Source organism: Actinomyces sp. oral taxon 849 str. F0330, from assembly GCF_000239715.1.
Classification (GTDB): Bacteria; Actinomycetota; Actinomycetes; order Actinomycetales; family Actinomycetaceae; genus Actinomyces; species Actinomyces johnsonii.
On the sequence record NZ_JH470352.1, the window covers coordinates 130,686 to 238,663 of the forward strand.

Here is a 107,978-nt window from a genome sequence, read left to right on the forward strand (position 1 = left end):
TCGGCAGCTCCGTCGAGTCGGCGGCGGGCGCCGCCATGGGGCGACGGGCCGCGTCATCAGCCGCACCATGCGTCGGGGCCATGGGAACGAAGTCGTCGGTCACCAGCAAGAGCCGAGGTCGGGAGGCCCGCGCAACGGCTCGCCCACCGAGATGTCCGGTGACGCCCCCACGAGTCCGAACCCGAGACGCCGGGCGGGGCGAGGGCGGGATGGCGATGGCGCTCATAACTACCTCCTGAACGCATGTTCGACGAACGCTTGTTCGATACACTAACGCCGGAAGGGGCGACACGTCCAGCACTTCTTCGAACGTGTGTTTGAACCATGGTCGTCTTGACGTTAGGCTTGTCGCATCCAAGACGATCACGGACCACCGACATCTATTCCGCGCCCTTGACGCCTGCGGGCCCGAGGGCCGTCCGGTAGAGAGGGCCAGAACCATGAGCACCACAGCAGACCGGGGCGCCTCACCGGCGTCGGCCCTGCGCACCGGCGCAGACGTCTCCGAAGCAGTCACCGACACGAGCGCGGTCGCAGACACCGTCGCCGAGACCATCGATGGTCTCGACAGGCGCGCCCGGGCGGTCTATGAGGCGGTCCGCGAGGCCGTCGCCGCCCACGGCTACCCGCCCTCGCTGCGGGAGATCGGCGAGCAGGTGGGTCTGACCAGTCCCTCCTCCGTCAAGCACCAGTTGGACAAGCTCGAGCGCCTGGGGCTGATACGTCGGGATCCCAAGCGCCCGCGGGCGATGGAGGTCATCGCCGCCGTCCGCGGCGCCGGCGCCCACGCAGACGCGCCCGTCGGCTCAGCCCGGACCGCCCCGCTCGAATTCCCTCGCATCCCGCGTATCCTGGGTATCCCGGGTATCCCGGGTATCGAGGATGGGGACGCGGTCGCCGTGCCGCTAGTGGGACGGATCGCCGCTGGAACCCCGATCCTGGCGGAGCAGGACGTGAGCGACGTTATGGCTCTGCCCCGCCGTCTGACCGGTGAGGGCGAGCTCTTCATGCTGGAGGTGCACGGGGACTCGATGATCGAGGCCGCCATCTGCGACGGCGACTGGGTGGTGGTTCGTTCTCAGCCCGACGCGGCTAATGGCGAGATCGTGGCGGCTATGGTCGAGGACGTCGACGGCGCCTCGGCGACGGTCAAGGTGCTCTCCCGTCGCGACGGTCACCAGTGGCTACTCCCCCGCAACTCCAGCTACGCCCCGATCGATGGCGACCACGCCACGATCATGGGCAAGGTGGTCACGGTACTGCGTTCCCTATAGCCGCTCTCAGCTGATTGAGAGGACCGCTCAAGACGAGCCGGGTTCGCAGCCCTATGACTGAAGGCCCGCCCCGGTGACCGGGGCGGGCCTTCGGCGACTCGGATCAGCGGCTCAGTAGCCCAGACCGCGAGCAACCTCGCGCAGGTGGTCGGCGGAGGCGGTCAGGCGCTCCTTCTCGTTCCCGGTCAGGGGCAGCTCGAGACGGCGCCCGGCGCCCTCGCGTCCCACGATCGTGGGGACGGCCATGCACACGTCGGAGATGCCGTGCCAGTTGTCCAGCAGCGGGGAGATGGTGAGCACCCGCTGCTCGTCGTTGAGGACGGCGCCGATGATGCGCTGGACGGCCAGGCCGACCGCGTAGTTGGTCGCGCCCTTGCCCTCGATGATGCGGTAGGCGGAGCGGACGACGTCGTGGGCGATGCGCTCGCGCTTGGCCTCGTCGAACACGCCGCCGTCGAGGGTGGTGCCCCACTGGGTGATCGGCACGCCGCCGATCTCGGTGGAGGACCACAGGGGCACCTCGGAGTCGCCGTGCTCGCCGGCGATGTAGCCGTGGATGTTCTGGACGGCTGTTCCGGTCTCCAGGGAGATGAGGTAACGCATGCGGGCCGTGTCCAGGACGGTGCCGGAGCCGAAGACCTGGTTCTCGGGCAGGCCGGTGATCTTCTTGGCGCAGTAGGTCACCACATCCACCGGGTTCGCCACGAGGACGAAGATGGCGTTGGGGGCCACCTCCACGAGCTTGGGGAGGATCTTCTCCATGATGCCGACGGTGGCGCCGGCGAGCTCGAGGCGGGACTGGCCGGGTTTCTGCTTGGCGCCTGCGGTGATGGCGATGACGTCCGCATCGCGGCAGATCTCGGGGTCGTCGGAGCCCGAGACGGAGCCGGCGGAAGTGAACTGGATTCCCTGGGCGATGTCGAGGGCCTCGGCCTCGACCTTCTCCTTGACGATGTCCTGCAGAACGACCTCGCGGGCAACGCCCTTGGTCACGCAGGCGTAGGCGAGGGTGGAGCCGACGGCCCCGGCGCCGATGACGGCGACCTTGGAGGGACGGCCGGAACGGTTGGTGGGGTAGGAGCCTTCAGCGGTAGTGGTGATGTGGTCTGACACGTTCTTCTCCTCAGTGGGATCTGCTGGGCAGGACCGCAGGAGCGCGAGCACCCGCTCGCGCCAAGCCTACGTGCAGATCCTACTGAGGGGCGCGTACCTAAGGGCCCACCCGGTGGGTTCACTCCCCTCCCGGCGCGTCGGGGCGGGCGGACAGGCGCCTCAGGGCGGCACGGACCACGTCGGGCTTCGTCGTCGGCCACAGGGCGGGCATGGAGCGGATGAGGAAGCCCGCATAGCGGGCGGTGCGCAGGCGCGAGTCCAGGACGGCGACGACGCCGCGGTCCTGGCCGCGCCGGATGAGACGGCCCGCGCCCTGCGCCAGGAGCAGGGCGGCGTGGGTGGCGGCCACGCTCATGAAGCCATTGCCTCCGGCGGCCACAACGGCATCGCTGCGGGCCTGGGCGACCGGGTCGTCGGGACGGGGGAAGGGGATGCGGTCGATGACGACGAGCCGACAAGTGCGCCCGGGCACGTCCACGCCCTGCCACAGCGAGAGGCTGCCCACCAGGCAGGCGGCCTCGTCGTCGGCGAAGGCCCGTACCAGGGTGGGCAGCTGATCCTCGCCCTGGGCATAGACGGGCAGGTCGGTGGCTCCGCGCAACACCTCAGCGGCCTCCTGGGCGGCGCGCCGGGAGGAGAACAGACCCAGCATGCCGCCGCCGGAGGCCTCGACCAGGGCGAGCATCTCGTCCAGGGCGGCCTCGGAGATGCCGGCGCCGGGGCGGGGCAGGTGGGCGGCCACGTAGAGGATTCCCTGGCGGGGGTAGTCGAAGGGGGAGCCCACGTCGACGCCCTTCCAGGGCTGCTCGGCCAGGGGCAGTCCCAGGGCCCGGGCCATGGGGTCGAAGCTGTCCCCCAGGGCGAGGGTCGCCGACGTCATGACGCTTGAGCGCCCGCCCAGCAGGTGGCCGGCCACAGAGCCTGCGACCTCGATGGGGGCCAGGAGGAGGCGCGGGGGATCGGCGCCCATGCGGGGCCGTTCGATCCAGACGACGTCGCGCCCCTGGACCACTGAGTCCGAGGTCATGCGGTCCAGGGCGTCGACCAGATCGCCGACGGAGGTGCGGGCGATCGCCAGTCCCCCGGACGCCTCGCCGGTTCGGGCACGGACCCGGTCGCGCACATCGGAGGCGACCTGGCGGGCGGCGCCGTCCAGGACGAGGAGTGCGTCGTGCAGGGCGGCCGGAAAGGGCGCCTCCAGCCGGCCGTCGGGCAGCTCGGCCAGGACGAGCTGGAGGACCTGCCCGGCGGCCTCCAAGTCGCCGACCGTGACGGAGGCGTGCTTGCGGGCGGTGGCGGCGGTGCGCGCCACGGTGGTTGCCGACAGGGCGATGGTCCCCTGGGAGCGGACACGGTCGGCCAGCTCGTGGGCCTCATCGACGACGAGGACCTGGTGGTCGGGCAGGACTCCGGGGTTGCCCGCGACGACCACGCCGAGCATGGCGTGGTTGGTGATCACGAGGTCGGCCCGGGAGGCCGCGGCGCGGGCCAGCTCTGGGAAGCACTCGGCCTTGAGGGGGCAGGCCTGCCCCAGGCACTCGGCCCGGGAGACCGAGACCTGGGCCCAGGCTCGCGGGGAGACGCCGGGGACGAGATCATCGCGGTCGCCGGTGTCGGTGTCGGCCGCCCATTCGCGCAGACGCACCACCTGCTCCCCCAGACTCGCCTCGGCTCCGTGGCCCGCAACCGGCTGGGCGACGGCGTCGCCGACGTCGAAGAGGGCAGCATCGTCATCATCCTGCGGATAGCCGCCGGCCAGACGATGGCGGCACAGGTAGTTCTGCCAGCCCTTGAGCAGGGCGACCTCGGGGCGGGTACCGGTGACCTGCTCGACGGCATCGGCAGCCAGAGGGGCGTCCTTGGTGAGGATCTGCCGTTGGAGCGCCAGGGTGGCGGTGGAGACCACGACCCGGTCGCCGGTCTCCACCGCGTGGACCATGGCGGGCACCAGGTACCCGAGAGACTTTCCCGTTCCGGTGCCGGCCTGTACCAGGAGGTGGGTGCCATCGGTCACGGACCGGGCGACCTCCCGGGTCATGGTGATCTGGCCCTGGCGGGGGCTTCCGCCCATGGCGCGCACCGCGGCGTCCAGGACGTCCAAAACCCTCCGGTCACTGGGGCTGTCGGTGTCGGGCCGGTCCGACTGGTCCGGCGAGGTTCGGGGCACGGCGGCTCTCAGCCGACTGCGGCGCCTGTGGTGACGCCCTCGATCTCGGCCGCCAGGGCGGCGCCGACGCGCGCCACGATGCGGGTCCCGGTCTCGACGTAGTCGACCGTATCGATCTCTCCCTCGGCGTGCACACGGGAGACGAGGTCGCCGCGCGAGTAGGGCACGACGACGTCGATGCCCACCTGCGGGTGGGGCAGCATCTGCTCGATGCGGGCGCGCAGCTCCTCGATCCCCTCCCCCGTGCGGGCCGAGACCGTCACCGCATCGGGCAGACCGGTGCGCAGCGCCGCCAGGGTGACGGCGTCGGCGAGGTCGGCCTTGTTGAGGACGATGAGCTCGGGCACGTCCAGGGCACCGGGGATCTCGGACAGGACGGTGCGCACGGCCGCCACCTGACTGAGGGGGTCGGGGTGGGCGGCGTCGACCACATGGAGCACGAGGTCGGCGCCGGCCACCTCCTCCAGGGTGGAGCGGAAGGCCTCGATGAGCTCGTGGGGCAGGTTGCGCACGAAGCCGACGGTGTCGGTGAGGGTGTAGGTGCGACCTTCGGAGGTCTCGGCCCGCCGCACGGTGGGGTCGAGGGTGGCGAACAGGGCGTCCTCGACCATGAGACCTGCCCCGGTGAGCCGGTTCATGAGGGAGGACTTGCCGGCGTTGGTGTAGCCGGCGATCGCCACCGACGGGATGGCGCCGCGACGGCGTGAGCCGCGCTTGGTCTCACGGGAGGGCGCCATGGCCCGGATCTCGCGGCGCAGGCGGGCCATGCGCTGACGGATGCGACGCCGGTCGAGCTCGATCTTGGTCTCGCCGGGGCCGCGCGAACCGATGCCCTGACCGGCGGCCACGCGGGCTCCGGCCTGCCGGGACATGGACTCGCCCCATCCGCGCAGGCGCGGCAGGAGGTACTCGAGCTGGGCGAGCTCGACCTGGGCCTTGCCCTCACGGGACTTGGCGTGCTGGGCGAAGATGTCCAGGATGAGGGCGGTGCGGTCGACGACCTTGACGCCGACGACGTCCTCCAGGGCGCGGCGCTGGGAGGGGGCGAGCTCGCCGTCGACGATGACCGTGTCGGCTCCGGCGGCGGCCACGACGTCGGCCAGCTCGTGAGCCTTGCCGCTGCCCAGGTAGGTGGCGGGATCGGGGTGGTCGCGCCTCTGGATGAGGGCGTCGAGGACCTCGCTGCCAGCGGTCTCGGCCAGGGCGGCCAGCTCGCGCAGAGAGGTTCCGGCATCCTGGGAGTCATGCGCCTGCGGGCCGCTGGCACCCGGTGCGCCGCCCGAGGGGGTGGGCGACCGGGGCAGCTCCAGGCCGACCAGGACCACCTTCTCCAGACGGACCTGGCGGTACTCGACCTCGCTGACGTCCTCCAGTTCGGTGGACAGCCCGGCCACGCGGCGGCGGGCGGCGCGGGCCTCGCGCTCGAGGGCCCCGTCGTCGGCTCCCTGTCCATAACCGGTCTCCCGCTCGTGCTGGGCGGCGGTGGAGGCCAGGGCGGTTCCGGTGCGGGAGAGGACCCGGGCGACGACGTCATGGACGTCGGCGTCGTCGGGGGTGGAAGAAGTGTTGGAGTGGTGCTGGGTCACAAGAAGTCCTTCGTCGTATGCCTGCGTCCCCTCGGTGGGGCGCGATGGTTCTTCCGGGAGCGGCGACTGCCGCCGGTTCAGCGCATACGAAGGATCCACATGGGGGCGATGCTACTGCCCACAGGCCTGCGAGGCCACCCGCGTGTTCAGGCGGCGCGCCGGGCCAGCAGCGGGGTGAGGAGGAGCCCTCCGGCGAGTAGGGCGAGCGTCGGCCACAGCCGGGCGGCCTCGACGCCGGATGCGGTGGGGGCGACAAAGGCCGTCACGGCCGTCCCCAGGACGGCGCCACCGGCGGCTCCGGCGATCGTCACAGCGGTGGCGGCCCGGGCATGGGTGATGCCGTCGGGCTCGGCGGGATCGGTGACGATGCGGTTCATGGTGTCCAGGTGGGTCAGGCCCATGCCGATGCTCGCTACGCCGTAGCCCACGGGCAGCCCCCACCAGCCCGGTCGGCCGAGAACCGTGGTGGTCATGAGCGCGGCGCCGAGGACGAAGAAGGCCGCGGCCAGCGCGGTGCGGCGGCGGTAGGCCTCCGGCTCTCGCGCCGGGCGGGCCCCGCAGGCGATCGCGACGACCGACCAGCCAATGCCGCCTGCGGTGAGCGCCCAGCCGGTCTGGGTCGGAGTCATGTCCAGAACGTCGTGGGCGCTGGGGGCCACCAGGTAGTCCAGGGTCAGGAAGAAGGCGCACACCCACATCAGGGTGGCGATGCCCGCGCGCCGGCCGGTCGCCAGGCGCAGGGTCCCTGCGGGCAGGACGCGCGAACAGGACCAGAGCACCAGTGCGGTCCCGCCGGCGACTCCGGGCCAGAACCAGGAGCTGGAGGCGCGCAGCGCCCCGATGATCGCCACGCCCGCGGCCATGGCCCCGGAGGGCAGCCACGGCACCGCCTCTTCGTCTTCTTCCCCCTCATCCAGGTTGAGGTCGCCGATCCGCCCGGCCATGACGGCGCGTGCCGCGATGAGCAGCGGCAGGTAGGCCACGAGGGCCCACCGCCAGCCCCAGGAGGCGCTGACGCCGGAGGCGTAGACAGGGCCGACCAGGGCCGCCACGACCCACATACCCGAGCCCGCAGCCAGGCACAACCGCCTCCAGGCGTCGGGCAGGCCTGCGACCATGACCCCCATGGTCACTGTTGCCAGCGCTCCGGCGGCCAGGCCCCGCAGGATCTCCCCGAGGACGTAGACCTCGATGGTCGGGGCGAGGGCTCCGACGACGGCGCCGACCACCAGCAGGACGGTCAGTGCGGTCATGAGGCGGGCCGGCCGCCAGCGGGTGAGCATGGCCCCGCCCAGGGGCATCGTCAGGAAGGCGGGGACCTGGGCGGCGGCCGTCACCAGTCCGTAGGCGTTGCGGGCGCCCATCTCGGTGGCCAGCAGCGGCAGGACCGTCTGGTTGAGGTAGACCTGCATGCCCGCCAGCAGTTCGACGATGAGCACCGCCAGCGCCAGATGCCCCGCCCGTGAGCCGAGGAGCGCTCCGAGCGACGGGCTGATCGAGGACTCGGGAGGGGCGCTCATGCCCGTCAGCGTACGCGGGTAGCCTGGTGGGCGTGAGCGAGCACTACTTCACCGCATCCCCCGCCGTCGAGGCCGAGGAGCGCACCCATCGCTTCGCGATCCGCGGCGTCGAGCACACGGTAGTCACGGCCTCGGGCGTCTTCAGCGCCGACCGCCTCGACAAGGGCACCCAGGTCCTCCTCGACCGCGTACCCGATCCTCCGCAGACCGGTACCCTCCTCGACCTGGGCTGCGGCTGGGGCCCGATCGCGCTGGCCCTGGCCGACGCCGCCCCTGGGGCCACGGTCCTGGCGACCGACGTCAATGAACGCTCACTGACCCTGACCGCCCGCAACGCCGAGGCCGCAGGCCTGGGCAATGTGCGCACCCGCCCGGCCGAGGAGCTGCTGGCCGAGCTGCGTCAGACCTCGACTCCGGTGGACCTCATCTGGTCCAACCCGCCGGTGCGCATCGGCAAGGGGGCTTTGCACGACCTCCTGCTGGCATGGTTGCCGCTGCTGTCCGACGACGGTGAGGCCTGGCTGGTGGTGCTCAAGAACCTGGGAGCCGACTCACTGGCGACGTGGCTGACCGACCAGGGCTGGGACGTGAGTCGACAGGCATCGTCGAAGGGCTTCCGCGTGCTGCGGGTGCGTCGCCGGCAGGACGGGTCCACAGATGGCTGAACGATCCGCTCGCGACCTGGGCGGCTATCGGCGTCGTCGGGCGGCCAAGCGCAGGTCGTAGGCGGCGACCGCGGCGGCCACGGCGATGGCGGCCACAACGGCCAGCAGTCCCGCCTGGGCGGCTGCGTCCCACCCCGAGGTGTGCGAAACGCGGAAGGTCAGGCCCGTGATGGCGGCGATGCCGATGGAGGTGCCGATGCGCTCACCGGTCTGGAGGATGCCGCCGGCGGCGCCTGCGTACTCCAGGGGGACATCGGCCAGCGAGAGGGTCTGGTTAGGGGAGACTACGAGCCCCTGGCCCACCCCGAGCACGAGGAGCGTGAGGGTGAGCCACCAGGGGCTCCAGCCCGCGCTCGCGCGCATATGGATGACGCCGATGCTCGCCAGCAGACCGGCCATCCCCAGAGCCATGCCGCCGAGCACCATGGCGCGGCCGACCCTGATGACGCGGCGGCCGGCGACGGCGGCCGCGACCGATCCCGCTAGGGCGGCGGGGACCCCGATGATTCCGCTGGCCAGGGCGGTGGAGCCCAGGCCGGCCTGGACGTACTGGGCCACAATGATCCACACGGAGGTGTAGCCCAGGAAGTACACGGCGATGGCCAGGCTCCCGAATGCGAAGGACGGGATGGCCAGAAGATCGAGGTCCACCATGGGGGCGCCGCCCCGGGCACGGTAGTGCTTCTCCCAGACCACCCAGGTGCCGATGACGCCGATGCCCGCCGCCTCCAGGCACCAGACCCAGGCGCCGGCCGAGGCCTCCATGAAGGGGATCATGATCAGGAGCGTGCCCGCGGCGAGCAGGCCCATGCCGACGGGGTCGAGGTCGACCTTGCTCCGGCGGGACGCCCCGTTCTTCGCGTCGTGGTCGGCACGGCGCGTATGGTCCCGTGGGCTCTGGCGGAGCCAGGCGGATGCGGGCAGGTAACGGCGCGCCGCCCAGACGCCGAGCAGGCTGAAGGGGACGTTGATGAGGAAGGAGGCGCGCCAGCCCCAGTCGCCGCCGAGCCAGCCGATGAGCCCGCCGCTGAGCACCGGCCCCACCGCCACCGAGACCCCGATGACGGCGCCGAAGGCTCCGAAGGCACGGCCTCTGGCCTCACCGGTGTAGTACTGCTGGATCATGCCGGCCACCTGCGGGTTGAGCAGTCCGGAGCCGATTCCCATGACCGCTCGAGCCAGGTTGAGGGTGACGACGTCGGGGGCGAGCCCCGAGGCCAGCGACCCGGCCCCGAACAGGATCATGCCGATGACGAAGATCCGGCCTCTGCCCATGACGTCGCCGGCGCGGCCAGCGGGGACGAGGACGACTCCGAAGACGAGGGCGTAGCCGGAGACGACGAGTTGGAGCCCGGCGGTGCCTGCATTCAGGTCCTGGGAGACTGCCGGGAGGATGACGTTGACCGAGGAGACGGCCAGCAGCGTGACGAAGGCGGGGATGAGCAGTGTCGGCAGGAGCCGCCGGTGGTCGGACTCAGTCGCAGCGGGGTCCGGGGGTTGTGAGCTGGGCACCCCAAGAGGCTACCGCGTACTCGATCGTTCAGAGCCGCTCAGGCCGCCCAGGGCTCCTCAGAGCTGTGAGGCCGCCGCGTGCTCGACGTCGTGCTGGACCTGGCTGGGCGGTTCCCCAGGCACAGGCGTGGACCACGCACCTGAGCGCACGTCGAGGACGATCCCAATGCCCAGGGCGATGAATGCCGGCAGAATCCAGCCGGTGGAGTCGCTCCACAGGCCGGTGCGCGCGAGCAGCCTGCTGGGGCCGTCCCAGCCGGCGGCGGTGATCGCGGAGACCGAGCCGAAGATCCCGGCTGTGATGACGCACCACCGGTAGGCGGCCCTGAGCCGTCCCGGGGCCAGGGCGTCCACCAGCGTCACCGCGACCAGGGCGATGGCGAAGGGGTAGAGGAGGTTCAGCAGTGGCCCCGCGATCTTGAGGATGGCGCTCAGTCCCAGGTTGGCCAGGGTGAAGGAGACGATGGCGCAGGCTGCGAGCTGCCGGTTGAAGGAGACCGCGGGCCAGGCCGTGTAGGCGTAGCCGGCCCAGGAGGCCAGCAGACCCACCGCGGTGGTCAGGCAGGCCAGAATGACGATGGCGGCGAAGATGACGACGCCGGAGGTCCCCAGGGTGGAGGAGGCGGCGTTGCGCAGCAGTTCGGTTCCGTCCTTGGTGTCGGGGGTGATCTCACCGCGGGTGCGGGTGCCCAGCACGGCCAGACCGACGTAGACCAGGCCCAGCAGCGCCGCGGCGATGCCTCCGGACAGGATGGTGCCGCGTACCAGTCTCTTGGGGGAGGTCAGCCCTCGTTCGCGCAGGGAGGTGATGACCACGATGCCGAAGACGCTGGCCGCCAGGACGTCCATGGTGAGGTAGCCCTGGGTCAGCCCGGTGGTCAGGGGGGCGCCCGCATAGGGCTCGATGGCCTCGCGCTCCACCCCGGGGGCCATCAGCACGGTGACCCCGCACAGCAGGGCCAGCAGGGCCAGCAGGGCGGGTGTCAGCCAACGGCCGACGCGGTCCGCCAGGCGGCTAGGGCTGCGGGCGATGCCGAAGGCGATGGCCATGAACACCGTCACGTGCACCAGCAACGCCGGGCGGGAGTCGGGCAGGCCCCACAGCTCGAGAACGGGACGGGTCGCCAACTCGTAGGCGACCGTGGTGACGCGGGCGATGGCGTAGAGCGGGCCGATGGCGAGATAGACGGCCAGCGGCATGACCAGGCCGAATCGGGGCCCCACCCTGCGGGCCAGGCCGAGGATGCCCTCACCGGAGGTGGAAACGGCTACCACGGTGATGAGGGGCATGAGCACCCCCGTGGCGATGAAGCCCGTCATCACCGGGATGAAGGATCCTCCCGAGGCGGCTCCCAGCAGGGGCGGGAAGATGAGGTTGCCGGCCCCGAAGAACAGGGCGAAGAGCATCAGGCCGGTCGGCACAATGGTGCCGATGGCGGTGCGGCTGGATGGCTGGGTCATGGTGCTGGTTGGTTTCTCTTCTCGGATGCGGCGTCAGTGCGACGTCCGGGAACTGTTCGGGCGGCGGGGCGTCAGGCTGTCAGGCGATGGCGACCCGTCCGGTGATGGTGGCCGGCCCGGTCAGCAGCGCGGTGCTGTCCTCTGCCAGGGGGTCGTCGCCCACGTGCACCCCGATTTCTCCGCCGGGCACGAGGAGCCGGTAGTCCTCGGGGGCGCCCGGGCCGGTCCAGGTGTGTAGGGCGACCGCGACGGCGCAGCAGCCGGTTGCGCAGGAGAGCGTCTCCCCCACCCCGCGCTCCAGGACGCGCATGCGGGCGATGCCGATCGGTGCGCCGGTAGCGGGGTCGGCCTCCTCCCCGAGTGGTACGACCAGCTCGAGGTTGGTGCCGGACTCGGGAGAAGGGTCGTAGACGACTGGGGCGGCGGAGTCGGTCAGCCCTGCGAAGGCGGCCGCCTCGAGTTCACTCTCCTCCCCCAGCGCGACGACGGTGTGGGAGTTGGGCATTTCAATACTCAAGGCGGCGCGCTCGCCCTTCAGGCCGGGGACGACGACGGTGGTGTCCCAACCATCATCCTGCGCCTGACGGGGGCGCGGGAGGCGGGCCGGTCCCATGTCCACGGTCCACAGGTCTCCCAGGCGGGTGACGGTGTGCGCCCCGCCGCGCGTGCCGATGGTGACGGACTCGCCATCGGCGATGGGATGCAGCCCCTCACTGTCCAGGACGAGGGCGAACAAGCGGATGGCGTTGCCGCACATCTCGGCCACGGAGCCGTCGGCGTTGTAGTAGTCCATGAACCACTCGGCCTCGGGCACAGCCGCGGCGAAGGCGCCTGCGCCGGGCAAGGCGGTGGTCCGTACGACGCGCACGAATCCGTCGGCGCCGATGCCGCCGTGGCGGTCGCAGACCGCTGCGATGTCGGCGCCGCTGACGGCGACCTCACAGCCGGGGTCGACCAGCATGAGGAAGTCGTTGAGGGTCGCGTGGCCCTTGACGAGCTCACGACCACGAAGACCTGTCGAGTGCGGCATGGTTCCTAGCCTAGGCGACGCCGTGAGATGCGAGAACGTGCTCCCATGCCTGCCTGGTCACCCGGGAGCGCTCGGCGTCGGTGCAGCGCCCGTCCTCGGCGAGATCGACGTCGATCCAGCGCACTCGCGGATCACGGCGGAACCACTTGATCTGGCGGGAGGCGAGCTGGCGGGTGGCCAGGGCGGTGGCGGCGATGGCCTCGGGCACGCTCATGGTCCCGTCGATGACCGCGAGCGCCTGGGCGTAGCCGATGGCGCGCGGCGCGGTCTCACCCCGCCTGAGCCCCTGGTCGATGAGGGTCTCCACCTCCTCCACCAGGCCGCGTTCGAACATGGCCCGGGCGCGGGCGTTGATGCGCGCGTCCAGGAGACGGCGCTCGCAGCGCAGGGCGATGTGGACGGTGGGGGCTACGTCCTCGTAGCGGGGCAGCGAGGCGGAGAAGGGGCGCCCGGTGATCTCGATGACTTCCAGGGCCCGCACGATCCGGCGGGTGTTGGAGGCCTCGATGCGTTCGGCGGCCACCGGGTCGAGGCCGGCGAGCTCAGCGTAGAGGGCGGGGGCGCCCTCCTGCTCGGCGCGTTCGCTCAGGCGGGTGCGCACGGCGGGGTCCGTGCCGGGGAAGTCGAGGCCGTCGGTGAGGGCGCGCACGTACAGGCCTGAGCCGCCGACGATGATCGGCAGGCCGCCCCGCGACTCGACGGTGTTGATATCGCTGCGGGCGCTGCGCTGGAACGCGGCTACGCTGGCCCGCTCCGTGACGGCGAGAACGTCGATCTGGTGGTGGGGGACGCGGTCCCGCTCGGCCGGGGAGGGCTTGGCGGTGCCGATGTCCATGCCCCGGTAGAGCAGGGAGGCGTCGGCGTTGATGATCTCGGCCCGGCGGGTCGGATCATCGGCCCGGGCCCGGTCGGCGAGGTCGAGGGCGAGGTCGGATTTGCCGGTGGCAGTGGGCCCTACCACGGCGACTCGCGGGAGCCGGGAGTTGTTCGAGTCCGTTGGGCCCACGGTGCTCAGATCTCCGGCAGGAGGGGGCCCACCAGGCTGAGCGCCTGGGTGCAGGCCGACAGCGCCGTGTCCAGGTGGAGGCGCAGCTGGGCGTCGGTGACCCCGGCGGACAGGTCGGTGAGGTAGGTGGCCCGCACCAGCGGCCCGATGGGGGTGTCGACGACGCCGACGGTGGGGAAGAACTTGTCCCGGTTCCAGTCGTTGACGCTGGCGGCGATCTCGTCGCGCTGGGAGGCAGGGGCGGCCTCCTCCCAGTCCCCGGAGACTAGGAGCCAGCCGTCGTGGCCCTCGGGGATCTCGATGACGAAGGGGAAGGAGTCCCAGGTGCCCAGGAGGCAGGGGTGCTCGCGGTCATCGGCCAGCTGCACGTTGTACTCCATGGGGCCGGTGAGCATGGACTCGATCCTCGCCAGGGTCAGCGCCTCGGTCGCCTCCTTGGTCCTGCCTGTGTCCATCGGGGAGAAGGAGCCCGAGCCGACCGATGCGGAGTCCCGCAGGCGGCCGATGCCGTCCGGCTGCCCTGATGGGTGCTCGTCCGGCGCATCGGCCGGCCCCGTCGAGGCCGACGACGCAGCGGCCGGGGGCCCGGAGGCACCCGTCTCTCGTGGCGCCGTGTCAGGGGCGGCGCCTCCTGCGCCGTCGAAGGCGACCGGCGGCTCGTACCGACCGTCCTGCCGGCTCCCCGGTTGGTCTGTCTGCCGGTTGCTTCGCTGGTCCAGCGCGCGCACGTCCCACTCCTTGCCCAGGAGCCGTGCGATGAAGTCGGTGAGGCGTTGCAGTCGTGGCATCAGGGCTCCAGGCTTCCGCGCAGCTCGTCTGGGAACTGCTCCTCGGCCTCGTGCATGAGCGCGACGATGAGCCGGCAGCCGCCGAAGACGAAGTCTTCGAGCTGTCGGTCCGTCATCCCGGCCTCCAGGGGGTAGGTGTACTCGCCGTGGAGGCGCACCACGCCGCCGTCGGCGACGGTGAGGTAGGCCTTGGGCCCGATGCGACTGGTGTTCCAGTCCTCGACCAGGGCGCGCAACTGGGTCAGGTGCTCGGTGTCGGCGATGCGGTGCCAGATCCCGCGCATCTGGACCGCCCGGGTGTCCTGGAAGATGGCGTGGACAGTGACGTATCGCCACGGGATGCCGATGTCGCCCTCGTCGTCGATGAAGTAGCGCAGGCCCAGGCGCTTGACGCACTCGTGGATACGGTCGACGTCCACGGGCCTGGGGACCGTGGCGGCGGCAGCAGAGCTGGCGTCGGAGCTGGGCATGCTTCCCAGCCTAGCGGGGCGGGCGGTCCACTCCCCACCGCATGCCGGTCCGCTCCACCGTCAGCGCAATAAGGACCGGTTGGATATGCTCCCGGCGCCCCTTTGGCTGCGCTCAGGACGTCGACTGCGCCGCCGATGCCCGGGACTGCGCGGCGATGGCGTCGACGGCGTCGTTGAAGGCGTTGGAGGTCTTGGAGGCTCCGGCCAGGGCCTGGACATGGGCGTCCTCGATGCTGTGGCCGACGACGGCCGCGTCGATGGAGCCGACGAAGTTCTGGATGTGCTCCTTGGAGGTTCCGGTCGAGGCGTGACCGGAAACCTTCACGTCCGTAATCACCCCGCCGGACAGGGTGAGACTGACGTCGAGGGAATCGTCTTCGATCAGGTCGTCGACCGGACCGTAGGCCTCGGAGGCGGAGAAGGTGCCGTCGGCGTAGGGACCGGCCGTCGGCGAGGCGATGGGGGCGGACGCGGAGGCCGGGCTGGTGGGCTTTCCGGCGGGACCGGCGGTCTGCGCGCGCCCAGCGTAGTCCCCCTGGGAGGGTGTCACCTCCCCTCCCCCGCAGCCGGTCAACGGACCCGCTGAGGCTAGAAGCACTCCGGCAACGGCCAGTGCCCGGGAGCCGGCTAGGCCGCCGCCGTCCGGATTCCTGGGTTGACTCCGCCGGCGGGCCGGCGAGGTCTGCTCTGGGTCGCGCGGACAGTTTGGGATCTCGGGGCTCACCGCTGCTCCTTCGGCTCAGGCTCGCCGAGGGGATCGGCCTCGTCCGCGCTCTTGATCTCGGCCCCGGTCGTGCCACCACCGTCAGCGCCCGGCGGCTTGTCGTCGAAGTCGAGCATGGTGCTGGTACGTCGTCCCTCGTCGCCTTCGGAGAGCTTCTCCCCGACGAGGCGGCCGTGGTTGAGCAGGATCTGGCGCTGTCCGCAGGAGGCGACGTGGGAGTCGTGGGTGACGACGATGAGTGTCGTCCCCTGCTCGTGCAGGCGGGAGAAGATGTCCAGGACCAGCTGCTCGTTGGTCTCGTCCAGGTTCCCGGTGGGCTCGTCCGCCAGGACGATCTCGGGGTGGTTGATGAGTGCGCGGGCGATGCATACGCGCTGCTGCTCGCCCCCGGAGAGCTGAGAGGGCAGGTGGTCGGCGCGGTCGGCCAGCCCCACGTTCTCCAGTGCCTCGAGCGCTTCCTTCTCATCGGTCATCGAGTGGTAGTACTGGGCCACCATGACGTTCTCCACCGCGGTGAGGTGGCCGATGAGGTGGAACTGCTGGAAGACCAGGCCGATGACGTTCTTGCGGATGTCGGTGAGCTGGGCGGCGTTGAGGCTGCCCAGCTCCCGGCCGTCGAGCCTGACCGAGCCCTTCGTCGGGGTGTCCATGCAGCCGACGATGTTCATGAGCGTGGTCTTGCCCGAGCCCGAGGAACCGACCACGGAGAGCCACTGGCCGCGCGGCACCTCCAGGCTGAGGTCGTCCAGGGCGTGCAGGTCGCCGTAGATCTTGGACACGTGTGACAGCTCGAGCAGCATGTCATTCCTCCCTGAGGACGAGTGCGGGATCGATGCGCGAGGCCCGGCGCACCGGGGAGTAGGAGGCGGTGACGGCCACGGCCGAGGTCAGCACCACCGAGACGATCGCGAGCGGCCAGTTGAACACCAGGGTCGTTTCGAACACGCTGCGGCACACGGCGACGGCCAGACCGTACCCGACGGCGGTGCCTAGGATGCCGCCAATGGCTCCCAGGACGGCGACCTCGGAGTAGAACTCGGTGGCGATGGAGCGTCCCGAGGCCCCCAGGGCCTTGCGCAGGCCGATCTCGTTGCGCCTCTCGGAGACGATGACGGTCATGGTGGTGGACACCCCAACCAGTGTCAGTCCCAGAACCACAGCGGAGACCACCCAGAACAGGGTGTTGAGCATCGTAATGATCCGGGTGTCGCCGGAGGTGATCTTGGATACCGGCTGGGCCTGGAGCCGGCCGCCGCCGGCGGACTCCACGGCGGCGACGACGTCGTCCATGGTCGTCGACGAGGTGTCGACGGACATCTCGACGACGTCGTATCCCGCCGACGATGTTCCGGTGAGCCGGTCGACGTCGGCGGAGGTTGCGTAGACGATGTCGTCCTCCTGGCCACCGGTGTCAACGATTCCGGCGACTTGCCACTGCGCGGTGCCCTGGGCGCTTTCGGTGACGGCGGGTTCACCGGCCGCGCCACCGTCCGAGGAACCGCTGTGGCCACCGTGGCCGTCATGTCCGGAATGGCCGTCATGTCCGGAATGGCCGTCATGTCCGGAATGGCCGTCATGTCCGGAATGGCCGCCGTGACCGGAATGGCCGGTGCTCCCGGAGGCGGCATCGGTAGCGGCGCCGGGAGCAGAGCTCTGGTGGGAATTGTCCAGGGAGAGGTTGTCACTGGAGAGGTACTCGGCCGTGACGGTCGAGCCCACCTTGAGGGAGGCTGCCTCGGCAACGTCCTTGCCCACGAGGACCTGGCCGCCAGAGGGCCATGAGCCCTCCAGGGACCAGTGCCCGTTGAGGCGCCGCACGTCGTCGACGTCGATACCCGCCAGCAAGTAGGGGGAGCGGTTGATGCGGACCGTCTCGTAGCGGTAGTCGGCCTGCCTGATGCGGTCTGTCTCGGTGCCGGTGGTCGATGCTGCGGCCCGAACGGCGGCCCGGGCCGACTGCTCGGTGATGCGGGGAGTGGTCGCCTCGGCGGAGACGGGTACGACAATGAGATTCGCCCCGAACTGGCGCATCTGGGCGGTCATCTGGGCCGGTACTGCTAGGCAGACCGCGGCCAGGCAGAACAGCGTCGCGGCTCCCACGGCGGAGGAAAGCAGGGCAGCCAGGGCACGGCTACGGCGTCGGAGCGTGGCGCCGACCAGCATCGTGAAGAACATGCGGCGGTTCGACATGGGGCGGCCACCGCGGCGCGAGGGTTTTCCGGGCACCTGCGTCACCTCCTGTGCAGGGCAATGGCAGGCTGGATCCGCAGGATCGAGCGCATGGACGAAGCGGTGGCGGCCAGCAGGACCACGGTTACCAGGACCGCAACCAGCACGTAGACCATGGGGCGCATGGTGATGCCCGAGTGGAAGACGACTCGGCCAATGAGCTGGGCCAGCCCGGAACCCACCGCGGCCCCGATCGTCAGCCCGATCGCCCCGATGACTGCGCTCTCAGCCAGGATGAGCCGGTTGATGGAGGCTGACGAGGCCCCCACCGCCTTGAGCAGAGCGAACTCCCCGGTGCGCTCCACCAAGGAGGCGGTGGTCAGGGAGGCGACGGCCAACGCTGCGGCAACCAAGCTCAGAGCGGTCATGAGGATCATGAGCACCTGCGTCTTGGATAGCACGTTGCCCTCCACCGCGGCGACCTGACGGACGGGTTTGGCAACGGCGCCGGTGACGACCTCCTCGATCTGGTAGGAGATGGACGAGGCGTAGGCCGTGCAGTACCAGGTCTCCCATTCCGCGGTGGACAGGGCGGCCGGGTTGGCGGCGGCCTTGCGGGACAAGTCGTTCTCGGGGGTGGTCAAGGCCTTGACCTCGATCTCATCGACCTGGCCGTCGTGCCCAGTGACCTTCTGAATGCCGGCCAGAGGGGCGTAGAACGTCTGGTCGTCCTTGTCCCCAGCGGTGTAGATCCCGGTGACGGTGAGGCTCTCTTCGCCCTGGGGCCCGGTGACCGTGATGGTATCCCCTTGGGAGACGCCTATGCGCTGCGCGAGCTTGGTGCCGACGACGGCCTGGGAGGCGTCGTCGGCGGGCCAGGTGCCATCCATCTTCCACCACGAGCGCATGGTGGACACTCCCAGGGTGGTGGACTCCCCAGTGGAGAGCTTGACGTCCTTGTTGAACCAGGCTCCCGCAGCCAGGACCTCGGTCCCCTCGGAGTTCTCCTTGCCGACCCCAGAGCCCGTGACCTTGACGGAGCCCGACAGCCTGGGTGTGAGGTCCACGATGTTGTAGGCCCAGAAGATCGTCTTGATATTGGTGACCTCTTTCTCATCCAGGAAGGAGGCCGCCTCCTTGTCCTTGTTCGTCTCGTAGCGGTTGTCGACTACCGCACCCGCGCGGGGCTGGACCACGATGTTGGAGCCGTAGTTGGTCAGCTCGGCGTTGAGCTTGTCGCCCACGTCGAGGACGACGCCGAGCATGGCCACCGAGATAGACGCGCACAGGGCCACGGTCAGGGCGATCAGCGAGCGACGGCGCAGCTGGCGGACGAAGGAACGGCGAAGCAACCGGATGAAGAACATCTCAGGACTCCTTTCCCAGCGCGAGACGGACGGGTCGCGGGCTGAGGGGGCTCATCGTTTGAACACCTTCGCGGAGTCCTCCAACACAGCGGTGGCGATGGTTAGGTCCCCACCATCGACCTCGAAGTCCACCGGAATGGGGTTGCATCCTCCCTTGAATCCGATGGTGGCGGGGTTGATGGCGACGTCGCAGCGTTTGCAGATGACCTTGCCGTCCTTCTCGAAGTAGCCCGAAGGCCCGCAGTTCTCACAGGCGTCTAGCCCGACCCCGTAGGCCCCTCCGTTCTTAAGAATCGCGATGAAGCGGACCTCGATGCCTCCAGAAGCGGCGTAGGCGTAGCGGTGGAGGTGCCCGTCGGCCAAGCCGGACAGTGAGACGCGGGCGAGCCCGGCGGCCTGGTCGAGGTTGTAGGGCTCGGGATCGGAAAGCTGAGGAACCTCATTGACCTTAGCCAAGGCAACGGTGCGGGTCAGGACCAGAGCACCGAAGCCAAGCGCGGAGGCCAATACCCATCGACGGCTGCGGCGGCGCTCGGCCCGACGCGAGCGCCGTACGGCCGGGTTGGGCTGCTCCGGCAGACGCCGCAAACTGGTAACGAATAGGCCTGTCAGGGGAATGAGGAAAACCGCGGCGGCCAGGAACAGGATCATGGTCTGCATGTTGTTGCTCGCCCAGACAACGAGCCGAAACGCCTCCAGGGACAGCGTGATGCGGTGCGCGGCGTGCAGCAGGCGCATGAGAGTCAGGGCGTCGGCTCCGGTCATGATGACGGTGAAGCCGAGCACGGCCAGGTTCGTGATGCGCCGCGGAAGTCCTTTACAGGCACGCACATAGATGAAGGCCAGTACCGCCACAGCGCACCATCCTCCCAGGAAGCCGAGCACGCGCAGGAGCATCTCAGAGGAGAAGGTGGCCTCCCCGGGGGCGATGAAGGCCGACAGTTGCAGAATGACGTCCGGGGTCGCTCGGAAGAAAGCCAGAGCCAGAACCAGGCATGCCACGGCGTTGGCGGCCGGCGAGAATCGCCCCGTATAACCCCAGGCGGGTCTGGCGACCAGCATGATCAGCACCGCGATCAGCAGGACGTCGGTGATCACCAGGGCGCTCGCCGCGGGCAGATTGACGGCGGTGCGAGACGCGAGAATGGCGGTGGCCCGAAGCGCGGCGAAGATACCCGCACCGGCCAGTCCAACGACGGTTGCGGCGAATCTGGCGCGGCTGGCCCTGGGCCACCCGTTGACGATATCAGGGGCCAGGCTCACTGCCAGCGCGGCCAGGAGCAGGAAAGGCATAGCCATGCCACCGACGACGGATACAAACCGTTCCAACATGCCTGTGAGCACCTTCTTCCTTGAGTTGGCTCAGAGGCCGACGACGGCCGGCCGCCTCGCGCCCGCCGGAGCGGTCGGGATTCACTTCCTCACCCGATCCTCCAGACGAGCACCGAGGAACACAGCCGGTCACGTCATCGGCCCCGCGTGTTCTTAGCCGTCACCACTCGTGCGGAGTGTATTGCCAGTCCCAGCTGAGCTCGATGGGGGTTGTCCAGAAGCGCCCTTCGACGCCGGTCTCCTTATCGACGTGGAGCATCCAACCGTTCTCGGCAGGGCTGTGGATCTTCAGCGTGAGCTGATAGGTGCCAGCGTCCGGCAGGGCGATATTGGCGCCGTAGTGGGGGCCGTCGGAGGCGTTCATCTGCATAAAGGTCCCACTGGTGGCTTCCTGCCCGGTGTCCTTGTTGGTGATGGAGTAGTCAATGGTCAGTCCCGGGACGAAATCGCCCTTGCCGTAGCCCAGGGTGTTGCCCTCCAGCCCGGTGACGTCGGCCTCCAGGTGGAAGGAAGCGTCAGCGGCCTTGAGCCCCATCCCCTGGGGCTCCATGTCGATAGGCTGGAAGTAGACGACGGAGACGTTGATCTGCTTCTCGGCCTCCTTGTCGCTACCGACAGGATATTCCTCGAAGCCCTTGCCCTTGGCGTCGTCGGCGGCCGAGGCGGAGCTGGAGGCGTTGGATTTGTCACCGGAGGAGCAGGCGGTCAGCCCCAGGGTTCCCGCTAGGACGATTGCTCCGATGGCGCTGACGATCTTGAGTGTACGCATGGGATTCCTTTGCTGTGTTGCGGCTGCTTGGCAGCGATGTGGTTGGGTGATGTGCGGTGGTGAGCCGTGACGCCGGCCCGGGTTGTTAGCACGGGCGTCGCAGCAGCCGCGGATCAGTGGGTCTGGGTGCGGGATTCGACTGCTAGCCGGAGGGGTCGTATCAGTGGGCACTGGAAACGTCGGCAACCTCCTCGGCCTGCTCGGCCTCCTCTGCTTCCTTGGCCGCATCCCTCGAGGAACGGCCGGCCTCACCGGACCGCCGAGTCGACAGACCGCGCTCGTCATTCGCCCGATGCGTGCGCTCGGCCTGACGCCTCTTGATGGTGGAGACGATTCCGAGAACGACGACAACGATGGCGATCAGGGCCTGGAACACGAGAGTCTCGTGGTAGGGGTAGATGCCCAGGAAGTCGTAGGTGGGCCAACCCGTCACGTAGGTGCCTGAGACGATGTCACCCTCGATGAGGGCATGGAGGCCACCGCCGGCGAAGATGACCACCAGGATGGCCATGAGCGCGCTGGTGATCGCGAAGAAGGGGCGCAGCGGGATCTTGACGCTGGTGTAGCGGATGACCAGGAAAACGGCCACGAGGACAACCATCCCGGCGGCGAATCCCTGCCAAATGGAAGCTCCGCCGGAGCGATCCATGGTGAGCAGGGCCTGGTAGAACATGACCGTCTCGGCGCCTTCCCGGAAGACCGCCAGGAAAGACAGGGAGGCCAGTGCCCATACGCCCCCGGTGGACACGGAGGCCTCCGTCTTGTTCTTGATGTAGGCGTTCCAGGAGCTGACCGAGGATTTCGAGAGCATCCAGTTGGAGGTGAACAGGAGCATGACCATGGCCATGAGCGCCACGACGCCCTCGAGGATCTCCTGGTGGGAGGAGGCAGAGTTGTAGAGCACGGCGAACAGGACCGCAACGATTCCGGAGGCGACCAGGCCCAGAATCAGACCCAGGTAGACCAGCCGGACCCGGTCCTTGAGCCCCGCCTTGATGAGGTAGGCGATGACGGCGGCGACCACGAGGATCGCCTCGAGCCCCTCACGAAGCAGGATGAGGAAGGCCTGTCCGAAGGAGCCGGTGAAGAAGGCCCGTACGGGGTTCACCTTGCCTCCGCTCGCATCGAGCGTGCCAGCGTCCTGAGTGATCATGTCCTTGAGACGCTCGGACTGAGCCGTCGCATTCGAGTCCCCCGCGATCATGGCCTTGCGAACTACCTTGAACTGGTTCTCGACCTCGGAGACGCGGTCTCCGGAGATGACGGCCATGACGGTCTTCTCAAAACCGAGCTTCTCGTAGTAGCCGTAGTAGGCCTTGTTTACCAGTTCCGCCCCGCCCTGTCCGTCGCCGGACCGCGTCTTCTCGACCGCCTGGTCGATGAGGCCGCTCATCTCGGAGGCGACCTGCGCCCAGCTGCGCTCCCCACGCCCCTCGTTGACGTTGGTCTTCTTGGCGTCGAGTTGGGCACGTTCGGTGGCTGTGGTCGCCGCTTGCTGAGCGGCGTAGTCGCGGGGGCCAGCAAGATCGGCCATGCCGTCAAGCTGCGTGGCATCGGCGGCGATGTCAGCCGACAGCGCCGCGGCCTGGCTGGATAGGGCCTCTCCATTGCCCGCGGAGTACGCCGACTGCCTCAGGGTGTCGAACGTGGTCTTGTGGTCTGCGGCTCTCTGGACACCGATACGGTCGGTGGTGACGCGCGAGAGGTTGGAGGCCACGTAGGCCGTGTTGTAGGCCCGTTGTATACCTGCTGCGGCACCGGAGGTGTTTCCGTTGTTGTACTGGGCGACGGCTGCCTGAAGCTCGGTGTCGACAGTGGTCGCAGCAGCAGTCCACGTGTCGTAGTCGGTAGCGGACTCGGCGGCATCGGCCCGCAGCGCTGGGCAGGACAGGAGGGGGGTGATGAACAGGGCCATGGCCATCAGCGCGAATGCGGCACAGGCAGCGAACGAGCCGTCACGCCGGTGCGGGAGCGCTGCCTGTGAATGGCGCATATGAGTTGTCCTTTGCACAGCTGGGAACTGTCGGTCGAGCCTTCTTGCGAATCTGCCGATGACATTCATGAATATCGACATCTTCACACTGAAGCTTAGGCTTCCCTAACCTTCATCGTCAAAGGTCAGACGGCATTCATGACAAAACGTCAGTTCGTTTCCTGGGAAGACGCCGATATCCTCGCGTACATCGCCACGGGAACACGCAGTATGTTCACGTCGAGGTCGACCCTCTCGATCTGCGGAAAGGAGAGCAGCAGGCGATGACCTCATCTCACTGGATGGCCCCTTCCGCGCTGGCCTCACTCGATGGCGGGTCTTTTTCTTTTCCTGCAACAGGCACCATCTGGACGGTTCGCACCCCGTCCCGGCTCCCACCGAGGACGGGAGCAGCTGTCGTCGAGTATGCGGAGGCCTTCGAAGCCGTATGGTCCAGGTTCCGTCCGTCGTCCCTGGTGCGTCGTATCGCAGACGGTGCACTGGGCGAGGGTCCGATCACGGTGGAGCTGCCCGCAGGCTCGTCCATCATGCTCGACCTCTACGACCGGCTGCACGCCGCGTCGCACGGACGCATCGATCCTCTGTGCGGGGCCGACCTGGTGGAGCTGGGGTACGACCCTCAACTGAGCTTCACGGTCAGGAGCGGTGCGGCAGAGCGCATCGGTGCGTTCCACGGCCGGGGCACGTGGACGGACGTCGTGAGGCACGACGGCGACCGGCTCACCATGTCGCATCCGGCACTGTTGGATGTGGGCGCCGTCGGCAAGGGATTCCTGGCCGATGACATGGGCGAGATCCTCCTGGCCCACGGCATCGAGGAATTCGTCATCGATGGCTCGGGCGACCTGCTCATCCACAGTCGGAAGCCGGTTCGCGTGGGACTGGAGCAGCCGGGCAGGGAGGGCATCGTCGTCGGGACCGTGGAGGTAACCTGCGGCGCCGTATGCGGATCGAGCCCGCACCGACGCTCCTGGGGCACGGGTCTGCACCATATTCTCGATGCGCTCACCGGGCTACCCGCCAAGAACATAACGGCCACCTGGGTGGTGGCCGAGTCCTGCGCAGCCGCCGACGGCTTGGCCACCGCCCTGTTCTGCGCGGATCCGGAGCAGTTGGCTCAAGCTTTCCGCTTCGAGTGCGTCATCCTCTCCAGCCATGGGCGGGCCTCGGTATCTCGGGGATTCTGCGACCTGCCCGGCCAGATCTTCACGGCATGAGCGGACGGCCCCAGGGACCTCAGGTCTGACGGTGGTGCCGCCAGACGTCACCACCGTCAGACCTGAGAGACAGGTTCTTAAAGCCGCTCACCAACTTTCTGAGAGAACTCCACGAGTCGGTTGGAGAAGCCCCACTCGTTGTCATACCAGCCGAAGACCTTGACCTGGCCGCCACTCACCTCGGTCAGGGGTGCGTCGAAGATCGAGGAGTGCGGGTTTCCGACAATGTCATGGGAGACGATCGGGGCCTGGGAGTACTGCAGGTATCCGGCAAGTGGTCCATGATTGGCAGCCTCGCGGAAGGCTGCGTTGACTTCCTCGACCGTTGCCGGGCGGGAGGTGACCACGGTGAGGTCGGTGATCGAGCCGACCGGAACCGGCACTCGCAGGGCCGCACCGGTCAGGCGCCCGTCGAGCTCGGGGATGACCAGACCGATAGCCTTGGCGGCGCCAGAGGAGGTCGGGATGATGGAGGCGGCGGCCGCACGCGCCCGACGCAGGTCCTTGTGGGGCGCATCGTGGAGCCGTTGGTCACCGGTGTAGGCGTGGACCGTCGTCATGAGCCCGCTCTCGATCCCGAAGGTGTCGTTGAGCACCTTGGCCAGCGGTGCCAGGGAGTTGGTGGTGCACGACCCGTTGGAGAACACGTCGGCGGCTGAGACGTCCAACCGGTCGTCATTCACGCCCAGAACGAAGGTGGGGACATCGCCCTTCGCGGGAGCGGAGACGATAACCTTCTTGGCGCCGCCCTTGAGGTGCTCGGCGGCCTTGTTCCGATCGACGAAGAACCCGGTCGACTCGATGACGACGTCGGCCCCGACCTCGCCCCAGGGGATCTTGGCCGGAGCCGGTTCGGAGAAGACCTTGATTGTCCGCCCGGCGACCTCGAGGTCCTTGCCGTCGGCGGTAACGCCGTCGAGATGTCCTGCCACTGAGTCCCACTCCAAGAGCGTGGCCAGCGTGCCCGCGTCGGTCAGGTCGTTGACGGCGACGACCTCGACGTCCGCCCCGCTGGCCAGCGCGGCACGCAGGTACGTGCGTCCGATACGCCCGAAGCCGTTGATACCGATACGAATAGTCATGATCCTTCTCCTTCGGTGAATGGTGGCATCAGAGGACACCGACGCCGACTTGTCAGGATCAGGAGGAGGCGGGCCCGTTGCCACCGGGAGCCGCGCCAGCGGCCCCGGCCGCTACACGGAGCAGCTCGAGGGCGCCTTGACAGGCCGCGTCATACGGGGCTCTGTCCTGCTCGGCCATGGCCAGGACGTAACCGCCTTGGACAACGGCGACCATCGTGCGAGCCAGATGGTCCGGCTCAAGGTCTGCCGGTAGGCGCCCCTGCGACCTGGCCGCGCCAATGACGACAACCAGCATCTCGCGAAGCCGAGCGAAGGCCTCGGCGACCGGCTCACGGAGACCGTCGTCGGCCACCACCGCCTTGTCCTGGGCCATCCGACCGACTCGACAGCCTTTGAGCGGATCACGCGGAAGGGTGAGGTAGGCATTGAGGATCTCGAGCGGATCCTCAAGATCCTTGAGCACGGCCTTCCAGGAATCCAGCTGGACCTGGCAGTTGTGATTCAGGGCCGCCAGCCCGAGATCCCGCTTGGTGGGGAAATAGTGATACATGCTCCCCTGACCGACGCCGGAGAGCTCGCGAACCGCTCGCGGGCTCGTGGCGCTGTAGCCACGCTCCCACATCAGCTCAGCCATCGCCTCAACCAGCTTCTCTCTCGAGTCCACGCCAGAACTGTACATACCTCACCATGACGTATCCCCGGGAGGCACGGCGGCCACCCGATTCCACTCCCTCCTGAACCTGATGCCACAACTGTACATACCTCTAGGTACAGAACACAAGGGCACTCCTTCCCCGAAGGTCGCCTCACGTGGGATTCAGTCAGACCGGCGCGCCCACGCGCAAGGTTGGCAGCCCCAGGCTCACCGGGGCGGTGTCGGGCTCGGGTGCGGCGCAGGCCTCGACCCGACGGCGCTCCCAGGCGTCTCCGGCGCGGGTGCGCCGCACCTGGAACAAGGCGGGTCCGTCGTCGAGCCAGAGGCGGTCACCGGGCTTGAGCGCCTCATTGGCGGCCGCGGCTACCGGGTCCAGCTTTCGCCCGCAGCGGGCGGAGTCGGCGATGAGGTTGTGGGGTGCGCCGTGGGTGACGCGTACGCTCACCATGTCGCCGGGGCGAGGCGCTCCGGCGGTGTAGTCGTCCTCGGCCAGTCCCTCGGGCAGGGCCACATGGACCAGCCGGTTGTCGGCGGCGCGCCCGGAGATGCGGGCGGTGGCCGAGTCGCGGCGCCCCTCGCCCTCGGCGACGAGCACCTCGACGACTCGCCCCTCCTGGTGCTCATTCTCCTCTCGGGCGATGCGGCGTACCAGTGCGTCGAGCCGCCGGTAGCGGTCTTTGACGACCTCGAGCGGAACCTGGTCGTCGCGGTCGGCGGCGGGGGTGCCGGGGCGCGGGGAGTATTCGAAGGTGTAGGCCGAGGCGAAGCGGGCCCGCTCGACGACGTCGAGCGTGGCCTGGAAATCCTCCTCGGTTTCGCCGGGGAAGCCGACGATGATGTCGGTGGTGATGGCGGCCTCGGGCATGACGTCGCGGACCTTGTCCAGGATGCCCAGGAAGCGCTTGGTGCGGTAGGAGCGACGCATGGCGCGTAGCACCCGGTCGGATCCCGATTGCAGGGGCATGTGGAGGCTGGGCATGACGGCCTCGGTGGCCGCCATGGCCTCGATGACGTCGTCAGTGAAGGCGGCGGGGTGGGGGCTGGTGAAGCGCACGCGCTCGATGCCCTCGACCGAGCCGGCCGCTCGCAGCAGTTTGGCGAAGGCGCCGCGATCGCCGAAGCCCACGCCGTAGGAGTTGACGTTCTGCCCCAGAAGGGTCACCTCGATGGCGCCCTGGGCGGCGACGGCCTCGACCTCCGCCAGGACCTCGCCGGGGCGGCGGTCGCGCTGCTTGCCGCGCAGGGAGGGCACGATGCAGAAGGTGCAGGTGTTGTTGCAGCCCACCGCGATGGAGACCCAGGCGGCGTAAGCCGACTCCCGGCGCGTGGGCAGGGTGGAGGGGAAGACCTTGAGGGATTCCTCGAGCTCGACGGCGGCCGCCGAGTTGTGACGGGCCCTCTCGAGCAGGGCGGGCAGGACGTCGAGGTTGTGGGTGCCGAAGACGACGTCGACCCAGGGGGCACGCTCCACGATCCCCTCCCCCATCTGCTGGGCCAGGCAACCGGCCACGGCGATCTGCATGCCGGGGCGCTCGCGCTTGACCGCGGCGAGCTGGCCCAGGTTGCCGAAGAGCCGGGTGGCGGCGTTCTCGCGCACGGAGCAGGTGTTGATGATGACGACGTCGGCGCCGCCGTCACCGGCATCGGTGGCGCGGGCGGCGGCTTCGGGCACGTCCTCAACGCGCAGGTAGCCGGCCCCCTCCAGCAGTCCCGCCATGTGCTCGGAGTCGTGGACGTTCATCTGGCAGCCGAGGGTGCGCACGTGGTAGGTACGCGGCAGGGCGCCGCGGGCGTCGAGAGCGGGGGCGGTGGTGGCGAGCGTGGTCATCGCCGAGCAGTGTAGGGCGCGGCAGGGCCCCACCCCAGTCCTGACGGACCGTCGTGACCAGACGCACGCCTGACGGGGCTCGCAGCGGAGAGGCATACGGAGAGGACCCGCCTCAGGGCTTCTTGCGCGAGGCGATTCTGGCGTCGTTGCGGGAGGCCTGGGCGAAGGCGGCGCCCGGAGCCGCCACCGAGCCGAAGGAGGCCAGGTCGCGGCGGAAGATGACGGCGGCTGTTGTGGGTCACGGGGATCGCCTACCGGTCGCCCGCCACCACCGTCCACTGCTCCAGCGCCAGGGCCGCGGCGCCGCGCGCCCACTCGTCGAACTCGAAGGGGCGCAGCAGGACCGGCACCGGGGCGGCCGCCCAGTGCCGCAGGGCGTCCACCTCCTTCTCGAAGGTCTCGCGGTAGGCCTCCACCACGGCGATCCCCTCGCCGGAGACGACGACGAGCTCGGGATCGACGTAGGCGATGAGAGTCCCCACGACCCTCCCGGCCGCCAGCGCAGCACGGCGCAGGACGCCGTCGACGCCCGCCTGTCGACGAAGCTCCGGATCCAGAAGCCGCTCGAGGTCCAGCCCCTTCTCCTCACACCCCAGGTGCTCGGCGGCCGCCCGCACGATCCCGGCGGTCGAAGCCAGGGCGCGGGCGCACCCGGGGTGCCCGATCTCGCAGCTCGGTCCGGACGGATCCACCGGAAGGTGCCCGACGCTGCCGGCCGCCCCCCTTGCCCCAGAGATGGCCTGGCCGCCCATCACGATGCCGCACCCGATCCCGGCGCCGAGGGTGACCAGGGCGAAGGGATCCTTGCCGCGCCCCGCCCCGAACCAGGCCTCGGCGTAGGCGAAGGCGCGCACGTCGTTGGCCACAGCGCAGGGCAACCCGGTGGCCTCGGCGACCCTGGCGGCCAGGGGGACATCGCGCCAGCCCAGGAAGCTGGCCACGACCACGGTCCGCCTCCCGACGACGGCCGCCCCCAGGGAAATCCCGATCGCGTCCGGCCGGCGACCGCTGCGCTCGGCCAGGCCGGCCACGACGGAGGCGATCAGGGCGGTCACGGAGTCGGGGTCGGTCTCGGTCAACGGCAGGGATTCCCCGACCAGGACCTCGCCCAGTGGATCGGTCAGGACGGCGTAGAGGCGGTCGGCGGTGAGCTTGACGCCCGCGACGGTGGCGGAGCCCGCAACGACGGCCAGGAGGCGGGTGGGCCGCCCCGGCCCACTGGCCTCCACCGGGGGCCGCTCCTCGATGAGGCCGGCCTCGATGAGCGGACGCACCGTGCGCGTCGTCGTGGCCGGAGACAGTCCCAAGCGCCCGCCGAGCTCGCCGCGGCTCATGGGACCCACTGAGATCAGGGAGAGCAGTGTCTGAGCGCCGAGGCTGCGTCCTCCACCGTCCATGTCCTGTTCCCGCTCCCGCCGTCGCCGACTGCTAGATGGACCATTGGGCCCATGACCTGGGACGACGCCCACCGCCGCCCGATTCGTACCGACACTGTAGGTCAAATCCCTTGCGGAAACTGGCGCCATCAATTATTTTCATCTTACAAGGAATCATTCCTGGTTCCCGCCCCCTCCCCCGGAAGGACGATGATGACCCTCCATCTGCGCCGCGCCGACACCTCCGTGGTCCTCGACCTGCCCGACGACCGTTTCCCGGTGGTGCGCCACTGGGGCCCCGACCTCGGCGACGTCAGCGGCGAGGACCTGGCCGACGCGACCCCCGCCCAGGCCACCTCCCTGGGCACCAACACCGCCTGGATCACCAATGACCTGCCGATCCTGCCCCTGGCCCACCTGGGTTGGAGCGCGCGTCCCGCCGTGGCGCTCTCGCGCACCGACGGCACGGCCTTCTCCCCCCACCCCACCGCCTTCAGCCACGAGGAGAGTTCCGAGGACACCCCCGCCGGCACCGCCCACGTAGTCCGCTCCGCCGGTACCGACCCGGTCCATCGGCTCAGCCTGGGAACGGAGCTGCGTCTGGAGCCCTGTGGCCTGGTACGCCTGCGCGCCTGGGTCCGCGACGACCGCCCCGAGTCCGATGGCGAGCGGGGAGCCGACCTCGTTGTCGGCGAGCTCACCCCGGTGCTACCGCTGCCCGACAGCGCCGACGAGCTGCTCGACACCACCGGGCACCACGTCCAGGAGCGCAGGCTCGTGCGCACCCCCTTCACCCCGGGCACCCGCCTGCGCGAGTCCTGGGAGGGGCGCCCCGGGCACGACGCCGTCACTTGGCTGGCCGCCGGCCCCACCGGCTTCGGATGGCGCAGTGGGCGCGTCCACGGCGTTCACGTGGCCTGGTCCGGCAACGTCCGTCACCTGGCGATGAACCCGGCCTCGGGGCGCAAGCTCCTGGGAGCCGGAGAGCTGCTCCTGCCGGGCGAGGTCTCTCTGGCCCCCGGTCAGACCTACACCTCTCCGTGGACGGTCTTCTCCTGGGGCGAGGGCTTGGACACCCTGGCCCACCGCAGCCACGCCTGGCTGCGCTCGCGCCCCGCCCACCCCAGCCGCCCCCGCCCGGTGTTGCTCAACACCTGGGAGGCCGTCTACTTCGACCACGACCTGGACAAGCTCAAGGCCCTGGCCGACGCCGCGGCCCAGGTTGGTATCGAGCGCTACGTCCTGGACGACGGCTGGTTCGGCTCCCGCCGCGACGACACCTCGGGACTGGGCGACTGGCAGGTCTCCCCCGAGGCCTGGCCGGACGGTCTGGAGCCGCTCGTGGAGCACGTCCACTCCCTGGGAATGGAGTTCGGTCTGTGGTTCGAGCCGGAGATGATCAACGTCGACTCCGAGCTGGCCCGCGCCCACCCGGAGTGGATCCTCTCCGACGGCGCAGGCGGAGCGCCCGAGCACCGCCATCAGCGGGTCCTGGACCTGACTGCCCCAGGCGCCTGGGACTACCTGTTCGACGCCATTTCCGCCCTCGTGGAGCGCCTGGACATCGCCTACCTCAAGTGGGACCACAACTCCCCCCTGCTGGCCGCGGGTCATGAGGTCGCCGACCCCACCGCGGGACGTCAGGGGGCAGCCGCCGTCCACGACCAGACCCTGGCCGTCTACCGGCTCCTGGACGCGCTCCACGAGCGCTTCCCTTCCCTGGAGATCGAGTCCTGCGCCGGCGGCGGCGGCCGCATCGACCTGGGGATCATGGAGCGCGCCCAGCGGGTGTGGGCATCGGACTGCATCGACGCCCACGACCGCCAGAACATCCAGCGCGGCACCACGCTGCTGCTTCCCCCGGAGCTGGTGGGCACCCACGTCGGCTCCGGGCGGGCCCACACCACCCTGCGCGACCTCGACCTCGACTTCCGGGCCGGGACCGCCCTATGGGGCCACATGGGCGTGGAGTGGGATCTCACCGAGGCCGATGAGCCAACCCGCGAGCGCTTGGCCTCCATCATCGCGCTGCACAAGGATCTGCGCGGCCTGCTGCACTCGGGCGTGACGGTTCACGCCGACCTGCCCGATGACGACATGCTGCGCATCGAGGGCGTCGTCGCCCCTGACAGCTCCGACGCCCTGTTCGAGATCGCCTCGCTGGGTCAGCTCCTGGTCTGGCCCACGGCGCCGCGACCGTTGCCCGGATTGGACCCCTCGCGCCGCTACCACGTGCGCCTGGCGGCGCCGACCTACACCGAGCTGAGCCTCGCGGCGGGCTGGATGGCCGAGGGCGTCACCCTGCCCGGTTCCTACCTGACCACCACGGGCCTGGCACTTCCGGTGCTGCACCCCGACCACCTCGTCCTGCTGCGCGTGAGCACCGTCAACTGACGGCTCGGTGATCCTCTGAGTCGCTGATCCGTTCACCCTTCTTCCACCCGTTCCTACCCCGCCCATCCGCCTTCGACCCGTTTCCCACATCACCGTCGATTTGGAGACCCGATGTCAACTTCGACCCTGCTCGCGCGACAATCGCGTCGGCAGCGCAAGCCACGCTCCGACCTCAAGCTCGGCCTCGCCTTCATCCTCCCGGCGACGATCGGCCTCGTCGCCTTCTACATCTGGCCCCTCATCCGGGGCATCTGGCTGTCCTTCACCGAGTACAACCTCCTCACCCCCGAGGAGTTCACGGGCCTGGACAACTACAAGCGCATGGTCCAGGACGACACCTTCTGGAACGCCGTCGTCGTCACCGTGGAGTACGTGATCATCAACATCGGTCTGCAGACGATCCTGGCGCTCCTCATCGCCGTCCTCATGCAACGCCTGACCCAGTCCACCTTCGTACGATCCATCGTGCTGACGCCCTACCTGGTCTCCAACGTGGTCGCCGCCATGCTGTGGCTGTGGATCCTGGACAACACGCTGGGCATCACCAACCAGCTCCTGGAGCCCCTGACGGGCTCCGCCGTGGACTTCTTCTCCTCGTCGATGGCCATCCCCACCATCGCCATCATCAACGTGTGGCGGCACGTGGGCTACACGGCCCTGCTCATCTTCGCGGGCCTGCAGTCGATCCCGAACACGGTCTACGAGGCGGGCAAGATGGACGGCGCCAGCGAGTGGCGGATGTTCTGGCGGATCACGGTCCCCCTGCTGCGCCCGATCCTGGCGCTTGTGCTCATCATGACGATGATCGGCTCCTTCCAGGTCTTCGACACCGTCTCGGTGGCCACCCAGGGCGGCCCCGTCAACGCCACCCGCGTGCTGCAGTACTACATCTACGACATGGCCTTCGGGCGCTTCCAGTTCGGATACGCCTCTGCCATGGCGGTGGGGCTGCTGCTCGTCCTGGCGGCGATCACGATCCTGCAGTACCGCATGACCCGTGCGGGCGAGACGGACCTGGACTGAAGGAGGACCACCCATGACAACAACAACCGCATCCGTGTCCTCCGCAAAGTCCCCCAAGGCAGCCGCTGCGGCATCTTCCGAGGCCCCCGGCCGCCGGTTCACCGTTGGCAAGGCCCTGGCCTGGGCGGCGATGATCCTCATCATGCTGTTCACGCTCCTGCCCTTCTACTGGGTGCTGCGTACGGCGCTGTCCTCCAACGCGGGCATCACGGCCCACCCCACCAGCCTGCTGCCGGTGGACATCAACCTGCGCGGCTTCGCCCGCGTCTTCGGCATGCAGTCCACCGAGGAGGCGCTGGCCGACGGCGGCAGCGGCGCAGCCATCAACTTCTGGCTCTACCTGCGCAACTCGGTCATCATCTCCACGCTGGTCACCGTTGGACAGGTCTTCTTCTCGGCGATGGCCGCCTACTCCTTCTCCCGCCTGCGTTGGAAGGGACGCGACACGGTCTTCGCCGTGTTCCTGGGCGCCCTCATGGTCCCCTCGATCTTCACGCTCCTGCCCAACTTCGTGCTGGTCAAGCAACTCCACCTCATCGACACCTTCCTGGGGGTGGCGCTGCCGACCATGTTCATGACGCCCTTCGCGGTGTTCTTCCTCAAACAGTTCTTCATGAATATCCCGCGTGAGCTGGAGGAGGCCGCCCTGCTCGACGGCGCCTCGAAGGTGCGGGTGTTCTTCACCCTCATCCTGCCCATGGCCAAGGCCCCGATCTCAACGCTGGCGATCCTGACCTACATCACGGCTTGGAATGACTACTTCTGGCCCCTGCTGGTGTCCTACACGGACTCCTCGCGGGTACTCACGGTGGCCCTGGCGGTCTTCCGCTCCCAGGCGCCTCAAACCGGCCCCGACTGGGCCGGGCTCATGGCCGCCACCCTGGTGGCCGCACTCCCGATGCTCCTGCTGTTCATGGCCTTCGCCCGGCGCATCGTCAACTCCATCGGCTTTACCGGAATCAAGTGAGGCACCAGATGACGACTCAACCGATCAGCCCTGTTCACTTGTCGCTGTCGCGCCGCGGCCTCCTGTGCGGTCTCGTCTCCGGGGCGGCCGCCCTGACCCTGGCGGCCTGCTCCTCGGGCTCCAGGAAGTCGGGATCCGGCGCCGTGGAGTACTGGATGTGGGACGCCAGCCAGCTGCCCGCCTATGAAGCCTGCGCCAAGGCCTTCGAGACCAAGACCGGTATCAAGGTCAATATCACCCAGATCGCCTGGGGCGACTACTGGACCAAGCTGACGGCCGGTTTCATCGCCGGGACCGGGCCGGATGCCTTCACCGACCACATCTCCAAGTTCGCCCAGTTCGTGGATCTAGAAGTCCTGGTCCCGCTGGAGAAGCAGACCGCCTGGGCGGGCGTCGACGAGTCGGCCTTCCAGGAGGGGCTCATCGACCTGTGGAAGGGGGAGGACGGCCACCAGTACGGCTGCCCCAAGGACTGGGACACCGTGGCGGTCTTCTACAACCGGGACATGCTCACCCAGGCGGGCCTGACCGAGGCCGATCTGGCCGAGTGGTCCTGGAACCCCACCGACGGCGGAACCTTTGAGAAGATCCTCGCCCGCCTCACCGTGGACAAGAACGGCGTGCGCGGTGACGAGCCCGGCTTCGACAAGAACCGGGTGGCCGTCTACGGCCTGGGTATCCAGGACGGCGGCTCGGGGGACGGCCAGACCCAGTGGAGCCCCTTCACCGGCTCGGCCGGCGACTGGTTCTACACGAACAAGGAGACGTGGGGGAATCACTACCGCTACGACGAGAAGGTCTTCCAGGACGCCATGGACTGGTATTTCGGCCTGGTGGACAAGGGCTACATGCCTCCTCGTGGAGCCTTCTCCTCCACAACCGGCACCGACGTCCAGCTCGGCAGCGGCAAGATCGCCATGTGCCTCAATGGCTCGTGGATGTTCAGCACCTACGCCAAGCTTGACGTCAAGGTCGGGATCGCGGCCAATCCGGTGGGCCCCAACGGCAAGTCCGTCTCCCTGTACAACGGGCTGAGCGACTCAATCTCCAAGCAGTCGGCCAATATCGACAACGCCTCCAAGTGGGTGGCCTTTCTGGGAACCGCCGAGGCTCAGGACATCGTGGCCTCCTACGGGATCGTCTTCCCAGCCATCTCCTCCTCCACCGAGAGGGCCGTGCAAGTCTTCGAGCAGATGGGGCTTCCCACCAAGCCCTTCACCCAGCACCTGGAGGACAGGTCCACGTTCTTCTTCCCGCTGACCTACTTCGGCGCGGACGTGACGGCCATCATGAAGCCGGCGACGGACGACCTGTGGGCGAACCGGGTACCCGCCTCAACACTGACGAAGTACAACGAGCAGGTCAATCTCCTGTTCGAGACCTCCAAGCACGAGAAGGACTGACAGCGGGGGTGCTCTCAGCTCCCGTGGGCCGGTGGCCGGCATGTTCCGGTCATCGGCCCATCCGCACCCCGGCGAGCCCGTTGACCTGATCAATCATCGCGCCGATTCGACCTGGTGCCAGAACGGCTCAAGCACTTGCGCCAGCGGCTCCGCCTCCTGCATCGGCAGAGAGTGGGTGGCATCCTTCCAGGTCTGCACCCGCGCGCCCGGCAGCAGCTCCTCAGCTCGCTCGGCGGCATCCCTCCCTCCCGCCAAGGACTCCTTCCCGGCGATCGCGACGTAGACGGGCATAGTCAAGGATTCGGCCTCCTCCTTCGTCAGCGGTGAGGGGGTGGGCAGATTCGCGTCGAAGTGCTCCGACCCGGCCTTGATCATGAGGGCCATGGGATCCGATCCGACGGAGTCCTCGCCGCCGATCCGCCCCAGCGCCTTGTTCCGCAGGCTCTCGGGAAGTCCCGGTAAGGCGGCAATCGTGACCCAGCCGAGCTTCGCCACAGGCGGATAGGCGAAGGTGAAGACCGGTTCCAGCAGAGTCAGGGACCTGACCCGCTGGGGATGGAGCCGTGCATAGGCCGTGGCGGTCGCGCCGCTGAAGGAGTGCCCGACGAGGTGGACTCCCCGGGGCGCGACGGCAGTGACCACCTGATCGATCCAGGCGGCCTGATCCCCCATCGAGGTCAGCGGAGCGGACTGGACGGACAGTCCCGCATCTCCGAGCGCATCGAAGGCGATCACCTGCCGCGAGTGAATCAGGGCGGAGACGTTCGCGGACCACATGGGCACTCCCGATGAGCGTCCGGGCAGCAGGACAATCGGGTAGGAGTCGCGATCGGCTGCTGCGTTGCCGGCATCCCAGATGTAGACCCGCACGGTTCCAAAGTCGGTGGGAATGTCCTGCACCGAACTGGGCGCAGGCATGGACCCCATGGCCCGCTGGTAGTAGCCGATGTACTCCTCGCGTCCTTCAACCGTCCTGAAGTGCCCGACGTCAGCGGGCCCCATCACGGTTCTACCGATACTCACCACACCGACCAGCGCGAGCCCGACGACAAGCAGCCTCGCCACACGCCGGGCTGCAGACCTGCGGGAACACGGAGGACGGCTCCGCCGGAGGGAACGCAGGCGCCGGACTCGGGAGACTACTTTTCGCAATACGTTCATATTGTAAGGGTAATACGGTATGCGTGTACCGTAAAGAGATGCCCAAGATCGTCGACCACGAGCAGCGCCGAACCGAGATCATCTACGCCCTGTGGCAGGTCATCTACGAGCAGGGCATCCATGCGGCCTCCTACCAGGCGGTGGCGCGGGCCGCTGGAATCTCTGTCGGAAGGATCCAGCACTACTTCGCCTCCAAGCAGGACCTGGTGCGCGCCGGCTGCCAGACCATCGTGGACACCGCGGAGTCCGTCCACTTCGAGCGCACCGAGGCACTGGATCCGCTCGACGCCCTGACTGAGCTGCTCATTCAGCCACTCCCCCGCACCGAGGCACTTCGGCTGGGCATCTCGGTCTGGTACGCATACTTGGCCCGGGCCACTGCGGATCCGCAGATCAGGGAGATCCTCACCAAAACATCCCGCGGAACACTGGATTACGCGGCCCATCTGCTCGAACAGGCCGGGGCGCCGGCGCAGGAGGCGGGGCGTCTGATCGCCCTGAGCAATGGCCTGGCCCAGGCCGCCATGGTGGGAGCGGTGACTGTGGACGAGGCCGTGCGTGTTCTGCACCAGGAGGTCGACTCACTCAAGTCCCTCTCGACGAGACGATAACGACCACCCACCACCTGTGGCCGCAGCACTCAGCGCAGCCCCTCGATCTCCCCTGTGGCGACATCGACGTCGATGCGCTCGGCCGCGGGACGGCTCGGCAGGCCCGGCATGGTCGACAGGCTGCCGCAGATCGCGCAGACGTACCCCGCCCCGGCGGCCAGGCGCACCTCACGCACCGGCAGACGCCACCCGGTGGGGACGCCCTTGAGGCCGGGCTCGGCGGACAGGGACAGCGGGGTCTTGGCGACGATGACTGGCAGGTCTCCGAAGCCATCGCGCTCATAGCCATCCAATAGCCTGCTCGCGGCAGGGGTGTAGTCCACACCGTCGGCTCCGTAAAGGGCAGCCACTTTGGCGATCTTGGTGCGCAGGTCGTCCTCCGGCCCGTAGACGGGCCGAATGGAGACGGCATCGCCAACCTCCTGGCAGGCCTCGACGACGGCACTCGCCAGGTCGAGGCAGCCCTCACCTCCTCGAGTCACGGGGTGGCAGACGGTCACCCGGGCTCCGGCGTCGCGAGCGATGCGCGTCACCTCTTCGATCTCGCTGTCATGGTCGGTGGGGAAGACATTGATGGCCACGACCGGAGTGATGCCGAAGCCCCGCACGATCTGAAGGTGCTTGAGCAGGTTGGCTGCGCCGGCGCGTACGTCCTCGACCTTCTCCTGGAGCATGCCCTCGGGAAGACTCTTACCGTTGATGAGGTGGTAGCGGCCGGAGTGGGCTTTGAGTGCCCTGACGGTCACCACGACAACAGCTACACGCGGGTGCATGCCGGAGACGGCGCATTTGAGGTCCACGAAGCGCTCCAGGCCCATGTCCGCCCCGAAGCCGGCCTCAGTGAGGACGTACCCGCCGCTTCTCGTGCCCGCCATGGCGACACGGTCTGCGATGACCGAGGAGCAGCCGGTGGCGATGTTGCCGAAGGGGCCAGTGTGGACCAGGACGGGCGTGCCCTCGCCGGTACGCAAGAGGTTGGGTTCAAGCGCGTCGCGCAGGACGGCGCACATGGCCCCTGCGGCCCCCAGGTCCTCGGCGCTGATCCACTCTCCGCTGCGGTTTCGGCCGATGACGATGCTCCCCAAGCGCTTGCGCAGATCGGCCAAGTCCGTGGCCAGCGACATGATGACCATGAGCTCGCTGGCCGGGGTGATGTCGAAGGAGGCCTGCCGGGTGACGCCGTCGATCTTGGAGCCCAGGCCGGTGACAATATGGCGCAGGGCCCGATCATTGACGTCCAGAACCCGGGGCCAGGTGATGGTGCGCTCGTCGATGTCGAGCTCATTGCCGTGGTACAGGTGGTTGTCGATCATCGCCGACAGGAGGTTGTGGGCGGCGGTGATGGCGTGGAAGTCGCCGGTCAGGTGCAGGTTCATCCGCTCGGCCGGCAGGATGCGGGCACCCCCGGAGCCGCCGGCTCCGCCCTTGATGCCGAAGGTGGGCCCCATGGCCGACTGGCGCAGAGTGAGGACTGTCTGCTCGCCCAGACGAGTCAGCCCCTGGGCCAGTCCGATGGCCGTGGTGGTTTTGCCCTCCCCGAAAGGCGTCGGTGTGATCGCAGTGACGACGATGTAGCGGGCTTTGCCGGGACCATCCTGTGCGTCAGCCCCCTCACCACAAGGAATCAGGGCGCGCAGATCGATCTTGGCCACGTCGCGACCATAGGGAACAACGTGCTCGGCCGCGATTCCCGCCGAGGCCGCCAACGCATCAAGGTCGACCTGGCTCTGGGGGCCGTCAGTGGCCGCAATCGCCTGAGTCATGAGGCAAGCCTAGTGGGCCGGCGAGAAAGCCTCAGGACCTTGAGGTCCTGGCAACAGGACCGCTTCTCAGTCCGACTCCTCGGCGAAGGCTGCCTCAAGGGCACGCACAGTGGCTTCCCGGCTGTAGCCTTTGCGGCCCAGCAGGGCCGCGGTACGACGTCGGCGCACCTCCCAGGGCAGGTGACGCGTGGCGGACAGCTTCTTGCGGGCCAGTGCCAGGGCTGCAGAGTCCTCATCGTCGGAGTCGATCTGGCCCAGGGCCGTGGCGACGTCCTGTTCCCCCAGGCCCTTGCGCCGCAGCTCCTCGGCGATGGCGCGTCTGGCCGCACCCTTCTCCGCGAAACGGGTGCGCGTCAGGCGCGCCGCATAGGCGGCATCGTCGATCACGCCGGCCGCCTCCAGGCGATCGAGGACCTCGACGGCGATGCGAGGATCCACCTCCTTGCGCTCAAGCAGATCCGCCAGGGCCGCACGCGGGACCTCGCTGCGGTCGAGGCGACGCAGGACGATGTCCCGGGCCGCCTCGACCGCCTGCGCGTGGGCATCTGGAGTGAGCCAGGCCATCAGAACCCGCCGGCGTCCTCACCGAAGATGGTGTCCGGCTCCTCCACCGCGGCATCCTTGGCGGCTTTAGCAGCCTTGGAGGCCTTGGAGACTTTGTCGGAGCCTGTGGTCCTCTTCCCGCGGCCGCGGGCGCTCTTGACCGCGCTCGTGGCCGCGGCGTCATTGCTGTCCACCGGGATGGCGGCCGCGGCCACGGCAGCCTCTGCGGCGGCGATTTCCTCGGCCTCTCGGGCCTTGCGGCCGGGCTCGCCAATGCCCAGAGCGGCGAGGATCTTCTCCTCGATCTCAGCGGCCAGCTGCGGATTGTCCTTGAGGAAGTTGCGCGCGTTCTCCTTGCCCTGACCGAGCTGATCCTCTCCATAGGTGAACCAGGCACCGGACTTGCGCACCACGCCGTTGTCCACGCCCAGGTCCAGCAGACTGCCCTCCCTGGAGATGCCCTGGCCGTAGAGGATGTCGAACTCGGCCTGCTTGAAGGGAGGCGCCATCTTATTCTTGACGACCTTGACCCGGGTGCGGTTGCCCACGGGCTGGTCGCCATCCTTGAGCCCGCCGATGCGGCGCACGTCCAGGCGCACCGAGGCGTAGAACTTCAGAGCCTTACCGCCCGTGGTGGTCTCCGGGTTGCCGAAGAACACGCCGATCTTCTCGCGCAGCTGGTTGATGAAGATGGCCGTGGTACCGGTGGAGGACAGCGCCCCGGTGATCTTGCGCAGCGCCTGACTCATGAGCCGTGCCTGGAGGCCGACGTGGGAGTCCCCCATCTCTCCCTCGATCTCCGCCTTGGGGACCAGAGCGGCCACGGAGTCGATGACGATGATGTCCAGACCGCCCGAGCGCACGAGCATGTCGGTGATCTCCAGGGCCTGCTCACCGGTATCCGGCTGAGAGACCAGGAGGTTGTCGATGTCGACGCCTAGGGCCTTGGCGTAGACCGGATCGAGAGCGTGCTCGGCATCGATGAAGGCGGCGTTGCCCCCGGCCCGCTGCGCGCTGGCTACGGCGTGCAGGGCGACGGTCGTCTTTCCGGAGGACTCCGGTCCGTAGACTTCGATGATGCGGCCTCGCGGAAGCCCTCCGACCCCCAGGGCGACGTCAAGGGCGACCGACCCTGTGGGGATGACGGAGATCGGCGGACGGGTGTCGTCCCCCAGGCGCATGACGGAGCCCTTACCGAAGTTCTTGTCGATCTGGGCGAGAGCAGTGGCCAGGGCCTTGGAGCGGTCCTGGGTCTGGCTGGCAGCAGGCATTGTTCTACCTCGGTTCTCGGGGCGGCTCGCAGCCGCCGTGGGCATGGCTGGTCAACTTCGGCGAGGTCCCCTCTCCGGGGCTCACCAACGACGGTATGCCTGACCACTGACATCTATCTCCGCCCCTCACCTGTCCTGTGGACTCAAGGCGCGTCGCCGTCGTTCGTGGAGAACAGTACCCGAACACCTGTTCGATAGCGACACCATCGTCGCGCGTGTCGACCGACTCGCCCTCCACCCCTTGAACCCACCCCAACTGAACCCGTCTCAGCGTCGAGGGTCGGAACGGAAGATCCACCGCTCGGCATCAGAGCGCTCCGTCTCGTCGCACAGAACAGCCCAGACTCGTTCCGGCGCCACGCCGTCGTCGAGCGCCTGCACGCAGGTGACGCCCAGCGCGGGCAGGACCAGATCCTGGGCCAGCGACCGGCCATAGGCCGAGCCGAAGACCTCCTCGACGGCGCTCCAGAACTCCGAGTGCTTCACAGTTCCCCCGTCCTCGACAAACACCCCGGCGGCGAGCCCACTCGTCGTGGTCCCGCCGCCGGGAGCGGTCAACTCATCGGTTGCAGTCACGAGCGCCGCATGGGCGCCGCGGTAGGGGCGTCAGCGGACGATCACCGCAGGGCGATCCCCTGCTGACGCACAAGCTCATCAGGAACTGTGTCCGGAATCATGACGCCCTCGGTTAGGGCGATGCGGTCGGAGACCTCGCGCAGCACCATGGACAGGGGGGCGTCGAGGGCCTGGCAGATAGAGGCCAGCAGCTCGGAGGAGGCTTCCTTCTGACCTCGCTCGACCTCAGAGAGGTATCCCAAGGAGACGCGGGCCTGCGAAGAGACTTCGCGCAGCGTGCGACCCTGGTGCTGTCGGACGCCGCGCAGAACCTCTCCGATCTCGCGGCGCAGGACGACATTCTCATGCTTCGGAGTGTCCACGGACACACCGTACCCTGCCCCGGGTCCCTGGCGCATCGGCATCCGGTTGTTGATCGGGCGAGTGGTGCGGGGGTGAGTCGTGTTGTTCATCATCTAGCACAACCATTCACATCGTGGATTCATTCCCGTCACGCGGGACCAGTTCTTCCGGCTCCGGTGGCGTTGCGCCCAACTCTACCGGCATTCCTGAGAGAAACCTGAAATCCGTCTTAGTCTGCGGTCTGCAAGTATTGAGGAGCGACCAGATTCACGTCGTCGGCCTCCTTGCTCAGAAGCCCCACCGCCAGCTCGATCACATTCAGCACGGTTCCGCACCGGATCTGCGAGCGGTCACCGCTCAGACGCAGCTCGCGGTGAACCTCGCCCCAGGGGGCGACGACGGCGATGTGGACCGTTCCCGCCGGATGACCATCGGCCGGCCCCGGTCCCGCCACGCCCGTGGTCGCCAGCCCTAGATCGGCACCGAGGAGGCGACGCACACCCCGCGCCATTTGAAGGGCAACGTCACGATCCACCGGTCCAGTCCGCTCCAGGTGAGCGGCATCCACACCGAGCACCTGCGCCTTAATACGAGTGGCGTAGGCGACCACCGCCCCGAGGAGCACGCGCGACGCACCGGGAACCCCGACCAGGGTGGAGGAGACCTGCCCGCCCGTCAGCGACTCGGCGATCGCCAAGGTCACTGCGTGACCCTCAGCGACTCGCAGGAGATCGGACGCCGAGCGCTCGCAGTGATCCTCGCCGAACCTTTGATCTCCGACCGGTCCCGTCGCCGCAGGGCGCTCACCGGCCTGCATGCCCGCCCCGTTGACTCAGCTGCACGGCTTGGCGCACATAGTCCAGGCCGGTCACCACAGTGACAATGAGGGCGGCAGCCACGACGACGTAAGCCGCCCTGAGCATGAAATCGGCCGCGCCCGCGGATAGGAAGAGGGCGGACCATGGTGTGAGCAGCCCCACCAGCCCCACCATCTGGAGAGTCGTTTTGATCTTGCCGCCCCGCGACGCGGCCATAACGGCACGGCGCAGCATGAAGAAGCGCATGACCGTGATGCCGAGCTCGCGCACGACGATGAGGATCGTGACCCACCACCACAGCCTGCCATTGATGCTCAGCAGCGCGAAGGCTGACAAGGTCAGCGCCTTGTCCGCAATCGGGTCCGCGATCTTGCCGAAGGAGGTCACCAGCCCCCAAGAGCGGGCCAACTGACCATCGAGACGGTCGGTGAAGGCGGCCACGACGAAGACCACGACGGCCGCAAGTCCTGCCCGATCCCCCGGCAACAGCGAGAGCCAGATGAAGACGGGGACGAGCAGCAGTCGCAACACCGTCAAGGCGTTGGCGATGTTGAGCAGCGGCGCCTGCTCTGGCTGTGCGGCGTCCGGGGCGGTCGAGGCGTTCATCGGGACCAGCCTAGTAGTGCACGCCCTCACACCGCCGGAGAAACCTCGAAGCATGTGCACGGAACGTCATAGGCGCCTAACCGCCCCCGGCCACCACATCCTTCCGCGCGCAACACGCTATCGGGGATCTATCCCCATCGGGAGTTTTCCTTGGAATCTCAGCCTTTCTACCCGACTCCTGCCGAAAGGACGCGAGGTGCGCACAATCCCTTAAGGTTCGGTTCCTACGTTCCTATACATGTTTTCCTACATTCTTTCACCGCTTCATCTGTTTGATACCGACAATGACGCCGCTGGGCGCCCAGACGGGCAGCCGGACGATCGGCGGGGCACGAGCACCATGAGCGTTCCCCACCGGTCGCGGGGGCCGGGGAAGCTCATGACCACCGCTCTCGCCGCGGTCATCGCAGTCGCCGGTTGCGGCACGGGCACCGGCCACTCACAGGCGAGTGGGACCGGCCCCACCGGGACGGGCAGCACCCACGAGCAGCAGGGACGGGACGCGACCGCCCCCGGCGCATCGGCCTCCGCCGGAGCCGACGGCTCTCAAGACGTGCGCTTCACCGTGGGTTACGCCGGGGACGTCCTCATGCACATGCCGGTTCTGAGTTCCACTCCAGGGGCTTCTGGGGACATCACCGACAACGTCGCCGCCGAGACGCCTTGGGTCGAGGGCCTGGATCTGGCCCTGTGCGGGATGGAGGTTCCCGTCGCACCAGACGGGGTCTACTCGGGCTTCCCTACCTTCGGCACCTCCTCCGAGGTCGTCGGAGCCTTGGCGAGATCCGGGTGGGACGGCTGCGCGACCGCATCCAATCACTCCGCGGACCGGGGGGAGGCGGGAGTCGTCGCCACCTTAGACGCCCTGGATGCTCATGGGTTGGGGCACGCGGGCACCTACCGGAGCAGGGAGGACGCCTCCGCACCCTTCGCGCTCTATGAGCTCAAGCGCCAAGGGCGCACAGTGACCGTGGCCCAGATCTCCACGACCATGGGGCTCAACGGCCTCGATGATCCCACCGGATACTCGGTGTCGCTCAACGACATTGGCGCCATCACGAAGGCAGCAAAGTCGGCCCGCGCGGCGGGCGCCGACCTTGTCGTTGTCCATTCCCAGCTCGGCCAGGAGTACGAGACCACCCCCGATGAAGAGCAGGTCTCCTACGCTCAGGCTCTCGCCAACAGTGGGCAGGTCGACATCTTCTTCGGCGCCCACCCCCATGTGCCCCAGCCCGCAGAGAAGCTCTCCGGGGGTGTCAAGGGCAAGGGGATGTGGGCGTCGTACTCCGCCGGCAACTACATCTCCAGCCAGAACGAGTCGTACTGCGGTCCGTTGTCCGACGTCGGTCAGCTGGTCTGGGCCGACGTCACCTCCCACGCCGACGGCTCAGTGAGTGTGGAGTCGCTGAACTGGCACCCGTTCACGGTGGATCAGGCGGGTGGCTACAAGGTCAGGGATCTGGCGGCACTGCACAACGGAGAGCGCCCCGCAGACCTGACTCTGAGCGAGCAGGAGATCGACAGGCGCTGGAGCATGCTCACCTCAGACGTCAAGGATGCCTCGACGATGGCCACGAAGCCTCCGGCACCCACCGGTCCGACTCCAACGATCCTGAGTCGCGAGGAGGTCATCAAACGAGCGGGGGCGCATCCGGCCCCCTCGGACGGGCCATCGGCCCCGTCTTCCGCCGGCTCCACGCCCCGATCGAACCGGGAACCGAATCGGACGTCGCCCACCTCGTCGGATGGGGCATCGTCGAAGTCGCTGAATCCCACACCGTCGGCCGCGGAAACGGCACAGCCGAAAGCGGAATCAGACGAGCCCGAGGGGACGATGGAGGATGGAGAAGGCTGACAAGGGCTGAAGACATGTAAAGACGCACGTCACCACGATGAGCCGCGACCGGTGAGCGACCAGGCGTCCTGGGAGTTCTCCTCGGCTGAGGAGTCCTCCCAGGGCTCCGATTCCGGCAGGTTCGGGTCGGCCTCCAGCGGATCCGTGCGATAGCGGTTCGACGGAAGAGCCGCCGTGCGGGACTCACCCGTGGCGGGGGCCGGCGAGTCCCCCGTGATGGGCTCGTCCTGGGATCCTTCAGGGCCGGCGGGAGCCTCAGCGCCTCCGGGAGCGCCGCCCTCCCCCTTGATCCAGGCCAGGGTCTCCTCGAGTTGTTCGGGCTGGACGAGGACGTCACGGGCCTTGGACCCCTCTGAGGGGCCGACAACCTCTCGGGACTCGAGCAGGTCCATGAGGCGCCCGGCCTTGGCGAAGCCGACGCGCAGCTTGCGCTGGAGCATGGAGGTCGAGCCGAACTGACTGGAGATGATGAGCTCGGCGGCCTGCAGGAGCAGATCCATGTCGTCGCCGATCTCCTCATCGATCTGCTTCTTGACCTCCGGGACGACGACATCCTCGCGGTACTCGGGGGTCAGTTGGGCCTTGACGTGCTCGACGACGGAGCGGATCTCGGACTCGGTGACCCAGGAGCCCTGGATGCGCACCGGAGTGGAGGCCCCGGGGCCGAGGTAGAGGGCATCACCCTGGCCAGTGAGAGTCTCGGCCCCGTTCTGATCGAGGATGACGCGGGAGTCGAGCTGCGAGGCGGTGGCGAAGGCCAGACGAGAGGGGACGTTGGACTTGATGAGGCCGGTGACCACCTGGGCGACGGGCCTCTGGGTGGCCAGGACCAGGTGGATCCCGGCGGCACGGGCCAGCTGGGTGATGCGCTGAATGGAGGCCTCGACGTCCTTGGGCGCCGTCATCATGAGATCGGCGAGCTCATCGACGACGACCAGGAGGTAGGGGTAGGGACTCAGCTCGCGCTGAGAGCCGGGAAGGGGCTGGACCTCTCCGGCGCGCACCGCCTTGTTGAAGTCGTCGATGTGCTTGAAGCCGAAGGAGGCCAGGTCGTCATAGCGGGTGTCCATCTCTCGGACCACCCACTCCAGGGCCTCGGCCGCCTTCTTCGGTGAGGTGATGATCGGGGTGATGAGGTGGGGGATGCCCTCGTAGATGGTCAGCTCGACCCGCTTGGGGTCGACCAGCACCATGCGCACCTCCTCGGGCGTGGCGCGCATCATGATCGAGGTGATCATGGAGTTGACGAAGGAGGACTTGCCCGAACCGGTCTGACCGGCCACCAGCAGGTGCGGGGTCTTGGCGAGGTTGGTGACGACGTAGTCGCCCTCGACGTTCTTGCCCAGTCCCACGACCAGCGGGTGCGGCTGCTTGCGGGCGGCCTGGGAGCGCAGGACGTCGCCGAGTTTGACCATCTCGCGGTCGGTGTTGGGGATCTCGATGCCGATGGCGCTCTTGCCTGGGATCGGTGTGAGCAGACGGATCTCGTCTGAGGCCACCGCGTAGGCGATGTTCTTCTCCAGTCCGGTGATGCGCGAGACGTTGACTCCTCGGCCGCGGTGTACCTCGTAGCGGGTGACCTGGGGGCCGCGCGTGTAGCCGGTGACGGTGGCGTCCACGTTGAACTCTGCGAAGACGTTCTGTAGCGCCTCAACGATGGCGTCATTGGCGGGGGTGCGGGTGGCGTGTCCCGGCCCGGGGCCGAGCAGTGCGTCCTCGGGAAGCGAGTAGGTGGAGCCGTCGGGCAGTGCCATGATGCTCATGTCGCTCATGGCGAGTTGATCGGCAAGATCGGGCTCCTCGAGGAGCACCTCTGGGGTCTCCTCGGTGACAGCGTCGAAGTTGGATGCGGCCGGCGCAGCGGAACGCTTCGCCGCAGAGGGCCTGCGCTGCGCTCCAGCCGGCGATCCGGCCGTCCCGGGGCCGGCGGCGGAACCGGGCGCCCTACCCTTGGACGGGGAGGCGACCGAAGGGGCCGACGCCGCGACGGCGTCATTCTCGCCGCCCGTCTCCGGGACGACGAAGGTGCCGTCGTCGCTGTCTCCGCCCGGTTCGATGAGCTCAGTGATCGAGGTCTGTCGGGCCTCCCGCTCGGCGGAGCGCTTGCGCCGACCGCTGCCGCGCTTGCGCGGAGTCGACTCCTCCACCTCGAGCGCAGAGCGGAAGGGCTCGTCACCGTCGTAGGAGTCCAGGAGCGCGGTCTGCTCCGAGTCATCGCCGGCAGCTCCCGATCCCCCGAGACCTCCACGAACCCGTCCCAGCAGACGCCGGGCTAGGGAGTCTCCGGAGCCTGCCGTATCGGACGGGGCGCCGGTTCCATCGGCGCCCAAGGACCGACGCTGCGCCAGTAGGTCCCGGATCTCGGCGATGGTCTTTCCGGACAGGACCAGAGCGGAGAAGGCGGCCAGGAAAATGAACAGGATGAAGGCCCCCACTGAGGAGAACAGCGCCGCCAGAGGGTAACCCACCAGCCATCCCAGCAGTCCGCCAGCACTCTCCAAACCGCCGATGTTGTCCCTGAGCACCGGGTTGCCACTGCCCACCTGGATCATTCCCGTCAGGGCAGTCAGCAGACCGAGGCAACCCACCGAGACCCGGGCGTGAACCGCGCCCAGACTGTGGACCCGGAGCATGGCGACCCCCAGCGCCGCCAGGAGCAGGGGCACCAACAGGCCGAGAACGCCGACGGGACCGGCAGCGATATGGTGCAGGAAGCTCCCCGCGGCCCCGGAGATGCCGAACCACTCGCGCAGCGCCAAGACCGCCGCAAGAGCCAGGATGAGGAATGCCCACCCGGTGCGGCGGTAACGTCCGCCGGAGGGCTGAGCAGGAGCGTTGACAGGGGCGGTCCCTCGAGGGGGTGCCCCCCGATTACGCCCTCTGCCGGTTCCGGACGGAGACGTAGCGGTTCTCGTGGTGCGACGATTGGCCATGATGTCTTAGAAACTATCGGATTCTCAGCTTCGGCGGCCCTGCCACGCCGCCTGGGACGGCCGGAGACACATCACCTTCTCACCGCGAACCCCATCCGGGCCGGCCGCTGCTGCGCTGAGAGTCGTCGTCGGAGGGCCACGATCCCTCAGGGGCGTCCCGGAGGAACCCGTCGATCTCCTCGCGGCGCGGGGCCCGTGCCGGCCCTATGCAGGCCACGGCGTGGGCGGCGGCCGCGTTGGCCCGTCTGGCGGCCTCGACGACATCGAGTCCGTCGAGGAGGCCGGCGACCAGGACACCGGTGTGGGTGTCTCCCGCCCCCGTCGTGTCCACGACGTCGCGCACGAAACCGGGGACCTCGATCGGCTCGGAGCCGACCGGATGAAGAACGCACCCGTCAACACCGGTACGTCGGACGATCAGCGCGCGCGGGCAGGCCCGGCGGATGGCACTCGAGCCCCCCAGCCGTTCTTCGAGCTTGCTCATCTCTAGGTCGTTTCCGGTCAGCATCGTCGCCCGGGACAGCAGCGGCAAGAGCACCTGATCGGGGATGTCGGGCTGGACCGGGCCCAGGTCGATGACCAGTCCGACGCCGTCAGGGACCGACAGGAGCCAGTCGGCCAGAATGCCCCTGCTTGTATAGTGGGCCAGATCGTAACCGGTGGCATAGACCCAGTCGCCCTCCCTCAGATCGAGGCTTTCGAGATCCTCGCGTTGGGGCTCGCCTTCGACGCCCGCGGTGGTGATGAAGGTTCGCCTGCCCGAGGGCTCGATGAGCGTGGTGCAGGTGCCGATGTCGCCGACGAGCTCCTCGACGAGGAGCTCGACCTGGTCCAGGCGCATCGACTCGCGCACCCGGGCCGAATTGGGGCCCGTCCCCAAAGTGGCCGCTAAAGCAGCGGGAACCCCCTGCCGGGCAGCGGCTGAGACCACCGTGTACCCGCCACCCACAACCGGGCCCGACGACGCCCCGGTGATCGCCCCTCCCGGAGTCGGCACCCGGCTGACGTGAAGGGGGATGTCAATAAGGATGGATCCGGTGGATATGAAGCACGCAGGCCGGAACAGAGTCATGCAGTGAGCATCCCCCTAAGCCTCGATGACGACCGGGACGATCATGGGCCGGCGCTTGAGGCGGCGCCCGATCCACCGCCCCAGGGTGCGGCGCATGACCTGCTGGAGGGAGTAGGCGTCCGCCTTCCCCGTCTCCAGCGCGGCGGACAGCGCCTCGGTGACATCGGGGAGAATCTCTTCGAAGACTGAGTCGTCCTCAGCCACGCCCCGGGCCTGGATGTGCGGGCCAGCCAGGATGGTGCCGGTCATGGTCTCCACCACGGCGTAGACCGATACGAAGCCCTCCTCCGCCAAGATGCGCCGGTCCTTGAGCTCGGCCTCGTCGATCTCCCCCACTGAGGAGCCGTCGACGTAGATATAGCCGCAAGGGACTTGGCCGGAGATGCGGGCGACTCCCCCGTCCAAGTCGACGGCAACCCCGTCCTCGCACAGCATGACCCGCTCGGGAGCGACCCCCGTCTTGACGGCAAGCCCACCGTTGGCCACCAGGTGGCGGATCTCGCCGTGGATGGGCATGACATTGCGGGGCTGGACGATGTTGTAGACGTGGAGCAGCTCCTCGGAGGACGCGTGCCCGGAGACGTGGACCTTGGCATTGCCCTGATGGACCACGCGCGCCCCCAGCCGCATAAGCTGGTTGATGACCCGGAAAACGGAGTTCTCATTGCCCGGAATGAGCGAGGAGGCGAAGATGACGGTGTCTCCGGGCTCGATGGTGACACTGCGGTGCTCGGAGTGCGCCATCCGGGACAGGGCCGCCATCGGCTCGCCCTGCGAACCGGTCACCATGAGGACCCTCTCATGCGGGGGCAGCGAGATGACATCGCGAGCATCGATGAGAACACCGCCGGGGACCTTGAGGTAGCCGCGCTCAGCGGCGATTCCCATGTTGCGCACCATGGAGCGCCCCACGAGGGCCACCCGTCTGCCGTGGAGGGCGGCGGCGTCGAGAACCTGCTGGACCCGGTGGACGTGACTGGCGAAGGAGGCCACGACAATCTGGCCGTCGGAGTCTGCGAAGACATTGTCCAGCACCTGGCCGATCTCGCCCTCGTGGCCGACCATACCGGGGACCTCGGCGTTGGTGGAGTCCACGCAGAACAGGTCCACGCCCTCCTCGCCGAAGCGCGCGAAGGAGCGCAGGTCCGTGATGCGCCCGTCGATGGGCAGGGAGTCCATCTTGAAGTCGCCGGTGACGAGAACGTTGCCGGCATCGGTGCGGATCATGACGGCCATGGCGTCGGGGATGGAGTGGTTGACGGCCACGAACTCCAGGTCGAAGGGGCCGTAGGAGACCTCCTCGTGCTCGACGACCTGACGCAGGGCCGGGTGAATGCGGTGCTCCTTGAGCTTGGCCTCCACGAAGGCCAGGGTGAGCTCGCTACCCACCAGAGGGATGTCCTCGCGCAGGCGCAGCAGGTAGGGCACGCCTCCGATGTGGTCCTCGTGCCCGTGAGTCAATACGAGGGCGACGACGTCGTCGATGCGGTCCTCGATCGAGGAGAAGTCGGGGAGGATGAGATCGACACCGGGCTGGTCCTCCTCCGGGAAGAGCACGCCGCAGTCGACGATGAGCAGCTTGCCGTCGAGCTCGAAGACAGTCATGTTCCGGCCGACCTCGCCCAGACCTCCCAGGGGAATGATGCGCATGGCACCGTCGGCGAGGGGACCGGGAGTCGTCAGCGCAGGAAAGTTCGTCACGCGGGCATCCTACCGAGGATGCCCCGATTATCGATTGATGCGGCCCGATCCTTTCCGGATCCGTCTCTGTCCGGCATCACTCCGCCATAACGTCTAGGACCTTTTCGGAGTCGTTCTACGATGTACCGGTGACGATCGAGAGCCGGCGAGATACGGGACATGCGGCTGAGGACATCGAGCATCCCCCGTCAGACGAGCCCCGGACCTCATCCAGTACCGCGGGAGGCCGAAGGCGCCTCCTCGGGATGACGGCCCTGGTGACGACCGCAGGTCTTCTCGGTGCAGGTGCTGGAGCAGGAGCCACTCGATGGCGCGATACCCATCTGTCCCCCACCTCACGGACCGCCCCTCGCCCCTCGGGCCCCGGCAGAGCGCTCGACGCACGGGTGGTTTTCCAGACCGGAGGGGAGACGGGCAAGCTGGCCCTGACCTTCGACGATGGCCCCGATCCGCGCTGGACTCCGCTCGTGCTCGATATGCTGGCGAGACTACAGGTGCGAGCCACCTTCTTCGTTCTCGGTTCCGCGGCACAGGCCCACCCCGAGCTGATCGCGCGGGAGATCGACGAGGGGCATGAGGTAGCCGTGCACAACTGGGTGCACACCGATGTCTATGGCGCGGATTTCCCGGAGCTGACCAGCTCGGTGCGCAGGACGAGCGAGGCGATCATGGCGGCGGGAGCTCCGCCTCCGCGCCTGTGGCGGCCCCCCTATGGCCGGGTGGACGCACCGGCTCTGATGGTCGCCGCCCAGCAGGAACTGGACGTGCTGCTGTGGAGCGTTCACTCCCCTTCCACCTCCGCGGCCGCCGCCGTCAAGGATGTGGCCGGCGCCGGATCCGTGGTGCTGTGCCACGATGGCCGCGCGCAGCCTTCGCAGGCTCTGTTCTCCGCACTGGAGGGCGCCGTACACTCCCTGCAGGAGCAAGGACTCACCGTCACCACGGGCAGCGACTTGCTCGCTTCCGCCTCAAAACAACCGGCATGATCTTCTTTCGCAAGAAGAGCCAAGAAGGTCCGCATCACCCGGTGGCGATGCGGACCTCATGCCTGGTACCCCCAGCCGGATTCGAACCGGCGCCGCCGCCGTGAGAGGGCGGTGTCCTAGGCCACTAAACGATGGGGGCCATGTATGTAGTTGTGAACCGCTTGGACCGGTGGGCCCCGCCGATTCGTACCCCCAGCCGGATTCGAACCGGCGCCGCCGCCGTGAGAGGGCGGTGTCCTAGGCCACTAAACGATGGGGGCAGTAGATCAGCATGTGACATGAAGATCCGCTGGGGTACCAGGACTCGAACCTAGAATAACTGAACCAGAATCAGTCGTGTTGCCAATTACACCATACCCCAATTGGGCTCCACCTCGAACGTCCCACGGCCGAGGCAGCGGGCAGTAATCTACACGCCCGCTCCAGCCCCACCAAATCATTGTGGCGTGACTACAGACACATGCCGGTTCGCATGGTATCGCCCTACTCCGTCATGCCCCGAAAACAGGCCGTCGATCAGCCTTGAACGATCTATGGAGCACGAACCGCTACCTCCTCCTGTCGCCCCGCAACCGAGCGCGTCAACGAAGACATCCCTTAGACTCTCGTGAGTTCCTGTTCGCCCCATTACCCTCCGGGAGGCCGTATGCGCACCCATCCACCGCGTCGCAACCATGTCGGTCGCAGCACTCGCAGGACCCGTTGTCTTGCTCTAGGGCTGTGCCTGACCGCCGGTCTGGCGCTGAGCGCCTGCGGCCCGGCCCACAGCGGCAAGCTCACCGTCGAGCCCGCCAGTCCCTCCACGGACAACTCGGAGAGCCCCTCCGCCAAGCCGTCGCCCTCCAAGTCCTCCAAGTCCTCCAAGCCGACACCATCGGCGTCGGCCACCCCGTCCGCAACGGCATGGACGATGCCCAGCGTCACGATCAGCAACGAGAGGACCGATATCTGGCAGCAGGACGACAGTCTCCTCTCCGTACCAATGGAGACCTCGTTCCTCATCAACCGGGCATACCTCTTCAATGACAAGACCTGCCAGGGGGTCCTCCGCTACAAGTCCTCCCGCGACATACACGAAAACGGAAAAAACACGAGCGACAGTAGCGCTTCATCTTCCCTGGTGCAGGAACAGCCCTCGAATTACCCCGCCTACACAATCACATCAGGGCCGACCGTGGTGGACACCATTCCCGATGACAGCGGCACTTTCGCGGGTTACGAGGTCTCATACACCGGCACAGTCACCTTCACCAACTCGGGCGACAGCGAAATCACCGGATACCGATTCTCCAGACAGCTCGGGGAGCAGGGGGCCACTCTCGATATCTTGCTGATGTGCACTCCGGGCAATCTCCCCGACCTTCAGACATGGCACAACCTGCTGAGCGGCACGCGAGTCGCTGGTTTCGACGCAGGCGCCATGTGAACGTGCAGGGCATTCGGGGATGTCCTCGGGCGACTCGCGGGAATCTCCACATGGCAATCAGGGCAACAATCAGTGGGGCCGGGAACACGATGTTCCCGGCCCCACCAGTGAGCTCAATCGGCAAGTAGTCACCCGAGCTGGCCCCTCAGGGCCCGCAACCTGGCGAGGGTCGAGTCGGCTCCCAGGATCTCCATGGACTCGAACAGAGGTGGGGAGACCTGCCGACCGGTGACCGCAACGCGCAAAGGGCCATAGGCGAGACGCGGTTTGATCCCCTCGCCGTCGGGCATACCCCGGCCCTCGACGATGGCGTCCTTCAGGGCCTCCTCCAGATGATCCCTGCTCCATTGCTCAGCGGCGATCCCCTCCAGGGCGTGAACGCCTGCGTCCAGGACGTCGCCCGCAGAGGCTTTGAGCTTGGTCCTGGCCCTGTCATCGATAACGAGATCGCCGTCGGATACGAAGAGGAAACCGAGCATGTCGCGGCACTCCCGCAGCAGCTGAATCCGGGTCTGGATGAGGGGCGCCGCTGCAGTCAGGATCTCCTGCTCGCGCGCTGAGAGCTCATCGAAGGAGGCCGCCGAGACCAACGGTGCCTGCACGGCATCGCCGGTCGGGTCGGGGTAGATGTCGGCGAGGTAGGGCACCAGACGGTCGCGGAAGTCCTCCTCCCCCAGCGCTCGCACCTGCTCAGCGTTGATGGCCTCGCACTTCTTGGGATCGAAGCGGGCCGGGTTGGGGTTGACGTCATGGACGTCGAAGGCCTCGATCATCTCTGCGGCGGAGAAGACGTCACGGTCGGCGCTCAGCGACCAGCCCAGCAGGGCCAGGTAGTTGAGCAGTCCCTCGGGGATCATGCCGCGGTAACGGTGGATGAGAAGGTTCGACTGAGGATCGCGCTTGGACAACTTCCGGTTGCCCTCCCCCATGACGTAGGGCAGGTGACCGAACTCGGGCATGACCTGGGCCCGGCCGATCTCCATGAGTGCCCGGTAGAGCGCCACCTGCCGTGGGGTGGAGGACAGCAGGTCCTCACCGCGCAGGACGTGAGTGATGCCCATGGCGGCGTCATCAACGGGGTTGACCAGGGTGTAAAGAGGATCCCCGCCCGCGCGCATGACGACGTAGTCCGGAACGCTGCCGGCCTTGAAGGTGATGGGACCGCGGACCATGTCGGTGAAGGTGATGTCCTCGTCCGGCATCCGCATCCGCAGGACGGGCAGGCGCCCCTCGGCCCGGAAGGCGTCCTTCTGGGCCTGGGTCAGGTTGCGGTCGAATCCGTCGTAGCCGAGCTTGGGGTCCTCGCCGCGCGCACGGTGACGGGCCTCGATCTCCTCGGGGGTGGAGTAGGACTCGTACAGGTAGCCGGCCTCCAGCAGCTCGGCCGCCACCTGCTTGTACAGGTCCATGCGCTGGGACTGGCGGTAGGGCTCGTGGGGGCCGCCCCTGCCCACGCCCTCGTCCCAGTCCAGGCCCAGCCACGTCAGGGAGTCGATGATGGCCTCGAAGGACTCCTCGGAGTCGCGGGCGGCGTCGGTGTCCTCGATGCGGAAGACGAAGGTGCCACCGGTGTGACGGGCGTAGGCCCAGTTGAACAGGCAGGTGCGCACCATACCTACGTGAGGAGTTCCCGTGGGCGAGGGGCAGAAGCGCACTCGCACGGACGACGAGCCCGGCGCCGGCACGGCGGTCTCGAGGCGGGGGGACGATGAGTGATCACTGAGTTCAGCCATGATGGAGGACAGCGTATCGCGACGGATCATTCTTCCCATGGCTGCACAGCGTGGTGGCGGTTACCGCGTGTTCCGCAAGACCGTTATCTCATCGTCATGGAGGCCTTCCCTGGATACGACGGGCGGTTCCCCACTCGACCGGATCGTCTGACTCCCCACTCGTTTTGGAGGCTCATCCATCTCCCAAGCCCGACGTTCCGCGTCACGGTCCATTTCTCGCCGCCACTGGGCGCTCGGGCTCCCCTCATGATGGGGCTCAGCGTTGCCCTGTCCGTCCCGGCGCTACCGCGCATCAGGAGGACGCGCGCATCACCCACGTCCCGGTCCAGTGCCTCCGGCGACCAAGGGGAAACCGACCTGCAAGCACACAACGAGCTGCAGAAGTTCTCTCAAAGCGCCACCAGTGTGAACTTCAAACCCGCGCAGGTTGACTCGGTCTCCGTCAAGGACTTCCCCGACAATCCCATTGGGACCAAGAGACCGGAATGGACCTGTACCGGTAAGGACGGCGAGGACTATCGGGCCACGGAGCACCTGAGGGCGTTCACAACCATCAAGAAGCTGACCTTACTCATTGCCGCACTCATCTGTCCCAGCGATAAGTACTCCACCGTAGTTCTCGACGATCTCCTGAAGGACACGACTGTCACCGTCCCAGGACCCGCGGACATGGATGAGGCCGGTTCTTCGGGCGACTCGAAGAGCGACCGCGGCACCGGCCCTCAGCTGTACGCCGGGGCTGCCACCCACAGCGGACCGTGCCGAGCGGCTCCCGTAGAATCCCGCCCATGGTTATCTCCTCGGCCGACGGTCCCGACTCTCTGACCCGGGTCTTCGACTCCCTGACTCCGCAGCAGATGCGCGAGCGGGGATCGCTTAAATGGTCCCAGTATCCCGGCGATGTCATCGGGGCGTGGGTCGCTGAGATGGACCTAGGGACAGCTCCCGCGGTCGAGAGGGCCATTTTCGGGGCGGTGCGCGACGGCCTGCTGGGTTACATGCCTCCCTCGGTCTCCCAGGCGGTCCGCGAGGAAACGGCCCGCTACCAGCATGAGACCTTCGGCTGGCAGGTGGAGGCCGAGCAGGTGAGTCTGCTGCCCGATGTGCTCTCGTCACTGAGCGCGGTCATCGCCTCTCACACTCGTGAGGACTCGCCTGTCATCGTCCCCACCCCGGCCTACATGCCCTTCCTCGAGATTCCCAGCCACAACGGCCGCACCTGCATCGAGGTTCCCTCTCCGAGGCGGCAGTCCCAGAACGGTTCTCCTCACTGGGAACTGGACCTTGACGGCATCGAGTCCGCCATGGCCGCGGGGGCCGGGCTGCTCGTCCTGTGCAACCCGTGGAACCCGGTGGGGCAGGTGCTCAGCGCCACCCAGCTCGACGCCGTCGCAGCATTGTCATCGTCCTACGGGGTTGCGGTCTTCGCCGACGAGATCCACGCTCCCCTGGTGCTCGACGACGGACTGGTTCATGTTCCCTACGCCTCCCGTCCGGGCGCAGACCCGGATCTGACGTTCACGGCGACGGCCGCGTCCAAGGGGTGGAACATCCCGGGCCTGAAGTGCGCGCAGCTCATCGCCTCCGGCCGGGCCCGCATGCAATGGCAGACCGATGCGCGCACTGCCCATCTCGAGGCCAAGGCCTCCGTTGTCGGCGCTCTGGCCACCGTTGCGGCGCTGCGCGACGGGCGGGACTGGTTGGGCGAGGTATGCGACTACATCCGCGCCAACCGCGACATGGCGGGCGAGGCCCTGGCCGGCATCGAGGGGATGGAGCTGACCCTCCCACAGGCGACCTATTTGTCCTGGCTGGACTGCCGGGGCTTGGGCCTGGAGCAGCCAGCGCGCTTCTTCCGCAAGGAGGCCGGAGTCGCGATGAGCGAGGGCGCGACCTTCGGGAAGGCGTGGTCGGGGTTCTGCCGACTCAACCTGGCCACCGGCCGGCACATCGCGCAAGAGGCGATGCACCGCATCAGCGACGCGGTCCGCCGCCTGCCGCGTACCGTCCCCTCCTGATCCCGAGGATTCCCCTTCGCAGCCGACGCTGTCGGCTCAGCGGCGCACTACCGGGTTGGAGAACGAGCCGATTCCCTCGACCTCGACCTCGACGCGCTGACCGGCCCGGATCTCGCCGACCCCCGCCGGCGTGCCGGTGAGGATGACGTCACCGGGCAGGAGGGTGAAGATCGTCGAGATGTAGGAGACCAGCTCGGGGACCGCGCGGATCATGTCCGCCGTGCGCCCCTCCTGGACGAGACGACCGTCGACCCGAGCACGTACTACGGCATCGTCGGGAGAGAAGACGGGTGCGCGGCCGGGCTCGGGAACCTCGATCCAGGGCCCCAGGGGGCAGGAGGTGTCGAAGGCCTTGGCCCGCACCCACTGCGGCTCGGCGCGCTGGCGGTCGCGGGCCGAGACATCGTTGGCGACCGTGTAACCCAGGATGACGTCGTCGACGTGGTCGGCGGGGACGTCCTTGGCGAGGGTCTTGATGACAACGGCCAGTTCGGCCTCGTAGTGGACCTCGTCGCTCCAGGCAGGAAGGACGATCGGGGCGTCCGGACCGATGACGGAGGTGTTGGGTTTGAGGAAGACGACCGGGGCCCGAGGCGGCTCGACCTCCCCCATCTCGGCGATGTGGTCCGCGTAGTTCTTCCCGATGCCCACGACCTTGGAGCGGGGGATGACCGGAGACAGGAGGCGGGCGTCGCGCAGCTCGACGACCTCTCCGGTGGCCTCGGGCAGGGAATAGAGGGGGTCGCCCCTGAGGACCAGAAGGTGCCCCTCGGACTCGCCCGAGGCGACCTCGTCGTCAGGCAGGCCCTGGACGATTCCGTAGCGGGGCTCGTCGCCGGTGGAGAATCGTGCGATCTTCATGGGGGCCAGCCTAGCCCGTCGAGATCAGTCGCCCGATGCCTCCTCCAGCGCGGCGCGACGCTCCAGGATGGCGGCGTGGGCGGGACCGTCGACGGCCCAGATCTCCCCAGGGAGATCGCCGGGCAGGTAGGGGTTGTCAGTGGCGATGAAGCGGATCTCCTCCTTCTGCCCGGCCTGGACGGCTCGGCGCTGCGCCTCCCAGTCGCGCAGGGCTCCGAAGGCCCAGCCTCCCAGCGCGAGGATGGAGACCATGTTGATGACGGTCATCGCGCCCATGACCAGATCGGAGAGGTTCCACACGAAGGTGAGGGTGGACAGGGAGCCGACGGCGGTGGCCACGATGATCATGGCCCGCAGGGCGTAGTGCTTGTGCTGCCTGCCCTGGAGGAAGTCCATGTTGACCTGGGCGTAGGTGTAGTTGCCCAGGAGCGAGGAGTAGGCGAAGACGAAGATGATGATGGCCATGAGGTACTGCGCCCAGCCGCCGAGCACGTGGGTGACGGAGGCGGAGGTCAGGGTGTTGGCGGCAGCGTTCGCGGTGCCCGGATCGGCTTTGGCGGCCATCGGATCGTAGACCCCGGAGAGCAGGACGATGAGGGCGGTGACGGTGCACACCACGATCGTGTCGACGAAGACGCCCAGGGACTGCACGAATCCCTGCTGCACGGGGTGGGGGACGGTCGCCGTGGCGGCGATGTTGGGGACCGATCCCTCACCGGCCTCGTTGGAGAACAGGCCTCGCTTGACCCCGTTGAGCGCGGCGGCGAAGAGTCCGCCGGCGGTTCCGGCGAAGGCCTGATTGAGTCCGAAGGCCCCCTCGAAGATGGAGACGATGGCTCTCGGGATCGCGCCGACATGCAGCACCAGGATGGTCAGGGCGATGAGGGCGTAGACCACTGTCATGATCGGTACGAGCCACTCGGAGACGGCGGCCACCGACTTGATGCCCTTGAAGATGATCGGCGTGGTGATGACGACCAGGCCGACGGCGGTCATCCACGGCTCGATATGGAAGGTGTTCTTCATGGTGGCCGCGATGGTGTTGGCCTGAGTCGCCTCGTAGGCGAAGCCGAAGACGAAGGTGATGACCACGGCGAAGACCCGAGCGGCCGTCTTGGATCCCAGGCCGCGCTGGATGTAGTAGGCGGGGCCTCCGCGGAAGGAGCCGTCGGGATGGGTGACCTTGTACATCTGGGCCAAAGTGGCCTCGATGAATCCGGTCGCCATGCCCACCAGGGCCACGATCCACATCCAGAAGATCGCGCCGGGGCCGCCCATGGTGATGGCGATGGCCACGCCCACGATGTTGCCGGTACCGACCCGGGAGGCCAGGCCGACGGCGAAGGCCTGGAAGGAGGAGATGCCTCCCTCGTTGCCGCCCCGGGAGGAGGTGATGGCCCGCACCATGTGGGGGAAAAGACGGAACTGCACCGCACCAGTTCGTACCGTGAAGTAGAGGCCTCCCAGAACAAGGAGCCAGGCGAGCAGGTAGAGGAACAAGTAGCCGGAGGCCTTGTCCAGAATGTCCGCACCAGCGGTGAAGAAGGACTCCAGAGAGTCGATCCAGCCGTTGCCTCCGCTGGATGCGGCACTGTTCAGGGGAGCCAGAACCGGTTGCACGTGAGAACCTCCATGGAGTGGGATGACGATGCAGGTAAGGCGGGCGATAGGCGCAGTCAGTGCGGCGACGCGCTTCATTGCCCGATCAGCCCCTCTTGTGAGGGGACGGATGGTGCACCGTAGTCCCGAAGGCTACGGACACAGTGTTTCGATTCGGTGACGCCTTTGGTCTACCGACTGACCGGACTCTCCCATGCTCCTGCCGGCAAGGCGGCCGGCAGGTGCTCGGAGTCTCCCCGGAAGACGGCCCGTTCCTCATTCGGCGTCGAGGAGCCTCGCAGCGCCTCCCAATCTCTCAGAGCGCCAGCGACCCATCGACTCAACGCCACGAGTGCGATGAGGTTGATAATGGCGCCGGCGCCCAAGAGCACATCCGCCAAGGTCCACACGGTGGTCAGCTGTTGCACGCTTCCCACCCCGGCGCAGACGACGGCGCCGATCTGGAGGGCTCGGGATACCCAGGGGCGGTCGGTGAGGTAATCCAGGCAGACCTGGGCGTAAGAAAAGGCCCCGATGATGGTGGTGTAGGCCAGCACCACGACGAGCAGGGCCATGGGCCAACGGCTCCACTCCCCCACGAGGTGAGCGATGGCGTCCTGGGTGAGGGTGCCCGCGGTCTCCTTGGCCGTCGTCCCGGGCCGGAAGACGCCGGCTCCGGCGACCAGGATCGCCAGCGCCGTCGCCGTGCACACGAACAGAGTGTCCACCACGACCCCGAAGGCCTGGATGAATCCCTGCTGGACCGGGTGCCTCACGGTGGCCGAGCCCGCGGCGCAGGCGGCGCCTCCCAACCCCGCCTCATTGGAGAACAGGCCGCGGCGCACGCCGTTGAGCAGCGCCGCCGTCACTCCCCCGGCCAAGCCGCCCAATCCCTGGCGCATGCCGAAGGCGCCCTCGATGATGGAGCGCAGCGCCTCCCAGGCTTGAACCGGGTGGGTGACAAGGATGGCCAGGACCAGCACCAGGTAGGCCAGCGCCATGAGCGGGGCCAGGTACTCGGCCACCCGGGCCATGGCGCGCAGGCCTCCGAGGAGAACCGGAGCGGTGAGGGCCACGACGAGGACGGCCCCCAGACTCGGCGACAGGCCGCCGGCGCCCTGCAGAGAGGCGGTGATGGCGTTGGCCTGCACCATGGGCATGACCAGGCCGTTGGCGATGAGGAAGAGGACGGCAAACACCGCGCCCAGAATCGGCAGCCGCAGTCCGCGGGAGATGTAGTAGGCGGGACCGCCGCGGAAGGTGTCGTCCGAACGGCGCACCTTGAACAGCTGGGCGAGCGTCGCCTCGCTGAAGGCGGTAGCGGTCCCCAGGATCGCCACGAGCCACATCCACAGCACGGCACCGGGCCCGCCCATGATGAGCGCCAGGGCGACTCCGACGATATTGCCGGTTCCCACCCGGCAGGCAAGTCCGACGGCGAAGGCCTGGAAGGAGGTGATCCCACCGTGGCGCCCGTCGCGGGAGCCCGCCACCGAGGCCGCAATGGCTCCGGTGTGCCGCAGCTGGACGCCCCGGGTTCTGATGGTGAAGAAGATGCCGGCTCCCACCAGCAGCCACATGAGAACCCAGGAGTAGAGCAGGTCGGAGACGGTGGCCAGAGCGGAGTCGAGCTGGTCCAGCCACGAGGCGTGCGCCAATGCAGTCATCGTGATCAACCCCGCTTCGCCACGTCGTCGGGCTCCCAGACCCCGGGAACCACGTCTCCGGGCAGGAGGGAGTTGCCGTGACCGACGAAGGTCGGCTCGGTAAGGCCCTGGGCGCGCTGGTTCTCGAAGTCCCGCAGCGCCCCGTTGACCCAGGGTGCCAGACGGATGATGACGACGAGGTTGAGCACGCCCAGGAGCCCCAGGGCGATGTCGGACAGGGCCCACACGACGGGCAGGGTCAGGACGGTGCCACCGAAGGCCGCAGCGGTCAGGAGGATCCCGAAGACCTGCTCGGCCCGGCGCTCTCCGCCCAGGAAGTTGACGTTGACCTGCGCGTAGGAGTAGCAGCCTAGAACCGTGGAGAAGACCAGGACGAAGATGAGCACCACCATGGGCCAGGTGGTCCAGGACCCCAGATGCTCGACGACGGCCTGCTGGGTGAGGATCGCTCCCTCCAAGGAATCGTCCCCGGGACGGTAGGTGTCGGTGGTCAACAGGATGAGCAGGCCGGTGGCTGTGCACACGAGGATCGTGTCGACGAACACGCCGAAGGACTGGATGAGTCCCTGGCGCACAGGATGGGCGACGGTGGCGGTACCGGCGGCGTTGGGGACGGTTCCAAGACCGGCCTCGTTGGAGAACAGGCCGCGGCGCACGCCGTTGAGCAGCGCCGCGAGGACTCCTCCGGCGGTGCCGAAGAAGGCCTGATCGAGACCGAAGGCCCCAATGAGGATGCTGCAGAAGACATCGTAGAGCCGGCTCACGTTGAGGAGGATGACCACCACCGCCATGAGCACGTAGGCCAGTGCCATGATTGGGGCCAACCACTCCGCGACACGGGCCACGAGGCGCACTCCGCCCAGGACCACGGGGGCGGTCAGCAGGACGAGGAAGACTCCGACCATCCAGCCCGAGAGGCTGGGGACGGTGGCCGTCATGACTTGGGCCAGTGAGTTCGTCTGCACCATGACCACGGTGACACCCACCGAGACAATGCACAGGGCGGCGAAGACCTTGCCCCACAGGGCCGATCCCAGACCGTTCTTGATGTAGTAGGCGGGGCCTCCGCGGAAGGTGAAGTCTCGTCCTCGCTCTTTGAAGATCTGTGCGAGCGTGGACTCCACGAAGCTGGTGGCCATGCCGATGAGGGCGACGACCCACATCCAGAACAGGGCGCCGGGGCCACCGGCCACGACGGCCAGGGCGACTCCGGCGATGTTACCGATGCCGACTCGGGCGGCCAGCCCCACGGCGAAGGCCTGGAAGGAGGAGATGCCTCCGTGCGCACCCGAGCGCGACCCGGATAGTGAGTTGACCATGGTGCCGAAGTGGCGCAGCTGCACCCCGAAGGTGCGCATTGTCAGGTAGATGCCGGCCAGGATGAGAAGAGCGGCGAGGAGGTAGGTGTAGAAGAAGTCGTCAACGGAGTTGAGCAGGTTCTCGATGTTGGTGAGGTTCATGCGTCGGCTCCTGTCGAGGCGGCCGGCTGACTGCTGGCCGGGGTGGCTGCGGGAACGTCGGCGGCGGTTCCGTCCGCCTCAGCCAGGCTGGCTCTCTCACCGGTCCAGACGTCGCCGGGCAGGTCCCCGGGAAGGTGCGGGTTGCCGATGCCGTTGAACAGGGGGGCGGTTCGTCCCGCCGCGCGCTGGGCGTCCCAGTCCCTGAGGGCTCCCACGCCCCAGCGGGCGAGCCAGATGAGGGCCACCAGGTTGGTCAGTGTCATGACGGCCATGGTGATGTCGACGGTGTTCCACACGACGGTCAGGGTGGCCAGCGCGCCCAGGCCGGTGGAGGCCACCGAGACCAGTCGGGGCAGCCATCGCCATGCGGGCCGCTCGGAGATGAAGGTCATGGAGACCTCGGAATAGGTGGCCGCTGCGATGATGGAGGAGAAGGCCAGGACGAAGATGACGATGGTCATGGGCACGGCGGTCCAGCCGCCGAGGGTGGCGGCGACGGCGTCGGAGGTCAAGGTTCCCGCGGCGTCGGGTGTCAGAGTGCCGGCCTCGACGAGGGCGGGGCTGTAGACGCCGGAGACCAGGATGATGAAGGCGGTTGCGGTGCACACGATGATGGTGTCGACGAACACGCCGAGGGACTGAATGAGCCCCTGCTGGACCGGGTGAGCGACGGTCGCGGTGGCGGCCGCGAAGGGCGCGGTGCCCTGTCCGGCCTCATTGGAGAACAGGCCACGGCGGGTTCCGTTGGTCAGGGCGGCGATAATGCCTCCGGTCACCCCTCCGGCGAAGGGGTAGGGGCCGAAGGCCGAGCCCACAATGGTGGCCAGGATGCCCGGGAGCCGGCTGATGTGGAGGCCGACGATGATGATGGCCATGACCACGTAGACCAGGGCCATGATCGGCGCCATCCACTCGGTGACGCGGGCGACCCGGCGCACCCCTCCGAGGATGACGAGGGCGGCCAGCCCCACCAGGACCGCGGCGGCGACGCTCGGGGGCAGGTTGAGCGGAGAACCCGGGCCGATGACACCGGCGACAGCGTTGGACTGGACCATGATGATGGAGAAGCCGCAGGTGAAGATCGTCAGCCCCGCGAAGACGACGCCCAGGGCCCGGCTGCGCATCCCCCTGGCCATGTAGTAGGCGGGGCCGCCGCGGAAGGAGCCGTCGGTGTGGCGGACCTTGAACATCTGGGCCAGGGTCGCCTCGAAGAAGGCGGTGGCCATGCCAACCAGGGCCACGATCCACATCCAGAAGATCGCACCAGGGCCGCCCAAGATGAGGGCCGCAGCCACGCCGAAGACGTTGCCGATACCCACGCGAGCGGCCAAGGAGATCGTGAAGGCCTGGAAGGAGGAGATGCCTCCCTGTGCACCGGAACGCGATCCGGCCACCTGGTGGAGCATGTCCGGCAGACGGCGCAGCTGGACGGCGCCGGTACGGATGGTCAGCAGGATCCCGGTACCGACAAGCACCCACATGGTGATGTGGAGCGTGATCCAGTCCGAGACCGCCTCAAGCTGAGCGGCGAGGGCTTCCATGGGAGATTCGGCCTTTCACGGTGTCGCAGCAGGAGGGGACGGCCCGCATGCTCTCACGAATCATCCCCTTCGTCATAGCGAATCCCTCGACCGTCGTCTTGCCGAGCCGCCCTCTGCCCGGCCCGGTCAGGGAAGGATATCCTCGTAGTACGTGCCTCGCAGGAAGCGGTTCAGAACCTTCTCGCCGGGGAGCTTGCCATCGTTCATCGTTTTCGCAGCCGCCAGCAGTGCACGGACGTCGTACTGGGCAGGCCAGATCGGGGGAACGTCTCGGTCGAGGTCGAGCAGCCCGTAGACGGCCATCATCGCCGTGCGCGCCGATCCCTCGGTTGTGAAGACGCAGTCATCGGGCGTCTCAACAAACTGCCCGAGAAGGCCGAGATTGACGCAGCCATCCGGAATCACCTCAGGCCTGTCCCCGGCGCGTCGAGGCATGAAGAAGGAGGTGATGTAGGGCATCGTCGCCAGGCGAACCTTGGTGCGCTTTTTGATCTCCTCGAACTGACCGATAAGGCCGAAGTGGTAGCAGTATTCCTTCAGGACCTCCTCACCAGTGCACTCGATCATCGGCTTGCGCACACAGTTCCCCAGGGCGTGTGGATAGAGACCATAGGCCCAGGCCACACCCCAGTCCTTCGGCTGAGCCCGGAACTGGGGCTGACGATTCATGGTCAGTGACAGGCACCAGCCTGAGTCCTCCGCGGTGATGATACCGCCGGTAACCGTGCGGCCCGACAGAGGGTCATTGCCGGTGAGCTCATAGATCTTCTTCAAGAAGGGATGGTCGGCCCCGATGAAGCTGAAGGAGGCGGATTCCCATACGGTCTTGTGGGGATCGGAGCAGAACACGTCAGGGCGGCCGAAGACCGCTGACTTCTTCGCAAGGTTGCGCCACAGTGTCCAGGCGCCTCCGGGCTGGTCAGTGAGGAAGGGAGGGACGGTGTCCATGTCGCCGTAGCCGGTGGACTCGGTACACGAACCGATGGTGGCCAGGACAAGGTCCTTTTCGGCGACGTCGATAGTTCCCTCCTGTCCATCAGCACGATGGAAACGAATATCGGTTACCACCTTGCGCCCGGAGGTGATGATCATCTTCAGGTCGTCGACACAGGTGTCGTACTGAAAGACCACGCCCTTGTCCTTCAGCCAACGGGTCAACGGCAAGATGAAGGACTCGAACTGGTTGTAGCGGGAGAAGCGCAAACAGGACAGATCGGAGAACCCGGGGAAGTACTGAAGGAAGCGGTGCATGTACCGCTTCATCTCGGTGAGGGACTCATACTGCTGGAAGGCGAACATCGTCTTGAACAGCGTGTAGAAGTTCGAGGCGAGGAAATCGGCGTCGAACCAGTCCTCGATGGTTTTGCCGTAGGTCACTTCCTCCTTGGCCATCAGAAGCTTGATGACTGCGTGCTTCCCTTTCTTGTTCAGCCCCATCTTGTAGGTGTCCCGACAATGCCCACGGTGGTGGATCACCCGGCAGGGATCGATGTTGGGATCGTTCTCGTTAACAGTGCGGAACTCGTCAAGGACGGTGTAGGGCTCGGGCATCTCCAGCGCCGGGATCTCACGCATGATGTCCCAGAAGCACTCGAAGTGCTGGCCCATCTCCCTGCCCCCACGAGCAATGAAGCCCTTGTCGGTGTCCCCGGCGCCGTCAAATGAGCCGCCGGGGACGGCGAGCTGTTCCAGGACGGTGATGTTGCACCCCGGCATACGCCCATCGCGGATGAGGAAGGCCGCGGCCAGCAGGGCGCCGATGCCCGAACCCACGAGGTAGGCCCTGCGTTCGGCGATATCGGCCGGCGGCACGGGGTGGTTCTGGGTGTAGAGGCCGAGATTGTTGTGGACGAACGGGTTCCCGTCCGGTGAGACGGGGTAGGTCCGCTGGTAGGTGCGCTCGGTTCTTGTCATGGTCTCCTCCTGGGAGCAGCCGGATGTCATTTGTCGACGTGTCCGTGAACGCCAGCGCGGCGACGGTCGGCAGGTACGGGCACTCACACTGTAGGCCTGCCTCCTGGTTCTCGACCCGCCGCCGCAGCGCCTCCGTGAGACCATGTCGCCATGACGGCCCCCGCACTGAACGCGATGCTCGACGCCCTCATCCCGGCTGACGATCCCGAGCGCGTCCCCGAGCCCGAGGAGGTCTACCTGGCCTTCTCCCAGTGGGCGGAGACGACCGGCCGTCCCCTCTACCCGCACCAGGATGAGGCGCTGTCAGAGATCCTTCAGGACCGCCACGTCATTGCCGCCACCCCGACCGGTTCGGGCAAGTCGATGATCGCGCTGGCCGCCCATACCGCATCTCTGGCCCGCGGGGGCCGCTCCTACTACACGGCCCCTCTCAAGGCCCTGGTCAGTGAGAAGTTCTTCGAGCTGGTGCGCCTGTTCGGGGCGGATAACGTCGGTATGGTCACCGGGGACACCTCCATCAACGCCGCCGCCCCGATCATCTGCTGCACCGCGGAGATCCTGGCCAACCAGTCCCTGCGCGAGGGCGAGGACATGGATGTGGACTGCGTCGTCATGGACGAGTTCCACTACTACGCCGACCCTCAGCGCGGCTGGGCCTGGCAGGTGCCCCTCCTGGAGCTGCCCCAGGCGCAGATGGTGCTGCTGTCGGCCACGCTGGGCGACGTCTCCTTCTTCGTGCGGGACCTGCGCGAGCGCACGGGTCGCGAGGTGGCCGTCGTCGACGACGCCGTGAGGCCGGTTCCCCTGGAGATGGAGTACGTCGTCGAGCCGATCGGCGAGCTCCTTCAGCGCCTGGTGGGTCAGGACAAGGCTCCGGTCTACGTCGTCCACTTCTCCCAGAAGGAGGCGATCGAGCGCGCCACCTCCCTGCTGAGCGTGGACCTGGTGCCTAAGTCCCGCAAGGCGGATGTGGCTCGGGCTCTGGGTGACTTCCGCTTCGGCGGCGGTTTCGGAGCCACGCTCTCTCGGCTGCTGCGCGCCGGTATCGGCGTGCACCACGCGGGCATGCTGCCGCGCTACCGGCGGCTGGTGGAGCGCCTGGCCCACGAGGGCCTGCTGTCCGTCATCTGCGGCACGGACACGCTCGGGGTGGGGATCAATGTGCCGATCCGCTCGGTGGTCATGACCTCGTTGGTGAAGTTCGACGGTTCCAAGGAGCGTCACCTCACCGCTCGTGAGTTCCACCAGATCGCAGGGCGGGCGGGGCGTGCCGGTTTCGACACCCGCGGCTACGTCATCGTCCAGGCCCCCGAGCACGTCATCGAGAACGCCAAGGCACTGGCCAAGGCCGGCGACGACGAGCGCAAGCGCCGCAAGATCGTGCGTAAGAAGGCCCCCGAGGGGCGCGTCAACTGGACGGACAAGACCTTCGAGCGGCTGCGCGACGCGGCCCCGGAGACACTGACCAGCCAGTTCCAGGTCACCACCACGATGGTGCTGAACCTCATGGAGCGCGTCGGCGACCCGGTGGCGGCGATGGCGGGCCTCCTGGAGCGCGCGCACGAGCCCGAGGGCCAGCGGCGCCGGCACGTGCGCCGCGCTCTGGAGATCTACCTGTCCCTGCGCACGGCGGGCGTTGTCACGCACGTCTCCAGCGCCCAGGCCGCCGCCGACGGGCGTCCCCGGCTTCGTCTGGCCGTGGATCTGCCGGCTGACTTCGCCCTCAACCAGCCTCTGGCGCCCTTCGCGCTGGCAGCCATGGATCTGCTGAACGTGGATGCCCCGGAGCACACGGTCGATGTCGTCAGCATCGTCGAGGCGACCCTGGACGACCCGCGCCCGCTGCTCTACGCCCAGCAGCGCGCCGCCCGCGGGGAGGCGATCGCCGCGATGAAGGCCGAGGGGATGGACTACGAGGAGCGCATGGCCGCTCTGGAGGAAGTGACTTGGCCCCAGCCCCTGGCCGAGCTGCTCACTCCCGCCCTGGAGATGTATAAGCAGGCCAACCCATGGATCGCCGAGCACGAGCTGGCGCCGAAGTCGGTGGTGCGCGAGATGGTGGAGAACGCGATGACCTTCTCCGACCTCATCTCCCGCTACGATCTGGGGCGCAGCGAGGGCGTGGTGCTGCGCTACCTCACCGACGCCTACCGCGCGCTGCGCCAGGTCGTGCCCGAGGAGCACCGCACGCCCGAGGTCACTGAGCTCATCGATTGGCTGGGTGCCCTCGTGCGCGCCGTCGACTCCTCCCTGCTCGATGAGTGGGAGGCGCTCGGCCAGGTCCAGGCGGGCAAGGCGGGCGAAGTCGCCGGCCTGCTCGATGGCGACCGTCCCGGCGCGGACGACTCATCCGGGGTGGAGCGGGCCTTCGGCGCAGGCGAGGACGGGACGGTGGCCTTCACCCGCAACCGTCACGCCTTCCGGGTCGCGGTGCGCCGGGAGATGTTCCGGCGCGTCGAGCTCATGGCGCGTGACGACGTCGAGGCCCTGGGGCGCCTGGACGCCTCCTCCGGCTGGGGCGAGGACCGCTGGGACGAGGTACTAGGCCGCTACTGGGACGAATACGACTGGATCGGCACGGACACCTCGGCCCGGGCGATCTCGCTGGCGCCGCTCGATGAGGCCCCCGATGAGACGGCACTGGCCGCTGCCGGGGTCAGTGAGCGCCTGCGCGACGCCCTGGAGGCCTCCGGGCGGCAGGTGTGGCTGGCCACGCAGGTTTTGGAGGATCCCGATGGCGACCACGACTGGCGCCTGACGGCCCTGGTGGACCTGGCCGAGTGCGACCGGGACGAGCGCGCGGTCGTCCACCTGCTGTCCGTGGGGCCGCAGCAGGGCTAGCCCGTCTCCTCGGCGGCGGTTTCGGACCTGACCGGCTGACGCAGGACGGTCTTCATCTTCTCCGGCGCCACGCGCCTGGGGTCGCTGAGGTAGATCTCGTGGTGCGGGCCGTTCCAGGTGAGCCCGAGTCTCGGCATGACCTCGTCGTGCAGACGCGCCAGAGTGGGGGCCTCATCGTCGTAGGTGCCCACGTGGAGGATCTGCAGCGACCTGCCCTCGGCAAACCGGAGTTCTCGGAGCTCACCGATCGGCAATTCGGGCTTCTTACGCAAGGCCTGATAAAGGCCCTCGTCGACGTCCTGCGACGAGACCGCGTCAGGCAGCGGGATCATCATGGTCCAGTCCCATTCTCCCTTGTCGCGGGCGATGAAAGCGGAGTTGTCGGCGCTCGTCCACAACCCCTCGAGGGGCCCGACGACGAAGTCGTCACCAGTGCGCTTTTTCAGGGCGGAGCGGATCGCGTAGGCGCCCGCGTACAGTGCCTGGATCGCGGCGGCGTAGGCGGGCGAGGTGTTGGGGTCGCCGTGGCCGTCGATGGCCAGGTAGGTCATGGCCGGTACGTCCACCTCCGTGAAGTCGGCCGCTGCCGGCTGATACAGGTCCTTGCGGTCTTTCTTGATGTCAGTCCTCATCACTGTCTGCTTTCTTTAGAAGGGTGCGGGTCCAGGTGAGATCCGCTTCCTGGCGCAGGATCTCGTAGTCGAAGATGGCCAGGGCGTGCTCCTGATCAACTTGCGCGCGCAGCCCGCGCAGCTGGTCGAGCCTCTCCTGGAGCGCCTCGGCGCGTTGTGACAGCGAGGCCATGAGCTCGGGGGCGCTGAGCCGGGGATAGGCGCAGATCGCCGGGAGCACGCCCGCGGTGGGCGGGGCCGGAGTGAGGACTCGTTCACTGGAGGCCTCGCTCAGCTCACGCCAGCCGGCGTCGGTGATGCGAAAGACGGTGCGGCGTCCTGTGGAACCGTCGTCGGGTTCGACGAGCCCTCGTTCTGCCAGTCGTTTCAGAACGTAGTAGACGGAGGAGAAGGCCAGGGAGGTCCACTGGCGGTAGCCGCGCTGCTCGATGGTCCGATCGAGGTCGTAGCCGTGGCGCGGCTGCTCGGCAAGAAGCGAGAGAACAACGATGTCGGCGTCGGAGGTCATACTCTTACTCTAGCACTAGAGTAACGGTGGGCAAACCGATCCTCCCGCATCTCAGGGGGTCGCTCGAGCCTAAGGCGGCTGCCCTACGCGCTTAAGGCGTGGGCCAGCTCGCGGATCTGTGCCGGGCGGGTACGGCAGCAGCCGCCGATGAGTCGAACCCCGGAGGCGCCCCAGGAGGGCGCCAGGGCCGCGAGCCCGTCCCCTTCTTCCCCGGCCTTCCACGTCTTGGTCGCCGGGTCGTAGAGATCGCCTGAGTTCGGATAGGCCACCAGCGGTTTGGTAGTGGCCTCGCGCAGAACCGGCAGCGCCCGGGCAACGACGTCGGGGGCCACGCAGTTGACGCCGACAGCGACGACCGTCTCCTGATCGGCGGCCCAGGCCGCCGCCTCTGCGAGCGGGGTGCCGTCGGCCAGGTGGGCGCCATCGGGCCGAACCTGGAAGGAAACCCAGCATTCGGATTCGGCAGCGAGATCCTCGACCGCGCCGACCAGCGCCTGCGCCTCGTCCAGGCGCGGCAGGGTCTCCAAGGCGAACAGGTCGATCCCCTCCCCCGCCAGCATCTCGATACGGGGCAGGTGCACGTCCCGGAATACCGGGGCGTCAAGGGCTCCGACATCGTAGACGCCGGTGTACTCGCTGCCGTCGGCCAGGTAGGCGCCGTAGGGCCCGAGTCCCCCGGCGATGAGCAACTGCGCCTCGGGGTGCTCCGCCTCGAAGCGACGAGCGGCTTCCCCGGCGAGACGGGCCCCGGCCGCGATGACCTCCCGGGCGCGGTGAGCGTCATGCCCCGCCCGCAGCAGGGCCGGAAGCGTTGCCTGGTAGGTGTTGGTGGTGATGACGCGGGCACCGGCCTTCAGGTAATCGGTATGAACCTGGCGCACGGCCTCGGGGGCAGTGGTGAGGGCGAGGGCCGACCACAGTGGGTCATGGGTGTCGACGCCGCGGGAGTCCAGCTCTGTGCCCATCGCCCCATCCAGGACGACTGGGCCGCGAGACAGAAGATCGGACAGCCGGACCGGATTGCGCTCCAAGGACGTGGTGGATGCCGAGGACGTTCGCATTGCGACACGGTATCGGATGGTTCCCGGAGGTACCGGTAGCGTCCCGATCATGGCTCCCGTAGAAGAATCTCGTGAGGCGGCCAGCACGTCGGCCGCCTCGCCAGCCGGCGCCCCCGACAGACAAGGCCATATCACGGCGTTGGAGCGCCGCATGAATCGGCGTCATCTCATGATGATCAGTTTTGGTGGAGTCATCGGTACGGGGCTGTTCCTGTCCACCGGTTACACGATCAATCAGGCCGGTCCGCTGGGAACTGTGCTGGCCTACTCCATCGGCGCCGTCATCGTTTACCTGGTCATGATGTGCCTGGGGGAATTGAGCGTGGCGATGCCCTTCACCGGAGCCTTTCACGTCTATGCCCGTCAGTATCTGGGGCCCGCCACCGGGTTCGTGACCGCCGTGCTGTACTGGCTCACGTGGACGGTGGCCTTGGGAAGCGAGTTCACCGGCGCCGCCATGATCATGTACGGCTGGTTCCCGGGCGTTCCCGTGTGGGTGTGGGCTGCCGCCTTCATCACCCTGGTCCTGGTGCTCAACATGGTCTCTGTCAAGGTCTTCGCCGAGGCGGAGACCCTGCTGTCGGGGATTAAGGTGGTTGCGATCATCCTGTTCATCGTTCTGGGCACGGCCGCGATCATCGGCCTGCTGCCCTACGAGGGCCATCGCGCGGCGCTGGGACTGACGAATCTGTACAGGGACGGGCTCTTCCCCAACAGCTTCGGCGCCGTTTTCACCACGATCCTGGCGGTCAACTTCGCCTTCTCCGGGACCGAGCTTATCGGCATCACGGCGGGAGAGGTGGAGGACCCGGGAACCACCATCCCCCGGGCGATCCGTGCGACGCTCGCCCGCCTGGTCATCTTCTTCATCGGCTCGATCGTCATCATCGCGGCGTTGATCCCCTGGAAGGAGGCCGGAGTCGAGGAGAGTCCCTTCGTGACGGTCCTGTCCAGGATCGGCGTGCCCTACGCCGGGGACCTCATGAACGTCGTCATCCTGGCCGCCATCCTGTCCGCGGCGAACTCGGGCCTCTACGCCTCGACCCGCATGCTGTGGTCGCTGGCCAACGAGGGCACTCTGCCCAAGGTCCTGGCCCGTACCAACCGCTTCGGGGTGCCGGCACTGGCGATGGGCCTGTCCATGGTCGGCGGGCTCGCAGCCCTGCTGACCTCGACTTACGCGGCATCCACGGTCTACCTGGTCCTGGTGTCCGTCTCGGGGCTCGCCGTCGTCCTGGTGTGGGTGGTCATCGCCGCCTGCCACCTGTCCTTCCGACGGCGCTGGGTCGCCGGGGGCCGCAGCCTTGACGACCTGGCCTACCGGGCTCCCGGGTACCCCTGGGTGTCGATCGCGGCGCTCACGCTGTCGGCGGCATCCTGCCTTCTCATCGTCTTCGACTCCGAACAGCGGCCGGCCCTGGGAATCACCGCCGCATTCCTGGTGGTCTGCTACGTCGGTTACTGGGGGGCCAACCGTCGGATCGGCCTTTGAAAGCGGGCTGCCGGATGCGCCGCCGTTCTGGAAGGCCTTAGCTGGACTCGACGATCTGCTTGCCGAAGGGGAAACAAGTGACCGGGATGAGCTTGATGTTGGCCACGGCTAGCGGTATCCCGACGATAGTGATGGCCTGTGCGGCTGCGGTGGTGACGTGGCCGATGGCCAGCCAGAGCCCGGCGACAAGGAACCAGATGACGTTGCTGATCCCGCTCATAGCACCTGCCCCGGGCGCGGGCACCACCTCGCGCCCGAAGGGCCACAGCACGTAGGAGGCGATGCGGAAGGAGGCGACGCCCGCGGGGATCGTGACGATGAGCAGGCAGGCGATCAGGCCGAAGAGGAGGTAGCTGAGGAAGAGCCAGAACCCGCCGAAGACGACCCAGATGATGTTGAGCAGTGTGCGCATGAACCGGCTCCCTTCACCGTTCCCGGTCGCCGGGGCGGCGACCCGCCAGAAGGATACCCGGACCTGGCGAGCATGGCGCCGGGCGGCTCACCACAGGACGCGCTGGGCGATGGCATCGGCGAAGTTGTCCAGCGCCTCCGGGGCAGCCCCCAAATAGAGGCCCGCGTCGATCAGTGAGACCTCCATGAGGTAGAAGCCGCCCCGACCGTCTCCGACGACGTCGACGCGGTTGAACAGCAACTGTATGTCGCGCCCGGAGACCTCCTTGATAAGCGCATGGATGGCCTTGCGCACCCGCTCGCCCCAGAGCCACTCCTGCTCGCTGGGCTCCCGCGCGGTGACGATCTCCTCATGGATCTCATCAGTCGATTTAAAGGACGGGTGGAGCATCGGAGCCTTCTCCACCGCATGGGAGAGCACCCCGTTGAAGTAGACCAGGGAGACCTCGCCCTTGCGGTCCACCTCCTCCAGGTACCGCTGGACCATAACGGTCCGTCCGCGGCGCAGGTGGTGCATGGCATCGTTGATCGCGGCGGACCGGGAGGAGGCGTCGGTGGCGGTGTAGCGTCCCGTTCCGCGCCCGCCCGAGGAGATGGCCGGCTTGACGACGAAGTCGCCGTGAGCGGGGAAGCGCGTGTGGACCTGGTGCTTGGAGTAGCCCGCCTCCGGCTCCAGCCAGGCCGTCGGAATCATGGGCACCTCCCACTCGCCCAGGCGAGTGAGGTAGTGCTTGTCCGAGTTCCAGGCGACGACGTCGGGATGGTTGGTCAGCCTGGGCACCGAGCGAGCCCACTGGAGGAAGTTGGAGTAGTTGCCCTTGGCGGCGTAGTCGCGGACGCTGCGCAGCACGACCGTGCCGGACTGGCCCCAGTCGACGTCGGGATCGTTCCATACGGCGATCCTCGGCTCGATGCCGCGCGCACGCAGAGCATCGGGCAGGCCGCGGTCGTCGTCGTCAAGCTCTGGGAAGTCGGCGCAAGTCGCCAGCGTCACGATCGGGTCGCTCATGTGGCCCACGCTACCGCGCAAGGCGGCTCGGCGAGAGCCGCCGGCATGTGACGCCCAACCGCACCCGTGCCCACACGAAGCAGAGCCCCTGATCGGGCCGATCGGGGGAACGCACACGAGCGGGTGCCACAATGTTGGGATGACCGCCGCCCCCCGCAAACCACTCAGAACTGCCAATCAGCGCTACTGGGCGTCGATGGCCTCCATCGTCGTCGTGACCATCATCGTCGCGGGCCTGCTCGCGGGGACGGTCTCCCTGCTCACCGGCGCTCGTGCGGGTCGCAGCAGCGTTTGGGGCGGGATAGTGGTCGCCCTGGTGATGCTGGCGGGCTGGACCCTCGGCACTCGCGTGCGCGATCGCAAGAAACTCGATCTGCCCCTGTGGCGCCGCCTCGATGAGGAACAGACGGTCACCTTGAACCAGTACCGACAGTGGTCGCGTACCGGCCGTATCGAGGATACGACGGCGAACGGGAGCTCTATGAGCGGCAAGGACGGGCGAGCCAGGAAAGCAGGCCGAAGCCGGTCGGCCAAGGCGCCGCCGAAGACGCGCCCGCAATCCACGGCGTCGAAACGGGACCGCATCCGCGCCGCCGATGTCCGCCGTCGCCGGCAGGATCGAGAGAACCGCCCGCCGAGCTGAACGAGGCAGCCCCCCGGAAGACTCGAAGCTAACTGCACCCGCCCGAGAGCCCCTGAGACTTGCCACACAATAGGCTGGTTTCGTGGATTCCGGCTGGACGAGTCCCTCCTCCATCCGTAAAGTATTCCTCCGTCGCCCGGCGAATGCACGTCAAATGACATCGTTGTGGTGAAGCACCGCTAGCTCAATTGGCAGAGCAGCTGACTCTTAATCAGCGGGTTCAGGGTTCAAGTCCCTGGCGGTGTACGGCTCTTCCGCCTCATCAGGACGGGAAGCATCGGCCGTCACAGGCCGAGCACCGCTAGCTCAATTGGCAGAGCAGCTGACTCTTAATCAGCGGGTTCAGGGTTCAAGTCCCTGGCGGTGTACCACGAGGGGCGACTGCGTACTCGGGATGGTTCCGAGGCGCTACAGCACAAGCACGCAGGCGATCAGTCCGCGCCCGCCTGCGGCATGGGTCTGAGATACGCTCGAAATCCGCTGTCTCGTCGACTCCCGCTCCCCTCGCGAACACAGTGCGGCCGTCCGAATCGGCCGCGCCGCCAGAAGTCTTTGCCCGCAGAACATCGGTGTACAGGTATGCCTGATCGCACCGCCCGCTGCGGCCAGGCCCTCATGGGCCGACGACGTCGAAGGAAGTCGAGGGAATACGTATGACACACAGCATTCACACCACTACCGCACTGACCGCCGAGCCAGCGGCCGGTGCCCCCGAGGCCCATGATGGTGCCGACCGCGAGCTCTTCGCCGCGCGCGTCGAGCTCGCCTCGCTGGGAGCAACCGCCTCACCGTCCCGGCTTGAGCGTGCGCTGGAACGTCTGGACGCAGCTCAGAGGGCATCCCAGCAGTCGCTCTCCCGGGCCGCCTGATCGGGGCGCGGCGCACAAGATAGTTGATTCGATGAGGTCGGGGCTCGCTGCGGCGCGCCCCGACCTCATCATTCGGTTCGCCGCCACCGTCCTCGCGATGATGCCGAACCGGGCTGCCAAAGGTTCCGGACAATGCGATGGAACTGAGAACAACGTTCGCCAGATCACGAAACTAACTCACCGAATCCACTGCCGAAGGCACCGGGAACGATGCGAGGATGAGAGCATCCGCCCAGGCTCCCAAGGAGGACCTATGACCCAGCTCGCCGTCGGTGACCACGCCCCGGAATTCTCCCTGCTCGACCAGGACGGCCGCTCCGTGGCCCTCAACGACCTTCTCGCCGGCACGGACAAGGGCGTCATCGTCTATTTCTACCCCAAGGCCAGTACTCCGGGCTGCACCAAGGAGGCCTGCGACTTCAGGGACTCCATGGAGGGGCTCAAGGCGGCCGGCTACGCCGTCGTCGGCATCTCCCCTGACCCGGTGAGCGCTCAGGCCAAGTTCGCCAGCCGCCACGACCTGCCCTTCCCCCTGCTGTCGGACGCCGACCACGTCGTGATGGAAGCCTGGGGCGTATGGGGCGAGAAGAAGAACTACGGCAAGGTCTACACGGGCGTCATCCGTTCGACCGTGGTGGTGGCGCCCGACGGAACCGTGACGCTGGCCCAGTACAACGTCCGGGCGACAGGGCATGTCAAGCGTCTACGGGCTGCGCTCGGCGTTGATTGAAGAGCCGGTCACCCGGCAGGCCCCGTGGCCCCGGAGACGCTGAACTCGGCTCCCTTCAGTACGGGCGCGGCGGCCGCCGTATTCGGAAGTTCGCGCTGGAGTCGGTAGAGTGGATGCGTTGCAGCGCGAGTGGCGGAATTGGTAGACGCCCCAGGTTTAGGTCCTGGTGCCTTCGGGCGTGAGGGTTCGAATCCCTTCTCGCGCACAAATATATGGACCCGACGTCGTTATGCCGTCGTCGCGGCACACAAGGCCCTGATGGTTGCGGGACTATCGCCCCGGTCCGTTCCAGCCGTCGCTTGCCCGACTACCGCCGTAGTACCGGTACGCCTGTTGGAGCACTACGCCCTGGGGCCGCCTCCGGAACTGATCTGCTCCCCGAAGAACTCGGCGATGTCCGTCCAACGCGCGGACTCGTTGACAACATAGGACTGGCCGGAGCGCCGTTCCAGACGCAGCCCTCCGGGAGTGACGACCAGCCGGCTGCGACGGAGGATCTTCCTCACCACGACGGGGATTCCGACGACACCGAAGAAGACGACACCCGCAATCCCGCCCACCATGAATTGAAGCGAGGAGTCCGACTGGTTGGCGAGTGTGAGCAAACCGACGCTCAGCACGGTGAAGACGACACATCCCAGGAGCATTCCCCACTGACGGGAGGGAGACTCTGGAACTACCAGCACGTCGGTACTACGCAGCTGCTCGGTCTGTCGACTTACTCGATCAGCATCGATACCCATGACTCGTCCACACCTCCTGTGACGCGAGATCATCTACATTCAACTCACCCTACGATGAGCACGCGTCCGGGCACAAGGAAACAACTCTCCAGCCCTATCGACACCGCGATGCCGCTAGAAGCAAAAGGCCACATCGAACAAGGAGGCTTAAATCCTTCTACACCCATTCCGGACCTGACAGACTCTACAGAATCTACAAAGAGGTTGAATAGGTTACTCAGCCAGGAACTCCGCTTCGATCGATGCACTCATGCGAACATCCTCCGGCGTGAACTGGTAGGCGTCAGAAGAGGCCTTCCCGTATCCCGCCCCTCCGCCGCCCCGACTGGCCACAACACTTGACATTCCACCAGCAGTATTTTTCTCCAGAAAACCCTCATCCGCAACAGTCTTGACGGAACTGACGTGCAGGCCGAGAGCAGAAGCATACTGTTCCGCCTTGTCTTTTGCTGAGCGCACCGCCTTTTGACGCAACCAGGTCTCGAGTTCCTTCTTGCGACGCTCAGTCACCGACCACTCTATCGTCCAAACACGCACCCCTTTAAACGCCAGCACGGAATTCATCCACGCCCCCATGCGGGAGAAATCGCAGAACTTCACCTTCACACCGACCTCTTCGGAGAATTTGACGCCGTCATCATCCTTCCATGACCACGTGCGGGCTTTCGATACGGCGAACCATGTGACAGGGCCTTCTTGCTTATCATGCAATGACTCTATCTGCGCCCGCACCTGGTGCAGCACGTCAGACACTTGAGCGCGCACATGTTCGCGGTTCAGCCCTGTGCCCCTCACATCCAAGTGGACTGTGGCCCGCTGGGGCGGTTCGTAGTGATCGACACTTTCCCTGACGAAGATGTTTGTCACCATGCTCAGCTTCTTCCGATCAAGAACGATGATTTCAAGAGGCGTCGGTCTGTCGAAAGATCTACTGCTCGTGCTGGACGACCTCGAAGCCGAGGACCTCCACGCTCATGCCCCGGCGCTTGTCGTCCTCGTGCCCACCGGTAGGCCGCGCCGCCTGCCAGCACTCGTAGTCCTCTCGCGTCCGCCACCTGGTCACCACGAAGTAGCGGCCCTCGCCAACGACTGGGCGCAGCAGCTCGAAGCTCTGGAAGCCCTGCGAGGCATCAACACCGCGCTTGCGCGCGGCGAAACGCCTCTCGATCTCCTCCTGGGCGCCCTCGGGGAAGGTCAGCGCAGTGATGTTGACATAGGTCATGGTGTTCTCCTCGTTCTTCAACTCGGCTCCGTGCTGGAACAGATGGTGCAACGAACGCTACCGGCCAACCGCCGCCTCGCACCATGGCCGCCGGTACCCCAAGACGCAGAGGCCGCTCCGGAACCGAGACACGGCCGGGTAGCCTGGCCCCATGACAACCGCCCCGTTGACCCGCAAGGACGGCCGCGCCGTCGACGAGCTTCGCCCCGTGACCATGACCCGCCACTGGCTGGACCACGCTGAGGGATCGGTTCTGGTGACATTCGGACGCACCCGCGTCCTGTGCGCCGCATCCTTCACCGAGGGCGTTCCGCGCTGGCGCAAAGGCAGTGGTGAGGGTTGGGTGACCGCCGAGTACGCGATGCTGCCCCGGGCCGGATCTGAGCGCTCGGGCCGTGAGTCCGTGCGCGGCAAGGTCGGCGGCCGCACCCATGAGATCTCCCGTCTCATCGGCCGCAGCCTGCGCGGCATCATCGACGTGTCCGCACTGGGCGAGAACACGATCGCGTTGGACTGCGATGTCCTGCAGGCCGACGGCGGCACCCGCACCGCAGCCATCACCGGCGCCTATGTGGCCCTGGCCGACGCCGTCGCCTGGGGCACCGAGCGGGGGCTCATCAAGACCCGCTCCGGTAGACCGGTGCTGTCCGACTCCCTGTCCGCCATCTCGGTGGGGATCGTTGACGGCGTGCCCTGCCTCGACCTGCCCTATGAGGAGGACGTCCGCGCCGAGACCGACATGAACGTCGTCCAGACCGGGGACGGCCGGTTCATCGAGGTCCAGGGCACCGCCGAGCACGCCCCCTTCGACCGCTCCGAACTGGGAGCACTGCTCGACCTGGCCGCCTCCGGCAACGCCCAGCTCTCCGTGCTCCAGCGTCGAGCTCTGGCCGGCCCCAGTGGGGAGCCCTTCACCGTGTCCTCCTCGGAGTTCTCCACGGACCCGAACGCCCCCGAACCTCACTGATCACGGGGGCATGCTCCATGAACGCATTTTCTTCCGCCGATGCCCTCCCGGTTATGGACGAAGGCGGGGTACCCATCGGGGCCCGGCTCGTCCTGGCAACCCATAACGCCGGAAAACTGGCCGAGCTGAGGCAGATCCTTGAACCGCTCGTACCGGGCCTGGATCCCGGCGCCGTCATCTCGGCAGCCTCGCTCAAGGTTCCAGAACCAGTGGAGGACGGGCTGTCCTTCACCGACAATGCTCTTGTCAAGGCCCGGGCACTTGCCCTGGCCACCGGACTGCCGGCGGTCGCCGATGACTCGGGGCTGTGTGTGGATGTGCTGGGTGGAGCGCCGGGGATCTTCTCGGCCCGCTGGAGCGGGCGGCACGGTGACGATGCGGCCAACCTCCGCCTGCTTCTGGATCAGCTCGCCGATGTTGTCGATCCGCATCGGACGGCGCGGTTCACGTGCGCCGCGGTCCTGGTCCAGCCCGGCTCCGACGGGCTATCGGAGCAGGTCACCGCGATCGAGGGTTCCATGGAGGGACGGCTCGCGCGTTCCCCCCGGGGCGATGGGGGCTTCGGATACGACCCGATCTTCGTGCCCGTCCAGGAGGACGGGCCGGCGGGTCGGGGCCGCACCACCGCCCAAATGGCGCCTGAGGAGAAGCACGCCATCTCCCACCGGGGCCAGGCATTCCGCGACCTTGCCCCGATCCTGGCGGAGATCCTGAGCCGGTGAGTTCGGACGTCCTGTCAGTAGTGCGTCACCACAGTGGTGCCGATCTCGGACCACTGCCAGATCGCCTGAGCGTCCGCCACCGGGATGTTGATGCATCCGTGTGAGGACTCGTCCGTGCCGATGCCGAACTCCTTGACCCAGGGAGCACCGTGGAGGGCGTAGCTCTTGTGCCAGTAGCTCACCCAGGGAACGCCTCGTTCGCAGTAGGGCCATTCGGGAGTGCATCCCATGTCCTGCGCCCGGTGGCGCAGGTAGATCTTGTAGGTGCCGGTCACGGTCTCGTGCCCAACGCCACCGTGGTTGATGAGGATCGGCCCGTAGACGACCTTCTGCCCCTCGTAGGCGGTCAGCGTTGAGTCGGTCAGGTTGACGTCGATCCACTTCTCCCCCTCCTTGGCCTGGTAGGCGAAGCGCTCCGGCCCGCTGGGCACCACCCGGTTCTCGGTGGAGTGGGGAACCTCGTTCCAACTGATCTCCTGGCCAAGGCTCCTGCCCTGACCGAGCCCCTGGGCGAGCGCCGCCGTCACCTCCTCGATATTGCCCGCCCGTCTTCCGGCCTTGCCAGGGCGGGCGAGCTGGAGCACTGTCCCGGATGAGTCGACGTCGTTGATGGCGTTGACCGGACTGCGCTCCGCCTCCGCGGTCAGTGAGGAAACCCAGGCCTTGACTCTGTCCTGCGAGACCATGGGCACAATGCGATCCTCCTTGATGGGGAAATCGATCCAAGAGGCCTTCTGAGCCCTGGTAGCCGTGTGCGCGGCGGCGTCGACCGTTACCGAGAGCTCGGCGTCCAGCAGTGCGGTTGCCGATCGTGCCACCTCGCTCGCCTCCTCGGCGCTCACCGTGGGCTCGGTCCGGCGGATCGACAGCGGCGCCGTGTGATCGGAGAGCTTGCGCACGGCGGCATCGAGGGCCGAGTCCAGGTCATCGGGGTCGATGCCGTCACCTGATCTTCCGGGTGAGGCGGTGAAACCACCGCCGTCTTCATCCCAAGCCACTGTCGGCTCAACCGCGTGATCGTGCAGCGTGCTGCTCAGCTGGGATACCAGCGCGGCACGGGCTTCCTCGTCGATCGTGTACCGCACCGTCACCTCCCGCTTCCTGACGATGCCGCGTAGGTGGGCCATCGGCGATCCGGCTCCGGACACGGCGGCCTCCGCGGTCGCCTGGGCGTCGACCCGGGCGATCTGGGAGATCGGAACGGTGGTGGAGGTTCCTTTGACGTTCAGCGTCAGTGAGGCTGATGCGGCCCTCTGGGAGACGAGCGCGATCAGGGTCTGCCGGTCCATTCCGGACACGTCCTGTCCCATGAGCATGGTGCCTCGTGGAGCCCGCCCCTCGTGCCGGTGCGCATAAGTGAGGAATCCGCCCACTCCTCCCATGATGAGGGCGACGGCAACCAGAGCGCCGATCCACCGATGTGATCGACGCTGCTTGGAGGAGTGGTGCATGGCGTCAAGGTATGAACGGCCGGGTTGCCACCCCGTAAAGAGAGCGCCCCGGAGTCGGAAGGAGTCGAGGGGCTACCCTTGGCAGAGACTAACGCCCGTCCTGCTCCTGCTCGGCGAGGCGCCGTTCCAGCGATTTGGGGATCAGGGAATCGTGGGCGCGCACGTAGCCGTAGAGCCATCGCCATCCTCCCAGGAACACCAGGAGGAAAGTCCCTGTCATCACCGCCCAGGAAACCACGGCCGCGCCGTCGTCGAACGCTGCTGTCAGGTAGCGCAGCGCGGTCCAGGTCACCCAGACGAGTCCCACGACGATGAGCCCCTCGGGTAGCGCCATCTCCAGATGATCGGGGTGACGACGTCGGAGGAACCAGGTAGCGCCCCAGGCGATGACCACCGCCACAGCCACCTGCCACAGCGCGGTGACGACCTGCCCCATCGTGTGCGTCGAGGCGGCGCTGAACAGGGCCACGAGCGCCACGGCCACAAAATCCGCAGGAATCACCAGCCACCAGCGAGTCCGCCGGTCCCGGATCCAAGGACAGTCCGTCCCGTCGGGCAGAGCCGGGGTGAAGGAGATCGTCCGCTGCTTTGGGGGGCGGTCCTGCCCGCCGGAGCTCACAGCTCCCAGACGGCGTCCGCCGTCGCCGCCTCCAACGGGCCCGAGTAGACGGATGCGGCTTCCTTGAGGGGCACGGCTGGATCGGTCCAAGGCTGGATGTGGGTGAGGACCAGGTGGCCCGCACCGGCCTGGGCGGCCAGTTCCCCGGCGCGACGACCGGTCATGTGCATTCCGCCCACCGTGTCACGGCCCTCGACGAAGGCCGCCTCAGCCAGGAGGAGGTCCACACCCCGGGCCATGTCGCTCATGCTCTGGCACGAGTCGGTGTCGCCGGTGAAGGCCAGGTCGACCCGCCGTGAGGGATCCTCCTCACTCGGCCCCTCGACCCGGTAACCGTAGGCCTCCACCGGATGGAGCGCCTCGAAGGGCGAGATCACCATGGGCCCCACGCTGTAGGACCTGCCGGGCACGGCGGTGACGAAACCGAACTCGGTGGCGTAGCGCTCGGTCGGCGGCACGCCGTCAACACCCTGAAGACGCTCCAGCAGCTCTGAGGGCCCCAGGCAGGCAACCGGCCCCAGCGCCCCGGTCGGCAACCAGCGCCGGTAGACGTGCATTCCCACCAGGTCCACCATGTGATCGGCGTGGCAGTGGGAGATCGCGATGGCGTCGAGCTCGGCGGGATCGAGGTGCCGCAGCAGCTGCCCCATCGATCCCGGCCCGAGGTCCAGCACGATCGAGTAGGTGCGCAGCGCGCCGTCGGCATCGACCCCGTCGGCCTGTACCAGGTAGCAGGACGCCGGGGACTGAGGACCCGACATGGAGCCGGAGCATCCGATAATCGTGAGTCTCATGCAGATCCTTGGAGGGTGGCGGGAAGGGGGGAAACGTCGGACGGCACGACGCGGACGCCCGATTCGGAAGAGGCGAAGGCGATGCGCTCGACGGCGGCGACCTCGGGCCCGAGGAAGCGCCGGGCCAGCACCGAGAAGGCCTCCGGGTCACCGGTGGAGCGGAAGTCATGACGCGGTTCGGGAGCGTCTGATCCGCGAAGGAGGTTCTTGCGGGCCAGTGCCCGGTAGACATCCTTGGCGGTCTCATCGGAGGAGGTCACCAAGGGCACGTCCTCCCCCATCACGTAGGAGATCGGCCCCACCAGCAGAGGGTAGTGGGTGCATCCCAGGATGAGCGTGTCGACACCGGCCGCCTTGATGGGGGCGAGGTACTCCTCGGCGACGTCGAGAACCTCGGCGCCGGTGGTCACGCCCCGCTCGGCGAGCTCGACGAAACGCGGGCAGGCCTGGGAGAAGAGCTCGACGCCGGGGACGGCTTGAAGCGCATCGTCATAGGCGCGCGAGTCGACCGTCCCCCGGGTGGCGATCAAACCAACCCTGCCGTTGCGGGTCACCCGGGCAGCCGTGCGCGCGGCAGGGTGGATCACCTCGATGACCGGGACGCCCCGACCCAGGGTGTAGCGCTCGCGAGCATCGTGCAGGACGGCTGCGGAAGCGGTGTTGCAGGCGATGACGAGCAGCTTGACCCCGCGGTCCACGAGCTCGTCCATGATGCTCAGGGCCAGGGAGCGGACCTCGGCGATGTCTCGGGGGCCGTAGGGGCCGTTGGCGGTGTCCCCGATGTAGAGCACCTGCTCGTGGGGCAGCTGGTCGAGGACGGAACGGGCGACGGTGAGGCCACCGACCCCAGAGTCGAACATCCCGATCGGAGCATCATTCACACAGCGAGACTATGCGGGCCCTGTGCCCCCGAACAGCGCGGATACCAGTGATTCCTGCCACCAGGTGACCATGTCGTAGACGAGTGCCGTACCGCGGTACCACTGCTCGTGAGAAGTCTCGCTCTCAGGGGCCTCCTGGAAGGCGATGTCGTGGACGTGCCCGGCGTCCCGCGCCGACTCGATTCCCAGACGCTGAGCCAGCACAAGGCGGATGTCGTTGATCGCACCGAGCCAGTCCGCCTCCTGTCCCAGTGGCACCAGCACCGTCGCCTCGGGGCCCGATGGCACCCGCAGCTCGGCAACCAGCCGCACCAGGCGGGCGACCTTGTCGCCCCGCAGCCGTGCGCGGGTCAGACTGCTCACCTCCATCGCGGTGATGGGATCCTCGGATGCCTCCGGCAGCAGGACGCCGACGACGGGATCTGTAGTCGGCCGGCCGGCGTGAACGTGATTGGCGGGCGGATCAACGTCGAAGTCGAGAGCCGCCAGGACCTCGCGATCCCGCTCGCTCTCCCCCGGGCGCCCCGGATCGGCATGGGACGACGGCGAAGCGGCGACCGAGTCGTCCGCGTTCTCGTGAGCGGAGTCATCCGCTTGGAGGAGGGCCCTGACCTCAAGAGCTAACCGGGCCAGGATCTCTCGTTCCCAGTCATCGAGGCCGCAGGCCAGTCCCTGGGAGACCCGACGGAAGGCTCGCATCACTGTCCTCCTGCAGCATCGCTCGCGGAGCCCTCGCCGTCGTCGCCTAAAGGCTCGATCGTGGCGCGCAGACCATAGCCGTGCATCGCGGTCACGTCGATCTCCATGCGCTCGCGGGCGCCCCGGGAGACGACGGCGCGGCCGGTGGTGTGCACCTGCATCATGCGAGCCTCAGCCACGGGCAGGGAGAAGCCGAAGTAGGAGTGGAAGACCCAAGTCACATAACTCATCGTGTTGACCGGATCGTCATGAACCACGGTGCACCACAGGCGCTGAGCGCGGGCACGGGACTCCTCCAGGATCTCCGGTTCGGCGACGGGCAGCGAGGCGCTCATGCCACCAGGGTAACGGCGTCCCGGCAGTATGAGGTCGGTGATCCGCCAGTCACCTTCCCAAAAACCACCGATGATTGACCAACGGGGGACCGACGACAGGTGGCCTCCGCTCCGTGCCGCGATAGGTTGTTCCCGTGAACGACTACGCGCCCGCTGCCGAATCCACTGTTGCTTCTACAGCCCCTGTCGACGTGTCCGCGGCTTCCGCAGCCTCGACATCGTTGCTGACCGATATGTATGAGCTCACCATGCTTCAGGGAGCACTGGAGTCCGGCACTGCCCTGAGACGCAGCGTCTTCGAGCTCTTCGGCCGCAGGCTTCCCGCATCACGACGTTTCGGAGTCGTTGCCGGCACCGGTCGGTTGCTGGACGCCATCGAGGCCTTCACCTTCACTCCCGACCAGATCGATTTCCTGCACCGCACTGGGGTCGTCAATGACGAGACTCTGGACTTCCTGCGCAACTACCGCTTCACCGGTACAATCCGAGGCTACGCCGAGGGCGAGTGCTACTTCGCCGGTTCCCCGCTGCTGACCGTCGAGGGTACCTTCGCCGAGGCATGCATCCTGGAGACCCTGGCCCTGTCGATCTACAACTACGACTGCGCCGTCGCCGCAGCCGCATCCCGTATGACGATCGCCGCCCACGGGCGCCCTTGCGTGGATTTCGGCGCCCGCCGCGCCCACGAACTGGCGGCCGTCGCCGCGGCCCGGGCCTCGGTGGTCGGCGGCTTCGTGGGAACGAGCAACCTGGAGGCGGGGCTGCTCTACGGAATCCCCACGGTAGGAACCTCGGCGCACTCTTTCACCCTTCTGCACGATACAGAGGAGGAGGCCTTCGCCGCGCAGGTGGCCAGTCTCGGCCCGGGCACCACGATCCTGGTGGACACCTACGACATCGCCACCGGCGTGGAGCGGGCCGTCAAGGCGGCCAGGGCGGCAGGCGGAGAGCTCGGGGCGGTGCGGTTGGACTCCGGAGACCTGGTGGCCGAGGCCTTCAAGGTGCGCGCTCAGCTCGATTCCCTGGGCGCGACGAGGACGAAGATCACCGTGACCAATGACTTGGACGAGCACGCCATCGCCGCGCTGGGAGCGGCCCCCGTGGACTCCTACGGCGTGGGCACCAAACTCGTCACCGGATCGGGGCGTCCGACTGCCGCGCTCGTCTACAAGTTGGTGGAGCGCGAGGGTGCCGACGGCACCATGGAGGAGGTCGCCAAGTTCTCCTCGGGCGGCAAGTCCACTGTAGGAGGCCGTAAGTGGGCCGGTCGCGTCCTCGCCGCTGGGGGCACAGCGGCCGAGGAGCTGGTGGTCTCCAGCAGCTCGCGCGAGCAGGGACTGGCGGCGCTGGATGAGGCCGGAGCCAGGCCGCTCCAGGTGCTCCTGGTTGATGAGGGCAGGATCATTGAAGAGCATCGCGGCAAGGAGGCTCTGAACGCGGCGGCGGAGCGGCACAGAGCGTCCCGTGCTGAACTGCCCTATGACGCCTGGCGACTGAGCGACGGCGAGTCGGCGCTGTCGACCCGCCACGTCGACCTCAACGGGCGAGGCGCTACCCGGCGCTGAGCCGTCCGAGAGGACACCAGGGCGGATCCACATCCGCACCTGGCCACCTCAGGTGGGTCAGCGCTTGCCGACGAACCAGCGCCGCAGAGTCTGGATGCGCTTCTCGATCTCCTCGGTGGAGGCGGCCGCCACTTCGGGTCCCCCGCACACGCGCCGAAGCTCGTTGTGGACGACGCCGTGCGGCTGGCTCGAGCGGCGGGCCCAGGCGGCCACCAGCTGGGAGAGCTCCTTACGGGCCGCCGCCCGGCGCCTGGCGTCGTCGACACCCGAGTTCTTCCGTCTCTGAGCCGCAGCGGCATCCTGCTTCTTCTGGGAAGCGATCTGCTTGTCCTGGCGCTGGCGCAGCAGAGCGGTCACCTGCTCGGGCTCCAGCAGCCCCGGCAGCCCCAGGTACTCCTGCTCCTCGATGCTGCCGACCATGGCGCCGGTCCCGAACTCGCCGCCGTCGAAGAGGACACGGTCGAACTCGGCCTGACTGTCCATGGCCTCGAAGCCGGGCAGCAGCTCGGCCGAGGCGCTCTCAGTCTTGTTGGCCTCGGCGAGCAGCTTGTCCTCGGGGCTGAACAGGGCATCGTCCTGCGCCGCCGAGTCGGGACGGCGCAGGATGTGGTCGCGGGCCACCTCCATCTCACCGGCCAGAGCCAGCAGGGGCGTGACCGAGGGGAGGAAGACCGAGGCGGTCTCGCCGCGGGCCCGCGAGCGCACGAAGCGCCCGACAGCCTGGGCGAAGAACAGCGGGGTGGAGGTTGAGGTGGCGTAGACGCCCACGGCGAGCCGGGGGACGTCCACTCCTTCGGAGACCATGCGCACGGCCACCAGCCAGCGGTCGGTGGAGGCGGAGAAGGCCTCGATACGGCTGGAGGCGCCGTTGTCGTCGGAGAGGACCACGGTGGGGGCCTGGCCGGTGATGGCGCGCAGTTGCTTGGCATAGGCCCGGGCTTTGGCCTGGTCGGAGGCGATGACGAGGGCTCCGGCATCGGGTACCTGGCGACGCATCTCGGTCAGGCGCTGGTCGGCGGCGGCCAGGACCGCGGGGATCCACTCCCCCGCCGGGTCGAGCGCGGTGCGCCAGGCCTGAGCCTCCATGTCCTTGGTGAGGGGCTCGCCCAGACGGGCCGCGACCTCATCGCCCGCCTTGGTGCGCCACCGCATCTGGCCCGAGTAGGACATGAACATCACCGGGCGCACGACGCCGTCTCGCAGCGCGTCGGAGTAGCCGTAGGAGTAGTCGGCCTGGGAGCGCTTCGAACCGGAGGCGTCCTCCTGGTAGCGCACGAATGGAATCGGGGAGGTATCGGAGCGGAAGGGCGTCCCAGTCAGGGCGAGCCGCCGACGCGCCGGGGTGAAGGCCTCGCGGATCGCGTCCCCCCAGCTCAGGGCGTCCCCGCCGTGGTGGATCTCGTCGAGCACGACGAGGGTACGGGCCTGGTCGGTGCGGGCGCGGTGCAGGTTGGCGTTGGCGGCCACCTGCGCGTAGGTCAGGGCGACGCCGTCGAAGCGCGATCCGAGCGCCCCCTGGGAGTTGGAGTAGGAGGGGTCGATGTGGATACCGACACGGGCGGCCGCCTCGGCCCACTGGTACTTGAGGTGCTCGGTGGGGCAGACGATCGTCACCTTGTGAACGTCACCGGAGCTGAGCAGCTCGGTGGCCACCCGCAGCGCGAAGGTCGTCTTTCCCGCTCCGGGCGTGGCCACGGCCAGGAAGTCCTGGGGCATCGCCTCCAGGTACTGTCCCAGGGCCGCGGCCTGCCAAGCGCGCAGCGACCCGGCCGTTCCCCAGGCGGCGCGACGCGGGTAGGCCGGAGGGAGGTTCTGGGCCGCCGACGTCGAGACTCGCGTCGGGGCGGGGTGGGTCGCCTGGCCGCCGCGGGCGGCGTTCACCGACCGCCTCGCCCGAACGGGAAGCGGGGAAACGGGGGCCCTTGCCACCGTCGGAGTCGCCCCCACTGCGCATCTCCTCGTAGATGGACTTGCAGGTGGGACACACCGGGTACTTCGACGGGTCGCGCCCGGGCGTCCACACCTTGCCGCACAGGGCGACGACGGGACGCCCGGTGACGGCGGCCGCAGCGATCTTGTCCTTGCGGACGTAGTGGGCGAAGCGGTCCGCATCGCCGTCGTCGGTCGACTGGAGCTCCTCGCGCTCCAGGACGGCCGTACCGACGCCCTGCGTGGGCTCGGAGGCCGGGTCGGTCGGAGCTCCGGGCGATCCTGGATCAGCACTGGCGAGGACGTCTGTCATGCCGCCCAGTGTAGGTCGGACGGGGTACAACGGCAGTCGCCCACCCCATTCTGAGTCTGTGGGGAGGCTCTCCCTGAGATGCTCGACGACTCTGTCAGTGCTTGGACGTGAGCCTGCTGGCGGCCGCGGGGTCGACCAGCACCAGGGCGTCGTCGTGGCGCTGCATGACGGTGGCCGGCCACTCGGGGCTCACCTCGCCCTCCACGAGCTGGGCAATGGCCTCGGCCTTGCCCTCTCCGGTGGCGATGAGGACGAGCTTGCGGGCCTCCATGATGGTGGCCAGCCCCTGGGTGATGCAGTGGGTGGGGACCGCGTCGACGTCGCCGTCGAAGAAGCGGGCGTTGTCTCGGCGGGTCTGCTCGTGGAGCTCACCGACGTGCGTGCGCGAGTCGAGGGCGCCACCGGGCTCGTTGAATCCGATGTGCCCGTCGGAGCCGATGCCGAGGATCTGCAAGTCGCAGTAGCCGGCGGCCGCCATCTGCGCCTCGTAGTCCCGGCAGGCCGCCTCAAGATCCTCACTCAGCGCGTCCGGTCCGTGCAGGGCACCGGGACGCATGTCGACGCGGGAGCGCAGGTTGGTCTCCATGAAGGTGGCGTAGCGCTCCGGGTGCCCGGCGGGCAGGCCGACGTACTCGTCGAGCATGAAGCCTGTGACCTCGGCGAAGCTGATGCGTCCGGCGGCGCAGCGAGCGGCGAGCTCATCGTACAGGGGCAGGGGTGAGGACCCGGTGGCGGTCCCCAGTACGGCTGCCGGTTTGTCCGTCAGCAGCGCCTCGATCTCGTCGGCCGCCCGCAGTGCGAGCGCCTGAGCGGAGTCCAGAATGACAAGCTGCACGGTGATGTCCTCTCTGACATAACGACTGGATGTTCTGAGTCTACTGACCTCTGTGAGCCGCTGCATTCTTGAGCGACTTTACAGCAATCCTATCCCGATTTGTCAGAATCGATCAGCCTATGACGGTGTGACCGCCATGATCACACCGGCTGAGCGTGCCCCGACCACGTGTGGATCACTGCAAGAACCTGGGGACCGCGCCGGTCCAGCAGCCGCCCCCCGAAGACAATGCCTCCCCAGAGCGTCAGAGCGCACCAGACGATCCCCAGGCCGAACGCGCCCCACCCCCACCACTGCGAGTCCCAGACGACGCCGTAAATCGCCGCCCCCAGGACGGGTGAGCAGACGGCCAGGAGAACCAGGATCGCCACCATCTGGATGATCGCAGCGAGAAAAGCCGTTCCCGAAGTCCGCGAGCGCATGGGGCTGTCTCCGGGAGCCACCGTCTCGTAGGGCACGAGGACGCTGGTGAGGCAGGACCACGCCAGCGCACAACCGTAGAGGGCCAGACAGGCGCCGGTGACGGCCGGAAGCGTCTCCCAGCGGCCGGTCCACAGACTCATGAGCACCTCGACGGCGAGCAGCATGGGGACCTGCCACAGAGCCGCTCCGACAACCCGTCCCAGGCGGTCGTGCGCTCCACTGATCCCGGCGCTGATATGACTCCACAGCGCGGTGGAGTCCATACCCAGGTCGTCATGGATCGCCCAGCCCACGAACACGGCCAGAGACGGCGCCATGAACAGCAGCATGGCCGGGGCGTGGCCGATGGCGAAGCCGGTCTCCATCCGATGCCCGTCGATGGTGAAGACGAGCCGACTGGAGTTGAGAGCGGGAACCAGGACGAGGACCACCGGCATGAGTAGGACGGCCAGGAACTGGACCAGATACCTGGGATCGGTGCGCCAGTAGCGCAGACTACGGGCCGCCACGGCGGCTGCGGGCCGCGGTATCAGGGAGCCGAGTCTACGGGCCCAGGGGAGGACGTCGATCTGGTCTTCGGCCTGCGGATCACAGTGCCCGTCTGCGCTGTGCGAGGAGTAGGCGCGCGTGCGAGTCTGCGATGTCCCCGGAGAGGTCATCACCCTGCCCACCACGCGTTGCCACAGGGGAAGCAGGGCCGCGGGAATGATCCAGGACCCGACCGTCAGAGCCAGAGCAGGCAGCACCGAACCGCTGGCCATGAGCCCGGGAGCGGTGAAGGCCCAGCCGAAGGGGGTCAGTCCCAGTGCTCGGGCAACGGCTTGGAGCCGCTCGAGGGAGCCGGCGATGTCGTCCCCGATGAGCCTGGGAATGAGGTTGGGAAGCTGCGTGGCCGCCAGGAAGGTCAGGAAGGCGATGATCGCCGTCGTCTCTCGTCCGCGACGGGAGGAGGAGATACCCGCGGCCGTCACTACGATGCGGGAGACGATGACGCAGGTGGCCAGAGCAGCCGGAGCGCACAGCAGCGCCAGAAGCGCCGCTAAGAACCGGCCCGCCACCAGCCAGGTGAGAACCGGGACGAGACAGACGACTGCCGTCAGGCAGCCGGGGATGCCGAGGATTCCTGCGGCCAGCAGCCCGGCGGCCAGCCCTCGGGACGGAGCGGTCCAGGCGGCCATGGCTCGGGGATCCAGGGTTGAGTCGACCCCGGTGACGAGCAGCGGCACCAGCGCCCAGCCGACCACCAGCAGCGCCCCGAGGGAGCCGAGCACCAGCGCAGCCACACGGGGATCGGCGCTCAGCCCCAGCCCGACGGCGCCGGCCAGCACCATGGCGAGGGCTCCCAGCCCGTACAGGACTCCCAACACGGTTCCGACGATGGCCCAGACGTTCTTGGTCAAGGCGTTGAGGGTCAGACGCCATTTCAGCTTGATGAGGGTCGCAACCATGACAGCCCCTCCGTTCGCACCTGGGCCCCCACCAGTTCGGTGAAGCGCTGCTCGAGGTCGGCCCCGGCGGCGACCTGCTCCGTCGTCCCCGCAACGACGACTCGGCCGGCGTTGATAATGGCCACGTGGTCGCACAGGCGCTGCACAGTGGCCATGACGTGGCTGGAGATGACCACGGTTCCTCCGGCAGCGGCGTAGTCCCGCAGAATCGCCTGAATCGTCTGCGCCGAAATCGGGTCAACAGCCTCGAAGGGCTCATCCAGGACCAGGATGGAGGGCGAGTGCACCATGGCGCAGGCCAGGTGAACCTTCTTTCGCATACCCGCCGAGTAATCGGCCACCAGTGTGGTGCCGGCCTCCCACAGCCCCAGAACCTTGACCAGCTCGGTTGCCCGGGGCACGACGACGTCGCGCTCGAGCCCGCGCAGGAGGCCGGAGTAGGTGACGAGCTCAAGACCGTTGAGACGGTCGAAGGTTCGCAGGCCGTCGGGCAGAACTCCCAGAAGAGCCTTGGCCCGTAGCGGTTCGGCCCATACGTCGACGCCGTGGACCAGTGCCCGACCGGCATCGGGACGCAGCAGGCCGGTGGCCATCGACAGGCTGGTTGTCTTCCCGGCCCCATTGGGGCCGACGATGCCGTAAAAGCTGGAGACGGGGATATCGAGGCTCAGCCGATCCACCGCGACTTTGCGATCGAAGGTCTTGACCAGTTCCACCAGCTGGAGCGCCGGTACGGAGGCAGGACTGGGCGGGGCCCCGGCCAGCGCGCCGACTGTGGGAGAGCCGTCGGGCTGATTCTCTGCGGACGTGAAAGCAGACATGTTTCCACTGTAAGAACGTCCGCTTGTTCAGGCCTCCATCGACAGGAGGAGATCGGAGATTCCCGCCTCCTCCCGCGGCACCGTCCCCTGAGCATCATCAGTGACATACCGGCCATGGCATCCTGCGCGAGGATCGAGCACCAGGGCATCATCAGAAGCACTTAGAACGATTCCGGTCCGCCACTGCGCGTCTGGGCAGCGACGGACCGGAATCAGGACATCAGGGGCACGGCCCCACGTATCACTCGGCGACAGCCTTCTTCAGCGAGGAGCCGACGGTGACCTTGACACCGTAGCCGGCGGGGATCTGGATCTCCTCACCGGTGCGGGGGTTACGGCCGGTGCGTGCGGCACGCTCGACGCGCTCGATACCCATGAGGCCGGTGATCTTCACGGCCTCACCCTTGGCGACGTTCTCAACGAGGACATCCTGGAAGGCTCCCAGGAAGGCGTCGGCGTCGGTCTTGGTCAGGCCGGCCTTCTCGGCGATGGCGGCGATGAGCTCGGTGCGGTTGACGGACATGTCTTCCCTCTCGATCGTGGACGGACACCCTTGTGTGGTGCCACTTCTGGCAACGCTACGCATAAAACCTTGGGTTTGTCAGGTCAGACCGGAGTGTCGCGCTGGATAGCGAGTAACAATTCGCACATTCGCACCCCATCAGTCACATCCGTCACATACGGAGCAAGCCGCGGAACGACGCCGTTCTGCGGGCCCTTCCGGTCACCCCTTCCTCAGAGCGCCGGGCAGGGCACCTGCGAACCACGACGTGATAGTGGTCGGGTGAGTGATCGCGGTACCGACGACGACGGCGAAGGCACCATGCTCCATGGCGGCCGCCGCCTGCGCGGGGGTGTGGACCCGCCCTTCGACGACGAGCGGAATCTCCGCAATACCGGCGACCTGGTCGACGAGCTCGAGGTCGGGGCCCTCGGTCTTGGGTCGCTCCCCGGTGTAGCCCGCCAGGGTGGTCCCCAGGACGTCGACCCCTGCGTCCTGTGCGGCCTTGGCATCGTCCAGGGACCCGCAGTCGGCCATGATGAGGACCTCGGGGCGGGCCTGTCGGAGGCCCTCGACGGTCTGGGCGAGGCTCAGTCCGTCGGGACGGGGTCGCCGAGTGCCGTCCAGCGCCACGATCTGGCTCCCAGTGGCGGCCACGGCGACGGCGTGGGTGAGGGTGGGGGTGATGAAGACTCCTTCGTGCCCCTCCTTCCACAAGCCGATAACGGGCACGTCGACGTGCTGGCAGATGAGGGCCAGATCCGCCAGTCCCTGTGCGCGGATGCCGACGGCGCCGCCTGCCACGCAGGCCTGGGCCACTTCGTCCATGGTGCGGGGGTCGCGCATCGGCTCCCCCGGATAGGCCTGGGCGGAGGCGATAAGTCCTCCCCGCAGGCGCTCCAGAACGGGATGGAGGCCCGCGGAAGCGGCCTGCTCGTCGGTGAACGAGTGCGATGGTGACTGATCGGTCATTGGTCTGTCCTGTCTGATGTCGCCTTAGGGCGATGGTTGTCGTTAGTTCTCGGCCAGGGCGAGGGCCCCGCGGGCCGCGCCGACGATCGGCGCGGTGGTCCCCAGGGTGGCGGGAATGATCTTGATGGACGCCAGGGGGTCGATGATCTCTGCGGCGAAAGTCCGTCTCAGGGGCCCCCACCACAGGTCGCCAGCTCGGGCCAGACCGCCGGAGACGACCACGACGTCGGGGTCGATGACGGTGACCAGGCCCGCCAGAGCCCTGCCCAGGCAGGCCGCCGAGTCGCGGTAGACCCCCTGGGCGATGCGGTCTCCCGCGGCTGCGCGCCTCTCCACCTCGCGGGCGTCGGGGACATCCGGGTCTCCCCCCTTGGCCAGATATCGGCGGTGGATCTGCGGGCCGGCGGCGACGCCCTCGAGATGTCCCGGCCTGCCGCAGGTGCAGGGCTCGCCCTGCGCACCAGGAACGGGCACGTGACCGATCTCGCCGGCGACGTGGTGGGCGCCTCTGCGGGTTCGCCCCTCGATGACGAGGGCCCCGCCGACGCCGGTGCCCACCGCAACCATGAGGACGACCTCGGCCCCGGCGCCGGCGCCGAGCCACGCCTCTCCGGCGGCGTAGGCATCGACGTCGTTCTCGACGTGGACCGGCAGCTCTCCCAGACCCGCGGCGGCAAGCCTTTCCCGCACACCTGCGGCGACGCTCGTTCCGGCCCAACCGGTGATGGCGTCGGTGGCGGACAGGATCGTTCCGCGCTCGACGTCGACGACGCCGGCGGTGCCGATGCCGACCGCCGTGATCGGCACGGCTCTGGCTGGAGCCCGGCGGGCACCCGCCGCGACGACCTCCTGCACGAGGACGCTGATGGAGTCGAGCATGGCGGCCGGGCCGTCGTGGGCCGGGGTCGGGCAGGAAGCCACCTGCCCTTGCAGAGCCCCATCGGCGCCCACCAGGGCCGCGGCCATCTTGGTGCCGCCGAGATCGAGCCCGACCACGAGCGGAACCGCATCGGGGGGCGCGGGGTTCAAGGGGGGTGAACGAGAGGACATCCTGGCTCATGGGGCTCTCCAAAATGGTGTGCGGCACGGGTGCACTGATTCTTAAGGAAGGGGACCGATGGTCCGCGGGGCGAATGCTGCTCGAGGCCGCCGGAGCGCGCCCGGCCGCATGCCGGCCGTGGCAACCGGCGGCTGTGCGCCGCCCCTCGTCGTGGCGAGGGGCGGCGGGCACGTATCCGCCGGGGCTCCAGGGCCGGGATTTCAGATCAGACCCTGTGCCCTGACGATCTCAAGGACCGCGTCCTTGGTCCCGCCCTCGAGCGCCTTGACCGGGAACGCCATCTCGTTGGTGGCGATGATTCCGATCGCCTCCATCGCGGTCTTGAAGGCGCCAATGCCGGTGGCGTCGGCGGAGCGTCCCTGGGGCACGAAGACGATCTCGAAGCCCGCGCAGATCTCGTCCTGGATACGACGCACCTTCTCCCACGCGCCTTCGCGAGAGGCCCTCCACATCTCGGCGTAGCGGACCGGGTCCACATTGCCGTAGCCGGGGACGAGTCCGTCAGCACCCAGGAGGAGCATGCCGTCGACGACGCACTCGTGGCCGGTCAGGAGCGCCAGCGGGTGCCCTGCCGCCTCGTTGGCTGCGACGAGCCTGCGGAAGGCGACGTCGTTGCCGGAGGAGTCCTTGACACCGGCGATGACGCCCTCCTTGCCCAGTTCGACAAGCAGGTCCCGGCCGAGCTTGGCGCCGCCCAGACGCACGGGCACGTCGTATGCGAAGACGGGGACGTCGATGGCCGCGGCGATGGCGCGGAAGTGGGCCTTGATCTCTTCGGCGTCGTTGAGCGCGTAGAAGGGGCAGGTGGCCACGATGGCTTGGGCCCCGAGCGCAACGGCGCGCCGTGCCTGGTCGATGACGCGGTGGGCGGTGGTGTCAATGGCCCCTGCGAGCACCGGCACCCGGCCCGCGGCCTTCTTGACGACGCGCTCGATGACGGCGTCACGCTGGGAATCGGTGAGGTAGGCGACCTCTCCTGAGGACCCCAGGGCGAACAGGCCATCGACACCCCCGACGATGAGGTGCTCAACGACCTTGTCCAGGCTGTCGAGATCGACCTCGCCCTCGGCGGTGAAAGGGGTGACAACCGGCGGGATGACGCCGGTGAAACGGTTGTCCATGTGGTGTCTCTCTTCATTGAAAGGTTATCGGACGTCTGACATCTGACGTCGATGGATATTGTTGCAGATGTCCCCGCTCCGCGCCACCCCGGTGCGTACGACGCACGATCACCTGCGTCGTAGGCATCGGGGCGGCAAGAGGCGGGACTGGGGGGCGGGCCGCAGGAGGGGCTACTTGACAGAGCCTTCCGAGAGTCCGCCCGAGATGCGCCTCTGAATGATCATGAAGAAAACGACCGAGGGGACGATCACGATCACGGAAGCAGCCATCATGGCTCCCCAGTCGAGAACCTCCGACCCCTGGAGAGAGTAGAGGCCGACTGCGACGGGCATCCTGTCCGACTCGGTGATGAACAGGAGCGCATAGAGGAACTCGTTGAAGGTATTGATGAAGGTGTACACAGCAGTTGCCACGATCCCTGGGAGGATGATGGGCACCGAGATCTGCCAGAACACCCTGAAGCGGCTTGCCCCATCAACGGCGGCCGCCTCCTCCACCCCGATGGGAACCGTCTGGAAGAACCCGATGAGCATCCAGATCGCATAGGGGATCGAGAACGAGAGATAGGCGATGATCAGACCGATATAACTGTTCATGAGCCCGAGCTTGACCATGGTGATGGTGTATGGGATGGCGAGCAGGATCGGCGGGAACATATAGGTTCCAATGAGGATCTTGGTCAGCTGCCTGCCGACGCGCGGGAAGAATCTCACGATCCCGTAAGCGCCAAGCATGGAGACCACGACAGCGATGACTGTCGAGCAGCCCGCGATCAACAGCGAGTTCTTCAGATTCGTCAGGAACCCGATCTCCTGAATCACCTTGCGGTAGTGCTCGAGCGTCGGCGAGCTCGAGAACAGCTGCAGCGGGTTCTGCGCGAGCTCATGAGAGGTCTTGAAAGATGAGGAGATGACCCACACGAGTGGGAACACCGCAATAAAGGCAGCGACGATGAGGAGGAGGTACACGCATACCGTACCCCACGGACTACGACCAGCGCGTCGCATGATTCAGCCCCTTTCCTTTTCCCAGCGGTTGAGCATCCTGAAGGCGGCGAAGGCCAGAACCAGCAGGAAGATGAGCAGCAGGATCGTCACCGTGGAGGCGACACCGAGCTGGCGCAGGTTCCAGCCCTCCTGGTAGGCGAAGATCGGCAGTGTCGTGGTCCTTTCCCCCGGGCCTCCTCCCGTCAAGAGGAAGAGCATGTCGAAGTTGTTGAAGATCCAGATGGTGCGCAGGATGACCAGCAGCCCGATGACCTCGCGAATATGTGTCAGCGTGATGAATCTGAATCTCTGCCATCCGGAGGCGCCGTCCACCATCGCGGCCTCATACTGCTCCTGGGGAATGGTCTTGAGCGCGGAGAGAATATTCACCATGAACATCGGCGCGCCGAACCAGATGTTGATGAACAGTGCGATCCAGAAGGTCGTCGTGGGGTTGCCCAGCAATGCCGTGTTCTTATCGGTCAGACCGAGAGACGTCAGGAGATTGGGAAGGAATCCATAGACGTCATTGAGGATCCACTTCCAGGCGAATGCAGTGATAATGGCCGGAAACGCCCAGGGGACAATGAGGAGCGTTCGGAACAGCCCTGATCCACGTGGGACCCGGTCCAGCGCTAGAGCCAGTACCATGCCCACTGCGAGCTGACCGACGATCGAGGCGGCGGTCCATTTAATCGACACTCCGAATGCGTTCCAGAAGCTGGAGGATCCGAGCAGGTCGGTGTAGTTGGAGAGTCCCACCACATGGTAGCTGGTGCGTAAGAGGTTCTTGTCCGTGAAGGAATACCAGATGCTTGAGAGGACCGGGTATATCAGCAGGGCAAGAACGACGATCATCGACGGTGCTACGAAGCAGACGCCCGTCCAATTCATTCGTTTGATGCGTGTCATGAGTTCACCTTTCGGACTGGGTGGCGGGGACGAGATCCCGGCCCCGCCACTGCACCGACTCACTTGATGCTGGCTCCTGCGGCCTTGAACGCCTCATTGAGCTTCTTCTCGCAGTCCTTGGCGGCGGTCTCGACGTCGCTCCCGTCGATGATGATCGAGTGGTACATCTTCTCGATGAGGCCCTGGCCGGTGAGTACACCGGCCTGGACGAGCGGCCCCTTCTCCATCCCGATCGCGCTGCCGACGTCGACCTGATCCTGGATCACTTTGATCGAGTCCGAGTACTTCTGGATAGTCTCATTACCCAGGTAAGTGGAGTCCTGCGAGATATCGCTGAGAACGGGCAGCATCCCGCCGGGAACCGAGTGGAGGAACTCGATGTACTTGTCCTTGGTGAATAGGAACTCCAGGAAGGCCTTGGCCTCCCGCTTGACCTTGGATGCCTCCCACACCACCAGGGGCACGTTCGACACCTCGGCCGGGTAGTTGACCGGGTCGGTGGCCTTCATCCTGGGAAGCGGCGCCGCGGCGATGGAGTCGACCAGATCGGGGCGGTTGGTGGCCACTCCGGAGATGTGGAATCCGGAGTTGAAGTCGAAGGCGGTCTTGCCCTGGTAGAAGAGCGTCGCCTGATCGAGGACCGCGTAGTCGAGCGACCCCTCCGGGGATACCGACTTGTACAGGTCCGTCCAGTACTTGATGCCGTTCAAAGCCGGCTCGGAGGTCAGGTTCGCCGTACCGTCGTCCTTGAGCAGTCTCTGGCCCGCGGAACGGACGTAGAAGTTGAGGTAGCGGGCCCCCAGCATGTCTCCCGTTCCCAGGGGCACGGAGAGCCCGTAGAGGTCATCAGATTTTCCGATCGCCTTGGCCGCAGTGGCCAGCTCATCCCAGGTCGTCGGAACCGACAGCCCCTTGGACTGCAGGACATCCGTGCGGTACCACATGACCTGAGCGTGGGAGTAGATGGGTACCGAGTAGGACTTTCCGTCCGACTGCCCCTCGGCGAGCGCCGGCTTGGGGAAGCGGTCGCGGCCGATGGAGTCGATGACCTTGTCGAGCGGAACCAGGGCCTCGGAGTTGATCATCTCCACGACGTTGTTGGGCAGCGCGGTGGAGATGTCCGGCACCTGTCCGGCGGTCAGTCCGGTGGTCCACTTGGTGTTGAACTCGGACCAGGAGAACTGCTCGATCTTGACGGTGACGTCCGGGTTCTTGGTGTGGAACTCCTCGGCCATCTTCTTCATCCAGTCGGCACGCGGTCCCTGGGTGAAGGACGACCACATGGTGACCGTTCCGCGCAGCGGTCCGGTCTCCTCATCCTCCGAGGAGCTCTGGCCACCGCATGCGGCGAGCGCCCCGCAGATTCCGACGCCTCCAAGGATCATGAAGCTGCGACGGTTGAAGGCTGGCGATGGGTGGGACGGGACGGGGGTGGACGGGGTCATGACGGTTCTCCTTTGAACGGGCGATGGAATGGGGATGGTTGAGCGGTGTGAGACGGATCGAGGCGTTGGCTTCATAAGCGCCCGTCCTGATCCGCGGTGGTGTGCGGCTCGATGGATTCGACATCGGCGTCGAACCAGCTCAGGGGAATGCGCGAGAAGTAGAGGCCCTGGCACTCGTTCTCCCAGAGGATCCCGATTCTTCCGTCGGGCAGCGCGCACATGCACTGGTAGACGTAGTGACCGGGGTTGAAGGTCCGTGAGCGCCTCCAGGTACGTCCTCCGTCAAGGCTGAGTCGAATGACACCGCATCCTCGAAACGGGAGCATGAGCGAGGCGTTGGCGAAGACGATGCGGTCCTCCCCCTCGGCCGAGGGCAGGCAGATGGCGTTGGGTTGGCACCAGATCTCGGGAAGATCCTCATCGAAGTCGATCGGCCCCCAGGTCTGCCCCGCGTCATGGGACTCGGAGACGGCGACACGGCCGCACGGATGCTGGTTGCGCATGTACAGCACGAGCGTTCCGTCCCGACGCTCCACGACTGCGGCCTCGTGCAGGGACCAGGTCTCATCAACGAAGGTCCGCGGGTCGAGCGCTCCATCGGGAGTCCGCCTGCCGTCGTTGGGGCCGTGTCCCAGGTTCCAGGTCTCGCCGTGGTCGTCGGAGTAGGCCACGGTGGCGCACATCGCCAACCAGTTGCCGTCATTGTTGAAGTAGAGGGGTATTACGAGGCGTCCGGGACGGGGACCGTGGCGTAGGGCGATGCCGTTACCCGGGCAGGTGCCCAGGAATCTCATCCACGGCTGCTTCAGCTGGGGGTTGAGATCCCGCGGTTTGCTCCATGTGGCACCGTCATCGTCGGAATGGGCGATCTGCAGGTAGCTGGTGGGGATGGCCAGGAGGCTCTCGGCCGGGTCCGCACCGGGGGCCAGCTCGAAGTTCCCGGCCGGGTGGCCGTCACGGAGCACGGTTCCGTCATCCTCGATCCGGAACTCGGTGGCCTGCCCGTCGATCGTCGTCACCTTCCCGTCCGCCTCAACGACGTAGCGTCCGTCGTCAAGGTCCCGCAGGAGCCTTCGCCCCTGCTCATCGAATCCGGTCGATGCCCAGCAGTTGGGCTGCCCTATCCCGCCGGGGAAGTGATCGATGAGAACGTGGATCCTCCCCGTGTGCGGATCCTGAACCATGCAGGAGTCGATCACCGACGAGGCGTCCTCTCCGCTTCCCGGGCAGTCGATCACGGTGCGCGCCGGTTCCCAGCTCCGCCCTCCGTCGAGGGATCGGCGCACGACGAAGTTGATGTCGTTGGGAGAGTCGTTGGCGCTGGAGACGCGCTGGTCCGCCCCGGCCAGGATGGTGCCTGAGGTCAGAGTCAGGAGGGACGGGATCCGGTAGGACGCAGAGCCGCGGTAGCCCCGGTCGAAGAGCGCATCGGTCTCGATCGGCTCGATCTCGCACAGACGCTTGATCTGGGCGTCGCTGAGGGCGTAGTCGTAGAGACCCGCACGCTGCACCTCTCCGGACAGGCGCACGCCATCGCAGTCCTGGCCGACGAGGATCTCGTCGAGCCCTTCGACCTCGCCGAGGAAGAACTCGCCGGGAGCGTGCTTCTCGCGGAATCCATCGACGTAGAGGTCGACGGCACCGTGCCCCACGGTGACCACGACCTCGTGCCAGTCGCCATCACTCCACGCGCCGTTGGCTTGGACCTCCCTGCGTTCACCCGTCGCGCTCACGCAGGTGTAAGTGATCCCCTCCGGCCCCACCGTCACGGAGAGCTGCTCTCGCCCGAGCCCACTGGCCGCGAGTAGGGCTCCTTGCTGCATGCGACCACGCACCCGGAAGCGCAACCAGACCGAGCCGTGCCGGGCGTGGCAGAAGCGGGTGACGTCGTAGGGGCTCAGACGGTTGGCGGCGAACTCGACCAGTGGCTGCACGCGCCGTGACAGGGCCAGGACCTCCCGCGAGGTCAGCACCTCTGGGCGCACCCTGAACGCGGTGATCTCTGGACTGTCGCCCTGGCCCAGTATCGCCTGCGTCAATCCGGGGAGGTCCTTGAGGAAGGCCGTGGTGGTACCGCAGAAGGCCTGGTAGCCATCGACGTAGAGCCGAGTCCCGGCGGAGTCGACGGTCACGACGGCACTGTGCCAGCGTCCGTCGTCGAGTGAGCGTATATCCTCGGCCTCCAGCTTATTCCACTTGCCCGGAACCGCCGCCTCGTACACGAGCGACGACCCGACGATGCGCATTTCGAGAGAGTGCGCATCGGCCCCGCGCAGTAAGAACAGGTTCCCGTCGGACCTCGACCTGAACTCAAAGGAAATGCTCCCCCTCTCAGCCTCGAGAATTTCTTCATCAAGCCGCATCTCGGCACACACCGATCCCATGACACTTCACCTTTTACTCTAAATAAGACACAGAGGTCCCCATCACTCATCGATCTGCTCGAAAGATCCGCCGGCCAACACCGTAATGAGCCGGATGGATACATCGAGAATGCACCCGACAAAACATATCGATCTTTCATGATCGAGCACATATCGGGGCGCACATCACCTCATGGACAACAATGAGGCGGGCCGCAGGCAGCGGTTCCTTCCATCTTTCAGGCGGGCACCGGCTTCAACCGGCCATCAAGAGCGAATTAAAGAGGGCCCCCGCCCCTCGCGCACGACGGACTGACGACGTGCAGACGTGGTCACACGCCATGGCGCTGCGACATACATAGGACCCTCCTTCACATGCAACATCTTTGTTGACGGCCGTACCGGCACGACCGGCTCCTCACTGAACCGATATAAGTAATCTACTCGACATGTGACCTGGAAGTCAATCCCCGAGGGTGCCGAATTCACACCATCATGACGATCTGTTTTTCTCATAGTCACCAATTCCCATATTCCCTGTCCACCATATGAGTGCCTATCGCACACGTGAGGGGCGGACCCAATCGGGTCCGCCCCTCACGAAGAGGCCAATGCATCAAGAGGCACTCGAGCGATGGCTACTCACACGTCGAGCAGCGAGGGCACCGCCGCCAGGAGGGTGCGTGTGTACTCCTCCTGGGGGTTGTTGAAGATCTCCTCGGTGGTGTTGAGCTCGAGGATCTTGCCGAAGTACATAACGGCGATCCGGTCGGAGACGTAGCGCACCGTATTGATGTCGTGGCTGATGAACACCAGTCCCAGTCCCAGGGATGCTTTGAGGTCCTGGAGGAGGTTGAGCACCTGGGCTCGCACGGAGACGTCCAGAGCGGAGGTCGGCTCATCGGCCACGATGATGTCCGGGTCCAGCGCCAGCGCTCGGGCGATGGCGACGCGCTGGCGTTGACCGCCGGAGATCTGCCGGGGCAGCACATTGAGGGCGCTGGGAGGCAGCCCCACCAGGTGGAGCAGGTCGCGCACGCGCGCCTCGCGTTCCTTGGGCGTTCCGATTCCGTGAACGTTGAGCGGGTCGATGAGCGTATCGTGCACGATCATGCGCGGGTTGAGAGCGGTCGCCGGGTCCTGGAAGACCACCGAGATACTGCGGCCCAGCTCGCGACGGTCCGAAGCGGAGTGCCCCAGCGGGCGTCCCTTGAAGACGACTTCGCCGGAGGTGACCGGCTGCAGCCCCACCATGACCCTGGCGGTGGTGGACTTGCCACAACCGGACTCTCCTACCAGCCCCAGCGTCTCCCCGCGCTTGACCGACAACGAGACGTTGTTGACCGCGTGGACCGTATCCGGGTTGAACAGGCCGCCGGTGCGGGACTTGTGGATGACATTGACGTCCTTGAGCTCAACGACCGGCTGGTCCTGGCTCCAAGAGGTCGATGCAGAGGTGTTGGACGGCATCAGTGCTTCTCCTTCGCGAGCAGAGCCTCGAGCTCAGGGGTGATGGCGTAGCTGTGCTCGGTCGTGCCAGGTACGGGCTTGAGCACGGGACGGGTGTCCAGGCCGACCGTCGGGTGAGCCGATCGAGGCGCGAAGCGGTCGCCCTTGACGAACTCGCTGGGCGAGGGGACCACGCCGCGTACCTGGTGGAGCCGCTTGGAACCGGCTTCGATAGAGAGCACGGCTCCCAGAAGTCCTCGGGTGTACTCGTGGATGGGGTTGGACAGCAGCTCACTGGTGGGGGCCTGCTCGACCACCTGACCCGCATACATGACGGTGATGCGGTGAGCCAGCTTGGCCACCAGTGCCAGGTCGTGTGAGACGAAGACCATCGCGAAGCCCAGTTTCTCGCGCAACTCGTTGAGCAGGTCGATGACCTGCTTCTGAACGGTCACATCCAGCGCCGTCGTCGGCTCGTCAGCAAGGACCAGTGAGGGGTCGCGCGTCAGGGCCATGGCGATGAGGACACGCTGGCGCTGACCGCCGGAGAGCTCGTGCGGGTAGCTGCGCAGCGTGCGCTTGGGGTCGAGCCCCACCAGCTCGAGGAGCTCCTCCGCGCTGCGGGTACCCCCGCGAGAGGTCAGCTGAGCCATCTGGGTGCGGATGAGCATGGAGGGGTTCAGCGAGGACAGGGCGTCCTGGTAGACCATACTCATCTCGTGGCCGCGCAGGGCGTTGTGCTCGGTCGGCGTCATCTCGAGGATGTTGCGTCCCTTGAACAGAATCTCGCCGGAGAGTCGTGCCGATGGGGGCAGCAGCCCCATGACAGCCATCGAGCTGATGGACTTGCCGCATCCGGACTCCCCGACCAGACCCATGGTCTCGCCGGGACGCACGGAGAAGGACACGCCGTCGACGATGTTGACATCGCCGTGCTGTTCGGGGAAGGCGATCGAGAGGTTCTTGACCTCCAGGACAGGGTCCTCACCAGTGTCCTCGTAGACCAGGCGGTCGCGACGGGCCAGCTCGGCCGTCCGCAGGGAGCTGAGCCGGTCGGCCAGAGGAACGTCCTCGGCGGCCGGAGCAACAACACCGGTCAGGGAGCTCACGTTCGTGGTGTCGCCCTCCTTGGCGACGGTGGCGTTGGCGGTCACCGCCTCGGCGGCGTCGTCCCAGGCGTCCAGGGTGTCCTGGGCCTCCATGGCCTCTTCGTCGGCCTGGACATCGGGTTTGGCCTTGATGCGGGGAGAGGCCATCGCATCGGTCAGTCCCTCGGACAGCACGTTGAGGCACAGGGTGGTGATAAGGATGAGCAGGCCGGGGAAGAAGGTCGGCCACCAGTGACCCGACAGGAGCAGCTCCTTGCCCTCGGAGAGCATGTTGCCCCAGGTCGGCGTGTTAACGGACTTGATGCCCGCACCGATGAAGGACAGCGAGGCCTCGAAGACGATCGCGTCGGCCACCAGGACAGTCGCGAACACCATGATCGGGGCGATGCAGTTGCGGGCCACGTGCTTGAGGAGGATCCACGGCACCGGAGCCCCCATCACCTTGGAGGCGGCCACGTAGTCCTCTCCAAACTGGGAGAGGATATTGGCGCGCACCACGCGGGTGAGTTGGGGAATATAGAGGATGGCGATCGAGATGATGATGACCGGCAGCATCGGCAGACGGGTCGACATCGCCGAAACGAGTACGGCGGCCAAAGCGATCCCGGGAAAGGACATGACGACGTCGAGCACACGCATGAGGGTCTCCGCCACCCACTTGCGGGAAGTGGCCGCCACGGCTCCGAGGACGGAGGCCACCAGGAGCGCCAGTCCGGTAGCGGTCAGCCCCACGACCAGGGAGACCCTGGCGCCGTACACGGCGCGGGAGAAAATGTCGCGTCCGGTACCGTCGGTACCGAACAGGTGCGACATCGAGGGAGCCACCACGGGGTCGCTGGCGGTGACCTCGCCGACGCCCTCGATGTAGGAGGTCGTCTTGGTCTCCGCAAGGCCAGTGGCGCCGGGCGAGTACGGGGCGACGACGGGGGCCAGGATGGCGATCAGGGCAATGAGGCCGAGCACGACGATGGCGATCTTGGATCCGAGGGGCAGAGCCTTCCAGCCCTGGAAGCGCAGCCCGGGCCGCGAGGCCTTATCCAGTGTGGAACGGTGCAGCATCAGATGCTCCTGATTCGTGGGTTGACGAGGACGTAGAGCAGGTCGACAACGATGTTGATGAGGATGAAGGCCAGTGCAACCGTGATGGACACTCCCTGGACGATGTTGACGTCGTTACGGGTGATGCCTTGGAAGATGAGCTGTCCCATCCCCTTGATGTTGAAGATCATCTCGATGACGACGGCGCCCCCCATGGCGTAGCCGATGCGCAGTCCCAGCACGGTCAGCGGAGTGATGAGCGCGTTGCGCAGCACGTTGCGGGCCACCACGATGTTCTTGGGGATACCACCACCGATGGCGGTACGAACGTAGTCGCGATCGAGCTCCTCGACCATGGCGGTACGCACCACGCGGGTCAGCGATCCGGCATTGGGAACCGCGATGGCCAGCGCCGGCAGGAAGATCTGATTGAGGTAGGTTGCGGGGTCCTCGCTGAAAGGCACCCACTCGGACACCAGAGCCGGGAAGGCCCCCGTTCCGCCTGGAATATCGGAGAACCACTGGATGAGCAGCAGGGCGAGCCAGAAGGAAGGCGTGGCCAGGCAGGCGATGGAGACGACGCGGATGACCTGGTCCTGCCACTTGTCTCGGTATAGGGCGGCCACGATGCCCAGGATCGTGGCGAAGATGACGGCCACGAAGATTCCGATGAAGGTCAGCTGGAGCGTGATCGGGAAGGCCGCGGCCACCATGTCGGAGATCTTGACTCCGGTGAAGGAGGTGCCGAGGTCGCCGTGGGCCAGGCCCAGGAGGTAGTCCCAGAACCGCTTGAGGAGGGGATCGTTGAGGTGATGGGCGACTCGGTACTGCTCGAGGGCGTCTGCCGTTGCCGACTCGCCCAGCGCCAGACGCGCCGGGTCTGCCGAGGAGAACGACATGACGATGAAGACGAGCAGCGTCACGCCCAGCACCATGACCGGTAGCGCGACCAGGCGCCGTCCGATCAGGCGGATGAGGTTGGACACTGAAATGCTCCTTTGCGTTAGCGTCCTGCCGCCGAGGCGGGCGGCTGGGTGGCTCGGCAGCTGCGATGCCAGCTGCCACTCCAATTGTCTGATGTCTGACGTCAGATGGCAAGTCCGCGACGTCTGCTCCGCAGAAGCTCCGGCGGCTAGGAAGACTTGGAAATGGCGCGGGCGGAACGGCCAACCGTCATCGGCTTGCCGCACCGCCCGCGCACAGATCTCAGGACTTGGATGATCCCGTCCCCACGAAGGACAGACCAGTCAGGGAGATCGGCTTGAAGTTCTCCAGCGTCGCGGAGTCGTAGGCCGTCGGGGTCTTGCGGTGGAAGATCGGGTACAGCGGGACTTCCTCGGAGATCTTGTCGAAGGTCTCCTGCCACTTGGCAACCTGCTTGTCACCCTCCAGCTTGACCGCCTCATCGAGCAGGGCCTGGATCGCGACATGGCTCTCCGAGCCCTTCCAGTGCATGCGGGTCTCGGTCCACACGTCACCGCCGTACCACCAGCGCATGAGCAGGTCCGCATCGTTGCCGAAGACCGAGGGGTCGCCGGGCGCAATGAGGACGTCCCACGCACCCTGAGCGGAGTCGATGAAGGAGTAGGCGTCGGCGGACTTCTTCTCGTCGTAGTTGACCGTCACCCCCAGGGCCTCGAGGTTCTCACGGATAACGGGCCGCACTGCCGAGAACCAGCCATGGTCCGTACACAGAACGTTGATGGCCGTGATGCCGGCCTCCGCCAAGAGCGACTTCGCCTTGGCCGCGTCCATGGAGTAGACCGTCTTGGCCTTCTTGTAGGCGGGGTGGTTCTCCTGGACGAAGCAGGTCGCCGGCGTTGCCAGCCCGGCCATGCTGGTGTCGCAGATCTTGGCGTAGTCCAGCGCGTAGAGCACGGCCTGGCGCGCCTTGACGTTGGAGAAGGTCGTGTTGTTGAACATGGCGAAGAGCAGGCCGAAGCCCTGCTGAGCCGCCACCTTGACCGGATCCTTGAGCGTCGTAAGGTTCGCGGCTGGAACGGCGTCGATGGCCTGCACGGAGCTGGAGCTCATCGCGTTGGTACGGGTGGTGTCGTCGGGCAGAACCTGCCAGGTCATGGACTTGGCCAGCGCCGGGCGGGGACCGTTGTAGTTGTCATTGCGCTCGAAGACGACCTTCTGGCTGGCTGCGCCATTGTCGGTCATCTTGAAGGGGCCGGACCCGGTGGGGTTCATGTCGAAGGCCTTGGCATCGGCCTCGACGATCGCCTTGGGAACGATCTTAACGACGCTCAGGCGCTCGGCCACGAGCGAGAAGGCGTACTTGAGCTTGATCGTCACCGTGCTCGCATCCTTGGCCTCGACTTTGTCGACGAAGGGCAGGAACTGGGAGTACAGCGACTTGTTAGCCGGATCGAGCACGCGCGTGAAGGAGAAGACGACGTCGTCCGCAGTCACGGCCGAGCCATCGGAGAACTTCGCATCCTTGCGCAGCATGACCTCATAGGTGGTGTCGTCTACCTTCTTGGGCATCTCTGCGGCCAGTGCCGCATAAACCTCTCGGGTTGCCGGGTGAAGCTCGGTGAGTCCCTCCAGAGTGTGCCAGTTGGCGGCGACCGTAAGAGCCGACGACGTCGTCATCGGGTCGTAGCCATTGGTGCCCAGCTCATAGGAAATGCCCGCGGTGATGACACCGTCCTTGTGGGTGACCTCCTGATCGGTGGCCATGGCACTGCCCTTCGCACCACCCGCAGTCTTGGCCTTACCACCGCAGGCCGCCAGGCTGACAGCCAGACCGGCAGCCATTCCGAGGGTACCGGTCAGCCTGATGAAATCCCGGCGGCTAGAGCCGGCCGGAGTTGTGATCGCCATTGATTCTCTCCTGAAGTCTGACGTCTTATGTCTGACGTTGGTAGGATGACTGTAGCAGAGGTCGGGACGTCCAGACCACTCACAACCTCGCAGGTCAGGACGCTCGACTATCGAAGTTCAACCAGAGGGCGATGGCGTCCAACGAGCAGATTCACACCGCAGTGATCACAATGATTGACAGGGCAAGAACCGTGGCCGACACCGAGAAGAGCAGCACCGTGAGCAGATCACCCGCATCGAGGGCAGCAGGGACTCCACCCAGAAACGAGACGAGCATCACAACAAGCGTGAATGAGGTCGTGATTCCGCACGGCACCTACTCGACACTGACGGCTTCCCCGGTCACCCAGGCGGAGGCCACGATTACCGCGATCAAGGACTTCATCCTGGGAACCGGCCTTCAGGTGGGGGATGCTTTGCCGACCGAGTCGCAGCTGTGCACCGATCTGGGCGTGTCCCGCTCCTCCGTGCGCGAGGCCGTACGCACCCTGGTCGCCCTCGACATCGTCGAAGTCCGCCACGGACACGGCATGTTCGTCGGCAGGGTCTCCATGCGCCCCATGGTCGAGTCCCTCGTCTTCAGAGGCCTGCTCAACCCCGGAGACGACCACCGCGGACTGCGCGACATCGTCGAAGTCCGCATCACCCTCGACAACGCACTAGCCGAACCCGTCACCCAAGCCTGGAAGAACCGCCAAGACACCGAACTCGACCAAATCGTGGCGCAGATGGATACCCACGCCCAAAAGGGCGAACTCTTCACCGAACAGGACCGCCGCTTTCACATGCGGATGCTCGAACCCCTGGACAACCACCTCTTCCTGCACCTGACCGAAGCGTTCTGGGCAGTCCACACCCTGACCGTCCCCCTCCTAGG

At 67.2% G+C, this 107,978-nt stretch carries 91 protein-coding genes, 6 tRNA genes and 1 pseudogene; 24 read left to right on the forward strand and 74 right to left on the reverse strand.

The genetic code is table 11. From position 1 onward, the window contains the following. Nucleotides 1–440 precede the first annotated feature (440 nt). Nucleotides 441–1,274 (forward strand): transcriptional repressor LexA, encoded by an 834-nt coding sequence (gene lexA, locus HMPREF0975_RS07975; protein ID WP_009233639.1) that lies wholly within the window; start codon nt 441–443, stop codon nt 1,272–1,274. 111 nt (nt 1,275–1,385) lie between these two features. Here lexA and HMPREF0975_RS07980 read toward each other — a convergent pair whose 3' ends face one another. The 4 genes from HMPREF0975_RS07980 to HMPREF0975_RS07995 form a co-directional block, all read right to left on the reverse strand. Beyond that, the gene (locus tag HMPREF0975_RS07980) at nt 1,386–2,387 is read right to left on the reverse strand and encodes an L-lactate dehydrogenase (protein ID WP_009233640.1); all 1,002 of its coding nucleotides are present in this window, start codon (nt 2,385–2,387) and stop codon (nt 1,386–1,388) included. 118 nt (nt 2,388–2,505) lie between these two features. Next, on the reverse strand, nt 2,506–4,458 hold the full coding sequence (locus HMPREF0975_RS07985) for an ATP-dependent DNA helicase (RefSeq protein WP_156808226.1): 1,953 nt from the start codon (nt 4,456–4,458) through the stop codon (nt 2,506–2,508). A gap of 104 nt (nt 4,459–4,562) precedes the next feature. Beyond that, a complete protein-coding gene (gene hflX, locus HMPREF0975_RS07990; RefSeq protein ID WP_009233642.1) occupies nt 4,563–6,140 on the reverse strand; it encodes a GTPase HflX in 1,578 nt (525 codons plus the stop codon). Nucleotides 6,141–6,286: 146 nt separating this feature from the next. Continuing rightward, on the reverse strand, nt 6,287–7,660 hold the full coding sequence (locus HMPREF0975_RS07995) for an MFS transporter (protein WP_009233643.1): 1,374 nt from the start codon (nt 7,658–7,660) through the stop codon (nt 6,287–6,289). Between the two features lie 32 nt (nt 7,661–7,692). Between HMPREF0975_RS07995 and HMPREF0975_RS08000 the strand changes: the two genes are divergently transcribed. Continuing rightward, complete coding sequence (locus tag HMPREF0975_RS08000) at nt 7,693–8,325, forward strand: class I SAM-dependent methyltransferase (RefSeq protein WP_049939656.1); 633 nt, start codon at nt 7,693–7,695, stop codon at nt 8,323–8,325. 24 nt (nt 8,326–8,349) lie between these two features. On the opposite strand, the gene HMPREF0975_RS08005 is transcribed toward HMPREF0975_RS08000, so the two are convergent. From HMPREF0975_RS08005 to HMPREF0975_RS08065, 13 genes are all read right to left on the reverse strand, one after another. After that, nucleotides 8,350–9,837, reverse strand: a complete 1,488-nt coding sequence (locus HMPREF0975_RS08005) for an MFS transporter (RefSeq protein WP_009233645.1) — start codon at nt 9,835–9,837, stop codon at nt 8,350–8,352. A 57-nt stretch (nt 9,838–9,894) separates the two neighbouring features. Then, the gene (gene brnQ, locus HMPREF0975_RS08010) at nt 9,895–11,298 is read right to left on the reverse strand and encodes a branched-chain amino acid transport system II carrier protein (RefSeq protein ID WP_009233646.1); all 1,404 of its coding nucleotides are present in this window, start codon (nt 11,296–11,298) and stop codon (nt 9,895–9,897) included. A 79-nt stretch (nt 11,299–11,377) separates the two neighbouring features. Next, nucleotides 11,378–12,328 (reverse strand): diaminopimelate epimerase, encoded by a 951-nt coding sequence (locus tag HMPREF0975_RS08015; protein ID WP_009233647.1) that lies wholly within the window; start codon nt 12,326–12,328, stop codon nt 11,378–11,380. Nucleotides 12,329–12,338: 10 nt separating this feature from the next. Further along, the gene (miaA, locus tag HMPREF0975_RS08020; RefSeq protein WP_009233648.1) at nt 12,339–13,334 is read right to left on the reverse strand and encodes a tRNA (adenosine(37)-N6)-dimethylallyltransferase MiaA; all 996 of its coding nucleotides are present in this window, start codon (nt 13,332–13,334) and stop codon (nt 12,339–12,341) included. A 5-nt stretch (nt 13,335–13,339) separates the two neighbouring features. Continuing rightward, entirely contained in the window at nt 13,340–14,122 is a 783-nt protein-coding gene (locus HMPREF0975_RS08025) for a YbjN domain-containing protein (protein WP_009233649.1), read from the reverse strand. Continuing rightward, on the reverse strand, nt 14,122–14,592 hold the full coding sequence (locus tag HMPREF0975_RS08030; protein ID WP_009233650.1) for a YbjN domain-containing protein: 471 nt from the start codon (nt 14,590–14,592) through the stop codon (nt 14,122–14,124). Before HMPREF0975_RS08030 ends, HMPREF0975_RS08025 begins: the two co-directional genes overlap by 1 nt. A 112-nt stretch (nt 14,593–14,704) precedes the next feature. Continuing rightward, the gene (locus HMPREF0975_RS08035; protein ID WP_231381915.1) at nt 14,705–15,142 is read right to left on the reverse strand and encodes an FMN-binding protein; all 438 of its coding nucleotides are present in this window, start codon (nt 15,140–15,142) and stop codon (nt 14,705–14,707) included. 170 nt (nt 15,143–15,312) lie between these two features. After that, nucleotides 15,313–16,116 carry an ABC transporter ATP-binding protein gene (locus HMPREF0975_RS08040; RefSeq protein WP_009233652.1) on the reverse strand — a complete coding sequence of 268 codons (804 nt, stop codon included), beginning with the start codon at nt 16,114–16,116 and terminating at the stop codon, nt 15,313–15,315. Between the two features lies 1 nt (nt 16,117). Next, entirely contained in the window at nt 16,118–17,542 is a 1,425-nt protein-coding gene (locus HMPREF0975_RS08045; RefSeq protein ID WP_009233653.1) for an ABC transporter permease, read from the reverse strand. 5 nt (nt 17,543–17,547) lie between these two features. Then, nucleotides 17,548–18,852, reverse strand: a complete 1,305-nt coding sequence (locus HMPREF0975_RS08050) for an ABC transporter permease (protein ID WP_009233654.1) — start codon at nt 18,850–18,852, stop codon at nt 17,548–17,550. A 51-nt stretch (nt 18,853–18,903) separates the two neighbouring features. Next, complete coding sequence (locus HMPREF0975_RS08055) at nt 18,904–20,184, reverse strand: DUF2318 domain-containing protein (RefSeq protein WP_049939657.1); 1,281 nt, start codon at nt 20,182–20,184, stop codon at nt 18,904–18,906. A gap of 160 nt (nt 20,185–20,344) precedes the next feature. Next, a complete protein-coding gene (locus HMPREF0975_RS08060) occupies nt 20,345–20,953 on the reverse strand; it encodes an iron transporter (protein ID WP_009233656.1) in 609 nt (202 codons plus the stop codon). Between the two features lie 160 nt (nt 20,954–21,113). Beyond that, entirely contained in the window at nt 21,114–22,946 is a 1,833-nt protein-coding gene (locus HMPREF0975_RS08065; RefSeq protein ID WP_009233657.1) for an FTR1 family iron permease, read from the reverse strand. A 263-nt stretch (nt 22,947–23,209) separates the two neighbouring features. On the opposite strand from HMPREF0975_RS08065, the gene HMPREF0975_RS08070 reads away from it, so the two are divergent. Then, entirely contained in the window at nt 23,210–24,163 is a 954-nt protein-coding gene (locus HMPREF0975_RS08070) for an FAD:protein FMN transferase (protein ID WP_009233658.1), read from the forward strand. A gap of 77 nt (nt 24,164–24,240) precedes the next feature. On the opposite strand, the gene gap is transcribed toward HMPREF0975_RS08070, so the two are convergent. The 4 genes from gap to HMPREF0975_RS08090 all read right to left on the reverse strand — a co-directional run bounded on the left by gap (nt 24,241) and on the right by HMPREF0975_RS08090 (nt 29,125). Next, a complete protein-coding gene (gene gap / locus HMPREF0975_RS08075) occupies nt 24,241–25,245 on the reverse strand; it encodes a type I glyceraldehyde-3-phosphate dehydrogenase (RefSeq protein WP_009233659.1) in 1,005 nt (334 codons plus the stop codon). A 58-nt stretch (nt 25,246–25,303) separates the two neighbouring features. Further along, entirely contained in the window at nt 25,304–25,924 is a 621-nt protein-coding gene (locus tag HMPREF0975_RS08080; protein WP_009233660.1) for a TetR/AcrR family transcriptional regulator, read from the reverse strand. Between the two features lie 142 nt (nt 25,925–26,066). Then, nucleotides 26,067–27,728 (reverse strand): tRNA (N6-isopentenyl adenosine(37)-C2)-methylthiotransferase MiaB, encoded by a 1,662-nt coding sequence (miaB, locus tag HMPREF0975_RS08085; RefSeq protein ID WP_049939631.1) that lies wholly within the window; start codon nt 27,726–27,728, stop codon nt 26,067–26,069. A gap of 251 nt (nt 27,729–27,979) precedes the next feature. Further along, complete coding sequence (locus HMPREF0975_RS08090; RefSeq protein ID WP_009233662.1) at nt 27,980–29,125, reverse strand: ROK family transcriptional regulator; 1,146 nt, start codon at nt 29,123–29,125, stop codon at nt 27,980–27,982. Between the two features lie 192 nt (nt 29,126–29,317). Between HMPREF0975_RS08090 and HMPREF0975_RS08095 the strand changes: the two genes are divergently transcribed. The 4 genes from HMPREF0975_RS08095 to HMPREF0975_RS08110 all read left to right on the forward strand — a co-directional run bounded on the left by HMPREF0975_RS08095 (nt 29,318) and on the right by HMPREF0975_RS08110 (nt 34,891). Then, nucleotides 29,318–31,498: an alpha-galactosidase gene (locus HMPREF0975_RS08095; RefSeq protein ID WP_009233663.1), complete on the forward strand. Its 2,181-nt coding sequence runs from the start codon at nt 29,318–29,320 to the stop codon at nt 31,496–31,498. A gap of 111 nt (nt 31,499–31,609) precedes the next feature. Further along, nucleotides 31,610–32,521, forward strand: a complete 912-nt coding sequence (locus HMPREF0975_RS08100) for a carbohydrate ABC transporter permease (protein WP_009233664.1) — start codon at nt 31,610–31,612, stop codon at nt 32,519–32,521. 13 nt (nt 32,522–32,534) lie between these two features. After that, nucleotides 32,535–33,488: a carbohydrate ABC transporter permease gene (locus HMPREF0975_RS08105; protein WP_009233665.1), complete on the forward strand. Its 954-nt coding sequence runs from the start codon at nt 32,535–32,537 to the stop codon at nt 33,486–33,488. Nucleotides 33,489–33,496: 8 nt separating this feature from the next. Next, entirely contained in the window at nt 33,497–34,891 is a 1,395-nt protein-coding gene (locus HMPREF0975_RS08110) for an ABC transporter substrate-binding protein (RefSeq protein WP_009233666.1), read from the forward strand. Between the two features lie 93 nt (nt 34,892–34,984). Here HMPREF0975_RS08110 and HMPREF0975_RS08115 read toward each other — a convergent pair whose 3' ends face one another. Next, nucleotides 34,985–35,893, reverse strand: a complete 909-nt coding sequence (locus HMPREF0975_RS08115; RefSeq protein ID WP_156808229.1) for an alpha/beta fold hydrolase — start codon at nt 35,891–35,893, stop codon at nt 34,985–34,987. A 197-nt stretch (nt 35,894–36,090) separates the two neighbouring features. On the opposite strand from HMPREF0975_RS08115, the gene HMPREF0975_RS08120 reads away from it, so the two are divergent. After that, nucleotides 36,091–36,663, forward strand: a complete 573-nt coding sequence (locus HMPREF0975_RS08120; protein ID WP_009233668.1) for a TetR/AcrR family transcriptional regulator — start codon at nt 36,091–36,093, stop codon at nt 36,661–36,663. 29 nt (nt 36,664–36,692) lie between these two features. On the opposite strand, the gene HMPREF0975_RS08125 is transcribed toward HMPREF0975_RS08120, so the two are convergent. The 7 genes from HMPREF0975_RS08125 to pgsA form a co-directional block, all read right to left on the reverse strand. Further along, nucleotides 36,693–38,426: a formate--tetrahydrofolate ligase gene (locus HMPREF0975_RS08125; RefSeq protein WP_009233669.1), complete on the reverse strand. Its 1,734-nt coding sequence runs from the start codon at nt 38,424–38,426 to the stop codon at nt 36,693–36,695. Between the two features lie 66 nt (nt 38,427–38,492). Further along, complete coding sequence (locus HMPREF0975_RS08130; protein ID WP_009233670.1) at nt 38,493–38,990, reverse strand: regulatory protein RecX; 498 nt, start codon at nt 38,988–38,990, stop codon at nt 38,493–38,495. After that, nucleotides 38,990–40,240: a recombinase RecA gene (recA, locus tag HMPREF0975_RS08135; protein ID WP_009233671.1), complete on the reverse strand. Its 1,251-nt coding sequence runs from the start codon at nt 40,238–40,240 to the stop codon at nt 38,990–38,992. Before recA ends, HMPREF0975_RS08130 begins: the two co-directional genes overlap by 1 nt. A gap of 267 nt (nt 40,241–40,507) precedes the next feature. After that, complete coding sequence (locus HMPREF0975_RS08140) at nt 40,508–40,726, reverse strand: DUF3046 domain-containing protein (RefSeq protein WP_034471523.1); 219 nt, start codon at nt 40,724–40,726, stop codon at nt 40,508–40,510. Between the two features lie 131 nt (nt 40,727–40,857). After that, nucleotides 40,858–41,268 carry a helix-turn-helix domain-containing protein gene (locus HMPREF0975_RS08145; RefSeq protein ID WP_009233673.1) on the reverse strand — a complete coding sequence of 137 codons (411 nt, stop codon included), beginning with the start codon at nt 41,266–41,268 and terminating at the stop codon, nt 40,858–40,860. Between the two features lie 119 nt (nt 41,269–41,387). Continuing rightward, the gene (locus tag HMPREF0975_RS08150) at nt 41,388–41,975 is read right to left on the reverse strand and encodes a CinA family protein (RefSeq protein WP_009233674.1); all 588 of its coding nucleotides are present in this window, start codon (nt 41,973–41,975) and stop codon (nt 41,388–41,390) included. Beyond that, the gene (pgsA, locus tag HMPREF0975_RS08155; RefSeq protein WP_009233675.1) at nt 41,962–42,582 is read right to left on the reverse strand and encodes a CDP-diacylglycerol--glycerol-3-phosphate 3-phosphatidyltransferase; all 621 of its coding nucleotides are present in this window, start codon (nt 42,580–42,582) and stop codon (nt 41,962–41,964) included. Before pgsA ends, HMPREF0975_RS08150 begins: the two co-directional genes overlap by 14 nt. Before the next feature lie 379 nt (nt 42,583–42,961). Here pgsA and HMPREF0975_RS08160 point away from each other — a divergent pair, with 379 nt between their 5' ends. After that, complete coding sequence (locus tag HMPREF0975_RS08160; protein ID WP_009233676.1) at nt 42,962–44,437, forward strand: CapA family protein; 1,476 nt, start codon at nt 42,962–42,964, stop codon at nt 44,435–44,437. 29 nt (nt 44,438–44,466) lie between these two features. Here HMPREF0975_RS08160 and HMPREF0975_RS08165 read toward each other — a convergent pair whose 3' ends face one another. From HMPREF0975_RS08165 to HMPREF0975_RS08175, 3 genes are all read right to left on the reverse strand, one after another. Then, complete coding sequence (locus HMPREF0975_RS08165; protein WP_009233677.1) at nt 44,467–47,370, reverse strand: FtsK/SpoIIIE family DNA translocase; 2,904 nt, start codon at nt 47,368–47,370, stop codon at nt 44,467–44,469. A gap of 79 nt (nt 47,371–47,449) precedes the next feature. Next, a complete protein-coding gene (locus HMPREF0975_RS08170) occupies nt 47,450–48,442 on the reverse strand; it encodes a PfkB family carbohydrate kinase (protein WP_009233678.1) in 993 nt (330 codons plus the stop codon). A gap of 15 nt (nt 48,443–48,457) precedes the next feature. Further along, nucleotides 48,458–50,092 carry a ribonuclease J gene (locus tag HMPREF0975_RS08175; protein ID WP_049939660.1) on the reverse strand — a complete coding sequence of 545 codons (1,635 nt, stop codon included), beginning with the start codon at nt 50,090–50,092 and terminating at the stop codon, nt 48,458–48,460. Nucleotides 50,093–50,529: 437 nt separating this feature from the next. On the opposite strand from HMPREF0975_RS08175, the gene HMPREF0975_RS08180 reads away from it, so the two are divergent. Then, complete coding sequence (locus HMPREF0975_RS08180) at nt 50,530–51,129, forward strand: polysaccharide deacetylase family protein (RefSeq protein WP_009233680.1); 600 nt, start codon at nt 50,530–50,532, stop codon at nt 51,127–51,129. 63 nt (nt 51,130–51,192) lie between these two features. Here HMPREF0975_RS08180 and HMPREF0975_RS08185 read toward each other — a convergent pair. The 3 genes from HMPREF0975_RS08185 to HMPREF0975_RS08195 all read right to left on the reverse strand — a co-directional run bounded on the left by HMPREF0975_RS08185 (nt 51,193) and on the right by HMPREF0975_RS08195 (nt 51,490). Beyond that, a tRNA-Glu gene (locus HMPREF0975_RS08185) sits at nt 51,193–51,268 on the reverse strand. Between the two features lie 48 nt (nt 51,269–51,316). Then, nucleotides 51,317–51,389 (reverse strand) — tRNA-Glu (locus HMPREF0975_RS08190). A gap of 29 nt (nt 51,390–51,418) precedes the next feature. Next, nucleotides 51,419–51,490, reverse strand: a tRNA-Gln gene (locus HMPREF0975_RS08195). 285 nt (nt 51,491–51,775) lie between these two features. On the opposite strand from HMPREF0975_RS08195, the gene HMPREF0975_RS08200 reads away from it, so the two are divergent. Continuing rightward, on the forward strand, nt 51,776–52,555 hold the full coding sequence (locus tag HMPREF0975_RS08200) for a hypothetical protein (RefSeq protein WP_009233681.1): 780 nt from the start codon (nt 51,776–51,778) through the stop codon (nt 52,553–52,555). A 128-nt stretch (nt 52,556–52,683) separates the two neighbouring features. Here the strand turns inward: HMPREF0975_RS08200 and gltX are convergent, their stop codons facing one another. Beyond that, nucleotides 52,684–54,288, reverse strand: a complete 1,605-nt coding sequence (gltX, locus tag HMPREF0975_RS08205; RefSeq protein ID WP_049939663.1) for a glutamate--tRNA ligase — start codon at nt 54,286–54,288, stop codon at nt 52,684–52,686. A gap of 788 nt (nt 54,289–55,076) precedes the next feature. On the opposite strand from gltX, the gene HMPREF0975_RS08215 reads away from it, so the two are divergent. After that, complete coding sequence (locus HMPREF0975_RS08215; RefSeq protein WP_009233684.1) at nt 55,077–56,306, forward strand: MalY/PatB family protein; 1,230 nt, start codon at nt 55,077–55,079, stop codon at nt 56,304–56,306. Nucleotides 56,307–56,342: 36 nt separating this feature from the next. Here the strand turns inward: HMPREF0975_RS08215 and HMPREF0975_RS08220 are convergent, their stop codons facing one another. From HMPREF0975_RS08220 to HMPREF0975_RS08245, 6 genes are all read right to left on the reverse strand, one after another. Next, the gene (locus tag HMPREF0975_RS08220) at nt 56,343–57,167 is read right to left on the reverse strand and encodes a fumarylacetoacetate hydrolase family protein (protein WP_009233685.1); all 825 of its coding nucleotides are present in this window, start codon (nt 57,165–57,167) and stop codon (nt 56,343–56,345) included. A gap of 24 nt (nt 57,168–57,191) precedes the next feature. Then, entirely contained in the window at nt 57,192–58,787 is a 1,596-nt protein-coding gene (locus tag HMPREF0975_RS08225; protein ID WP_009233686.1) for an alanine/glycine:cation symporter family protein, read from the reverse strand. A gap of 170 nt (nt 58,788–58,957) precedes the next feature. After that, nucleotides 58,958–60,433, reverse strand: a complete 1,476-nt coding sequence (locus tag HMPREF0975_RS08230; protein WP_009233687.1) for an alanine/glycine:cation symporter family protein — start codon at nt 60,431–60,433, stop codon at nt 58,958–58,960. A gap of 5 nt (nt 60,434–60,438) precedes the next feature. Beyond that, a complete protein-coding gene (locus tag HMPREF0975_RS08235; protein ID WP_009233688.1) occupies nt 60,439–61,893 on the reverse strand; it encodes an alanine/glycine:cation symporter family protein in 1,455 nt (484 codons plus the stop codon). Next, the gene (locus tag HMPREF0975_RS08240) at nt 61,890–63,434 is read right to left on the reverse strand and encodes an alanine/glycine:cation symporter family protein (RefSeq protein ID WP_009233689.1); all 1,545 of its coding nucleotides are present in this window, start codon (nt 63,432–63,434) and stop codon (nt 61,890–61,892) included. The genes HMPREF0975_RS08235 and HMPREF0975_RS08240 overlap by 4 nt, the downstream gene beginning before the upstream one ends. A gap of 126 nt (nt 63,435–63,560) precedes the next feature. Then, on the reverse strand, nt 63,561–65,348 hold the full coding sequence (locus tag HMPREF0975_RS08245; protein WP_009233690.1) for an oleate hydratase: 1,788 nt from the start codon (nt 65,346–65,348) through the stop codon (nt 63,561–63,563). 150 nt (nt 65,349–65,498) lie between these two features. Here HMPREF0975_RS08245 and HMPREF0975_RS08250 point away from each other — a divergent pair, with 150 nt between their 5' ends. Next, nucleotides 65,499–68,189, forward strand: a complete 2,691-nt coding sequence (locus HMPREF0975_RS08250) for a DEAD/DEAH box helicase (RefSeq protein ID WP_009233691.1) — start codon at nt 65,499–65,501, stop codon at nt 68,187–68,189. Here the strand turns inward: HMPREF0975_RS08250 and HMPREF0975_RS08255 are convergent. The 3 genes from HMPREF0975_RS08255 to mmuM all read right to left on the reverse strand — a co-directional run bounded on the left by HMPREF0975_RS08255 (nt 68,186) and on the right by mmuM (nt 70,390). Further along, on the reverse strand, nt 68,186–68,821 hold the full coding sequence (locus HMPREF0975_RS08255; RefSeq protein WP_009233692.1) for a GyrI-like domain-containing protein: 636 nt from the start codon (nt 68,819–68,821) through the stop codon (nt 68,186–68,188). The two genes, HMPREF0975_RS08250 and HMPREF0975_RS08255, sit on opposite strands and share 4 nt — an antisense overlap. Beyond that, complete coding sequence (locus HMPREF0975_RS08260) at nt 68,811–69,329, reverse strand: PadR family transcriptional regulator (RefSeq protein ID WP_009233693.1); 519 nt, start codon at nt 69,327–69,329, stop codon at nt 68,811–68,813. Before HMPREF0975_RS08260 ends, HMPREF0975_RS08255 begins: the two co-directional genes overlap by 11 nt. Before the next feature lie 83 nt (nt 69,330–69,412). After that, nucleotides 69,413–70,390, reverse strand: coding sequence for a homocysteine S-methyltransferase (gene mmuM / locus HMPREF0975_RS08265; RefSeq protein ID WP_009233694.1), 978 nt, complete (start codon nt 70,388–70,390; stop codon nt 69,413–69,415). Between the two features lie 151 nt (nt 70,391–70,541). Between mmuM and HMPREF0975_RS08270 the strand changes: the two genes are divergently transcribed. Then, a complete protein-coding gene (locus tag HMPREF0975_RS08270; protein WP_009233695.1) occupies nt 70,542–71,882 on the forward strand; it encodes an amino acid permease in 1,341 nt (446 codons plus the stop codon). A gap of 37 nt (nt 71,883–71,919) precedes the next feature. On the opposite strand, the gene HMPREF0975_RS08275 is transcribed toward HMPREF0975_RS08270, so the two are convergent. Next, nucleotides 71,920–72,294: a YccF domain-containing protein gene (locus HMPREF0975_RS08275; RefSeq protein WP_009233696.1), complete on the reverse strand. Its 375-nt coding sequence runs from the start codon at nt 72,292–72,294 to the stop codon at nt 71,920–71,922. Nucleotides 72,295–72,381: 87 nt separating this feature from the next. Further along, nucleotides 72,382–73,302 (reverse strand): ATP-grasp domain-containing protein, encoded by a 921-nt coding sequence (locus HMPREF0975_RS08280; RefSeq protein ID WP_009233697.1) that lies wholly within the window; start codon nt 73,300–73,302, stop codon nt 72,382–72,384. 139 nt (nt 73,303–73,441) lie between these two features. On the opposite strand from HMPREF0975_RS08280, the gene HMPREF0975_RS08285 reads away from it, so the two are divergent. From HMPREF0975_RS08285 to HMPREF0975_RS08310, 6 genes are all read left to right on the forward strand, one after another. After that, entirely contained in the window at nt 73,442–73,945 is a 504-nt protein-coding gene (locus HMPREF0975_RS08285; RefSeq protein WP_009233698.1) for a hypothetical protein, read from the forward strand. A gap of 173 nt (nt 73,946–74,118) precedes the next feature. After that, a tRNA-Lys gene (locus HMPREF0975_RS08290) sits at nt 74,119–74,191 on the forward strand. Nucleotides 74,192–74,240: 49 nt separating this feature from the next. Further along, nucleotides 74,241–74,316: transfer RNA gene (locus tag HMPREF0975_RS08295), tRNA-Lys, on the forward strand. A gap of 282 nt (nt 74,317–74,598) precedes the next feature. Continuing rightward, nucleotides 74,599–74,814, forward strand: a complete 216-nt coding sequence (locus HMPREF0975_RS08300; RefSeq protein WP_009233699.1) for a hypothetical protein — start codon at nt 74,599–74,601, stop codon at nt 74,812–74,814. A gap of 253 nt (nt 74,815–75,067) precedes the next feature. Further along, the gene (gene bcp, locus HMPREF0975_RS08305; RefSeq protein ID WP_009233700.1) at nt 75,068–75,544 is read left to right on the forward strand and encodes a thioredoxin-dependent thiol peroxidase; all 477 of its coding nucleotides are present in this window, start codon (nt 75,068–75,070) and stop codon (nt 75,542–75,544) included. A gap of 123 nt (nt 75,545–75,667) precedes the next feature. Continuing rightward, a tRNA-Leu gene (locus tag HMPREF0975_RS08310) sits at nt 75,668–75,749 on the forward strand. A 136-nt stretch (nt 75,750–75,885) separates the two neighbouring features. Here the strand turns inward: HMPREF0975_RS08310 and HMPREF0975_RS08315 are convergent. The 3 genes from HMPREF0975_RS08315 to HMPREF0975_RS08325 form a co-directional block, all read right to left on the reverse strand. Next, on the reverse strand, nt 75,886–76,287 hold the full coding sequence (locus HMPREF0975_RS08315) for an STM3941 family protein (RefSeq protein WP_009233701.1): 402 nt from the start codon (nt 76,285–76,287) through the stop codon (nt 75,886–75,888). Between the two features lie 213 nt (nt 76,288–76,500). Further along, nucleotides 76,501–77,157: an SIMPL domain-containing protein gene (locus HMPREF0975_RS08320; protein WP_009233702.1), complete on the reverse strand. Its 657-nt coding sequence runs from the start codon at nt 77,155–77,157 to the stop codon at nt 76,501–76,503. A 58-nt stretch (nt 77,158–77,215) separates the two neighbouring features. Next, the gene (locus HMPREF0975_RS08325) at nt 77,216–77,509 is read right to left on the reverse strand and encodes an antibiotic biosynthesis monooxygenase family protein (RefSeq protein WP_009233703.1); all 294 of its coding nucleotides are present in this window, start codon (nt 77,507–77,509) and stop codon (nt 77,216–77,218) included. A 151-nt stretch (nt 77,510–77,660) separates the two neighbouring features. Here HMPREF0975_RS08325 and rph point away from each other — a divergent pair, with 151 nt between their 5' ends. Together rph and rdgB are read left to right on the forward strand one after the other, a co-directional pair. Beyond that, complete coding sequence (gene rph / locus HMPREF0975_RS08330) at nt 77,661–78,476, forward strand: ribonuclease PH (protein ID WP_009233704.1); 816 nt, start codon at nt 77,661–77,663, stop codon at nt 78,474–78,476. A gap of 17 nt (nt 78,477–78,493) precedes the next feature. Beyond that, on the forward strand, nt 78,494–79,198 hold the full coding sequence (gene rdgB / locus HMPREF0975_RS08335; protein WP_009233705.1) for an RdgB/HAM1 family non-canonical purine NTP pyrophosphatase: 705 nt from the start codon (nt 78,494–78,496) through the stop codon (nt 79,196–79,198). Between the two features lie 14 nt (nt 79,199–79,212). On the opposite strand, the gene HMPREF0975_RS08340 is transcribed toward rdgB, so the two are convergent. The 6 genes from HMPREF0975_RS08340 to clpS form a co-directional block, all read right to left on the reverse strand. Next, nucleotides 79,213–80,649: a L,D-transpeptidase family protein gene (locus HMPREF0975_RS08340; RefSeq protein WP_049939638.1), complete on the reverse strand. Its 1,437-nt coding sequence runs from the start codon at nt 80,647–80,649 to the stop codon at nt 79,213–79,215. 88 nt (nt 80,650–80,737) lie between these two features. Further along, nucleotides 80,738–81,151, reverse strand: a complete 414-nt coding sequence (locus tag HMPREF0975_RS08345) for a DUF3054 family protein (protein ID WP_156808223.1) — start codon at nt 81,149–81,151, stop codon at nt 80,738–80,740. Nucleotides 81,152–81,264: 113 nt separating this feature from the next. Continuing rightward, on the reverse strand, nt 81,265–82,062 hold the full coding sequence (locus tag HMPREF0975_RS08350) for an MBL fold metallo-hydrolase (protein WP_009233708.1): 798 nt from the start codon (nt 82,060–82,062) through the stop codon (nt 81,265–81,267). Beyond that, the gene (gene murI, locus HMPREF0975_RS08355) at nt 82,059–82,922 is read right to left on the reverse strand and encodes a glutamate racemase (RefSeq protein ID WP_009233709.1); all 864 of its coding nucleotides are present in this window, start codon (nt 82,920–82,922) and stop codon (nt 82,059–82,061) included. Before murI ends, HMPREF0975_RS08350 begins: the two co-directional genes overlap by 4 nt. A gap of 30 nt (nt 82,923–82,952) precedes the next feature. After that, on the reverse strand, nt 82,953–83,642 hold the full coding sequence (locus tag HMPREF0975_RS08360; RefSeq protein WP_009233710.1) for a DUF2017 family protein: 690 nt from the start codon (nt 83,640–83,642) through the stop codon (nt 82,953–82,955). Continuing rightward, nucleotides 83,642–83,977 carry an ATP-dependent Clp protease adapter ClpS gene (clpS, locus tag HMPREF0975_RS08365; protein ID WP_009233711.1) on the reverse strand — a complete coding sequence of 112 codons (336 nt, stop codon included), beginning with the start codon at nt 83,975–83,977 and terminating at the stop codon, nt 83,642–83,644. Before clpS ends, HMPREF0975_RS08360 begins: the two co-directional genes overlap by 1 nt. Before the next feature lie 134 nt (nt 83,978–84,111). Between clpS and HMPREF0975_RS08370 the strand changes: the two genes are divergently transcribed. Further along, the gene (locus tag HMPREF0975_RS08370; RefSeq protein WP_009233712.1) at nt 84,112–85,542 is read left to right on the forward strand and encodes a nicotinate phosphoribosyltransferase; all 1,431 of its coding nucleotides are present in this window, start codon (nt 84,112–84,114) and stop codon (nt 85,540–85,542) included. A 57-nt stretch (nt 85,543–85,599) separates the two neighbouring features. On the opposite strand, the gene HMPREF0975_RS08375 is transcribed toward HMPREF0975_RS08370, so the two are convergent. The 18 genes and pseudogenes from HMPREF0975_RS08375 to HMPREF0975_RS17110 all read right to left on the reverse strand — a co-directional run bounded on the left by HMPREF0975_RS08375 (nt 85,600) and on the right by HMPREF0975_RS17110 (nt 107,378). Next, nucleotides 85,600–87,423: a DEAD/DEAH box helicase gene (locus tag HMPREF0975_RS08375; RefSeq protein WP_049939640.1), complete on the reverse strand. Its 1,824-nt coding sequence runs from the start codon at nt 87,421–87,423 to the stop codon at nt 85,600–85,602. Further along, nucleotides 87,420–87,784: pseudogene (locus HMPREF0975_RS14840) on the reverse strand (DUF3039 domain-containing protein). The gene HMPREF0975_RS08375 and the pseudogene HMPREF0975_RS14840 overlap by 4 nt, the downstream one beginning before the upstream one ends. 94 nt (nt 87,785–87,878) lie before the next feature. Next, entirely contained in the window at nt 87,879–88,619 is a 741-nt protein-coding gene (nagB, locus tag HMPREF0975_RS08380; protein WP_009233714.1) for a glucosamine-6-phosphate deaminase, read from the reverse strand. A gap of 140 nt (nt 88,620–88,759) precedes the next feature. Continuing rightward, nucleotides 88,760–90,490, reverse strand: coding sequence for a hypothetical protein (locus HMPREF0975_RS08385; protein ID WP_009233715.1), 1,731 nt, complete (start codon nt 90,488–90,490; stop codon nt 88,760–88,762). Then, on the reverse strand, nt 90,466–91,311 hold the full coding sequence (locus HMPREF0975_RS08390; RefSeq protein ID WP_009233716.1) for an ABC transporter ATP-binding protein: 846 nt from the start codon (nt 91,309–91,311) through the stop codon (nt 90,466–90,468). Before HMPREF0975_RS08390 ends, HMPREF0975_RS08385 begins: the two co-directional genes overlap by 25 nt. A gap of 241 nt (nt 91,312–91,552) precedes the next feature. Beyond that, nucleotides 91,553–91,834: an HU family DNA-binding protein gene (locus tag HMPREF0975_RS08395; protein ID WP_003783064.1), complete on the reverse strand. Its 282-nt coding sequence runs from the start codon at nt 91,832–91,834 to the stop codon at nt 91,553–91,555. A 201-nt stretch (nt 91,835–92,035) separates the two neighbouring features. Then, nucleotides 92,036–92,785 carry an N-acetylmannosamine-6-phosphate 2-epimerase gene (locus HMPREF0975_RS08400; protein ID WP_009233717.1) on the reverse strand — a complete coding sequence of 250 codons (750 nt, stop codon included), beginning with the start codon at nt 92,783–92,785 and terminating at the stop codon, nt 92,036–92,038. 42 nt (nt 92,786–92,827) lie between these two features. Then, entirely contained in the window at nt 92,828–93,835 is a 1,008-nt protein-coding gene (locus HMPREF0975_RS08405) for an ROK family protein (protein WP_009233718.1), read from the reverse strand. A gap of 210 nt (nt 93,836–94,045) precedes the next feature. Then, entirely contained in the window at nt 94,046–94,966 is a 921-nt protein-coding gene (locus tag HMPREF0975_RS08410) for a dihydrodipicolinate synthase family protein (protein ID WP_009233719.1), read from the reverse strand. Between the two features lie 171 nt (nt 94,967–95,137). After that, nucleotides 95,138–95,974, reverse strand: coding sequence for a carbohydrate ABC transporter permease (locus HMPREF0975_RS08415; protein WP_009233720.1), 837 nt, complete (start codon nt 95,972–95,974; stop codon nt 95,138–95,140). Between the two features lie 3 nt (nt 95,975–95,977). Then, a complete protein-coding gene (locus tag HMPREF0975_RS08420) occupies nt 95,978–96,865 on the reverse strand; it encodes a carbohydrate ABC transporter permease (RefSeq protein WP_009233721.1) in 888 nt (295 codons plus the stop codon). A gap of 59 nt (nt 96,866–96,924) precedes the next feature. After that, the gene (locus HMPREF0975_RS08425; protein WP_009233722.1) at nt 96,925–98,310 is read right to left on the reverse strand and encodes an ABC transporter substrate-binding protein; all 1,386 of its coding nucleotides are present in this window, start codon (nt 98,308–98,310) and stop codon (nt 96,925–96,927) included. A gap of 71 nt (nt 98,311–98,381) precedes the next feature. Continuing rightward, nucleotides 98,382–100,694: an exo-alpha-sialidase gene (locus HMPREF0975_RS08430; protein ID WP_009233723.1), complete on the reverse strand. Its 2,313-nt coding sequence runs from the start codon at nt 100,692–100,694 to the stop codon at nt 98,382–98,384. 621 nt (nt 100,695–101,315) lie between these two features. Next, nucleotides 101,316–102,143 carry an ATP-binding cassette domain-containing protein gene (locus HMPREF0975_RS08435; RefSeq protein WP_009233724.1) on the reverse strand — a complete coding sequence of 276 codons (828 nt, stop codon included), beginning with the start codon at nt 102,141–102,143 and terminating at the stop codon, nt 101,316–101,318. Next, a complete protein-coding gene (locus HMPREF0975_RS08440) occupies nt 102,143–104,290 on the reverse strand; it encodes a dipeptide/oligopeptide/nickel ABC transporter permease/ATP-binding protein (protein ID WP_009233725.1) in 2,148 nt (715 codons plus the stop codon). The genes HMPREF0975_RS08435 and HMPREF0975_RS08440 overlap by 1 nt, the downstream gene beginning before the upstream one ends. Further along, nucleotides 104,290–105,255, reverse strand: a complete 966-nt coding sequence (locus HMPREF0975_RS08445; RefSeq protein ID WP_009233726.1) for an ABC transporter permease — start codon at nt 105,253–105,255, stop codon at nt 104,290–104,292. Before HMPREF0975_RS08445 ends, HMPREF0975_RS08440 begins: the two co-directional genes overlap by 1 nt. Before the next feature lie 220 nt (nt 105,256–105,475). Beyond that, nucleotides 105,476–107,101, reverse strand: coding sequence for an ABC transporter substrate-binding protein (locus HMPREF0975_RS08450; protein WP_009233727.1), 1,626 nt, complete (start codon nt 107,099–107,101; stop codon nt 105,476–105,478). Nucleotides 107,102–107,252: 151 nt separating this feature from the next. Continuing rightward, nucleotides 107,253–107,378: a hypothetical protein gene (locus HMPREF0975_RS17110; RefSeq protein ID WP_021605127.1), complete on the reverse strand. Its 126-nt coding sequence runs from the start codon at nt 107,376–107,378 to the stop codon at nt 107,253–107,255. A 10-nt stretch (nt 107,379–107,388) separates the two neighbouring features. On the opposite strand from HMPREF0975_RS17110, the gene HMPREF0975_RS08455 reads away from it, so the two are divergent. After that, the coding region (locus HMPREF0975_RS08455) for a FadR/GntR family transcriptional regulator (RefSeq protein WP_232212489.1) at nt 107,389–107,978 on the forward strand (590 nt) is incomplete at its 3' end.

Excerpts from the sequence above, each read along its gene's own strand:
- lexA (WP_009233639.1), top strand. The coding sequence starts at position 441 with ATGAGCACCACAGCAGACCGGGGCGCCTCACCGGCGTCGGCCCTGCGC.
- HMPREF0975_RS07985 (WP_156808226.1), bottom strand. The coding sequence starts at position 4,458 with ATGGGCGGAAGCCCCCGCCAGGGCCAGATCACCATGACCCGGGAGGTC.
- HMPREF0975_RS07995 (WP_009233643.1), bottom strand. The coding sequence starts at position 7,660 with ATGAGCGCCCCTCCCGAGTCCTCGATCAGCCCGTCGCTCGGAGCGCTC.
- brnQ (WP_009233646.1), bottom strand. The coding sequence starts at position 11,298 with ATGACCCAGCCATCCAGCCGCACCGCCATCGGCACCATTGTGCCGACC.
- HMPREF0975_RS08015 (WP_009233647.1), bottom strand. The coding sequence starts at position 12,328 with ATGCCGCACTCGACAGGTCTTCGTGGTCGTGAGCTCGTCAAGGGCCAC.
- HMPREF0975_RS08025 (WP_009233649.1), bottom strand. The coding sequence starts at position 14,122 with ATGCCACGACTGCAACGCCTCACCGACTTCATCGCACGGCTCCTGGGC.
- HMPREF0975_RS08030 (WP_009233650.1), bottom strand. The coding sequence starts at position 14,592 with ATGCCCAGCTCCGACGCCAGCTCTGCTGCCGCCGCCACGGTCCCCAGG.
- HMPREF0975_RS08040 (WP_009233652.1), bottom strand. The coding sequence starts at position 16,116 with ATGCTGCTCGAGCTGTCACACGTGTCCAAGATCTACGGCGACCTGCAC.
- HMPREF0975_RS08050 (WP_009233654.1), bottom strand. The coding sequence starts at position 18,852 with ATGTTCTTCATCCGGTTGCTTCGCCGTTCCTTCGTCCGCCAGCTGCGC.
- HMPREF0975_RS08055 (WP_049939657.1), bottom strand. The coding sequence starts at position 20,184 with ATGTTGGAACGGTTTGTATCCGTCGTCGGTGGCATGGCTATGCCTTTC.
- HMPREF0975_RS08060 (WP_009233656.1), bottom strand. The coding sequence starts at position 20,953 with ATGCGTACACTCAAGATCGTCAGCGCCATCGGAGCAATCGTCCTAGCG.
- HMPREF0975_RS08065 (WP_009233657.1), bottom strand. The coding sequence starts at position 22,946 with ATGCGCCATTCACAGGCAGCGCTCCCGCACCGGCGTGACGGCTCGTTC.
- HMPREF0975_RS08070 (WP_009233658.1), top strand. The coding sequence starts at position 23,210 with ATGACCTCATCTCACTGGATGGCCCCTTCCGCGCTGGCCTCACTCGAT.
- gap (WP_009233659.1), bottom strand. The coding sequence starts at position 25,245 with ATGACTATTCGTATCGGTATCAACGGCTTCGGGCGTATCGGACGCACG.
- HMPREF0975_RS08080 (WP_009233660.1), bottom strand. The coding sequence starts at position 25,924 with ATGTACAGTTCTGGCGTGGACTCGAGAGAGAAGCTGGTTGAGGCGATG.
- miaB (WP_049939631.1), bottom strand. The coding sequence starts at position 27,728 with ATGACCACGCTCGCCACCACCGCCCCCGCTCTCGACGCCCGCGGCGCC.
- HMPREF0975_RS08090 (WP_009233662.1), bottom strand. The coding sequence starts at position 29,125 with ATGGACGGTGGAGGACGCAGCCTCGGCGCTCAGACACTGCTCTCCCTG.
- HMPREF0975_RS08095 (WP_009233663.1), top strand. The coding sequence starts at position 29,318 with ATGACCCTCCATCTGCGCCGCGCCGACACCTCCGTGGTCCTCGACCTG.
- HMPREF0975_RS08100 (WP_009233664.1), top strand. The coding sequence starts at position 31,610 with ATGTCAACTTCGACCCTGCTCGCGCGACAATCGCGTCGGCAGCGCAAG.
- HMPREF0975_RS08105 (WP_009233665.1), top strand. The coding sequence starts at position 32,535 with ATGACAACAACAACCGCATCCGTGTCCTCCGCAAAGTCCCCCAAGGCA.
- HMPREF0975_RS08110 (WP_009233666.1), top strand. The coding sequence starts at position 33,497 with ATGACGACTCAACCGATCAGCCCTGTTCACTTGTCGCTGTCGCGCCGC.
- HMPREF0975_RS08115 (WP_156808229.1), bottom strand. The coding sequence starts at position 35,893 with ATGGGGCCCGCTGACGTCGGGCACTTCAGGACGGTTGAAGGACGCGAG.
- HMPREF0975_RS08120 (WP_009233668.1), top strand. The coding sequence starts at position 36,091 with ATGCCCAAGATCGTCGACCACGAGCAGCGCCGAACCGAGATCATCTAC.
- HMPREF0975_RS08125 (WP_009233669.1), bottom strand. The coding sequence starts at position 38,426 with ATGACTCAGGCGATTGCGGCCACTGACGGCCCCCAGAGCCAGGTCGAC.
- HMPREF0975_RS08130 (WP_009233670.1), bottom strand. The coding sequence starts at position 38,990 with ATGGCCTGGCTCACTCCAGATGCCCACGCGCAGGCGGTCGAGGCGGCC.
- recA (WP_009233671.1), bottom strand. The coding sequence starts at position 40,240 with ATGCCTGCTGCCAGCCAGACCCAGGACCGCTCCAAGGCCCTGGCCACT.
- HMPREF0975_RS08145 (WP_009233673.1), bottom strand. The coding sequence starts at position 41,268 with ATGAACAACACGACTCACCCCCGCACCACTCGCCCGATCAACAACCGG.
- HMPREF0975_RS08150 (WP_009233674.1), bottom strand. The coding sequence starts at position 41,975 with ATGCAGGCCGGTGAGCGCCCTGCGGCGACGGGACCGGTCGGAGATCAA.
- pgsA (WP_009233675.1), bottom strand. The coding sequence starts at position 42,582 with ATGAACGCCTCGACCGCCCCGGACGCCGCACAGCCAGAGCAGGCGCCG.
- HMPREF0975_RS08160 (WP_009233676.1), top strand. The coding sequence starts at position 42,962 with ATGACCACCGCTCTCGCCGCGGTCATCGCAGTCGCCGGTTGCGGCACG.
- HMPREF0975_RS08165 (WP_009233677.1), bottom strand. The coding sequence starts at position 47,370 with ATGGCCAATCGTCGCACCACGAGAACCGCTACGTCTCCGTCCGGAACC.
- HMPREF0975_RS08170 (WP_009233678.1), bottom strand. The coding sequence starts at position 48,442 with ATGACTCTGTTCCGGCCTGCGTGCTTCATATCCACCGGATCCATCCTT.
- HMPREF0975_RS08175 (WP_049939660.1), bottom strand. The coding sequence starts at position 50,092 with ATGCGCATCATTCCCCTGGGAGGTCTGGGCGAGGTCGGCCGGAACATG.
- HMPREF0975_RS08200 (WP_009233681.1), top strand. The coding sequence starts at position 51,776 with ATGCGCACCCATCCACCGCGTCGCAACCATGTCGGTCGCAGCACTCGC.
- gltX (WP_049939663.1), bottom strand. The coding sequence starts at position 54,288 with ATGGCTGAACTCAGTGATCACTCATCGTCCCCCCGCCTCGAGACCGCC.
- HMPREF0975_RS08215 (WP_009233684.1), top strand. The coding sequence starts at position 55,077 with ATGGTTATCTCCTCGGCCGACGGTCCCGACTCTCTGACCCGGGTCTTC.
- HMPREF0975_RS08220 (WP_009233685.1), bottom strand. The coding sequence starts at position 57,167 with ATGAAGATCGCACGATTCTCCACCGGCGACGAGCCCCGCTACGGAATC.
- HMPREF0975_RS08230 (WP_009233687.1), bottom strand. The coding sequence starts at position 60,433 with ATGACTGCATTGGCGCACGCCTCGTGGCTGGACCAGCTCGACTCCGCT.
- HMPREF0975_RS08235 (WP_009233688.1), bottom strand. The coding sequence starts at position 61,893 with ATGAACCTCACCAACATCGAGAACCTGCTCAACTCCGTTGACGACTTC.
- HMPREF0975_RS08240 (WP_009233689.1), bottom strand. The coding sequence starts at position 63,434 with ATGGAAGCCCTCGCCGCTCAGCTTGAGGCGGTCTCGGACTGGATCACG.
- HMPREF0975_RS08245 (WP_009233690.1), bottom strand. The coding sequence starts at position 65,348 with ATGACAAGAACCGAGCGCACCTACCAGCGGACCTACCCCGTCTCACCG.
- HMPREF0975_RS08250 (WP_009233691.1), top strand. The coding sequence starts at position 65,499 with ATGACGGCCCCCGCACTGAACGCGATGCTCGACGCCCTCATCCCGGCT.
- HMPREF0975_RS08255 (WP_009233692.1), bottom strand. The coding sequence starts at position 68,821 with ATGAGGACTGACATCAAGAAAGACCGCAAGGACCTGTATCAGCCGGCA.
- HMPREF0975_RS08260 (WP_009233693.1), bottom strand. The coding sequence starts at position 69,329 with ATGACCTCCGACGCCGACATCGTTGTTCTCTCGCTTCTTGCCGAGCAG.
- mmuM (WP_009233694.1), bottom strand. The coding sequence starts at position 70,390 with ATGCGAACGTCCTCGGCATCCACCACGTCCTTGGAGCGCAATCCGGTC.
- HMPREF0975_RS08270 (WP_009233695.1), top strand. The coding sequence starts at position 70,542 with ATGAATCGGCGTCATCTCATGATGATCAGTTTTGGTGGAGTCATCGGT.
- HMPREF0975_RS08275 (WP_009233696.1), bottom strand. The coding sequence starts at position 72,294 with ATGCGCACACTGCTCAACATCATCTGGGTCGTCTTCGGCGGGTTCTGG.
- HMPREF0975_RS08280 (WP_009233697.1), bottom strand. The coding sequence starts at position 73,302 with ATGAGCGACCCGATCGTGACGCTGGCGACTTGCGCCGACTTCCCAGAG.
- HMPREF0975_RS08285 (WP_009233698.1), top strand. The coding sequence starts at position 73,442 with ATGACCGCCGCCCCCCGCAAACCACTCAGAACTGCCAATCAGCGCTAC.
- HMPREF0975_RS08300 (WP_009233699.1), top strand. The coding sequence starts at position 74,599 with ATGACACACAGCATTCACACCACTACCGCACTGACCGCCGAGCCAGCG.
- bcp (WP_009233700.1), top strand. The coding sequence starts at position 75,068 with ATGACCCAGCTCGCCGTCGGTGACCACGCCCCGGAATTCTCCCTGCTC.
- HMPREF0975_RS08315 (WP_009233701.1), bottom strand. The coding sequence starts at position 76,287 with ATGGGTATCGATGCTGATCGAGTAAGTCGACAGACCGAGCAGCTGCGT.
- HMPREF0975_RS08320 (WP_009233702.1), bottom strand. The coding sequence starts at position 77,157 with ATGGTGACAAACATCTTCGTCAGGGAAAGTGTCGATCACTACGAACCG.
- HMPREF0975_RS08325 (WP_009233703.1), bottom strand. The coding sequence starts at position 77,509 with ATGACCTATGTCAACATCACTGCGCTGACCTTCCCCGAGGGCGCCCAG.
- rph (WP_009233704.1), top strand. The coding sequence starts at position 77,661 with ATGACAACCGCCCCGTTGACCCGCAAGGACGGCCGCGCCGTCGACGAG.
- rdgB (WP_009233705.1), top strand. The coding sequence starts at position 78,494 with ATGAACGCATTTTCTTCCGCCGATGCCCTCCCGGTTATGGACGAAGGC.
- HMPREF0975_RS08340 (WP_049939638.1), bottom strand. The coding sequence starts at position 80,649 with ATGCACCACTCCTCCAAGCAGCGTCGATCACATCGGTGGATCGGCGCT.
- HMPREF0975_RS08350 (WP_009233708.1), bottom strand. The coding sequence starts at position 82,062 with ATGAGACTCACGATTATCGGATGCTCCGGCTCCATGTCGGGTCCTCAG.
- murI (WP_009233709.1), bottom strand. The coding sequence starts at position 82,922 with ATGTTCGACTCTGGGGTCGGTGGCCTCACCGTCGCCCGTTCCGTCCTC.
- HMPREF0975_RS08360 (WP_009233710.1), bottom strand. The coding sequence starts at position 83,642 with ATGCGAGCCTTCCGTCGGGTCTCCCAGGGACTGGCCTGCGGCCTCGAT.
- clpS (WP_009233711.1), bottom strand. The coding sequence starts at position 83,977 with ATGAGCGCCTCGCTGCCCGTCGCCGAACCGGAGATCCTGGAGGAGTCC.
- HMPREF0975_RS08385 (WP_009233715.1), bottom strand. The coding sequence starts at position 90,490 with ATGGTTGCGACCCTCATCAAGCTGAAATGGCGTCTGACCCTCAACGCC.
- HMPREF0975_RS08390 (WP_009233716.1), bottom strand. The coding sequence starts at position 91,311 with ATGTCTGCTTTCACGTCCGCAGAGAATCAGCCCGACGGCTCTCCCACA.
- HMPREF0975_RS08395 (WP_003783064.1), bottom strand. The coding sequence starts at position 91,834 with ATGTCCGTCAACCGCACCGAGCTCATCGCCGCCATCGCCGAGAAGGCC.
- HMPREF0975_RS08400 (WP_009233717.1), bottom strand. The coding sequence starts at position 92,785 with ATGACCGATCAGTCACCATCGCACTCGTTCACCGACGAGCAGGCCGCT.
- HMPREF0975_RS08405 (WP_009233718.1), bottom strand. The coding sequence starts at position 93,835 with ATGTCCTCTCGTTCACCCCCCTTGAACCCCGCGCCCCCCGATGCGGTT.
- HMPREF0975_RS08410 (WP_009233719.1), bottom strand. The coding sequence starts at position 94,966 with ATGGACAACCGTTTCACCGGCGTCATCCCGCCGGTTGTCACCCCTTTC.
- HMPREF0975_RS08415 (WP_009233720.1), bottom strand. The coding sequence starts at position 95,974 with ATGCGACGCGCTGGTCGTAGTCCGTGGGGTACGGTATGCGTGTACCTC.
- HMPREF0975_RS08420 (WP_009233721.1), bottom strand. The coding sequence starts at position 96,865 with ATGACACGCATCAAACGAATGAATTGGACGGGCGTCTGCTTCGTAGCA.
- HMPREF0975_RS08425 (WP_009233722.1), bottom strand. The coding sequence starts at position 98,310 with ATGACCCCGTCCACCCCCGTCCCGTCCCACCCATCGCCAGCCTTCAAC.
- HMPREF0975_RS08430 (WP_009233723.1), bottom strand. The coding sequence starts at position 100,694 with ATGGGATCGGTGTGTGCCGAGATGCGGCTTGATGAAGAAATTCTCGAG.
- HMPREF0975_RS08435 (WP_009233724.1), bottom strand. The coding sequence starts at position 102,143 with ATGCCGTCCAACACCTCTGCATCGACCTCTTGGAGCCAGGACCAGCCG.
- HMPREF0975_RS08440 (WP_009233725.1), bottom strand. The coding sequence starts at position 104,290 with ATGCTGCACCGTTCCACACTGGATAAGGCCTCGCGGCCCGGGCTGCGC.
- HMPREF0975_RS08450 (WP_009233727.1), bottom strand. The coding sequence starts at position 107,101 with ATGGCGATCACAACTCCGGCCGGCTCTAGCCGCCGGGATTTCATCAGG.
- HMPREF0975_RS17110 (WP_021605127.1), bottom strand. The coding sequence starts at position 107,378 with ATGCTCGTCTCGTTTCTGGGTGGAGTCCCTGCTGCCCTCGATGCGGGT.